This window comes from Pseudomonas sp. GW460-12-10-14-TSB1, from assembly GCF_017349775.1.
Taxonomy (GTDB): Bacteria; Pseudomonadota; Gammaproteobacteria; order Pseudomonadales; family Pseudomonadaceae; genus Aquipseudomonas; species Aquipseudomonas piscium.
Genome location: NZ_JACNAC010000025.1, coordinates 1 through 85,550, shown reverse-complemented (window position 1 = coordinate 85,550; position 85,550 = coordinate 1). Strand labels below are relative to the sequence as shown.

The window sequence follows — 85,550 nt, the reverse complement described above, 5'->3', positions numbered from 1 at the left end:
GATCATCCGCAGGCAGTGGCTGAGCCCCGCAGACACATCGCCGACCCGCCGGCTGATGATGATCGGCGAGGTGGCGTTGGCTTCCAGCAGCGGGCTGAAGCCGATGTCGTCGCGATGCAGCAACTGCACCGAAGCTGGCACCAGGGTGATGCCGATGCCGGCGCCCACCAGGCCGATGGCGGTCTGCAGCTCGTTGGTCCACTGCACGACGCGGATGTTCAGGCCGTGGGTGTTGAACAGCGCGATCACGTGGTCGGCGTAGCTCGGGCGTGGGTTGCCGGGGTAGAGCACGAAAGGTTCGTCGGCCAGCTGCGCCAGGCTCACCGGCTGGCCGATCAGCGGATGGCCGGCGGGCAGGGCGGCCACCAGGCGATCCTCGGTCTGCACCTTTTGCACGATGGCCGGATCGTCGATGCGGATCCGCCCGAAGCCGATATCGATGCGCCCGGCCTTGAGCGCTTCCACCTGTTGCAGGGTGGTCATTTCCGATAGCCCCAGCTCCAGGGCCAGGGTCTCGTGGCTGCGCAGGCGGCGGATCAGTTCCGGCAGCAGGCCGTACAGGGTCGAGGGAGCGAAGCCAATGCCGAGCCAGGTCTTTTCGCCGTGGCCGATGCGCCGGGTGTTGTCGCAGACCTTGGCCAGTTGCTCCAGCAGCACGCTGGAATGCTCATAGAAGAAGCGCCCGGCTTCGGTCAGGCGCAACGGCCGGCCGCGCTCCAGCAGCAACACCCCGAGTTCTTCCTCCAGTTGCTGGATCTGCCGGCTCAGGGGTGGCTGGGCGATGTGCAGGCGCTCGGCGGCCTTGGTGAAGTTAAGGGTCTGGCCCAGCACCTGGAAGTAACGCAGATGACGCAGTTCCATAAGGCCTCCGCAGGCAAAGGTTGGATACCTTCAAGGTATCGAGCCAGACCAATTCTATATTGGAACCCCGGAAAAAGCCGTATGAGAATCGGGTCCATAACTTCAAGAACCTGATGGGTATGGAAATGCTTTCGAGTGCCATTGAATCGATCGAAACGATCATCGTCGATCTGCCAACCATCCGCCCGCACAAGCTGGCGATGCACACCATGCAGAACCAGACCCTGGTGCTGATCCGCCTGCGCTGCGCCGACGGCATCGAAGGCCTGGGCGAAGCCACCACCATCGGCGGCCTGGCCTATGGCAATGAAAGCCCGGACAGCATCAAGACCAATATCGACCGTTTCTTCACGCCGCTGCTGCTCGGCCAGGACGGCGCCAATATCAATGCCGCCATGCAGCGCCTGGAGCGCAGCATCCGCGGCAACACCTTCGCCAAGTCCGGTATCGAAAGCGCCTTGCTCGACGCCCAGGGCAAACGCCTGGGGCTGCCGGTCAGCGAGCTGCTCGGCGGCCGGGTGCGCGACGCCTTGCCGGTGGCCTGGACCCTGGCCAGCGGCGACACCGCCAAGGACATCGCCGAAGCGGAAAAGATGCTCGACCTGCGCCGCCACCGCATCTTCAAGTTGAAGATCGGCGCCGGCGAGGTGGACCGCGACCTGGCCCATGTGATCGCGATCAAGAAGGCCCTGGGCGACCGCGCCAGCGTGCGGGTCGATGTCAACCAGGCCTGGGACGAAGCGGTGGCGGTGCGTGCCTGCCGGGTCCTGGGCGGCAACGGCATCGACCTGATTGAACAGCCGATCTCGCGCAACAACCGCGCCGGCATGGTGCGCCTCAACGCCATCAGCCCGGCGCCGATCATGGCCGACGAATCCATCGAATGCGTGGAAGACGCCTTCAACCTGGCCCGCGAAGGCGCGGCCTCGGTGTTCGCCCTGAAGATCGCCAAGAATGGCGGTCCACGTGCCGTGCTGCGTACCGCGGCGATTGCCGAGGCGGCGGGCATCGGTCTGTACGGCGGCACCATGCTCGAAGGTGGCATCGGCACCCTGGCGTCGGCCCATGCCTTCCTCACCCTCAATACCTTGAGCTGGGACACCGAACTGTTCGGCCCGCTGCTGCTGACCGAGGACATCCTCGCCGAGCCGCCGCTGTACCGCGATTTCCAATTGCACGTATCCCAAGCGCCAGGCCTCGGCCTGAGCCTGGACGAGGAGCGCCTGGCGTTCTTCCGCCGCGACAAAGCCTGAACTGCCATTCATCACGTCTGAGGAGAGCACCATGCTGTTCCACGTCAAAATGACCGTGAACCTGCCGGTCGACATGAACCCCGAGCGCGCCGCCCAGCTCAAGGCCGACGAAAAGGCCCTGGCCCAGCGCCTGCAGGAGCAGGGCAAGTGGCGGCACCTGTGGCGCATCGCCGGCCTGTATGCCAACTACAGCCTGTTCGACGTCGACAGCGTGCAGGAACTGCACGACCTGCTGATGCAGCTGCCGCTGTACCCGTACATGGCTATCGAAGTGAACGCGCTGTGCAGGCATCCTTCGTCCATTCGTGCGGATGACCGCTGAGCCCGCGCCGGCTCGCTCCACACTCTAATAAATACAAGATGAGGAATAACCATGAACGTCCGAATTTCCCACACTGCCAGCGCCCAGAAATTTCTCGAAGAAGTCAGTGGCCAGTTCAACGACCAGGGCAACCCGCGCACCAAGGCCCTGGTGTACCGCATCCTGCGTGACACGGTGAACATCATCGAGGACCTCGATGTGACCCCGGAAGAATTCTGGAAGGCGGTCAACTACCTCAACGTGCTCGGCGCGCGCCAGGAAGCCGGGCTGCTGGTGGCCGGCCTGGGCCTGGAGCACTACCTGGACCTGCTGATGGACGCCGCCGACGAGCAGGCCGGCAAGACCGGCGGCACCCCGCGCACCATCGAAGGCCCGCTGTACGTGGCCGGTGCGCCGCTGAGCCAGGGTGAGGCGCGCCTCGACGATGGCGTCGATCCGGGCGTGGTGCTGTTCATGCAGGGCCAGGTACGCAACACCGCCGGCGAACCGCTGGCCGGGGCCATTGTCGACGTCTGGCACGCCAACACCGGCGGTACCTATTCCTATTTCGACACCGCCCAGTCCGAGTTCAACCTGCGTCGCCGCATCGTCACCGATGCCGAAGGCCGCTATCGTTTCCGCAGTATCGTGCCTTCGGGCTACGGCTGCCCGCCGGACGGTCCGACCCAGCAGCTGCTCGACCAACTGGGCCGCCACGGCCAGCGTCCGGCGCATATCCACTTCTTCATCTCGGCCGATGATCACCGTCACCTGACCACCCAGATCAACCTCGATGGCGATCAGTACCTGCACGACGATTTCGCCTACGCCACCCGCGACGAGCTGATTGCCAAGATCACCTTCAGCGAGGATCAGCAGCGTGCGGCGCAGCATGGGGTCAGCGGGCGTTTTGCCGAGATCGACTTCGACTTCACCCTGCAGTCGTCCGCCCAGCCCGAGGAGCAACATCGCCTGGAGCGGGTACGAGCGCTGGAGGACTGACATCGCGGCAGATCCCGATCCGGGGCCACGGGATAACGTGAAGGTTATCCCGTGGTTTTTGCCATTGTGAGCCGTGGTCGATGTTTTGCGTGATGTGCCAGCGGTGGCGAACGATCACCGCCCGATAATAACAATGAGAGTGACCCGCTTATGGAAACGCATCTGTTGAGTGAGCGCAGCAGGGTATTTGCCCAGGCCGATCCCTATGCTGTGTCCGGCTATGTCAACCAGCATGTGGGCAGCCACTGCATCCGTTTGCCCAAGGCCGGCAGTCCCCAGGCCAGCCTCAATCATCGGCAGTTCGCCAGCCTCGACCTGTGCTCGCTCAGCTACGGCGGCAGCGTGCGCGTCACCTCGCCGGCGCTGGAAACCATCTACCACCTGCAAGTGCTGCTGCGCGGCCACTGCCTGTGGCGCGGCCATCGCCAGGAACATTACTTCGCCCCGGGCGAGCTGCTGCTGATCAACCCCGACGATCCGGTGGACCTGACCTATTCCGACGACTGCGAGAAATTCATCATCAAGGTGCCCACCCGCCTGCTGGAGTCGGTGTGCCAGGAGCAGCGCTGGCTGTATCCGGGGCAGGGCGTGCGTTTTGTGGGCAACCGTTACCAGCTGGATGAACTGGAAGGCTTTATCAACCTGTTGGGCGTGGTCTGCCGCGAAGCCGAAGCCGCCGAATGCATCCCGCGGGTGCAGGAGCATTACGCGCAGATCGTCGCGAGCAAGATGCTCAGCCTGATGAAGACCAACATCCGGCGCGCGGGCCTGGGTTCGTCGTCGGCGACCTTCGAGACGATTGCCGATTACATCGAGCGCAACCTCAAGCAGGACATCGGCTGCGAGGAACTGGCGCAGCAGGCGCAGATGAGCCTGCGCTCGCTCTATGCGCTGTTCGAGCGCAACGCCCGCAGCACGCCCATGCGCTACATTCGCCAGAAGAAACTCGAGCGGATCCACGCCTGCCTGCGCGACCCCAGCTGTACCGTGCGCAACATCACCGAACTGGCCATGGATTTCGGCTTCCTGCACCTGGGACGCTTCTCGGAAAGCTACCGCAAGCAATTCGGCGAACTGCCGTCCGATACTCTCAGGCGCCGGCCTTGATCCGGCTTTCGCTTCTGTAGGAGCAGCCGGTCGACGCTCGATTGCTCGCGATGGCGTCGGATCTGACCCACCGCGTCGTCTGCCATCGCCGGCAATCGAGCGTCGACCGGCCGCTCCTACAGAAACCGTGTCCGCCACGTCATCCCCGATTCCTCGTAGCCGCTGCCGCAATGGAACCACTGTCGTTATCCAGACCAAACGCGATTTCAGGTCTTGCGGCCGCTGCGTCGGAATGCCGCCCAACCCGATCGCAGCCTCGCGGGCTCAGCAGCGGCTACCCCCTGTAGGACTTGCCCTACAAAACTCTGCAGAAAACGGATAGTGGTCTGCACGCAACGGATATTGCCCCCGCACACCCCGCCCTAGCATGAGCCTTGCCTGAATAAAAACAACGGAGGCGGCGGCCATGACCCTGCGACCCGAATACCTTCACTCCCTGCTTGAAGAAGACCGTGACCGGGGCGTCTACCGCTGCAAGCGGGAGATGTTCACCGACCCCCGGCTGTTCGACCTGGAAATGCAGCACATCTTCGAGGGTAACTGGCTGTACCTCGCCCACGAGAGCCAGATCCCCAACAACAACGACTACTACACCACCACCATGGGCCGGCAGTCGGTCTTCATCGCGCGCAACAAGGACGGCGAACTCAACGCCTTCCTCAATGCCTGCAGCCACCGCGGCGCCATGCTCTGCCGGCACAAGACCGGCAACAAGTCCTCCTACACCTGCCCGTTCCACGGCTGGACCTTCAACAACTCCGGCAAGCTGCTCAAGGTCAAGGACCCGGCCGCCGCGGGCTACCCGTCGAGCTTCAATTGCGAAGGCTCCCATGACCTGACCAGGGTCGCGCGCTTCGAGTCCTATCGCGGCTTCCTGTTCGGCAGCCTCAACCCTGACGTGCTGCCCCTGGTGGAGCACCTGGGCGAGTCGGCGAAGATCATCGACATGATCGTCGACCAGTCCGCCGATGGCCTGGAAGTGCTGCGCGGTTCCTCGAGCTACATCTACGAAGGCAACTGGAAACTCACCGCGGAAAACGGCGCCGACGGCTACCACGTCAGCTCGGTGCACTGGAACTACGCCGCCACCCAGAGCCAGCGCAAGCAGCGCGAAGCCGGCGAAGAAATCAAGACCATGAGCGCCGGCAGCTGGGCCAAGCAGGGCGGCGGTTTCTACTCCTTCGACAAGGGTCACATGCTGCTCTGGACCCGCTGGTCCAACCCCGAGGACCGCCCCCTGTACGAGCGTCGCGACGAGCTGGCCCGGGACTTCGGCCAGGCCCGCGCCGACTGGATGATCGAGAACTCGCGCAACCTGTGCCTGTACCCCAACGTCTACCTGATGGACCAGTTCAGCTCGCAGATCCGCATCGCCCGGCCGATCTCGGTGGACCGCACCGAGATCACCATCTACTGCATCGCGCCCAAGGGCGAAAGCGACGAAGCCCGGGCCATGCGCATCCGTCAGTACGAGGACTTCTTCAACGTCAGCGGCATGGCCACCCCGGACGACCTGGAGGAATTCCGTTCCTGCCAGATGGGCTACCAGGGCAGCAACAGTGCCTGGAACGACATGTCCCGCGGTGCCGAACACTGGGTCGAGGGCGCGGATGACGCGGCCCGGGAAATCGACCTGCAACCGATCCTCAGCGGCGTGCGCACCGAAGACGAAGGCCTGTTCGTGATGCAGCACAAGTACTGGCAGCAAACCATGCTCGAGGCGCTTGCCGCCCAAGCCGCGCGAACCATTGCCGTGGAGGCTGTGTGATGAGCATTTCCCATGACACCGTGCGCGACTTTCTCTACCGCGAAGCGCGCTACCTGGACGACAAGGACTGGGACAGCTGGCTGGAACTCTACGCCGCCGACGCGACCTTCTGGATGCCGTCCTGGGACGACAACGACGAGCTCACCGAAGACCCGCAGCGGGAAATCTCGCTGATCTGGTACGGCAGCCGCTGCGGCCTGGAAGACCGGGTGTTCCGGATCAAGACCGAGCGCTCCAGCGCGAGCATTCCCGACACCCGTACCTCGCACAACCTGAGCAACATCGAGGTGCTGGAACAGGCCGACGGCCTGTGCAAGGTGCGTTTCAACTGGCACACCCTGAGCTTTCGCTACAAGACCGTCGACAGCTACTTCGGCACCAGCTTCTACACCCTCGATGTGCGTGGCGAGAACCCGCTGATCCTGGCCAAGAAAGTCATCCTGAAGAACGATTACGTTCGTCAGGTCGTCGATGTCTACCACCTCTGAGGCGACTGCCATGACTCATCAAATCGCACTCAATTTCGAAGACGGGGTGACCCGCTTCGTCGCCGCCAACGCCGGCGAAACCCTGGCCGATGCCGCCTACCGCCAGGGCATCAACATCCCTCTGGATTGCCGCGACGGCGCCTGCGGCACCTGCAAGTGTTTCGCCGAAGCCGGGCGTTACGACCTGGGCGAGGAATACATCGACGACGCGCTGACCGCGGATGAAGCCGAGCAGGGCTTCGTGCTGACCTGCCAGATGCGCGCCTTGAGCGACTGCGTGGTGCGGGTGCCGGTTTCGTCGCAAGTCTGCCGAGCCGCCCAGGCCACCTTCGATGCCACCATCAGCGCGGTGCGCCAGCTGTCCGACAGCACCATCGCCCTGTCGATCAAGGGCGAGGCCCTGGGCAAGCTGGCGTTTCTGCCGGGGCAGTACGTCAACCTCGGCGTGCCCGGCAGCGAACAGACCCGCGCCTATTCCTTCAGCTCGCTGCAGCGCGACGGCGAGGTCAGCTTCCTGATCCGCAACGTGCCGGGCGGCTTGATGAGCAGCTTCCTCACCGGCCTGGCGAAAGCCGGCGATCACATGAGCCTGGCCGGCCCATTGGGCAGTTTCTATCTGCGGGATATTCGCCGGCCGCTGTTGCTGCTGGCTGGCGGCACCGGGCTGGCGCCGTTCACCGCGATGCTGGAGAAAATCGCCGAGCAGGGCAGCGAGCATCCGCTGCACCTGATCTACGGGGTGACCAACGACTTCGACCTGGTGGAAATGGATCGCCTGGAAGCCTTCGCCGCGCGCATCCCCAATTTCAGCTTCAGCGCCTGCGTGGCCAACCCCGAGAGCCGCCATCCGCTCAAGGGCTACGTGACCCAGCATATCGAACCCAAGCACCTGAACGATGGCGATGTGGACGTGTACCTGTGCGGCCCGCCGCCGATGGTCGAAGCGGTGAGCCAGTTCATCCGCGACCAGGGCATCGCCCCGGCCAATTTCTACTACGAAAAATTCGCCGCCAGCGCGGCGTGACCCGGTCGCGGTTTCTGCGGCCACTGTAGGAGCGAGGCTTGCCCGCGATCGGAGCGCTGCGGTGTGCCAGGACGGACGCCATCGCGAGCAATCGAGCGTCGACCGGCTGCTCCTACAGGGGATAGCAGCGCATCGGGCCTATTGGCATGAGGTTTTGAAATGAGCAGATTCGAGAAGAAAGTCGCCCTGGTCACCGGCGCAGCCCAAGGCATTGGCCGGCGGGTCGCCGAGCGCCTGGCCGAGGAGGGCGCGCGGCTGGTGCTGGTGGACCGCTCCGAGCTGGTGTTCGAGTTGCAGGCCGAGCTGGCCCCCAGGTTCGAGGTGCTGGCGCTGACCGCCGACCTTGAACAGTACGCCGAATGCAGCCGGGTGATGGCCGCCGCCGTCGAGCGTTTCGGGCGCATCGATGTGCTGGTCAACAACGTCGGCGGCACCATCTGGGCCAAGCCGTTCGAGCACTATGAAGTGCAGCAGATCGAAGCCGAAGTGCGCCGCTCGCTGTTCCCTACCCTGTGGTGCTGCCACGCCGCGCTGCCCTACATGCTGGAGCAGGGCAGCGGCGCCATTGTCAACGTGTCGTCCATCGCCACCCGCAGCATCAACCGCGTGCCCTATGGCGCGGCCAAGGGCGGGGTGAATGCCCTGACCGCCTGCCTGGCGTTCGAGACCGCCGGACGCGGGGTGCGGGTCAATGCCACCGCCCCTGGCGGCACCGAAGCGCCGCCACGGCGCATTCCGCGCAACAGCGCCGAGCAGAGCGCCGAGGAAAAGGTCTGGTACCAGCAGATCGTCGACCAGACCGTCGACAGCACCCTGATGAAACGCTACGGCACCGTCGACGAGCAGGCCGCGGCGATCCTGTTCCTGGCCTCCGACGAGGCGTCCTACATCACCGGCATGGTCATGCCGGTAGGCGGTGGCGACCAGGGCTGAAGTATCAGGCGTCATCGAAAACCGCACCCAACTGTAGGAGCGAGGCTTGCCCGCGATGGCGTCCGGCCTGACACACCGCAGCGCTCCAATCGCGGGCAAGCCTTGCTCCTACAGAACTGCGCAAACGCACATCCGGTTTCTCCTAAAACAACAACAAGAGTCAGATGCCATGCGAAACATAGACAGCAATCAATTGATCGACGGGGCACGCTTCAATGCCTTTCACTGGCGCGTGCTGTTCTGGTGCGCGCTGATCATCATCTTCGACGGCTACGACCTGGTGATCTACGGCGTGGTGCTGCCGGTGCTGATGCAGGAGTGGGGCCTGAGCCCGCTGCAGGCCGGGGCGCTGGGCAGTTACGCACTGTTCGGCATGATGTTCGGCGCGCTGTTTTTCGGTTCGCTGTCGGAGCGTATCGGCTGCAAGAAAGTCATCGCCATCTGCGTGGTGCTGTTCAGCGGTTTTACCCTGCTCAACGGGTTCACCACCACGCCCACCCAGTTCGGCATCTGCCGCTTTATCGCCGGCCTCGGCATCGGCGGGGTGATGCCCAACGTGGTGGCGCTGATGAACGAGTACGCACCGAAGAAAATCCGCAGCACCCTGGTGGCGATCATGCTCAGCGGCTACTCGGTGGGCGGCACCCTGTCCGCCGGCCTGGGCATCGTGTTGCTGCCGAGTTTCGGCTGGCAGGCGGTGTTCTATGTGGCGGCGATCCCGTTGTTGCTGCTGCCGCTGATTCTCAAGTTCCTGCCCGAATCCCTGGGCTTCCTGCTGCGCCAGGGCCGGGAAGACGAGGCGCGCCAGGTGCTGCAATGGGTCGAGCCGGGCTTCGTCGCGCAACCCGGCGATCAGTTCGTCAAGGCCAATCTCAAGAGCGCCGGCGCGCCGGTGGTGCAGCTGTTCCGCGAAGGCCGGGCGCTGAGCACCTTGATGCTCTGGGTCGTGTTCTTCTGCTGCCTGCTGATGGTCTACGCGCTCAACTCCTGGCTGCCCAAGCTGATGGCCAGCGCCGGTTACAGCCTGGGCTCGAGCCTGATGTTCCTGCTGGTGCTGAACCTCGGCGCGATCTTCGGCGCCGTGGGCGGCGGCTGGATCGGCGATCGCCTGCAGCTGCAAAAGGTCCTGGTGGCGTTTTTTATCGTGGCGGCGGTGTCCATCAGCCTGCTCGGCTTCAAGAGCCCGCACGGGCTGCTGTACGCACTGATCGCGATTGCCGGGGCGACCACCATCGGCACGCAGATCCTGGCCTTCGCCTGCGTCGCCCAGTTCTATCCGGTGACGATCCGTTCCACCGGCATTGGCTGGGCCTCGGGTATCGGCCGCAGCGGGGCCATAGTCGGGCCGCTGCTGGGTGGTGCTTTGGTGAGCATCGAGCTGCCGCTGCACTATAACTTCATGGCCTTCGCCATTCCGGGGGCAGTGGCGGCGCTGGCGATGTGTTTCGTCTACCAGCGGCCGGCCAAGGCGCTGCCGGTCAACCAGGCCAGCGCGCCATCGGTGTAGATAGTGCAGAACTCTCGACGGTTAGGGCACCAGATGGCGACTGGTGCTTCGACAGTTTTATCGTATTCATGACTCACGGATGGAATCTTCATCGTTTGCGGCTGGCCACTCCTGTAAGTCTTACATTGTTTCTTGATTCTATTGCTCCAGGAATTATCGATAATGGATTGATCGTTGTATTTTATATAACTCAAAGATCGGTGCTTATAAGTTTAATGAGTGTTGACTTCTGCTGCCTGGCTGTTTAGGTTTGTTTTGCCGGCAATAAATCGACTTGGAATCTCGATATGTAATTTATCGGGTTTCTCCTGTATCGCTGAATAAGGAATTTCAACATGAAAGAGGTGAAGTTGGCTCTGTTGCAAGGTGCAACCTGTAATTTGATGGGGGTGAAGCTGCCTTCCAAGCCAAAGCCGGTGAAAGTGGCTAAATAGAGGGTTGCTGGCCTGAAGGGCTTTGCTCTTCAGGCCTTTCAGGGAGGAGGTTATGTACTATGTAAGTCCGGCTGCGTTGGTGTTTGGCAACGAAAAGAACGAATGTTGGGTTGAATACTCTTCTGGCAGTAGCGGGATCAGGATTTCCAAACAATTGGGTAAGATTCTCGCCGAGAATAGTGGTCGTGCGATTAATGAAGGTCAACTCAAGGAAGTTGTTGCTCTTGATCAAGCGCTCACGGCTCAAGATGCCGATGCGCTGTTTAACTTTGTATTTACGCAAGAGCCAGGCGAGTCCAAGTCAGGTTATCACTTGGCGACACAGAATCACCCTTTCCTAGATATGTCCCCAGGCCTCTCGGCGTTGGAGGCTGATGCCCGAATCATGGCGGCTTACGTCAGGGAGCATGATTACCCAGCCGTCGAATTGAGTGTCGAGTCACTCAAGGATGTGGCTGTTGTCGATGCCATAAATCTGGGCATCGATGAGTTGCGAAACTCCGTTTTCTATCAGTTCAGCCTGATCCTGTCGGGGACTTTCGGTGCACGCCTGCACCAACCTGGTTATTACGATGGTGAACACGACTATCACCAGGTCGAGCTACTCAGGAAGTCCATACCTTCCGGTGGCGCCAGGCACCCCACAGAATGTTTTGTCGAGATTCATCGTTCGCCGACGCTGGAGACGGGTATCTACTATTTCTCACCGACGAAAAGCGTGCTGCAACTGCTCGGTGGAGCATTGCCTGTTTCAAGTGATGCCGAGCGTATAGCGACTTCGGAGGCCGATTGGGTAGTGAGGCTAGTGCTCTGTTCTGCGGTGAGACGATCAATGTTCCGCTACAGGGACCCCCGCAGTTTTCGCGCCTTGTTGGTCGATACCGGTCATGCGGACGCTCAAGTGGCGGCATTGGCAAGCTATTGCAATTGGCACTACACATCGCGGTTTGTGGTGGACTTCGAGTACGCGAAGAACTTTACGGATGAGTCATCGGACGACGGCCTTCCTGCGTTTTCAATCGGATTGCTGGAGGGGTGGAATTAATGGTGTATGCGAGTCGATACGGTAGTGATCTTTCGGTTCCCGAAACTTGGGAGAAACATAATTGGGAGCGTCCCTACGTGTTCCTGAAAAAGCTGGAGATCGATTACTCACAGGGCCGCCACGATTTTCAAAGCCATCGCTACCTGCTGGATAAGTTGGTGTCCGGATACAACCTAAAACACGCGATTTCAAGGCGTAGCTTTACCTCCGTTGCCGAGCACGAGTTGCCAGCCTCGGTGCTGGATGCGTTGCTCAGATGCCTATACCAGGCATTGGCTCAGGAAACTCATTTGTTTGCGGGAGTCGTCACCCACGGTGTGCAAGGTTGGGCTGATGCGGCGTGGTTGCTGGATCACACGCCGAGGGCGCTCAAGCGCTCGGACCGTGCCAGCGACACAGAGGTGGTAGCGAAGATCATTCAGGGGCAGGAGTGGGCCAGAGGCAAAGGCATCACTGTGCTCCTGGGAATCAATTGGCAGTTTGCCATCGATGCCTTTGTCGAACCTGATATCGCTTATGCCAGAGCATTGCTGGATGTCGGTCGGGTGGGGCACGCCTTGTTGCTGGAGGGGCAGCATCATGGCCTGGCGTCGAGAATGACCCCGGCGGTGCATGAGGAAACGGCTTCGCAGATGCTGCGCTTGAGTGAAGAGCGGGATGTTCTGTATGCCATTCGGCTGGTGTTCCCGGGCTGATTCCCGTCGCAAGGAGTTTCGTCATGAGCAGGCTTTCGCTGCTAAAGGATGCGTACGAGCGAGAGGGTTACGTTGTTGTTCGCGGGTTGTTGGATCGCACGATGCTGGAACTGCTGGCCTCGAAAGTGACGCAGCAACTGAATCGCGATGGAGTGGCCGATGGGTTCACCAGCACTGGGCAGCCACGTTTCAGGGAGCCCTTGCTGCCGGACCCCGAGTTTTTGAAGTTTGCCGAAGCCGTGAGTTCCGAGTTGACCGAAGGGCTCTTTCAGGATCCTCGGGTGATGGACGTGATGAAGGCGCTCCTGAATACCGAGGAGGTGTTTGTCCACCCGAACAAATGGATACGAGGCCTCGCCCCGCTGGACTCTTCCTTGCATTGTTCGCCTGGTGTTCATCAAGACTTTCCGGAACTGCAGGGGAGCAGTCGGCAGATTACCCTGTGGGCCCCCTTTTTTTACGTGGACGAAGGCTCGGGCTCGTTGCCTGTCTACAACAAAAAACTGGGCGAAACGCTGTTACCACTTGAGCTGGCGCTCAATCCGTCAGGGTGGCAAGTGTGCTCCGAAGTGCTGGGCGACAAGAATGTCTTCGAACTGAGTCCAGGTGATGCACTGCTGTTCAATACATTTACACCTCATGGTGGCGCGACCAATACCGGCGAGGGCTGGCGTTGCAGCATAGAAGCGCGGTTTCAGCCGCTTTCAGATCCGCTGGCGATCAGTAACTTTGCGAAGCCGCTATTGACCCAAGATTGGCAGACGTTCTACCAGGGCTGGGATACCTGGGGGTTTTACTGGAAAGACCGGCACCCGCCGATCATCGAGTTCGACCCTTCCTGGGAGCGATGGAGGGACCTCACGGCTATCGGCGAAGCCATCAAAGGTAACGAGAACGCTGTAGCGGCCCTCGAAATCGCCGCACAGTTCGGGGTGTCCGAGCCCATCAGGTCTTGTGCTCAGCGGCTACTCGAGTCTTTCGAAGGTGTTTACGACCAATAAGGTGCCTTGGGTGTGAAGAACCGGTTTGCAGATTTTTTCATCAGCAGAAACTTTTCACTCTTATGGCTGGGGCAGGCGCTCTCATCCTTTGGTGAGTTTGTTCTGGAGAGCACTGTCATCGTCTGGCTGGTGACCGATCTGTTTCGCGACAATGCCTTTTTACCAAGCGCCGTCGGCCTGGCAGTCGCGGCGTCGGCCATTCCGCGCGTGCTAGTGGCTCCACTGGCCGGAACCTGGGTCGATCGCATGACCCCGCTGTATGTGATGATCACGGCGGATGCTATCAGGGTGGTCAACTTCCTGATTTTTGTCGTGATCTATTCGCTGTCTGGGTTCGATCAGATGCAGGTCCTAGCGGGTGTCCTGCTCTTGTTGCTGGTGAACAGTGTCGCTGCACAGTTCTTCAACCCGGCTCGTCAGGCCATCATGCAGGTGGTCATCCCCTCTGATCGTCGAGTGGAGGCGTCCGCCAAAGCGATGTTTTCCCTCACAGGCATTTCAGTGCTTTCAGCATCCTTGGGTCCGGCGTTGTTTGTGTGGGTCGGGCCTGTCTGGGCATTGCTGATCAATGTGCTGGCCTTTACCTGCTCGGCGCTGTGCATTGCTTCCACCTGTGGCCTGCGCACCACCTTGCGGGCGGAGCAGGAGCGGCCTCCATTCTGGAGGGGGCTCTTGGCAGGCCTGCGGTTTTCCTGGGGGCACGCGTCGATTCGAACCCTTTTGACCGGCGTTGCGCTGTATGGTTTTTCCCTTGGGATCAATAACGTCGCGCTGTCCTTGTACGCTTTCAAGACTCTGGGGTTGAGTCCTTATGAATACGGTCTGATCCTCGCCGCGTTCCCCGTCGGCGGGCTGATTGCGGCGTTGCTGATCCGGCCGCTATTGAGGTCATTGAGTATTCGCCAGGCTTTTACCGTTGCGCTCCTGTGCATGGGGCTGAGCTACCTGGGGTACTCGCTTCATCCGCCGTTTTATCTGGCATGGACGCTCATGTTTTGCTGCGGATTGTTCTTTTCGGTGTTTGCCATTGTTCAGGGGCCAATGCTGCAGGAGGCCGTGCCGGCAGGCTATATGGGCCGGGTCTCCGCTACCGTCACGCCAGTGCTGGCCGTTGCGTCTCTGACCGGGACGCTGGTGTGTTCCCAGACACTCAATATTGCGCAGGGCCTGATGGGGCATCTTGATGTGCATCTGGACGTGTATGGCGGTTACATCTTCATCGCCGCTGGTTTGCTACTGTCGGGTGGGGGATTGATGCTGATCGGCCAACGGGCCGGCACACGCCAGGTTACGGCGGTGGTCGCGACAGGAGAGGCGCCAGTTCAGGCGCGTCATTGAAACCCGTACGGCATCAGTCATGTATCAAAACCCTTGCACAGGCAAATCACCTCCTGCGTAGCCTATATCTGCGGGTCTGCCGTTCGGAGCTGTTGGAATAGACACGTAAGTTTCTGAAAACCTGCGCATTTATCGATACAACCCTTACCCATTCTTTACCTTCATGCGCTGCTCAATGTCGCGCAAACGCTGTCTGAAACGGCGAGAAACTTGTGGTTCTCGTCCTGAAAGAGAGTGAAGTGATGATGTTGAGTCGAGTTGCAAAAGTGGCGGTAGTGATCGCCTTGTTGTCGTCCCTGTCGGGCTGCTGGATGTTCTTCCCGCCGGGTGGTGGCGGTGGTGGTCATGGCGGTGGCGGTGGTGGCCAGCATGGCGGTTTTGGCGGAGGTCCCGGCGGTGGCGGCCCACGCTGACCGCGACTGAGCCGATTCTGTAGGAGCCAGGCTTGCCGGCGATCGGGGCGCCGCGGTGTGTCAGGCCGGACGCCATCGCGGGCAAGTCGGATCGCCGCCCGCTCGCTCCTACAGGACGGATGCGATCCTGTAGGAGCCAGGCTTGCCGGCGATCGGGGCGCCGCGGTGTGTCAGGTTGGACGCCATCGCAGGCAAGTCGGATCGCCGCCCGCTCGCTCCTACAGTGACCCTGGTGGTTGCAGATACCCTGCAGACACCGCGGCGCCGACGAGCAAGCGGCTGGTCGGATGCGCTGTTGCAGACCCCTTCTTGAGCCTGGGGCACAAACCCCAGCACCTATACTCAATCCAGGCATGGTCGTGTGGTACCCGGTTGAAGCCTGCCCCGTCGTGGGCGGGTGGCCGTGGTCGACGCTGTGCGAGGGTTGCCATCTTGTACCTGCGTGCGCTGATCGTCGTGATGCTGCTGGTGCTGGCCGGGTGCGCCGTGTCCCAGCGCGTCCGCGAGGCAGTGGCACCGGCAGTGGTGGTGCCGGAAAGCACCTGGCGCCAGGTGGACCGCGAGATCGCCGAGGCTTCGCAAGAGGCGGTGATCCAGGTCAAGGTCTTTGCCCGCGGCTCCATGGAGCACTGGCGGGTGCGGGTCTACGCCGTCACCGAAGAAACCTTCATCCCCTGGTTCAGCAGTTACTGGACCCAGGAATGGATGGCCATGAAAGTCAGTTGGTACAGCCTCACCGCCGGCGACGAGAGGGACGCGGCGGCAACGCGGCTGGCGGTCTACCTCAAGGAGCAGTATCAGGAACAGGTGCTGGCGCCGGTGGCGGTGGAGATCGACCCGGATGCGATTCTCAACCAGGCCACCGAGTTCTATATCGAGCTGCTGGACAAGCAGGTGAAGGTTATCGCCCAGCGTTATCGGTTGCCGGCCAAGCAGCTCGATCAACGGCTCAATGGCGTCCAGGCGATTCGCCTGGGGCCGCCGCCGGCGCGCGATGCGTCGTTGTACCAGGTGCTGCACGCCAAGCCCTTGACCACGCTGCCGGCCTACTCGGCGCTGTACCAGCAGATCCATAGCGCCCCCGCGGGCACCGGCGAGGTGTCGTCCGAGGCCGGGATTGTCTCGGTGGCCAGGCAGGCCAGCGAAAAATTCGAAGCGCAGATGGCCGGCCGTGGCATTGCCGGCGCCGCGTCGGCGGTGGCCGGCAAGGTCGCCGGTGCGGTGATCTCCCTGGGGGCCGCAGGGTTTCGCGCGATCGCCCATGAGAGCGACCGGGCCGAGACCGAGGCGCAGATTCGCCAGAGTCTGGGCAAGGCGTTCGACCAGGCCTGGCTCAAGCTGATGAACAACACCGGCAACGGAGTGATGGCCGGGGTGTATTACCTGGCCGGGCAGATCGAGGGCGAGCTGGGCAAAAGCGCGGTGCCCAACCCTCCGCTGGAGACCGTGCCGGGCAGCGTGCATCCGCCTGCCACGCCAGGCCTGAGTGCCCCGGAAACCGGCTGGCACCCGGAGCCATGAGGCCCGTCGGTCGGCCGCCCGGTTTTTTTCGCGCCGAGTTGTCGATTGTCGGCGATGCGGATCGACCAGTTCCCAGAAGCCGCGACCGATACCCAGGTCGGGCCTTGATGTCCAACCCCAATCAGCAGGAGCAGGATCATGTCTTATGTCGATGGTTGTGTACTGGCGGTACCCACCGCCAACCTTGAAGCCTTCAAGCAGCATGCGCAGACCGCGGCGAAGGTGTTCAAGGGTTATGGCGCCCTGAGCGTGGTCGATTGCTGGGGCGACGATGTGCCCGAGGGCAAGCTGACCTCGTTCCCCATGGCGGTCAAGCTCAAGGCGGACGAGACGGTGGTGTTCAGCTGGATCATCTGGCCGTCCCGCGAAATCCGCGACGCGGGCATGCAAAAAGCCATGGAAGACCCGCGACTCCAGCCCGACGCCTGCCCGATGCCGTTCGACGGCCAGCGCATGATTTATGGCGGGTTCAAGATGCTGGTGAATGCGTGAGGGGTTACCGGCGAAACATCGGCAACGGCCGCAGCGAGGCCCGGGGATACATCGATCATGTCGGCCAGCCGCAATGGTTGGACGCTCGAGGCGTGGGCGTGGCGGTTTATCAATGTATGGGCCAGCCGGCTGGCGATCGGGGATCAAGATCAGGAGAGTGTCTATGAGTATCGAGTTGAGTGCGTTTCGTTGGGTGCCGCCCTTTGCCCGGGGTTATGTGCGCGATCTGCGGGTGCGCTGGGCGCTGGAGGAGGCCGGGTTGCCTTATGAGGTCCGGTTGATCGACCCGCAAATCCAGGCCAGCGACAGCTACCGGCGCTGGCAGCCGTTCGGCCAGGTGCCGGCCTACCGCGACGGTCGGGTCGAGATGTTCGAGTCCGGGGCGATCGTGCTGCATATCGCCCGGCAGTCCGAGGTGCTGGCGCCGGTTGATGAGGCCGGGCGGGCGCGGGTCGAGACCTGGGTGCTGGCGGCGCTGAACTCCATCGAGCCTTCCGCCCAGAACTTCGCCAGCCTCGAGGTGACGTACGGGGCTCAGGCACCGGGCAAGGAACAGGAGAGCCTCGACCGGCGCCTGGAGGCGCTCGGTGCCTGGCTGGGGCAACGGGAGTACCTCGAACAGCGTTTCAGCGCCGGCGACCTGATGATGACCACGGTACTGCGGGAGCTGGTGGCCTGCGGCGCCCTGGCGCATTACCCGACGCTGGAGGCCTACCGCCTGCGCTGCGAGGCCCGCCCGGCATTTGCCAGGGCCCTGGAAGGGCAGTTGCAGCCGTTCCGCGAGCATCCCGCGGGCTGATTCGAGCGCAATGAAAACAGGGCGGACCAGATGCTGGTCCGCCCTTTTTCATTGCGCCGTTCGCTGGCGATACTCGGTGGTGGTCATGCCGGCGTAGCCCCAGTTGTCGAGGTCGACTTCCTCGATGACGATGTGGGTCAGTTCCGGGGCCTTGTTCAGCACCCGTTGCAGGGTTTCGGTGATCTCGCGGATGACCTGGGCTTTTTGTTCGCGGGTCACGCCGTCACGGGTGATGCGCAGGTTGACGAAAGGCATGGTTGTACTCCTGGGGAAAAGGTTGTTTGCAGAAGACGGGAGGCACGCGGACCTCCCGCCGGGTTTACCATTTGCCGCTGCTCATGCCGCCGTCCACTGGCAGCACCACGCCGGTGGTGAAGTCGGCGCCGGACAGGTAGAGCACCGCGTCGGCAATTTCCTCGATGCGTCCCAGTCGTCCGGCCGGTTGCAGGCCGTCGAGGAAGGCGCGGTGCGCCGGGTCGTGCATCGGCGTGTCGATGATCCCCGGGGCCACCGCGTTGACCTGGATGTTGAACGGCGACAGCTCCAGGGCCAGGGCGCGGGTCATCTGGTTCACGCCGCCCTTGATCAGCACCGGCAACGCCGCCGGGACCGCCAGGTTCGGTTGCAGCGCGACGCTGGCGCTGATGTTGATGATGTGGCCCTGGCGCCGCTCGATCATGTGTCGCGCGGCGGCCTGGGAGGCATAGACCACGCCCTTGAGGTTGGTCTCCAGCAGGCTTTCCAGCTCCTCGGGGCTGTAGTCGATAAATGGCTTGGGCAGGAAGAAGCCGGCGTTGTTGACCAGCACATCGACCTGGCCGAAACGGCCGACGGCGCGCTCGACCAACTGCGTGGCGGTGGCCGGATCGGCGATATCGCCCTCGACTCCGAGAAAGCGCTCGTTGTTGCCCAGGGTTTCGGCGGCTGCGGCCAGCCGCTGCGTCGAGCGGGCATTGCCGACCACGTTGTAGCCGCGGACCAGGTAGGCCTGGGCCAGGCCGAGGCCGATGCCGCTGGAGGCGCCGGTGATGATGACGGTTCTGTTGTGGCTCATGGTGAGGCTCATGGGAATAGTCCTGTTCTGCGTTGAGAGAAGTTCCAGCGCTGTTGGGCAGAACTATATTTGTGTGCCTAATGCTGATAAATAGCGTTACGGGTACTTCACTTGATACATGGTGTAATCAATGGGTCGGCAATTCGACGATGTGCTGCTGGGCAGCATCGAGCTGTTCTGCATGGCGGCGGAGATCGGCAGCTTTACCGGCGCGGCGCTGGCGGCTGGGGTCACGCCGGCGGCGGTCAGCCGCTCGGTGTCGCGCCTGGAAGAGCGGCTCGGGGTACGGCTGTTCGTGCGCACCACCCGCAGCATCCGCCTGACCGACGGCGGGCGCGACTATCACCAGCAATGCCGCAGCGCGCTGAACCAGATGCTCGAAGCCGAGCGCCAGTTGACCGGGCAGCAGCTGGCGCCTTCCGGCACCTTGCGCATCAGCCTGCCGACCACCTACGGCCATCTGCGCATCCTGCCGCTGCTGCCGGAGTTTCGCCGGCGCTATCCGCAGATGCGGGTGGAGGTCAACCTGAGCAACCGCAATATCGATTTCGTCGAAGGGGGCTACGACATGGCGATCCGGGTGCGCGCGCAGCCGGATTCCGGGCTGGTCGCGCGGTTGCTGGAGGACGCCGAACTGGTGGTGTTTGCCGCCCCGGATTACCTGGCGCGGGCCGGTACCCCGCAGCGGCTCGACGACCTGGCGCAACACGAGTGCATCCAGTTCGAACTGCCCAGCAGCGGCCGGCGCATCGCCTGGCTGTTCAACGGCCCCGACGGCCCCTGCGAAGTGCTCGCCGAGGGGGCCTACGTGTGCTCCGAGGACCTGCTGGGGGGCGTGACCCTGGCCAGGCATGGCGCCGGCCTGTTCCAGACTTACCGTTTCATGGTCGAGCGCGAGCTGGCCGAGGGTTCCCTGGTGGAGGTGCTGCAGCCTTACGGCGGCCGTTCGCGGCCCTTCAGTCTGTTGTATCCCCACAGTCGGCATGTGCCGTTGCGCCTGCGGGCCTTTATCGACTTCCTGCTGGAGAAGCAGCCGGGCTGGAAGACCTGAAGCGGGGATGGGCAGCCCGGGATGGATTGGTTAGTATGGCGACCGGGCTTCCTGGGCGCCCACCTCGCGAAAGCGCAAGCACCTTCAATTTCCGCAAGCACCACGCTTGCATACCCCTCCGGGCCAATAGCGAGCAGGCCGATTCTCTTGGAGTTGGTATGCCTATCAATAAATCCGTTCCCCGTTCACCCGCCAGTCAGGCCGCCAGCCTGGTACTGCGCGAAGCCAAACGCCTGCATCGCACTGCAACCAGCGGTTCGCTGGCCAGCGCCTTGCCGATCCTGCGGCGCTTGCTGGCGAGCAACAGTTTGCCTGGCCTGTCGTTGCCCGAGCTGTATCGGCAGCGCAACAAGGTGCAGCGCAAACACCTGTTGCGCACCCTGGCCAGCGAGGCCGGTTTTGCCCATTGGGAGACCTACCGCCAGGTCCTCGACGAGCTGGCGCCCGAGCAGTTGCAGCACTTCGAACTGGTCTACCGCCAGGCGGGCCATCTCAACTGCTGGTTCTCGTCGCCGGACGAGGCTCGGCAGTACGTGGCCCATCATGGCGGTCGGCTGTTGTGCGTAGGGCAGCAGGCGGTGGTGCTGGTGGATCTGCCGGCGGCGTAAGGCGCTATCCATAGCGGTACAGAAGCACGGCACCCGGGACTTCCCGGGTGCCGTTTTTATTGGCATGCAACATCTGAATCAACAACACACATCTGTAGGAGCGAAGCTTGCTCGCGATGGTCGTTAACGATGACGCGTATCGACCGGGTAAGCGCGCCGCCCTCAAGTTCATCGCGAGCAAGCTTCGCTCCTACAGGACTGCGTTTTTATTTACGTGCCTCGAGAATCAGGTTGAACGGCGTCTCCGCGGCCCGGCGGAACTGGCTGAAGCCGGCTTCGCTGAAGACCTTGCGCAGGCGCGCTTCGCCGGCCTGGGCACCGAGGCCCAAACCAACTTCCTGGGACAACGAGTTGGGCGTGCAGATAAAGGTCGAGGCGGCATAGAACAGCCGGCCGACCGGAGTGATGTTCTGGTCCAGTTGATCGTTGGCGAACGGCTCGACCAGCAGCACGCTGCCGTCGTCTTTCAGCGACTGGAAGGCATGTTGCGCGGCGCCCACCGGGTCGCCCATGTCGTGCAGGCAGTCGAAGTAACAGATCAGGTCATAGTCGTTGCCGGGGTAGGTCTTGGCGCTGGCCTGGGCGAAGTGCACATTGCCGGTCACCCCGGCTTCCTCGGCCCGTTGTGTCGCGGTAGTGACTGAAGGCTGGTGGTAGTCGAAGCCGAAAAACTGCGAGGCGGGATAGGCCTGGGCCATGATCACCGTCGAGGCGCCATGCCCGCAGCCGACGTCGGCCACCTTGGCCCCGGCCTGCAGTTTCTCCACCACGCCGTCCAGGGCCGGCAGCCACTCGGCCACCAGGTGCGCCCGATAGCCTGGGCGGAAGAAGCGCTCGGTGCCGCTGAACATGCAGGGGTGGTGATCGCCCCAGGCCAGGGCGCCGTCGCCACGCATCGCCGCCAGCAGTTTGTCCTTGTCGTGAAACAGCGCAGAGACCACCACGGCGCCGCCGGCCACGTACACCGGCGAATCCTCGATGGCCAGCGCCTGGGCCTGTTCTTCCGGCAGGCGGAACTGGCCGTCGAGGTGTTCCATGTAGCCGGATGCGGCATGGGCGCTCAGCCATTCGCGCAGCAGCCGCGCGTTGCAGCCAGTCTTGGCGGCCAGCGCTTCGGGGCTGACGAAACGACTGTCGGCCATGGCCCGGTACAGGCCCAGTTCTTCGCCGAGAATCATATTGGCGAGCATCGCCGCACCGCCCATGTCTGACACCAGTTTGCCCATGAAATCGTTGAGCTTGGCTTCGTCCATAGCCTTGTCCTCCGCTGTGAGGGGCACTGCCGCAGATGGCCCGGCAGTGGCCGGATGGAGATACGCGGCGCCCGCGGGGAGGCCATGTCCCGGCGGTGCCGAAGGAGTGGGCCTGACAGGGCAGGCCGTGCTCTGACGAGCTGACGCACGGGCGCCTCCAGCGTGGGACGGGGTGCGTGTATACCGTTCAGGAACATCAGGGTGGCCATCGGGGCTGGGCGCCGAACACGTGACGGCAGGCGAGGCTGCGCACGGGTTTCCGGGAGCGCCCGGAGCAAGCGATTCCTGGCCGGTAGATGAGTCAGTCTAGTTCGCTGGCAAGGACGTCGCGGGGTTGGCCGATGAGGGGGCAGGGCGCCGATGACGGCGCCCTTGGGCAATGTCGGTCAGGCCTTCAAGGCGTGCCGAACATCGCGGTCCAGTAGATGCCGGCATCGCTTTTCGGGTCGACCGCATAGGACGCGCCCAGCTCGCGATACTGCGGGTTCATCAGGTTGGCACAATGGCCGGGGCTGGCCAGCCAGCCATCGACCACCTTGCGCACGCTGTCCTGGCCGGCGGCGATGTTCTCGCCGATCTGCTGGCCGGCATAACCGGCCAGTTCGGCGCGGTCGCCGGGGGTGCGGCCGTCGCGGTCCTTGTGATCGAAGAAGTTGTGGTTGGCCATGTCCCGGGTATGGTCCTGGGCCGCGCTGGCCAGGGTGGCGTTCCAGGCCAGCGGGGTGGCGGCGGCGAAGATCTGGTTGCCGCACTGGCGCGGCTGCGCGCGGGCGCTGTTGAGGCTTTCCAGGAGCTTCTGGCCTTCCGCTTGCCAGTCGCCGAGGCGCGCGGTCAGCAGCGGCCGGGCGAGGACGATGCGCCATTGCTGGCCGGTGCGGCTGACGCCGATATCGACGAACTGCGGGTCCAGCACCACCTGGCAGAAACTTTCCTGCACCGCCTTCATGGCCGCCTGGGCATCGCGCGGCCCGGACAGGCTGATGGCCTGCACATTGACCATCGGGTAGGCGCTGCTGGCCAGGGCCTGCTGCAGGTTGCCGATGCTGTTGGCGGGCAGCACCAGGCGCGGGTCGGCGGCCAGCGGCGGCAGTTCCTGGGACACCTGGCCGGCGCAGCGCTGGGCCTGGCTGCGGTAGCTATTGATCGAGGTCACCAGTTGTGTCTCGTCGCTCGCCACGGCGGTGGTGGCGAAGGCCATGCTCATCGACAACAGGAGGGGCGACAGCAGGGTCAGCGGCAGAGCAGAGGATAGGCAGCGCATGGAGGTCTCCCTTGAGCGAGTTGCGCCCATGATGCGCGATTTCGCCCCGGTCGGCGCAAGGTCTTTTTGCAGAAAACGGGCGCTGTTATCCGCTCTCCCTGTTGCCGGCGCGGCGCCGGTTACGGCTGGCCGACGGCGAACTACACTCAACTCCAGTCGCCGCCAGCCGGCAGGCTGGCAGTGGCTTTCCCGTGCCCGGACAGGGCCTTTGGCGAAGGTGCACGCATGCGCCCGACAGCGATTGCCGGCGGTCTTTTGATCCTCCTGTGCGGGGGGCTGGCGATGGCCGCGGGCGACAGGGCGGACCCCGCGGTGGCGCAGGACAAGGCCCAGGTCCTGGAGCAGAAAGCCGCGCAGCAGCAGCCGGCGCCCCGCAGCGAGACCATTACCCCTCCCGAAGCCCAGGCGGTGGACCCGGCCGGCGCCGCACCGCTGGACGATGCCATCACCTGCCTGGCGCGTTCCATCTACTGGGAAGCCAAGGGCGGGGCCGCCGCCGACATGGAAGCCGTGGCCAGCGTGGTGCTCAACCGGGTCGGTCATGAGGGTTTTCCCGATACGGTGTGTGCGGTGGTCAAGCAGGGTTCGGAACAGCGTGCCTGCCAGTTTTCCTGGTGGTGCGACGGGCGCCCGGATCAGGTGAAGGAAGACGAACCCTACATCGTGGCCAAGGAAATCGCGCGCAAGGCGCTCAACCAGCAACTCCGGGACCGCACCCACGGCGCCCTGTATTTCCACGACCGGCGCGTGAGCCCCGATTGGGCCAGGGAGTACCGCAAGACCGCCGAGACCGGCAAATTTCTGTTCTACAAGCCGCGAGGCGACAGCGCCCGTTAGCCCCTACAGAAGCAGATCGCGGTACGGCCATGGCGCGACAACGGGTATCATGCCCGGCCCGCCGCCAGAGCCAACTGGCAGCGGCGTGCCTCAACCTTTGGAGCCCTCCGCGCAATGCCCACCATCAGTCATTTTCACACCCAAACCCCGTGCCCGGAGGCCGCCAACAGCCAGATCCTGCAGATGGTGGTCGACTACCTGACCGACATCAGCGCGGTAGCGATCCCGCCGAGCAACCTGCTGTACAACATCTACCAGTACGCCATCGGCTACGAAGTGCATCTGTATCTGCAGGCCCTGGACGGCTCCCGGGGCATCGCCGTGGAACTGCTGGTGGCCACTGACGATGACGACCCGGAACAGGTGCTGGGTTTCCTGTTGTACCTGCCGGTCAAGGACGATCCCGAGGCGTGCGGCGTGGCCTATATGGCGGTGCGTGCCAGCCATCGCCGGCAGGGAATCGCGCGCTCGCTGCTGGCACGGATGCGCGAGCGCTACCCCCATGCCGAACTGACCTGCGCGGTGGGCAAGGTGGCCTGGTTCGAAGCGCTGGGTTTCCAGGTTCTGGGCGTGCGCGGCCCGCAGGTGCTGATGAACACCCGCGACCAGGCTACCGACGGCTTGATGGGCCTGCTGGACACGGCGCCGATCTATCGCTCGCTGGAGGTGCGGCAGATCCACAGCTACCTGCTGCAAAGGCATGGCAAGCGGGCGATGCTCGATGCCGAGAAACAGCGCGACCGTCACCTGGACCAGATGACCCGCAACGCCCAGGCGCTGGTCCGCGAACGCCTGGGGCAGGGCTGAGGCCGCTCGCTTTCACCTGTCAGGTTTCAGCCGCCAGACCCCTGGTACCGGGCGGTCAGGCTGTTTGTACTGGTCGGCGGCCATGATCGACGGCGTCAGGGAAATCCCCGTGAGCAGGCAGATGGCCGTGAGCGGTACCTTCTGCTTCTGGAAGGCGTTGGCCAGGTCCAGGGCGGCTTCCTTGACGTTGAGGCCGAACTCCTTGATGACCTCGCTTTGATCGAACAGGAATCCGTAGGCCAGTAGTTCCGGGGTGCGCGATTCGTCCTTGGGCACTATGACGATTTTCCAGAAGCGGGTCGGGTAGCGCACCGGGCCTTTGCCGAAGTCCTGTTCCACGCAGGAGGTCTGGTCCAGTACCGGGCCGGCGAAGATGATCGCCTGGCCGCCGCCCGTTTCGATCTGCTCGGCCAGCTCGTTTTCGAAGTAACCCCAGACCCCTTTGCGATTGCGGTATTCGGCACCGTCGGGCGATTCCTGGTTGAACAGCTCGTGCTGCGGCGTGCAGTTGGTCCAGTGGTAGGTGTCGGCGTTGGCGTACTCGGTATCGAGCCCCGGCTGCCCCCAGCAGCTGTCTTCGCGGCGCACGATATGGCCACGATCGAAGTTGCCGGCCGGCCCGTAGATATCGCCGTTGGTGAGCTGGTAGCGGCTCGGTACCCGGCGGTCGAGGCGCCAGCTTTCGCCACCGTACTTCTTGCGCGCGCGGGTATCGCCACGGACCTCGGGCCGGTAGTCGACATTGCAGGCGGTCCACATCGGCATGCGGTAATCCTTGTTCATCACCAGCGAATAGTGGTGGTAGGGCAGGGCCAGCGGCGCCTCGTCATCCAGGCCGGCAAGCGGCACCGGCGGTACGTTGCGGGCCGAGGCGAGGTGTTCGCGGTAGTCGCCGACCCGGTAGAGCTGGGGCAGCCGCGCGCCCTCGATTGCGGGCGGCGGGACGGGCACCCCGAGAAAATCCGGGTCGTAGCCTTTGCGGGTGGCGTAGTCGAGGTCGAAGGTCAGGGTCCTTTCCAGCGCCGCGGCTGCCGGGGCCGGCGTGGCGGGCACCGGCTCGGCAGGCGCCAGGTTGAGGATGGGCATGACGCTGGCCGGGCTGTCCGCGGCGTGGCTGACGATGTTGATGGTGGTGGGGCCGGAGATATGAAAGATGTTCTGCGACATATCGGGCGCTCCTGGGCGGTGTGGCGCCGCGGGCAGGGTTTCGTTGGTGCTGAGCGCGGCCAGCGGGTCGGGGGTCAGCTCCATGAGCTGGGCCAGCAGCTCGGCCGGCTTGCCGCTCAGTTGCAGGGCCTTGAGCGCGCTGACGATGCTGCTGACCCGGGTGCCCTCGTTGGCCACCCAGTCCACCGTGCTTTCCTCGTCGCCTTCGGGGTTCCAGATGCTGTGGTCGGTCTTGAGAATGTTGCCGGCTTCGTCGGTCCTCGGAATGCCGCAGTGGTGCAGGGCGATCAGCTCCCAGTTGTCGCTGAACACCGGGGAGCCGGAGGCGCCTTCGGCGGTGTCGGTTTCGTAGTGCAGGAACCCCTGGTCGAGAATGTCCAGCAGGCGGTTATGGGTGGTGGCGTACTGGCGCGGGCCACCCTCGGGGTGCTGGATGATGTTCATCGGGCGGCCGCGCAGGGTCTTGCCGGTGGCCTCGATCAGGCGGATGCAGCCGTAGTCCGCCAGGGCTTCGCCGCGGGTGCCTTGCGGCGAGATGGCCACCAGGCAGAAGTCCAGCGCCTCGTCGGCGAAGTAGAACTGATCCGGCAGCAGGTTGAAGTAGGTGCCTTCGTTGATCCCGCGCTCCAGCCTTTCGTAGAGAAAGTTGGCGGCGCAGTCCACCGCGTCCACATCCCTGGGAAACACATGCTGGTTGGTCAGCAACAGGTTGGGGGACACCAGGAAACCGGTGGCGAAGCCCTCGACCACCGTCCCCGGTTGTGGGGCGTTGACCAGGCGCGCCACCGGCCTTGCCGCCTGGCGGGCGGCTTCGCTGGGGGCGTAGAAGGTCGGGTCCCAGGTGCCGATCCGTCGCTCCAGCCCAGCCCTGACCAGCACGGAGCGGGCATTCTCGCGGGCGATCCACTTGGCCAGCTGTTGCGGCGAGTCGCCGGCGCCGGGGCCCAACTCGCGGATGCGCGACAGTGATTCGCTGCGGGCGGCGGCTTGCCGGTTCCAGCGTTCCAGGGCTTTGGCCATGTTGCTTCTGCGGGCCGTGGCAACGGCATCGGGCGTGTTGCTCATGAGCACCTCCTGGCGAACAGGGAATTCCTTTCGGGGTGGTGTTTTGAGCGTAGACAACAAGTGTCGCGGCAGACGGCTGGCATCATGCCAGCTCGTCGGAGCCGCGGGCCGCGCGACAGGGTGAACGGCGGCTCAGGCGGCCTGGCGGGAGATACCGGTGGCCAGGCGCATAAGCGCGTCAAAGGCGCGGTCGGAAAGCAGCCTGCGCAAGAAGATCAGCGGCTTGGCCCCGAACCCGACGGCATAGCGGGTCTTAGGTCGGCGGGCGCTGACCGCCCTGGCGATGGTGTCGGCGATGACTTGCGGCGGCGACTGATACTTGCGGCTGGTCTGGCCCACCATGGACCGCGCCATGGCTTGCGCCTGGGGAGCGTAGGGCCCATGGCCCGAGGTCTCGACGACTTTCTGCGCCGCGATGTCTGCCCACTCGGTCTTGATGCCGCCCGGCTCGATCACCACCACATCGATACCGAAAGGCTGCACCTCCAGGCGCAGGCAATCGCTGATCGCTTCCAGGGCGAACTTGGTGCCGTGGTACCAGGCGCCCAGCGGCGTGTGCATCTTGCCGCCCATCGAGGTGATGTTGATGATCGTCCCCGAGCGCTGCGCGCGCATCTGCGGCAACACCAGCTGGATCAAGCGGACGGCGCCGAACACATTGACCTCGAACTGGGCACGGGCTTCGTCGCTCGGTACATCCTCCACCGCGCCATAGGAGCCATAGCCGGCGTTGTTGACCAGCACGTCGATGCGCCCCGACCGGGCGAGGATGTCCTGCACGCAGGCCTGCATCGAGGCGTCGTCGGTCACGTCCAGGGGCAGCACATGCAGGCCGGCCTGCGCCAGCGGGTGCATGCGCTCGACCCGGCGGGCGGCGGCATACACCGTGTAACCCAGGGCTTTCAACTTGAGGGCGGTGGCCTCGCCAATGCCGGAAGAGGCGCCCGTTACCAAGGCAACTTTGCTGTTCATGTCTGTCGATCCTCTGATTGAGAAGGGGCCGGCAAGCCAGCTCGGGCCGCCATCCGTGGGGGGAACTTTAGGGGGATGGCGGCGCCGGCGCTCTAGCGCTTGGCGCCATCGGACTTGCAAACAGCGCCACGGCCATCGAGGGTTTTCCGGGCCGATTGCGCGATGGATACAGGGGTTTCAGTTCAGGCGCAGGGCGTGGCGGGCGCGATCGGGGGTCTGCCCGGTCCAGTCGAGGAAGGCGCGGTAAAAGGAGTTCGGGTCTTCGAAACCGAGCAGAAAGGCGATTTCCGTACCGGACAGGGCGGTGTTTTCCAGGTAGTGGCGTGCCAGGCTTTCCCGCGTGCCGTTGAGCAGCGCGCGGAAGTTCTCGCCTTCGTCCTCCAGGCGCCGCTGCAGGGTGCGCTTGCTCATGCACAGGCGGGCGGCGACCTCCTCGATGCTGGCCGCATTGCTGGGCAGCAACTCCAGCAGCAGGGCGCGCACCCGTTCGGCGGTCGCCGCCGTGGCATCGAGTTCACTCAGGCGTCGACGCAGGTCGGGCTCGAAGACCCGCCACATCCCTTCGTTGAGGGTCAGGAAGGGGCGCAGGGCATCGACCGCGGCGAAGCGGATGCTCAGGCTGGCGCCGCGTTGCACGGGCACCCCGAAGAAACTTGTGTACTGGCGGGCATGGGCGGCGGGAGGGAGCGCGGGGAGCGTTACACCGAGGGCGTTCACCGGTTCGCGGGTCGCCAGCCGCGCCAGCCGGACAAAGAACGCCAGCTCCGCGACCTGCAGCGAATAGGGGATGTCGCCCCGGGCCAGCAGCCAGCGCGGCGAGAGGGTCAGGTCGCCGTTGCCGGCGACCTCGATGTCCAGGCTCATCGGCGCCACCAGCTGCTTGTACTTGGCCAGGCGCTGGACGGCCTGCATCAGATTGGCGCTGCACAGCGCGGCGAACACCGGTGGGTTGAACGACTCCGCCGAGACCGACTCGATGATCCGCAGCGCAAACAGCGGGTCCGCGGCCTCGTCCTCCAGGCTTTGCCAGAAACGCAGGTACTCCTCCGTGGAAAGGCTCTGGCCCGGGCGAGACAGCAGGTCTTGCGGCAAGCCCGCGCGACGCAGTACGCGGGCGGGCTGAAAGCCTAAGTCTTTGAGGATCAGCTGCCATCCGATGTCGAGGGGAAAAGACTGATTGCGGGTCATCGAACCTCTTGCGCTGTGCGGAGCAGGACCGGTGGATGTGGAGGTCGAGTATAGGGGGGCGAGAGGATTCCCGGCATGCGGAGCGCGCCAGGCTGCCGGCAATTGGCGCCAGTACGCAGGCGCCTGATACCCGATCGCTGCCCGCTTGCCGAGGGCTCACTAGGGGGGTGGAAAACGCGTGGTGCTCAGGGTCTTTGGCATGAACTGGCCAATCGGGTGCCAACGACGGCATGAAAAAACCTATTGCGCAGCAGGTTTGAGGGATTTACTGCGAATGAGACGCTCATTACAATGATAATCATTGCTATTAACTCCCTTCCTTGAGTGCACACCTTGAAGCCATCCTGTCCGCGTGCCCGTTGTAAAACCCTGATCAAACGCCTGTTGCCGACACTGTCTTGCTGTCTGGTCGCCAGCCCGCTGTGGGCGCAGGACGCGGTCGAGCTGCCGACCACCGATATCCAGGCTGAGCGCCTCGGCCAGGACACCGGCTACACCACCTCGCAGGCCAGCACGGCGAGCAAAAGCAATGTGCCGATCAAGGAGGAGGCGCAGTCGATCAACGTGGTGACCCAGCAGACCCTGGCCGACTATCAGGTGCGCTCGCTGGAGGACGCCATGAAGTTCGTCAGCGGCGTCAGCCAGGGCAACACCCTGGGCGGCTCCCGGGACTCGCTGGTCAAGCGCGGTTTTGGCACCAACGACGACGGCTCGATCCTGCGCGATGGCGTGCGTTCCAACCTGGGGCAAAACTTCAGCGCCACCACCGAGCGGGTCGAAGTGCTCAAGGGCCCGGCGTCGATGCTCTACGGCGCGCTGGAGCCGGGCGGGCTGGTGAACATCATCAGCAAGCAGCCGGAGTACACCCAGAGCACCACGCTCAGCGGCTCGGCCTACAGCGAAGGCGGCGGCACCATGGCCCTGGACACCACCGGACCGCTGGGCGATACCGGCCTGGCCTACCGCCTGATCGCCGAACGCGGCCATGAAGACTACTGGCGCAACTACGGGGTCAACGAGCACACCCTGGTGGCGCCGTCGCTGACCTGGACCGGCGAACGCGCCAGCCTGACCCTGAACTACGAATACAACGACTATTCCAACCCCTTTGACCGCGGCACCGTATTCACCAACGGCCACCCGGCGGACATCGACTACGACAAGCGCCTGGACGAACGCTGGGCGAAAAGCGTCGGCATCCGTGAAGTGGCCAGCGCGCGCTTCGAGTACCAGTTGAGCGAGGCCTGGAAAACCCGGGTCACCTACGGTTGGAATAACGACCGCTACAGCCTGTCGATCGCCCAGCCCAACAGCCTGACCGGCAACACCCTGCGCCGGGCCGCCAACGGTGCCCACTACGACGACGAAACCCGCTACGCCAGCTGGGACTTCATCGGCCAGCAGGAGCTGTTCGGCCAGCGCCATGACCTGCTGGTGGGCGTCGACAGCGAGCACTCCGACCAGTACCGCGGCAAGACCTACCGCAACACCGCCCAGGGTGGTTTCAACATTACGTCGCCGGTCTACGGCAAGCTGGCCGAGCCGAGCCTGGTCAGCGCCACCCAAAGCAACCTGCGCAACCAGCTGACCTCGAGCTCGGTGTACTTCAAGGACAATTGGCATCTGGACGACCAGTGGATCCTGGTGTTCGGCGGTCGCCAGCAGCATTACGACCAGTACAGCGACCAGGGCCTGGGCCGCAGCTATACGGTCAACCGCGACAGTAACGGCGACACCTTCGTGCCCTTCCTCGGCCTGGTGTTCAAGGCCACCGACAGCCTGTCGCTGTACGGCAACTACAGCCGTTCGTTCAAGCCCAACACCGATGTCGACGACGCCGGCAACACCTTCGATCCGGAAGAGGGCCGCAGCTACGAGGTGGGTGCCAAGTACGATCCGCTGCCGGGCCTGAACATCAACCTGGCGCTGTACGACATCGAGAAGAAGAACGTGGTGACCACCACCACGGTCAATGGCGTGAGCCTCTCGGAAGCCGCCGGCAAGGTCGGTTCCCAGGGCGTGGAGCTGGACGTCACCGGGCGCATCGCTGAGCGCTGGGACCTGATCGGTACCTACGCCTACAACCACACGGAAATCCTCGACGACCCGAGCAACGAAGGTCACCGCCTGGCCAACGCCCCCAAGCACACCGCCAGCCTGTACCTCAGTCACCACCTCAACGTACCGGCGGAATTCGGTGCCTGGCATGCGGGCGGCGGCGCCCGTTATGTCGGCGAGCGCGCGGCCAACAACGCCAACGATTTCTGGCTCAGCAGCTACACCGTGGCCGATGCCTTCGTGCGCTGGGAATCGCCGCTGTTCGGTTATAAAACCAGTCTGCAGTTCAATGTCGACAACCTGTTCGACAAGCAGTACTACCCGTCGTCCACCGGCAGCCAACTGCAGGTCAACGTCGGCGAGCCACGCACCGCACGCCTGAGCGCCAGCGTGACTTTCTGATAACACCCGGACCGCTGCGCGTCGCCCTGCAGGGTGGCGCGTCGGCGGCAGCCGTTTCCCCGCTGTCGCTTACCCCGCACATTCCGCCCTTCATGGCATTCCCGCCAATCTCCCGACTTTGCCCACCCGCGGCCCGATTCCCCATGGCCCGGCGTCAAGAAAGCTGTGGCCATGTCGATAGTTGGAAGGCGATTTAGGCAATTTGCCACTATCGTTGCTGACTGAACCGCTCGCCGAAAGCGGTCACCCCGTTTTGCCCTCTGCCGTTTTTCTTCCCGTCACGTACATGGAGTAAGAGTGCATGGCTTTCCCCCCGCGTTTTCTCGAGCATTACCGCAAAGCCGACCGCATCATGATGGGCCTGATCTGGCTGATGTTCGCCTATGCGCTGGGCCTGGCGTTCTGGCACGACACCTTCACCCAGGCGCTGCTGGTGGGCGGCGGCACCACCCTGGTCCTGAGCCTGCTGTACCGCGTCATCAGCGGCACGCGCCTGATGCGCTGCTGCATCGCCATCGGCTTCATGCTCATGGCCGCGCTGCATATCAACCAGGCCAAGGGCCTGATCGAAGCGCACTTCGGCATTTTCGTGCTGCTGGCGGTGCTGACCTTCTATCGTGACTGGCTGCCGATTCTGCTGGCGGCGGTGACCATCGCCCTGCATCACGTGGTGTTTCATGTGCTGCAGCACCAGGGCTTCCCGGTCTATGTCATGGCCCATCACGGCGGTTTCGGCATGGTGGCGGTGCACGCCTTCTATGTGGTGGTGGAGACGGTGATCCTGCTGTACCTGGCCGTGCACAGCCATGCCGACGCGGTGGAGAGCCAGGACATGCTGGACAAGATGCTCGCCGCCACGTCCCAGTTGACCGTCGAGGTTCATCAGGGCGAAAGCGGCAAGGCGCATGTGTCGCTGGCCCAGCGTTTCGACCACTTCATGCAGCAGATCACCGCCCTGGTGGATGGTGTGGTGCGGGACACTCATGGCCTGCGCGAACTGGGCCAGGACCTGGCGAAAACCAGCCAGACCCTTGAGCAGGGCGCCCAGCACCAGTTGACGGAAATCACTCAGATGACCGGTTCCATGCAGCGCATGGGCGATGCCATGGGCGACATCGCCGTGCACGTCGAGCAGGCGGTCGAGCGTGCCGGGCAGGCCAGCGTGCAAATCAGCCGCGGCCAGCAAAGCGTCGATCGCGCCCAGGCGGAAATCACTCAACTGGCGTCACGCATCAACGGCACCAACGAAACCGTGCAACGGCTGGCGGGGCAGGCGGAACAGATCGGCAACGTGCTGGAAGTGATCGGCAGCATCGCCGCCCAGACCAACCTGCTGGCCCTCAACGCCGCCATCGAGGCCGCCCGCGCCGGCGAGCAGGGCCGCGGTTTCGCCGTGGTCGCCGATGAGGTGCGCAACCTGGCCCAGCGCACCGCGCTGTCCACCCAGGAAATCAAGACCATCATCGAAGCCCTGCAACAGGGCAGCCGCCAGGCCGCCGAAGCCATGCACGACAGCCGCGAAGGCGCCCAGCGTTGCGTCGAAGACAGCCGCCAGGCCTCCGCGATGTTCCAGGCCGTCGGCGCCGACATCTCCCATATCGACCAACTCAACGGCCGCATCGTCAGCACCACCCGCGAACAATCCAGCGCCAGCCTCGACATCGTCGGCCGCCTGCACTCGGTCCAGGCCATCGCCCAGAACACCGCCGACGACATGGGCAACCTGGCCCTGAGCAGCCAGCGCCTGCCACCGATCGCGATCCGCCTGGAGGCGTTGGGGCAGACGTTTCACAAGTAACGGGGGAGTGGCGCCTGCTTGCCGATAAGTCGCGGGCGCCATCACTGCTGCCAGTTCGTAGGCCCTGGTCGGAATCTGGACTACAGGTTATTCAGACCGGTCGACGTCAATCTCAGAGTTCTCCAAGTTTCCAAGGGCGAGCCGTTTCGCCAACTTGAGATATCGACAACCTGAGTGTCGTTACCCCGAAACATCACATCGACATTCACCGAAAAGGATGACGTTTATCAATGAAGAACAGCATCACTGACTTTACCGAAGACGAATTTGTCAGCTATCTGAAAGAACTGCTCGCTGCTAACAAGACCTCAACCGACGATGTTCTTGACGATCTTCTAGAAGAGTTCTGCGAGATTACCGGTCACCCAGACGGCACCGATTTGATTTACTACCCGGAGGACGGTTCAAAGGGAACCGCTGAAGACATCACGCGAGTTGTGAAGGCGTGGCGTACGGCGAATGGGCTACCGGGATTCAAACGGTGATGATCAAAGGCGAGGGCGAGCTTCTGATATCACGTTCATCAAAAGTGAGATCTCCAAAAGCATCGCTCAAGGTTAGCTGCCATGTCTTTAGATAAGACCCGGCTTGAGCACTACACAGAGTGTGAGTTCCTACAGCTGATCAATGAGTTCTTCAGTGAAACCAATGATCTGGAAGGGGCTCAGCTCGAAAATTATCTGAGTACGCTGGCCGATCATTTTGAGAAAGTCACCGGGCATCCGGCGGGTTATGGACTCATTTACTACCCGGATCAAAACGGTATTGAAGACAGTCCTGAGGCGGTCTTGAGTGAGGTGAAAGCGTGGCGGGCCGCGAATGGTTTGCCGGGCTTCAAGGCGTGATGCCCCACCTTGTTGAGCACCAAACAGAACCGATAAAAAGCCCCGCCCATGCGGGGCTTTTTCATGGCCGGGAACGGGTCAGCCGGGAGGCAGGCTGGCGCGTATCTGGCTGACGCGTTGTTTCACTTCTTTCCAGGGGGCCTGGCCCGCCAGGTTCTGGCGCAGGAAGGTCAGCAGGTCGACGATCTGTTGGTCGTCGAGGCTGTGGCGGAAGGCGGGCATGTAGCCCAGTTCCGGGTTGGCCGGTTGGGCGATGCCTTCGAGGATCACGCGGATGGCGTTGTCGGGGCGGTCGGCGTAGAGGTTGCTGTTGAGGGCCAGGGAGGGGCGCACGCCGGTCAGGGTCGGGCCTTTTTCCTGGGCGTGACAGGCCATGCAGGCCCCCGAGAACAGGCGGGCGCCGGGGGAGCCGAGGGGCTCGGTGCGTTGCTCGGCCTGGTGGTTCAGGCTGTCGGCGCTGGCTGGTGCGGCGCTGGCCGGTTGCAGGCTGGACAGGTAATGGGCGATGGCTTGCAGGTCGGCCTCCGGCAGTTGCGCCAGGCCTTCGTGGATCACCGGCGCCATGGGGCCGGCGGCGACGCCGTGGCGCGGGCTGTAGCCGTGGCGCAGGAAGTCCAGCAGGTCCTGTTCGGTCCAGGCCAGCGGAGCCTTGCCGCCGGCCAGGGCATGGGCGCTCCAGTCCTCGGCAACGCCGCCGCTCAGGTGGCGCCGGCCGCCGCGTTCGCCAAACAGCGGGTCGCGGGGCGAGTGGCAGGCGCTGCAGTGTCCCAGGCCTTCGCTCAGGTAGGCGCCCCGGTTCCACTGGGCGCTGCGCTCGGGGTTGTCGAGCATGGCGCCGGGCCTGAGGTAGAGCCAGTTCCAGGCAAGGATGCCCGGGCGGATATTGAAGGGAAAATGCAGGTCGGTCTGCGGTGGCTGGTGGCGGACCGGCGGCTGGCTCATCAGGTAGGCGTAGAGCGCCTTGAGGTCCTCGTCGCGGGTCTTGGTGAAGGCGGTGTAGGGAAACGCCGGGTACAGGTAACGCCCGCTGCGGTCGATGCCGTGGCGCATGGCGCGCTCGAAGGCCGGATAGGACCAGCTGCCGATCCCGGTCTCCGGATCGGGGGTGATGTTAGTGCTGTACAAGGTACCGAACGGGATGCGCATGGCCAGGCCGCCGGCGTTGCGCGCCCCGCCCGGCGCGGTATGGCAGACCGCGCAATCGCCCAGGGCCGCGAGTTGCTCGCCCTTGGCGATTTGCGCATGGCTGAAGTATTGGATGTCGTGATTGTCCAGCGGCGCGATCGCCGGCTGCCAGCTGAGGAACACGCCCGCGGTGACGGCCAGGCTCAAGGCGGCCAGGCTCCAGCCGGCGATGGTCTTGAATGTGCTCATGGGCGAGCCTCCTGGCCAAGGCGGTCAGTGTCGGGAGCTCGCTGCAAGGCTTGCAACACCCTCTCCGGGGTGAAGGGCACTTGCCGCAGGCGCACGCCGACCGCGTCGAAAATCGCATTGGCGATGGCTGCGGCGCTGGGCACCGAGGCCGACTCGCCGGCGCCCATGGACGGTTGTTCCGGGCGGTCCAGCAGTTGCACATCCACTTCCGGTAGTTCGTCGAAGCGCAGGATCGGATAACCGCCCCATTCCAGGGAGGTGCTGCCGCGGCGGTCGAAGCCGACGTATTCCTTGAGCACCCGGCTGCACGACTGGACGATATTGCCGTGCACCTGATGCCGGACCCCGGCCGGGTTGACCATGCGCCCGCAGTCGTGGCTGACGAAGATCTTGTCCAGGCGGATCTGCCCGGTGCGCCGGTTGACGCTCAGGTCGCAGACCCAGGCGGCCCAGGCGGCGCCGAAGCCGGGGAACTTGCTGTGGAAATAACGGGCATAGGCAAAACCCCGGCCCTTGACCCATTCCTGCGACGGCGGCGCCGGGTGGCGGTGAGCGCTGCCGTCCTGCCAGTCGGCCTGCTTTTTCAGCGCCTCGATCAGCGCCAGGGCGCGCGGGTCGTCCAGGTAGCGCAGGCGGAAGGCGATCGGGTCCTGCTGGGCGATGTAGGCCAGTTCGTCGATCCAGGATTCGTGGGCGAACACATTGGGTAGCGCCGATACCCCGCGCATCCACGAGGCGCGGACGATCGGCGCGGCGTCCTGGCAGACGATGCGCATCTGCGGGAAACGGTATTGCGGGATCGCCGTGCGGTCGCCCATCTGCTGGATGTCGGGGCGGTTGGCGACGGTGCCGGTGAGCAACAGCGCCAGGGTCCGGGCGTTGTTCGAGGGGTAGCAGGTCTTCAATTCGTAGGCGGCCACTTCGCGTTTGCCGTCGAGGCCACCGCGGACCTGCATCAGTTGCGCGGTGCCCTTGGGTTCCCAGCCGGCCTCCTGCTCGCGCATCAGTTGCACCCTTACCGGCCGCCCGACCGCCTGGGACAGCAGGGCGGCGTCGGCGGCCACATCGTCGGCGCAGTTGCGTCCGTAACAGCCGGAGGCCTCCATGCGGTTGACCTGCACCTGTTGCGGCGTGCGCCCCAGCAGCAGGGCGATGTCCTTGCGCAGGTCGTGGGGGTTCTGGCTGCCGGTCCAGACCTCGGCCCGCTCGGCATCGACCATCGCCACCGCGCAGGACGGGCCGATGGAGGCATGCAGGTGATAGGGCCAGACATAGTCGACATTGAGCGGGCTGTTGAGCTTGCCCAGGCGGCTGTCGAAACCAGGATCGTCGCGCAGCACGCGGTCCTGCTTGGGGTGGGCCAGGAGCGTTTCACGCAGGATGTCCGGCCGCAGATCGGGCAGCGCGTCCCAGGGTTTCCACTGGACCTTGAGCTGGCGCATGGCGTCGATGGCCTGCTCCTCGCGCTCGGCGACTATGCCGACAAAGTCACCGATCACCACCAGTTTGACGATGCCCGGCAGGTGCGCGATGGACGTCTCATCCACCGCGATCAACGCGTGGCCCAAGGGCGCGCTGGCATCGGCGCCGGGGTAGGGCGGGCGCACCACGCGACCATGGAGCATGCCGTCCAGGCGCAGGTCGTGGACATAGGTCAGCTGGCCGCTGACCTTGGCCGGGATGTCCACTCGCGGGGTGGACTGGCCGACATAACGACCGGCGCCGACGGCCTTGAGTTCGACGCGCGGGTCCAGGGGCAGGTGCAGGTCCTGCCCGCGGGCCAGTTCGGCGTAGCTCAGGCGCCGTGTGGGGCGAGCGCTGGCGTAGATCTGCCCTCGTTCAACCTGCAACCCGGCAATCGGCTGGTCGAGGATTTCCGCTGCGCCTTCCAGCAGCCAGCGGCGCAACTGCGCGGCGGCCTGGCGCAGGGGCAGGGCGCTGACCTGCAGGGTCGCGCTGGCGATGGTCGGGCCCTGGTCCGGGGTGCTGGCGGTGTCGCCGAGAATCATCTGTACCTGCTCGAAGTCGACATCCAGTTCGTCGGCAACGAACTGCGCTAGCGCGGTGCGCACCCCGGTGCCGAGATCGACATGACCGCAGAACGCGGTCACGCGGCCGTCGGCACCCAGGGCGATAAAACTGTCGACATGGTCCGGCGTCGGGTCCGCTGGCAGCGCCGCCGGGTTCTTGGTGTCGGCCGTGGCCAGCAGCGGTTTGGGCAGCAGGGAGCTGATCATGATCAGGCCGCCGGCCTGGAGCAGGCGGCGACGGGTCAACGGCAGGTCGTTCATGGCCGACCCCGCTCTGCCAGCAGTTGGCGAGCCCTGGCCGCGGCTTGCAGGATCTCGAAGTGCGCGCCACAGCGGCAGAGGTTGTAGGCCAGCTCGTTCTTGATCCGTTGCTCGTCGGCCTCGGGTTCGCGCTCGAACAGCGCCACCAGGGTCATGATCATGCCGTTGCTGCAATAGCCGCATTGCGCAGCCTGCTCATCGATAAACGCCTGCTGCACCGGGTGCAGGCGCTCTTCCTGCTTCAGGCCTTCCAGGGTGGAGACCTGTTTGCCCTGCACGCTGGACAGCGGCAGGGTGCAGGAGCGGGCGGCGACACCGTCCACCAGCACCGTGCAGGCGCCGCATTGCCCCAGGCCGCAGCCGTACTTGGGGCCATTGAGGCCGAAGTCGTTGCGCAGGGCATACAGCAATGGGGTATTCGGCGGCAGCTGATCCAGTAAAAGGCGGCGGCCGTTGAGGATAAAAGTCATGGCAGCTTGGGTCCTGTGAGTGAGTGGCGTGACGCGTGGAAAACGCGACAGCGGTCAGGGCAGGTGTGAGCCGGCAACGCGTCCCGTTCAGGGACTGGACAACAAGGTTGGGCTCAGGTGCTGGGCAGATTGGCGGGGGCGAAGCATGCGGGGTTTGAGGTGGCTCGATAAATAAGACGATTCTGGTTTTTTGTAGGCCAAAGCCATGGGGCGATTCGGTTTTATCTGAGGAAACTCCTGAGAAAATGATGGCTACTAGCCATAATTGTCGCTTGTGACAGCCTTGGGCACGGCGTAGGATGCGCGCCCTGATCAGCCTGGCTGAACCGTTTTACCCGAAAGCGACATGGATTGTTATGACTCACTCCCCCCGTTTTTTCTCGCCCTTGCTCATTCTTGCACTGGTGACGCTGCCGGCTTTCGCCGATCCAGGCGCCCAGCGCGCCGAGCTGCTGCAGGTTTACCGCCAGGCCGTCGAGCATGACGCCCAGCTGTCCGCGGCGCGCCACGAGTACCAGGCCCAGCGCGAAAGCGTCCCCCAGGCCCGGGCCGGGTTACTGCCCACACTCAATGCAGGCAGCACTGTGGAGTCGGTGCGTCTGGAGCGGGATGAACCGGGTCTGACCCGCACCCGCAGTACCACAGTATTCCAGGCCAATCTCAACCAGCCGCTGTTTCGCGCCGATCGCTGGTTTCAACTGGAAGCCGCCCATGCCAGCACCGCCCAGGCCGAACTTGAATTGGGCGCGAAGGAGCAGGGGCTGGTGCTGACCACGGCCCAGGCCTATTTCGAAACCTTGCGCGCCCTGGACCTGCTCGCCGCTTCCAAGGCTGAGGAAGCGGCGCTCAAGCGTCAGCAGCAACAGGCCCAGGCCCGCCTGGAGAATGGCGCCTCGAGCATCACCGATGTGCTCGACGCCCAGGCCGCCCATGACAACGCCGGCGCCAACCGCAAACTCGCCGAGCGCAAGGTCGACGATGCCTTCGAGGCCTTGTCCCGCTTGACCCGCCAGGACTATTCGACGATCGAGGGGATTCAGCATCAACTGCCGGTGGAACTGCCGGTGCCCAACGATGCCAACGAATGGGTCAGCCGCGCGGTGCGCCAGAACCTGGCGTTGCAGGCCAGCAGCTACGCGGTGATTGCCGCCGAACAGACCAATCGCCAGCGCAAGGCCGGTTATGCGCCGACCGTCGATGCGGTGGCGTCCTGGCGCAAAGGTGAAAACGACAGCTTCGGCTACAGCAACCCCACCGACTTCGGGCGGGATGGCTATCGAGGCAATGTCACGCAAAGCAGCATCGGCCTGGAGCTGAATATTCCGCTGTACTCCGGCGGCATGACCCGTTCCCAGGTGCGCGAAGCAACCGAGCGGCTGGCCCAGAGTGAAGACGAGCGCGAGGACCGCCGCCGCGAAGTGGTGCAGAACACGCGCAATTTCTACCGCGCGGTGAATTCCGATATCGAGCAGGTCATTGCCCGCCGGCAGACGATTCGTTCCGGCCAGGCTTCGGTCAAGGCCAACCAGGTCGGGCGGGACCTGGGCTCGCGTAACACCGCGGATGTGCTCAATGCCCAGCGCCAGCTGTACAGCGCGGTGCGTGAGTACAACAACGCGCGCTACGACTACATCATCGACACCCTCAAGCTCAAGCAGGCGGCGGGAACCCTGAGCCCGAAAGACCTGAGCGACCTGGCGATGTACCTGACGAAAGACTACGACGCCGATCGGGATTTCCTGCCACCGCAGGAGCGCAAGGCGCTCTGACGGGCGATTCATACAAAAGAGTGAAATAAATCTCAATCAATGATGTCGTATTGATACTAATTGTTTCATGTTTGATATAACATCTTGAAATATTAGGACTTTACGGCCGCACGCGGCATGCATGGAAGCTTATGAGCGAACAAGGAAGGGGCGCCGAGTCGCCCGCGCCAGACACGGGCCTGGTCTGTCTGGTGATGCTGGCCCGGTTTCATTCGGTAGCGGCATCCGCCGAGCAACTGGCCCACGAATTCGCTCCAGAGAACCAGCCGTTCACCCAGCGCGAACTGCTGCTCGCCGCCCGCAAGCTGGGGCTCAAGGCCAAGTCGGTCAACACTTCCATCTCCCGCCTGGAGCGCACGCCATTGCCGGCGATCGCGGCCGATGGCGACGGCACATTCTTCATCATTGCCAAGCTCGACCAAGGCCAGGCGCTGATCCAGGACCCGCGTTCGGACCGGCCTGAGGTCATCTCCTTCGAGGCCCTGGCCGCGCGCTGGACCGGCGAGCTGGTGCTGCTGCGTTCCGAGGCCGGGTTGCCGGGGGAAACCTCGCGGTTCGATTTCACCTGGTTCATTCCCGCCATCGTCAAATACCGCAAGCTGCTCGGCGAAGTGCTGCTGGTGTCCTTTGCCCTGCAGCTGTTTGCCCTGGTGACGCCGTTGTTTTTCCAGGTGGTGATGGACAAGGTGCTGGTGCACCACGGGCTGACCACCCTGGATGTCATCGCCGCGGGGTTGCTGGGCATCATGCTGTTCGAATCGGCCTTGAGCGGTTTGCGCAGCTACGTGTTCGCCCATACCGCCAGCCGGATCGACGTGGAGCTGGGTTCGCGCTTGTTCCGTCATCTGATCAACCTGCCGCTGGCGTATTTCCAGGCACGCCGGGTCGGCGATTCGGTGGCCAGGGTGCGCGAGCTGGAAAACATCCGCAGCTTCCTCACCGGCAACGCCATTACCTTGTTGCTGGACGTGCTGTTCTCACTGGTGTTCATCCTGGTGATGTTCTACTACAGCGGCTGGCTGACCCTGGTGGTGCTGTTGTCGCTGCCCCTGTACGTGCTGGTCTCGCTGTTTGTCACCCCGCTGTTGCGCGCCCGCTTGCAGGACAGTTTCACCCGCGGTGCGGAGAACCAGGCGTTCCTGGTGGAGACGGTAAACGGCATCGACACAGTGAAATCCATGGCCGTCGAGCCCCAGGCGATCCGCAAGTGGGACAACCAGATGGCCGCTTATGTCGCGGCCGGGTTCAAGACCCAGACCTTGTCCACCATCGCCAACGAGAGCGTGTCGCTGATCGGCAAGCTGGTTACCGTAGCGACCCTCTGGCTGGGCGCGCGGCTGGTGATCGACGGGCAGCTTTCGGTGGGCGAACTGATCGCCTTCAACATGCTGGCCGGCCGGGTCAGCGGCCCGATCATGCGCCTGGCGCAGTTGTGGACGAGCTTCCAGCAGACCGGCGTTTCCGTGCAGCGCCTGGGCGATATCCTCAACACCCGCACCGAGCTGTCCCAGGCCACCCGCAGCGCCTTGCCGCCCCTCAGGGGGCAGATCGAATTCGACCAGGTGCATTTCCGTTATCGCGCCGACGGTTCGGAGATCCTGCGCGGGATCAACCTGCAGATCGCCGCCGGCGAAGTGATTGGCGTGGTGGGGCGTTCCGGTTCGGGTAAAAGCACGCTGACCCGCCTGCTCCAACGCCTGTACGTGCCCGAGCGTGGGCGGGTGCTGGTGGATGGCATGGACCTGGCGCTGGCTGACGTTTCCTCCCTGCGCCGGCAGATCGGCGTGGTGTTGCAGGACAATATGCTGTTCAACCGCAGCATCCGGGAAAACATCGCCCTGAGCGATCCGGGCGTGCCGCTGGAAACAGTCATGCATGCCGCCAGCATGGCCGGGGCCCACGAATTCATCCTGGAGCTGCCCGAAGGCTACGACACCATGGTCGGGGAGCATGGCACCTCGTTGTCCGGCGGCCAGCGGCAACGCATCGCTATCGCCCGGGCCCTGATCGGCAACCCGCGGATCCTGATTTTCGACGAGGCCACCAGTGCGCTGGACTACGAGTCCGAACGGATCATCCAGCAGAACATGCAAAGCATCTGCGCCGGGCGCACGGTGATCATCATCGCTCACCGCTTGTCGGCGGTACGCGATGCCAATCGCATCCTGGTGGTCGACCGCGGGCAGATCGTCGAGCAGGGCAACCATGCCGAACTGCTGGCGCACCAGGCCGGCCACTATTCGCGCCTGCACCGTATGCAGCAGGGCTGAGCGCCGCCCGATTCACAGGTTATTTGTCCAGCCCGGGCCCTCGCCGCAGGGGGCGGGGCTGGATGCCATCCGGATTCAAGGACCGATTGCCCATGAGCGCCACTCCTTCGTTATTGCAGCGCTACCGCGACGCCTGGCAACAGGCCTGGCGCCAGCGCAAAAGCATGGACAGCGTGCAGCGCCTGCCCCATGAGGCGCAGTTCCTGCCCGCTGCCCTGGAGCTGCAGGACACCCCCGTGCACCCGGCGCCGCGGATCTTTGTCTGGAGCATCCTGGGCTTTGCCGTGCTGGCCTTGCTCTGGGCCTTTATCGGCAAGATCGAAGTGGTGGCGGTCGCGCCGGGCAAGATAGTGCCCAATGGCAAGACCAAGCTGATTCAGTCCAGCGAAACCGCGGTGGTCAGGGCGATCCATGTCAGTGACGGCCAGGCGGTGAAAGTCGGCGAGCTGCTGGTGGAACTCGACCCGACGGCAGCGGATGCCGACGTCAGGCGGATTCAGAGCGAGCTGCTGGCGGCCCGGGTCGACAGCGCCCGTGGCGCGGCGATGCTCGACGCGATCAATCAGCAACAGCCGCCGGCATCGCTGATCGGCGCGATTGCCAATGCCAACCCGGAGCAGGTGCTCAGCGCCCAGCGCTGGTTGCAGGGGCAGTATCAGGAGTACCGCAGCAACCTGGAGCTGGTGGACGCGGAAATCCTCCAGCGCAGCGCCGAAATCCAGTCCGCCCAGGCCCAGGTGGCCAGCCTGCGGCAAACCGTGCCGATCGCCACGCAATTGGCTGAGGACTACCGGCGGCTGCTGGAGCAACAGTACGTGGCGCGCCACGAGTACCTGGAAAAGGAACAGGCGCGCCTCGACCTGCTGCGCCAGCTGAGCGTGCAGCAGGCCAGTGTCTTGCAGTCCACCGCCGCCCAGGCTGAGGCGCGGCGCCGACGCGAAGGCGTGGTCGCGCAGAACCGCCGGGCCATGCTCGACCTGCAGCAGGAAGCCAATCAGAAGGCTGCGAGCCTGGTCCAGGAACTGGCCAAGGCCCGTTACCAGGAAACCCTGACCAGCCTCAAGGCCCCGGTGGACGGCACCGTGCAACAACTGGCGATCCATACCGTCGGCGGCGTAGTCACCCCGGCCCAGCCGCTGATGGTCATAGTGCCCGCGGATCAGCCGGTCGAAGTGGAAGCGATGCTGGAAAACAAGGACGTGGGCTTCGTCCGCGCCGGCCAGCCGGTCACGGTGAAAGTGGAAACCTTCACCTTCACCAAATACGGCACCGTCGACGGCGAAGTGCTCAGCGTCTCGAACGACGCCATCGAGGACGAAAAACGCGGGCTGATCTACAGCAGCCGCATTCGCCTGAAGTCCGATCACCTGTTGGTCAACGGCCAGCGCGTGGCGCTATCGCCGGGCATGTCGATCACCGCGGAAGTGAAGACCGACCAGCGCCGGGTGATCGACTACTTCCTGAGCCCGTTGCAACAGCATGTGGATGAGAGTTTGCGAGAGCGCTAGGGCTGTTATCGCTAGACATCAATGATTCTTTCAGTGGGTGGGGAGTAAGCAGTATGGCCAGTTCTATAAGCCGAAGCCTGTATTGGCTCGGTGCGGCAGCGGCAGTTGCGCTGCTTCTGTACTACTTGCTGCCCACCACGCAGGACAGTCCCTATATGAAGCTTCATTCAACCGGGGATGGCAGTGTTTTTACCGGGTGTGAGTTTTCACCCATCAAGCAGGACCTGCCTGCTTTTCGACTCTCCATGAGCCCGCAGGCCTGTCGCCTGGTGCGTTATGACGGCAGCAGCGGTATTGAATTCACCCTCGAGTATCCAACGGCAGAGGTGGTCAGCGACGACGCCAAGGGCAGTTGTTACCCGATAGCCTTGTTTATCGAACGCATTTCCATGGAAGGCTTCGACGCCGACAGGCACCTGCGCGGGAAGAACCCCGTGGCGCTGGCGGACGGGATCGAGGGTTATGAGGTCGGTGGTTTTCAGGAGCGCAAGTTCACAGGGAAAGACGGTGTCTCGGTGTATGTCTCGGACTACGTGGCGACGGTCCGGGCGAACCGCCTGTATGGCAGCGGATTATGGGTTTTCTACCAATACCCAAAGGAACTTACGGATGTAAGGGCAGTAGATGATTTTGTTCTCGATGCCCTCGGTAATGTATTGGCTGAATAAGGAGATGGTGTGTGGAATTGATGGCGTTTAATGACCACCAGCTACAAGGGGCTTCGCGCTTTTTGGATAAAAAATATTATTCGGTTGGCAAGGTTCTTAATGTTGCTTCAAGGATCGAGGTCTGGCGCAAGTTCTTGATTTTTTTCAGTTGTATCTGGCTGGCGGCATGCTCTGCACCGGTATGGGTGGTCAAACCCATTGATATTTCACGGGCCGAACAAAGAGTCACAGCAGATTTTGTAGTCAGCAAGTTGGCTGACTATAGATTCGCTTTGCTATTTGTTCAGGGAAACACCCTGGACGAAATAATCAGCCGGGAAGAAATCTTGGGCACCAGCCACAAGGAAGGTGTCGCGATTCCTCTGCATCTGCGGGTCTTGAAAGATGGAACGCCGGTGTTTGACGGGAACATAGTGACCACGCGTATCTACTGGGGGCAGACGTTCGATTATCAGGGGCAGCGAATCAACACGGCGGTGCGTTTGATCAAGACATTGGAATTGTCGCCTGGGAAATATTCGGTCGAAGTCGGCACTCTTGGGGAAGTACAGGAATTTCGCAGTATCGAGAGCTACGTAGAGTTTAGTTATTACAATCCCAAGCATTGAAGCGTTTTTGTAAGCTGGTAACGCACTGAAGGGACAGATTTGTTTTTAGGTGGATCCAGCTCTAAAAAATAGATCTATCCCCGTTGACTAATTATTAAGGGATCAGGAGATGTTATCGATAATCCACTTTCAACGCAGTTTGCTGATCGCTGCAATCCTGTTGTTTTCTGCTTCGGTTACTGCGTCCTGCAGGTTTGAGGGGGGAAGGGATGGTCGTCACTCATATGAGCTGAATCTTCCTGAGTCCGAATGTCGCTGGGTGGACAATGGGGGCGGTGAAGTCATGACGCTTTCAATCGAGTACCCCAGCATGAAAGTCGTAAAGCCGCGAGCAGGGAACTCAGTTATCACGATTCGAATGTTCCCGGTTTTACGACCCTCTTTTCGGGAAGGGGCATTTTTAGAAGGGGTGAAACCGTTCAAGGTTGTTGAGGGAGTCGAATTCTACGACTACGGGGGATTTATTACTCGCACATTTGACGGAGGTGAAGGCGAGACTGTATTTGCCACTGATCATGAGCGCTTCTGGCTGGCTAAGCGTTTGTTTAAAGATTTGCGGGTGTCTTATCAGTATGCGCGTAACTATGAAGACATAAAGCTTATGGATAGGTTTGTAATGAGTTTTCTTGAGCAGGTAATAGTTAGGTAAGGGTTTAGGGATGAATGTTGTTAACTTTAGTTCGGATGAGCTGGTAAAATTGCGGCAATTGCAGCAGCAGAAAAATTATCCTGCTGTGTACGGATATATGCATGAGATTGTGACTCGAGAGATAAAGAGTTCGCAGGATCCCGCAGCCCTCGCGGAAATGAAGTCCATTGCCACATGGCTGGATGCAGCTAAGTCGATCAACTCGAACGACCGAACCTTTCAAAGCGATGTGGTTCGCGGCTCCATGAAATTTGCAGTGGCGACGACAGGGCGACTCTTAACGGATGCCGACTTCCAAAAGGCCTCGGACGGATTGGCACTTGAAGTGTCTGCGCATGTGCTGAGTGCCAAAGGAATGCCGCCGATCCAGCAGATTATTAACGCAGACGTCAATTCAGCTGTGCAGGGGCTGGATCTGAACCGCTGGAACTGGGCGGGGACTATTGGCGACGTTCTTTGGCCAATGTTTGGCGGGCTGGGGCATGATTATGTGCAGATAACCGGCGACTCCAAGGCCGAATACAGCAAGCATCTTGTTATCGCTGTTCTGCAGAACTCTGCAGGTATCAACCGTTTTCTGGATAGGGATACGCCACTCGATTCTTATCCGAAATGGAAGTTAGCCCGCGAAATGGGCAAGTTGCTTCCAGATGTTCTTTACCGTCTTTTTGAGGGGACGGGGGACGCGCCTGTCAGTGTGCCTGTAAATCCGACACCCACAGACCTGATTCATATTGATATCAACCCTTCCCCCCAACCCCAACAGCATATCCAGGGCGAAAGCAAAGCCCAGCAGGACGTCGCCAACGGCTTCATTCAAAACTCGGCGACCAACAGCATCTTTGCCGTCGGCGGCATTCTCAGCAAAACCGATTTCACCTCGACCCAGATGGCCAGCCTGGCCTCGGGCGGTATTCGCCCCGGGGAGATGCAGCTCGACCCCAACGCGCGGCCCAACACCTACCTGTCGAACTTCTACCAGACTCCGGACAGCAGCAAGCCGGACTTCAGCCTGCGCAATGCCGTGACCCTGAACGGCCTGTCGGCCATGACCACCTTCAACACCTACGTTGACCCGCTGTTGCTGGACCTGACCGGCAACGGCGTGCACATGACCGATATCCGTGACGGCGTGTTGTTCGACACCGACCACAGCGGCACGCTCAAGCGCAGCGGCTGGGCGGATCGCAGCACCGGCATGCTGGTGATCGACGATGGCAGCGGCCAGATCAAGGACGTCAGCCAGATGTTCTCCGAGTACTACGGCGGCAAGGCCGGGGTGAACGGTGCGGCGGGCGAGACGAAGTTCAAGGACGGTTTCGCCGCGCTGGCCAGCGAGGATGCGAACAAGGATGGCGTGATCGACCAGCGCGATCCGATCTGGAGCAAGCTGCGGGTCTGGGTCGACGGCACCCATGACGCGAAAGTCGATGCCGGCGAACTCAAGACCCTGGCCGAGCTGGGCATCACCCAGATCAACGTGCGGGCGGCGGCCTCCACTCAAACCGAAGTGCGTGACGGCAACCGGGTGCTCGCCACCGGTTCGTTCACCATCAATGGCAAGAGCCAGGAAGCGCTGGCGGTGGATTTCCTCGGTGACCCGGTCAGCAACACCCTGACTGCCCAGGGCGCGGGTACCAAGGTGACCTCGACCACCAATGGCATCACCACCACCGCCTATGCCAGCCAGAGCACCACCGGCGAAACCCTGGACGCGGCGCAGCTGGGTGTGGGCAACTTGTATGGCGGCAGCGGCAACGACACGCTGATTGCCGCGCCGGCCGGTGGCTGGCTGGTGGGTGGCGGCGGCAGCAACACCTATGTCGGTGGCAAGGGCGACGACGTCTTTGTGATCAGCGCCTCGGACGATCCGAAAAATATCCACGGCAATGGCGGCCACGACACGGCGATCGTCGTAGGCGACAAAGGCGTGGTGCTGAACATGGCCCAGGCCGGCCTGACCATTGCCCAGGGCGGCAGCGGCAACGACACGATCATGAGCGGCGGCAGCGGCAGCGCCTTCATCAAGGGCGGCTCCGGCAATTCGACCCTGGTGGGCGGGGCGGGTAGCGACGTGCTGGTCGGCGGCAGCGGCCACAACACCATCATCGGCGGCAGCGGCAAGGCGGTGATCTACGCCGGGCCCCAAGGCGACGTGATCTACGCCGCCGAAGGCGGCAGCATCATTCACGCCGGTGGCGGCGCCGACCGGATTTTCGGCGGTGCCGGCAATGACGTGATCGAAGTCGGCCATGGCAACGCGACCATCGACGGCGACGGCGGGATCAACCTGGTGACGCTGCATGGCAACCATGGCGACTACCGCATCACCCGCACCGCCAGCGGCTATGAAGTGGCCGACAAGGTCGCCGGGCGCGACGGCACGGTGACCCTGAAAAACATCCAGAAGCTGAATTTCTCGGATATCTCGGCGGTCGATCTGCAGACCCCCAACGCCATGCCGGTGGCCGACGTGCTGACCCTCGACAAGGACGGCAAGGCCTTCAACCGGACCCAGGCCCACCTGATTTCCGCGCAAAGCCTGCTGGCCAACGATCAACACCTCAACAGCCAGGGCGCGCTGCGCATCGCCAATGTCGGCGACGCGGTCGGCGGCACCGTCAGCCTCACGGCCCAGGGCGACGTGCTCTTTACCCCGGATGCGCGCTACACCGGCCTGCTCAGTTTCAAGTACGGCGTGGTCGATGCCGCCGGCAACCTGTCGGCCTCGGTGGTGGACCTGAGCAGCGGGCAGACCGCGCCGATGCGCGCCGGGGTGACCTTGCTGACCCCGGAAGTGCCGCTGGACCCATTGGCGGCCCAGGAGTGGTACCTGAGCGACACCAACGTGCTGCCGGTCTGGCAGGACTACACCGGCAAGGGCGTGCGCATCGGCCAGTTCGAGCCGGGCGGCCAGTTCGCCACCGCGCCCGAGATCTTCGATATCGCCCACCCGGACCTGGCCGCCAACGTCGATAAGGCCTGGCTGCAGACCCAACGGAGCAACGGCAGCTTGCCGGGCCTGGTGTCCAACCACGCCACCATGGTGGCGGGCGTGATGGTCGCCGCCAAGAATGGCTCGGGCGGGGTAGGGGTGGCCTACGGCGCGACGCTGGGTGGCTACTACCTGGCCAACAGCGGCGCCGACCTGGCGGGGCTGGGGCATATGGTCAGCTTCGACATCGCCAACAACAGCTGGGGCTTCACCAACGATTTCGCCCTCAGCAGCTTCCAGGACGGTTTCGTCAACACCGCCACGGCGCTGAGCATGAATGCCCAGTACGCCGCGAGTAACGGTCGTGGCGGCCTGGGTACCATCATTGTCGCGGCCGGCGGCAACAGCCGCGCAACCGGCGGCAATGCCCAGGGCTCCTTGACCAACAACAACCGCTTCTCGGTGGAGGTCGGTGCGATCAATGCCCAGGGCGACTTGTCGACCCTGCAGATCGGCTCCTCGCCGTTCTCCAATCCTGGCGCCAGCCTGCTGGTGTCGGCGCCGGGCAGCAACGTGGTGTCCACCAGCCATATGCTGGAAACCGATCGTGGCTCGACCTTCGGCAACGATTACACCAGCATGCAGGGCACCAGCTTTGCCGCGCCGATCGTCTCCGGCATCGTGGCGCTGATGCTCGAGGCCAACCCGAACCTGGGCTATCGCGACGTGCAGCAGATCCTCGCGCTGTCGGCGCGCAAGATCAACGACCCGTCCACCCAATGGAGCGACAACGCCGCCCACGGCTGGAACGGCGGCGGTATGCACACCAGCAACGACTACGGTTTCGGTGAAGTCGACGCGCGGGCCGCGGTGCGCCTGGCCGAAGCCTGGATGACCCAGAGCACCGGCGCCAACGAGTATGTCTACAGCGCCTCCAGCGGCGCCCTGGGCAAGAGCCTGGCGGCGGGGGGCACGCTGAGTTCGTCGATCGCCATGAATGCCGGCCTCAATGTGGAACACGTCGAGATCGATTTCGACGCCCAGGTGGGCCGCCTTGGCGACCTGACGCTCAAGCTGATCTCGCCCGACGGCACCCAGAGCATCCTGCTCAACCGCCAGGGCAAGGTGCCGGACGGCATGCCCGGCGCGAGTGCCAGCGATGTCGGCAGCACGCAGTCGGGAGCGTTCAAATACACTTTCATGACCACCCATGACTTCGGCGAGCGCTCGGCGGGCAACTGGACCTTGCAGGTAAGCGATGCGGCTTCCGGCCTGCCGGTCACGCTCAATGCCTGGTCGCTGCGTTTGTACGGCAGCAAGAGCACCCCGGACGACACCTATTTCTACACCGATGAATACCTCAAGTCGGTGGTCGGGCATGCCAACCGCGCGGTCCTGGACGACGCGGTCAATGGTGTCGCGGGCGGGCGCAATACCCTCAACGCGGCAGCCGTTTCCGGGGACACCTCGGTCAACCTGTTGACCGGTGTCGCCAGCATTGGCGGCGCGGCGTTGACGGTGAAAAATCCAGCGAGCATTCAGAACATCGTCACCGGCGACGGCAACGATGTGCTGGTCGCTGGCAAGGCCGATGCCTTGCTCGACGGCGGGCGTGGCAACAACAGCCTGACGGGCGGGGCGGGCAAGGACTTCTTCGTGGTCCACCGCCGGGAGGGTGGCAGCGATGTCATCAGCAACTTCGAGGCTGCCCGGGGCGAGATCATCGACCTGGTGGGTTTTGCCGGGAAGAAGTTCACCGACTTGGTGCTCAGCCAGCAAGGCGCGGACGTCAAGATCGACCTGGCCAAGGGGCAGAGCATCGTCCTGAAGAACCAGTCGCTGGCGGGGATCAGTGCGGCGAACTTCAAGTTCCAGGACACCTTTGTCGCCCCGACGGCCTACGTCGACAGCGATGCCTCGGCGGTCCAGCCGCAGGAAGGCCTGGGCACCGTGCTGCTCAACGGCGGCGCTAAGGGCGTGATGTACAGCAGCGATGCCCAGGGCAAGATGGTGGCTTCGTTGAGCGGCACTATCTACAGCCATGACAGCGCGACCTCGGATGTGTTCGTGGTGGCGGCCCAGTCGGGCGTCAAGGACTACAACAACGCCCTGCGCGGCTTCCGCCACGGGATCGACAAGATCGACCTGCGCCAGACCGGAGTGACCGATTTCAGCCAGCTGACCATCGAGCACAAGAACCGCGCCACCCTCAACGGCCTGACGCAGATTCATGGGGTGTACGTGACACGTAACGGCGCCCAGGGCGCTGCCTCGAACGTCAACCTGGTGTACCTGGATGCGCTGGATGTGGCGCAGGTCAGTGCCTCGGACTTTATCTTCGCCGAGCATGCGCCGGAGGTGGTGCCGAGCGTTGGCCCGGTGCCTGCGGTGACCGAGCAGCCGACGGTGACCGTACCGGGTACGCTGACGCCGATTGTCGAGCGTCCTGGCGTGGACAAGCCATCGGTGGTGTCGCCACTGCCGCCGGTCGATCTGCACCCGACGGTCAGCGTTCCAGTGGTCGACCCAGTGTTGCGACCTACGGTCACGATCCCGGACATCACCCTGCCGGAGCACAAGACCGTTGACCAGATCCTGGCCGAGCGTGGCGGCAACCAGGGGCCAACGGTTCCCGAGCACAAGACCCTCGAGCAGATTCTCGCCGAGCGCGGCATAGGTTCGCTGGAGCCGTCGAAGGTGCCGGATATCGGGCCGGTCGGGCGTGATCTGGCGGGACGTACCCCGGTGGATGTGCCGAGCCCGCGACCGATCGTGATCCCTGATATTCCGGTGGTCGATATCGCTCACCGCGACCTGGATATTCCGAGTCGCCCACGGGTTACCGTGCCGGATATCCCGGTGGCGTCGGACCCACGGCTGAAGTTCGACGATCCGCTGCCAGCGGTGACCGACACCGATGATTTCTCGTTCGCGTCGATCCGCGACAGAATCCGTACGCGCCCGACCCCGACCACCGTGGAGCCGGTAACGAGCTCGTTGCGCGACCCGCTCACGCTGAGCCCGTTGCCGACGGTCGATCCCGCACCCGTGGCCAGCGATCCCAACACCATGACGGTCAAGGGCTTCTTCGCCAATGTCACCCTGGGGGACGAGAGCAAGACCATCAACGTCGAGGCCACGGGCGCCAAGCTGGTGGCCGGCAACGGTGACAACAAGGTCAACGTGACGGGCCGCCGGGCCGAGATCACCCTGGGCAATGGCAACAACGTGATTGCCGGCGACATCAACAAGCTCACGGTCGGCCATGGCAACAACAGCATCACCGACAGCGGCTCCTTCGCCACGGTGAAGCTGGGTGATGGCAACAACAAGGTCGTGGTCAGCGGCAGCATGCCCACCGTGGAAGTCGGGCACGGGGTCAACGACCTCGAGTTCAGCGGAAGCATGGGCCAGCTGGTGTTCGGCCAGGACATCAGCCCCGAGCGCCTGTGGTTCCAGCACGAAGGGCCGGACCTGCAGATCTCGGTGATCGGCAGCCAGCAGGAGGTCACGCTGCATAACTGGTACGCCGCAACCCCCGAGCGTCCACGGGACATCATGACCGGCGACCGTCACCGGTTGCTGGGCAACGATGTGGAAAACCTGGTCCAGGCCATGGCGGCGTTCGCGCCGGCAGCACCGGCGACCATGACCTTCGGCGCTGCCGAGCAACAGGCCTTGCAACCTGTGCTGGCGGCCAACTGGACATGACCGCGCAAGCTTGATCTGGTAACAGGGCCCGCGATGCTTGTCGCGGGCTTGTGCCGCTCTCGTTCGGGAGCGGCATTTTTTTATCCCCCCTGATCCCTCCGATTGCCCATCGGGCTGCGCCGGTTTTCTCGATAACCGTCGTTTAGTCGGTCTCGTTGCTCCGACAAGGCCCGGCCAGCAGATGATCCAGCAACAGTTGGGCCACCACGGACAGCGAATCGCGCGACGACACGCACAAGGCCAGCTCCCTGGATGCCCAAGGCTCGTCCAACGCCAGTATCCGGGTGTTGGGCAGGTTGTAAGCCTGCACGGCGCCTTGAGGCAGGACGCCGATGCCGATGCCCGCGTCGACCATCAGGCACAAGGCGTCGTAGCTGGAGACTTCCATGCGCAGTTTCAGCGTCCGGCCAAGATCGTTGGCGGCCTTGACCATCTGGAAGTTCAGGTGGGTACCGCTTTTCAACGCGACGAAGGGGTAATCGAGGGTGGCGTGAAAGCCCACGCGGGTCTCGCTGGCCAGGGGATGATCCTTGGGCACCAGCACCACCAGGCGATCGCTGCGAAACGGCAATACCTCGATCTGCGCACCATGGGGCATATGGGTAAAGACCCCGATGTCCGCGCGTTTTTCGGCGATGCCGCGGGTGACGGCCAGGCTTTCCCGTTCTTCCAGGGTGATGCTGATCAGTGGGTAAAGGTTCATGAAGGATTTGAACAGCGCCGGCAGGAACTGGTTGATTGCCGAGATGTTCGCCAGCACCCGGACCGAGCCCCGGCGTCCGTCGGAGTAGTCGCGCATCTGCACGACGATATCCTTGAGATTGTTCAGTGCGCCGCGGGCGAGGTAGAGCAGGGAAACGCCCGCCTGCGTCGGGGTGATGCCTTTGTTGCTGCGTACCATCAGTTGCAGGCCGAGGGCTTCTTCCAGCTCGCTCAGGCGTTTGCTGACCGCCGCCGCGGCGATATGTTCGCGCTGGGCGGCGGCGCTGATCGTGCCCTCTTCAATGACACTGACAAACAGGCGCAGCGAGACGGGATCGAGGTTCATTGCGGTACCTGAGGGCTTGTCCGGGTGCCGCCCATACTAACCGCTGCGCCTGTGGATCAGAATGCGCCGGATAGCAGGTAGCCGGCGTCCGGCACCTGAGCCTTCAGGCCCAGGGTCTTGAGGATCTGGTAGACGGTGCTGACCGACGCGGACAGGACGGGCAGGTCGAGGCGATCCTGGACGATCTGGATCGCTGGCAGGGAGGGCATCTGTACACAGGCCGAGAGTACGACGCCATCGGCTGAGGCGATATTCAGGCGATCGGCATGGCCGACCAGGTTCATCGGATCGAGGCGGCCGACCGCCAGGTTGTCGGAGATCTCCAGGCTGATGGCGTCCGTGACTTCGATCCCGGCGGCTTCGATGTAGTCGATCACCTGTCGGGTCAGGGATTTCATGTAAGGGGTCACGATGGCCACCTTGTTCAGGCCCAGCACCTTGATGCTGTCGATCAGGGCGCCGGCGGAACTGAGGACCGGGGTCGGTGCGTCGTTGCTCTCAACCACCTTCGCCAGGCGCGCCTGGGACACGCTGTGATAACCCGGGCCCTGGCACATGATCGCGACAAGGCAGGCATAGGCCATCACATCGCAGCGGGCATCGCTGAGCTCCAGGGCGCAGCGGTCGCTGTCGGCGTCCATTTTTTTCAGTTCGTCGTGGCTGACGTTTTTCATGCGCATGCGGGCCGAGTGAAAGCTGAAGCGTTCCTCGGGAAACAGCGGATAACGGGCGGTCAGCATCGCCGGGATTTCCGTTTCCATGGTGGTATTGGAGCTGGGCACGATCTGCCCGATGCGAAAGTTCTTCATGCTTCCCCCTGGCCGAATAAGCCGCTGGTTCAGGGCCTCTGCCCGGATGGGCAAGGCTGTGGCGCGGATATTAGAGGGGGGGAGAGGAGCCGGTACATCAGCCATTCGCGAGCCTGCCATCGTCAACGACGATGGCGCCGGCCTCGGCTTCTCAGAGGGATCACTGCCCAAGCGAATAGGGCATGCCTTGCAGCGGCAAGCACTGGGTTTCCTTGATTTCGTGCATCACGAACGTGCTGCGCACTTCCTTTACATGGGGCAGGGCCGCCAGCACCTTGCGACTGAAATTGGCAAAGGTGTCCAGGTCCGAGGCGACCACGCGAATCAGGTAGTCGTCCATCCCCGAGAGTATGTAGCAGCACAGCACATTGCCCAGCTTGGAGACGGCCTGCTCGAACTCCTGGGCGTGCTGTTCCATGTGGGAAACGATCTTGACGAAAACGAAGGCATCGATCCCGAACCCCAGAGCCTTGCGATCGAGCTGCAGGTTGTAGTCGCGAATGACGCCGGCGTCCTCCATGCGCTTGACCCGGCGCCAGCATGGCGACACCGAGCTGTTGACCTTCTCGGCCAGGTTGGCCATGGAAATGCGTGGGTCATCCTGAAGCACACAGAGAATATCCCGGTCCAGCGCGGACAGTTCGATAGAGGCAGGCATGGGCGGCTCCTCGGGAGGGTGAAAGAGAGTATTTTTTCGAAAAAATAGCCAGGGTGGAAAGACTAACCATTTTTGGCTGGTGACTGGAAATGAAATACCGATCGACGTCGTTTTTGAGAAGTAGACAAGCAAAATAAACCTGGTGCATTTACCTAGAATGAGACCGTCAGACCTCACTACGATTGGCGGACGTTCCCATGCAAATGTCGCTAAACCAGCTGGAGCGAGAATACTCGCCCAGCTCTGTCGCACCGGACTTCATGTCCATCGTGGAGCAATACCGGGCGGCCAGTGATTTCATCTGTACCCGGCATGTTCCACTGCGTGTCTGGTACGGCAACTCGGCCGACGAATATTCACTGTTGTTCGAGCCGGCGGGCGCTGCCGCGTCATCGATGCTGGTGTTCATTCATGGCGGGTACTGGCAGGAGCTTTCGGCGCAGGACTCGTGTTTTCCGGCCGAGGGCCTGCTGGCGCGGGGCATCGCCTATGCGGCGATCAACTACAGCCTTGCCCCCTCCGCGGATCTGCCTGGAATGGTCAGGCAATGCGGTCTCGCGCTCAGGTCGTTGCAGGCGGCCCGACCGGAGTGCCGGATCGTGATCGCCGGCAGTTCCGCCGGTGCCCACCTGGCGGCCATGATGATGACGCTGGACTGGGATTGCGCCGAGGGCCGCCGGCCACCCTTTGCCGCGGCGCTGCTGATTTCCGGCGTGTATGACCTGCGCCCGCTGGTCCCGACCTATATCAACAAGCCCCTCAACCTGAACATGGATTCGGCGCTGGCGCTGAGCCCCCAGTCAAGGCCGCTGCTCACGACCTGCCCGACGGTGGTGTGTTTCGGCCAGCAGGAAACGGCTGCGTTCAAGCAGCAGAGCCGGGCCTTTGCCCAGCGCCTGCTCGACGTCGGCGCCGAGGTCTCCCTGTATGAGGTTGCCGGGCGTAATCACTTCGATATCGTTTTCGATATCTCCCAGTCAGCCACCTTGATCGGGGCTGACGTACTGCGGTTATCAGGAGCACAACAACAATGAGAACGTCACGAACCCGGTATATCCCCCAGGTGCGCGATCCCGCGCTCGAGCTGTCGCTGGTCAGGGAAATCTATCAGTCGACCGCCGAGAGCCGGGAGCAAAGCGTCAAGGAAACAGCGGGTCAGCCGATGGTCGATTTTGCCGGGACGAGCAATCCCTACATCGACTATCACCGCAACGACCTGCTGCTCAGCACCCAGCACATGCGCAGTGAAGGGCATGACGAGATGCTGTTCATTCTGATTACCCAATGCACGGAGCTGACGTTCAAGGCTATCCATTTCGAAGCCTATAACTTCCAGCGGCGGATCCAGGCGGACGACCTGCCGGGGGCGATGGTCCTGGTACCGCGGATCAAGCGCCTGTTCGAGTACCTGATCAAGACCTGGGACGTGCTGTCGACCATCACCACCGAGGGTTTCAACGAGTTCCGCAATAACCTGGGGATCTCCTCGGGCCAGCAGTCCTACATGTATCGCCATGTCGAATTCATTCTCGGCAACAAGTCGGTACGCCTGGCCCAGGCCCATGCGAACAACCCGGATGTCTATCCCTACCTCGAGCAGGCACTGAAGTCTCCCAGCCTGTATGACGACGTCTTGCGTTACCTGCACCGTCGCGGCGTGCCGGTTCCCGCAGAGGCGCTGGAGCGGGACTGGGCGCAGACCTATGTCACCAATGTCGGCGTGGAAGATGCCTGGATGACGGTGTATGCCGACCCTTCGCCAGAGAACGATCTCTACCAGTTGGGCGAGGGCCTGACCGAGATTTCCGACCTGTTTTCCCAATACCGCTGGCGGCATTTCAGTTCGGTGGAGCGAATCCTCGGTTTCAAGCCCGGAACGGGAGGCTCGGCGGGGGTGGCGTGGTTGAAACATGTGGTGGAGCACCGGTTCTTTCCGGAGCTGTGGGCCATTCGCACTCGGTTGGGGGCTTGATCGGTATGTCGTTCGTACAAACAGCAGCAACAAGTTCGCAGCCGCTGGCAGCGCTGCGTGAGCGTTTCGTGATTCCGGACGGCGTCACCTATTTCGATGGCAACTCGTTGGGGCTGATGCCCAGGAGCGTCGGCCCGCGGGTGAAGGAGGTGGTCGAGCAGCAATGGGCGCAGGGCCTGATCCGCTCCTGGAACGATGCCCATTGGCGGGACCTGGCCACGCGCACCGGAGACAAGGTGGCCCGCCTGATCGGCGCGGCACCGGGGCAGGTGGTGGCCTGTGACTCGACCTCGGTCAATCTGTTCAAGGTGCTGGTCAGCGCGGTCAAGCTGCGGCCGGGGCGCACCCGTATCGTCACCGATATCGACTCCTTCCCGACCGACCTGTACATCATCGACCAGGTCGCCAGGACCCATGGGCTGATCGTCGATGCCGTGCCAGCGGCGGATATCCCGCAGGCGCTGGACAAAGATGTCGCCGCGGTGGTGCTGACCCATGTCGATTACCGCACCGCGCGTATCCACGACATGCTGGCCTACACCCGGGCGTGCCAGGCGGCGGGGGCGTTGATGATCTGGGACCTGTCCCATACGGCCGGCGCGGTTCCCTGTGAACTGGATGCCTGCGCGGTCGATTTTGCCGTCGGCTGCGGCTACAAGTACCTCAATGGCGGCCCTGGCGCTCCGGCTTATCTTTATGTCGCCAAGCGTCATATCCCGCAGTGCGAGCAGCCGCTGGCAGGCTGGTTCGGCCATCGCGCGCCATTCGATTTCGAACTGCAGTACAGGCCGGCGGCAGGGATCGAGCGCTTTTTATGCGGGACTCACCCGGTGATCGGCCTGTCGGTGCTGCATGACGCGCTGGATGCTTTTGACGGGGTAGACATGCAGACGCTGCGTGCCAAGAGCAGGGTGCTGACCCGGCGCTTTATCGAGGCGGCCCAGCAACGGCTCGCCGCGCATGGTTTTGTCATTGCCTCGCCGCTGGAGGACGAGTTGCGCGGCAGCCATGTTTCCCTGCGTCATCCGGCGGGATACGAAATCATGCAGGCGTTGCAGAAGCGGCAGATCATTGGCGACTTCCGATTGCCCGACTTCATGCGTTTCGGTTTTGCCGCGCTTTATAACACTGTCGATGAAGTGGAGTACCTGGTCAGTGCACTTGAACAAATAATGATTGAAGGTGAGTGGTTGGTTGTTTCAGGTGAAGAGCGCAAAGCCTTTACATGAAGTAGTCGTTTTTCGTTTCTTCTAGTTCTACTGGATGGTTGTATGCGTCAGGCATTCCCCTGCCTGTCGGTTTGTGTCTCGGCCCTATTACACACAACAAACGTGAGCAGCCTTTTGGCTGCCCACAATAACTTATAAGGCTTGATGAACAACGTTGTTGTTCAGAGGAGAACCTATGTCTGCGGTAGCGGGTATTACAGAACGGGAAAGTGGTTTGAAGCGGTTGTTGAGCAAGCCGCAACTTACAATGATTGCCATCGGCAGTGCGATTGGCACCGGGTTGTTTCTGGGCAGCGGTACGGCAATCGGCATGGCCGGGCCCAGTGTCATCCTGAGTTACGCGATCAGCGCCCTGGTCGCCTTTATCCTGATGGCCTGCCTGAGCGAAATGGTGGTCGCGCACCCGGTCACCGGGTCGTTCGGGGCTTATGCCGAAGTGTATCTGGGAGGGCTGGCGGGATTTCTGGTGCGTTATGCCTACTGGATTTCCGTGGTGCTGGTGATTGGTACCGAAGTCACCGCCATTGCGGTGTACATGCAATATTGGGCGCCGGGGTCGCCCGCCTGGTTATGGATTGCGATCTTTTCCAGCGCGATCATTTATTTGAATACGCAAACCGTCAAAGTATTCGGCTCTTTTGAATACTGGTTGGCTTTCTTCAAAGTTGCCGCCATCGCTGCGTTTATCGTGATTGGCAGTTATGTTGTGTTCAAACGCCCGGCAGGCAGCGATATAGGATTTCATCACTATATCGAGGGCGCGGGTTTTTTCCCCAACGGCTTCTTTGGCACTTGGTCGGCGGCGATCATCGCCTTGTTCAGTTTTATTGGCATCGAGTTTATCGCGGTGGCCGCAGGGGAGGCGGACAACCCGGGGGCAGCGGCCAAAAGTGCCTTCAAGTCAGCGCTCTTTCGCCTGGTGTTTTTCTATCTTTTCACCGTGGCGCTGATGGTCGCGATCGTTCCCTGGCAAATGGCCAACGAGAGTGAAAGCCCCTTTGTCCTGGTCATGAAGCTGATCGGCATTCCCAGCAGTGCCGGGATCATGAACTTCGTGATCCTGACCGCAGCCTTGTCGGCGATGAATGCCCAGCTGTATGTGGCGTCGCGAATGATCTTCAGCCTGTCCCGTACCGGTTATGCGCCGAAAATGCTGGGTAAGGTTTCGGCCAAGGGCATCCCCCTGCACAGCCTGTTTTTCTCGACCTTCGGGGTGGCCGCCGCGGGCTTGTGCAGCGTGCTGCTGAACCAGGGGACCTTCATCCTGATGATGTCGATCGCCATGTTCGGCGCGCTCTTTACCTGGCTGATGATCTTCATCACCCACTATCGGTTCCGCCGCCACTACCAGCGCAACAACCTGACGCTGTCATTCAGGGTCAGGGGCTTTCCTTTCACCACCCTGTTGGGGGGGACCCTGATGGCGGCGCTGCTCGGCACGACGTTGCTGGTGCCGCAATTTCGCATGACGCTGGTAACGGGGATACCGTTGCTCATCGTCCTGTGCATCGCCTATCGATTCCTCCATCTGCGCCTGCCCACCGTGGCGATGCTGGAGGACCGGTGATGAAAATCTACCCACCTTTCATTGCCGCCGCGGTGCAGGCCGCGCCGGTCTATCTCGACGCCGATGCCACGGTCGAACTGGCCTGCGACCTGATCGCCGAGGCCGCCCGGAACCAGGCGCGCCTGGTGGCGTTTCCCGAAGTCTTTGTCGCCGGTTATCCCTACTGGAACTGGACGATGACGCCGGTGGAAGGCAGCGCCTGGTACGAGCGCCTGTATCTGAACTCCATCGATGTGCCGGGGCCGCAGACCGACCGGCTGTGCGCGGCCGCGCGGCAGGCGAACTGCTTTGTGGTCATCGGCGTCAACGAGCGGGGTAGCCACAGCTACGGAACGCTCTACAACACGGTGCTGTTCATCGACCCGCAGGGCCGCCTGCTCGGCCGTCACCGCAAGCTGGTGCCGACCTGGGCCGAAAAACTGACCTGGACCGGCGGCGATGGCAGCTCGTTGACCGTGTATGACACCGAACTGGGGCCGCTCGGCGCATTGGCCTGCGGTGAAAACACCAACACCCTGGCGCGTTTCAGCCTGCTGGCCCAGGGCGAGTTGATCCACGTTGCCAATTACATTGCCTTGCCCGTGGCGCCGGACGACTACGACATGGTCGAGGCCATCAAGGTGCGGGCCGCGGCCCATGCCTTTGAAGGCAAGGTCTTCAATATCGTGTCCTGCTCGGCGCTTTCCGAGCAGATCATTGCGCAAGTGGCCGGCGACAACGAAAAAACCAGGGCCATGCTCGAACGCAGGAACAGCGCGTTCTCTGGAATCTTCGGTCCCGACGGGCGTTTGCTGAGCGAGCCGCTGATCGATCGCGAGGGCATCGTCTACGCGTCGATCGACCTCAGCAAGTGCATCCAGCCCAAGCAGATGCACGACATCGTGGGCCACTACAACCGTTTCGATGTGTTCGCGCTGTCGCTCAACAAGCGCCCGCTCGAAGCGCTGAATATCGTTTCCCAACCCCCCCTCGCGGCCTCTCTCGCGGAGGCCGGGCAGGGTGATGAAACCTTCCTTTGCGGAGCCGCCAGCCATGAATGATGACAACGTCGAAGGCCGGGCGCGGGTCAAGCATACCCCGCAGCTCGATGCCTACTACGAAGAACTCGCCGAGTACGATGCCGGCGCCTTGTGGACGGTCGCCAACGATATCGAGCCCTGGGAACCCAAGGCCCATTCGATCCCGATGATCTGGCGCTACCGGCAACTGCGGCCCCTGGTGCTGCAGTCCCTCGAGCTGGTACGGCCCGAGGAGGCCGGGCGTCGCGTGGTGATGCTGGTCAACCCCAAGCGGCATGATGTCAGCGCAGCGGTCGGCCTGCTGTACACCGGCCTGCAGGTGATGAACCCGGGGGAGGCCGCTTCCGCGCACCGGCACATGGCCTCGGCCCTGCGCTTCATCATTGAGGGCGATGGCGCCTACACCATCGTCGAGGGGGAGCGAGTGACCCTCGAACGCAATGACTTCGTGATCACCCCCAATGGCACCTGGCATGAACACGGCAACGACTCGGGAAGTGGTCCCTGCATCTGGCAGGACGGGCTGGACATTCCATTGATCAACACCCTGGAAGCCAACTTCTACGAGGTGCACCCCGACTTGCATCAGTGCGTCGGCAAGCCCCTGAACGCGTCCTGCAAGACCTATGGCCATGCTGGCGTCCGGCCTCTCGAGCCCGATTGGCGCAAAGCCTATTCGCCGCTGTTGAAGTATTCCTGGAGCCACACTTACGAAGCCTTGCGCCAATACGCGCAAGCCAGCGAGGGCTCGCCCTTCGACGGGCTGATGCTGGAGTACGTCAACCCGATGACGGGCGGGCCGGTCATGCCGACCATGGGCGCGCGCATGCAAATGCTCCGGGCCGGGCAAGCGACCCGTGCCCACCGCCATACGGGCAACGTGATCTATCACGTGGCCAAGGGCAGCGGTTATTCGATCATCGCCGGGCAACGCTTCGACTGGGAGGAGCACGATATTTTCTGCGTGCCGTCCTGGGCTTGGCATGAGCACGTCAACCTGTCCCGGGACGATGACGCCTGCCTGTTCTCGTTCAACGATTTTCCCGTCATGAAATCCCTGTCGATCTACCGCGAAGAGGCCTACGCCCTGAACGGGGGAAATCAACTTATTACTCACGGCCAGGAGAACTGATATGCGTTTGGTGACTTACCAGAATCGTGCGCGGACCGATGCGGCCCGTCTCGGCGTGTGGATCGACGACAGGGTCATCGATGTGGCAAGGCTGGCAGCCAGTGCCGGGGCCGAGCTGCCAGACAGCATGCTCGGCCTGATCGACGCCGGCCCCGGGGCGCTGGCGCTGCTCGCCGAGTTATGCGCCCGGCATGCCGGGCAATGGCCAGCGCACACGTCGTTGTGGCTGGACAACGTACGCCTGCTGGCGCCCATTCCCCAGCCGCGCAAGAACATCTTTGGCATTGGCCTGAACTACGTCGAGCATGTCGCCGAGTCCAGCCGCAGCCTCGACACGTCCGCGCAGTTGCCAGCGCAGCCGGTGGTGTTCAGCAAGCCGCCGACCAGCGTGATCGGTCCGGGCGATGCCATCGAGCACAATGCGCGGATCACCCGGCAACTGGATTGGGAAGTCGAGCTCGCGGTGGTGATCGGGCGCCAGGCCAAGGGCATTGCCGAGGCCCAGGCCATGGACCATGTCTTTGGTTATACGGTCATCAACGACATCAGCGCGCGGGACAACCGGCGGGCCGGACAGTGGATCTTCTCCAAGGGGCAGGACACCTATTGCCCCATGGGGCCATGCATCGTCACGGCCGACGAAATCCCCGACCCCCACGACCTGGCGCTGACCCTGAAGAAAAATGGCGAGCTCAAACAGGACTCCAATACCCGCCATATGCTGTTCAAGGTGCCAACCCTGATCGCCGACATTGCCAGCGCGATCACCCTGGAGCCGGGCGACATCATCGCCACCGGCACGCCTTCGGGGGTCGGTGCCGGGCGTACCCCGCAAGAGTGGATGGTGCCGGGTGACGTCATTGAAGCCTGGGTCGAGGGGATCGGCCTGTTACGCAATCCCGTGGTCAGCATCTGACCCGGCGTGTCGGCCGGGCTATGGCGGCTGTGGCGTAAGCAACAAGCTCCGGGCTTGTTGGACGCTGAAGCGGTAATCACCCCTCAACCCCCCCTGCGGTGCGCAAACGCAAACGCCAAGGTTGCGGGGTGCCCGGCTGACCGGCCGTGGGGCGTTGTATCCATCATGAATCGTGCCGCGTGGCCGCCCTGAGGGGCGGTCCCGCGAAGTGCCATGGGTCTATGAAAATGAACAATAAGAAAAAATATATCCTGCTGCTTATCGCTGCTCACTCGCTACAGACGCTGGCCGACGAACAATCGGCCAGCAACGGCTTTGTCGCCGACAGCACACTTAACCTGATGTTGAGGAATGCCTACATCAGCCGTGACTACAAAAACGGCAATCCGGACAAGGCCGAATGGGGCCAGGCCGTCATGGCGACATTCTCCTCGGGTTTCACCGAAGGGCCGGTGGGCCTGGGGGTCAATGGCTTCGCCCACTACGCGGTACGCCTGGATGGTGGCAAGGGCCGTAGCGGGGCAGGCGGCATCGACTTTTTCAAACAGGGCGACAGCGGCTCGGCCGCGGATGACCTGGCCAAGGGTGGCGCCTCGATCAAGCTGCGGGTCTCCCATACCCTGGTCGAATACGGCAACCAGATGCCCAGCCTGCCGGTCCTGCGGCACGACAACGCGCGCCTGTTGCCGGACTCTTATACCGGCACCCTGATCACCTCGAAGGAGCTCGAAGGGTTGGAGCTCAACCTCGGTCGCTTTACCGCCGAGTCGAGGAAAAGCGCCGAAGGTCGTGACAGTGGCGGACTGGATCGCATCGATGTATTGGGTGCCCGTTATCGCTTCAACGAACGCCTGAGCGGGGCGCTGTACGCGGCGGATATCGACGATGTCTTGCAGCGCAAGTACGCCAACTTGCTCTATGCCATCCCGTTGCCGGGCGATCGCTCGCTGACTTTCGACTTCAATGGCTACAAGACCCGCCTGGATAAAGACTTCGCCGCCGGGGGCGGGCGCGACAACCTGATCTGGAGCCTGGCGGCCACCTACAGCCTGGCCTCCCATTCGTTCATGGTCGCCCACCAGCGCAACAGTGGGGACACCGGCTATATCTACGGTCGTTATCAGAATGCCGGCGGGGTAGGGGACAGCAACGGCACGATTTACGTGGCGAACTCCTACTGGTCCGACTTCAACGCCGAAGACGAGCGTTCGTGGCAACTGAGTTACGCCTATGACTTCGCCGGCCAGGGCCTGCCCGGGCTGAGCTACCGCGTCGCCTACGTGCGCGGCGACCACATCAAGACCGACAACAGCAGCGACGGCCGCGAGAGCGAGGTGTTCAACCAGCTGCAGTACGTAGTGCAGGGGGGAAAGGCCAAAGGCATGAGCTTCAAGGTCCGCAGCTCGCACCTGAAGGTTTCCAGGGAGGCCAGCAGCTATAACGTTGGCGGGGATGAGGTGCGGGTGTTTGTCGACTATCCGCTGACGCTCTTCTGAGGGCGGCGTGTTAGACAGGCCGGGTTCCGTCATCAGGAGGAACCCGGCCATTGGCGCTGGTAAAGATGCTCAAGGCGCTTGATCGCTTCCCAATCTTTTACAACCTCTCCTTGCCCATCTGGTGCGCCTCTCATTGATTTGCCAAGACTCGCCTGAACCTTTCATGCCAGAGGCATCCTGATACAGCCCTGTTGACGGCAGAGATGATGGCCAATTAGCATTGTGATATCACTTTGATGTCATCGTATCTCGAGGGATCGAACATGCTCTCACCCGCCCTCGCGGGGAGGTTGTGCCTGGCTTTGCTGTGCCTGACTCCGCTGCACCTTGTTCATGCCGCTCCCACCCCCGGTGATACTGACCTGATCCGCGAACGCCAGGACCGCTTGCTCGAAGAGCAGCGCCGGCGCCTGGAAGAACTCAAGGACCTGCCCGGCAAAGAGGCTGCCCCCACGGCGCCGACCGCACCTGCCGACACCCGCTGTTTCCCGATCAAGGACATCGAACTCAAGGGTGCCGACAGCCTGTCCGCCGCCGAGCAGGCGCGCCTGCTCAAGCCCTATATCGGCCAGTGCCTGGGCGTCAGCCAGCTCAACGAGTTGCTCAAGGTCATCACCGACTACTACCTCGAGAAGGGCCTGGTGACCAGCCGTGCCTACCTGCCGCAGCAGGACCTGTCCGGCGGCCACTTGAAGGTGCTGGTGGTCGAGGGCCGGCTCGAAGGCTTGAAAGGCGCCGCCGACAGCCAGTTGTCCGAGCGGGAGCTGGCCATGGCCTTTCCCGGCCAGGTCGGCGCGCTGGTCAACCTGCGGGAAATCGAACAACTGGTGGACCAGCTCAACCGCCTGCCGTCGAACCAGGCGCAAATGGAGCTGGCCCCCGGCAAGGAGGTCGGTGGCAGCGAAGTGCTGGTCAAGAACACCGCGCAAAAGCCCTGGCGGGCGGGGCTGTCGCGCAGCAACGACGGCCAGCGCAGCACCGGCGAGCAGCAGTGGGGCACCACCTTCGACTGGGACAGCCCGCTGGGGCTGGCCGACCAGCTGATGTTGCGCGGTGGCCACGATGCCATGAGCGACCACCAGCACACGTCCAACAACGCCATGCTCTCTTACAACCTGCCCTGGGGCTGGTGGAACTTCAGTTACACCTACAGCCAGAGCGAGTACCGCTCCCAGGCCCAGGCCAATGGTTTCAATTTCAAGCAGACCGGCGACAGCCAGAACCACCAGCTGCGCGCCGAGCGGGTGATCCTGCGTGACGCGGTGAGCAAGACTTCGCTGAATGCCGGCCTGGCCTACCTGCGCACCAACAACTTCATCGAAGACAGCAAGCTGGCCCTGAGCAGCAATCGCCTCAGCGAAGCCCAGTTCGGCATCAACCACGGCCGGCGTATCGGCGGTGCCTTCGTCAACCTCGACCTGGGCATGCAGAACGGCATTGGAGCCTTCGACGCCCAGGACAATGGCCACCCCGGGCCCGGGGAGCCGAATGCGCGCTACCGCAAATACACCGCCACCCTCAGTTACCTGCAGCCGTTCAAGCTGTGGGGCGAATCCCTCAGCTTCAGCAGCCTGATGACCGGCCAGCGCAGCGAAGACGTGCTATTCAGCCCGCAGCGCACCAGCCTCGGCGGGCAGTCGTCGATTCGCGGCTACAAGGACCAGTCGCTGTCCGGCGACAGCGGCGGTTACTGGCGCAACGACCTGCGCTGGAGCCGTCCGGTGACCCTCGGCTGGCTGCGTCCGGTGTTCGCCGAGTACGGCAGCAGCCTGGGCTACGACCAGGGCGTGATCCGCGGCGACCGCTACAACGGCGAGCAGCACGGACGCCTGTCGAGCAATTCCCTGGAGCTGTTCGCCCGCGGCCAGCACCTGGCTACCAGCGTGACCTTCGCTCATTCCCTTGAGCGTCCGGATGTCCTGAGCGAGCGCGAAGCGCCGATCTACTTCCGCCTGGACTTTTTCCTCTAAATCGCGTTTTTTCGAGACTTCGACATGGACGTTCGCCAATTTGCCTTCCTGGCCCGTCAGCCTTCGGCTGCCCTGCAAACCCGCGAGCACTTCTGGGGCATGCCCAAGCGCGGCCTGGCGTTCATCCTGGCCAACGCCATGTTCTGGCAGCCGCTGTGGGCCCAGGCGGAAGGCATCGTGGTCAGCGCGCCGGGCACCAGCCTGGGGCAGGCGGGCAACGGCGTACCCATCGTCAATATCGCCACGCCCAATGGCAGCGGCCTGTCGCATAACCAGTTCCACGACTACAACGTCGGCCAGCAGGGGCTGATCCTCAACAACGCCACCGACCGCACGCAGAGCACCCAGCTGGGCGGGATCATTGTCGGCAACCCGAACCTCAAGGGCGTCGCGGCGCAAACCATCCTCAACGAAGTCAACGGTGGCAGCCCCAGCCAGCTGCGCGGCTACACCGAGGTGGCGGGGCAGTCGGCCCATGTGATCGTCGCCAACCCCTATGGCATCAGCTGCAACGGCTGCGGTTTCATCAACACCCCGAAAGCCACCCTGACCACCGGCAGGCCGGTGATCGAAAACGGCCAGCTCAGCCGTTATCAGGTCGATCAGGGCAGCGTCAGCATCGAGGGCGCGACGCTCAATGCCAACAACGTCGACCGCTTCGAAATCATCACCCGCAGCGCCAAGATCAACGCCGAGATCCAGGCGAAAAACCTGACCATCGTCACCGGGCGCAACGACGTCGATGCCCGCACTCTGAACGCCACGGCCCGCGCCGACGACGGCAGCATCAAGCCGGAACTGGCCATCGACTCTTCGGCCCTGGGCGGGATGTATGCCGGGGCGATCAAGCTGGTGGGGACCGAAGCCGGGGTGGGGGTAAAACTCGACGGCAAGCTGATCGCCAGCGGCGGCGATATCCAGCTCGATGCCAATGGCCACTTGAGCATGGTGCAGGCCTCGGCCAATACTGCGGTCAAGGTCAAGGCTGCCAGTCTCGATGCCCAAGGTCCGGTCTATGCCGGTAGCACGCTGGATGTGCAAAGCCGCGGCGACCTGAATAACCAGAAAAACCTGGCGGCCCGCGACAGCGTCACCCTCAGCGCCGGCGGGCAACTGACCAACAGTGGCATCATCGAGGCCGGGGTCAATGCCGATAACAGTCGCAATGCCGTCGGTGATCTCAACGTCAATGCGCAGACCCTCAATAACAATGGCAACAGCCTGGTCGCCAGCCGCAATCTGAAGGTGAACACGGCGCAAGCCCTGAACAATCAGGGCGGAACCCTGAGCGCGAAACAGAACGCGGACATTCGTGCGGGCACCCTGGATAACCAGAACAAGGGCCGGGTGCTGAGCAGCGGCAGCCTGAATCTGAATGCCAACCAGTTGCTCAATAGCCAGGGCGGGCTGGTGAGCAGCAACGGTGAACTGGTCGCCAACCTGACTGCACTGGCTAACGGTAGCGCTGAGATTTCCAGCCTTGCCGGGGTGACCTTGAATGTTGCCTCCCTGGATAACGTAGCCGGTCTGATAGCGGCCGGTAGCGCTCTGAATATCAATGCCAGCGGTGTCGTCAACAATCAGGGCGGTACCCTGAGCGCGAAACAGAACACGGACATTCGTGCGGGCACCCTGGATAACCAGAACAAGGGTCGGGTGCTGAGCAGCGGCAGCCTGAATCTGAATGCCAACCAGTTGCTCAATGGCCAGGGTGGGCTGGTGAACAGCAAGGGTGAGCTGGTCGCCAACCTGGCTGGGCTGGGTAACGGTGGCGCTGAGATTTCCAGCCTCGCCGGGGTGACCTTGAATGTTGCCTCCCTGGATAACGTGGCCGGTCTGATAGCGGCCGGTAGCGCTCTGAATATCAATGCCAGCGGTGTCTTCAATAACCAGGGCGGTCGCTTGAGCGCTCAACATGACCTGCTGCTGGTCGCTGCTTCCCTGAACAATAGCCAACAAGGCTCGATCATCAGTCAGGGCGCCCTGGGGCTGACGACGCAGGGGGCACTGGACAATCATCAGGCCGGCAAGATTCAGAGTACCGGCAGTGCGCTGATCAACAGCGGCAGCCTGGATAACCATCAAGGGGGCGTGCTGGGCAGCAGCAACGCTCTGAGCCTGACCAGCGGCCAAGTGAATAACAGCGAAGGTGGGCACATCACCAGTGCCATGGCCCTCTTTGCCAGTGTCAGCGGTCTGGACCAGCACGAGCAGGGCCTGTTGAGTGGTGTCGCGGGGCTGACCCTGGACCTGAACAATGGCGTACTCAATAACCAGAACGCGGTGATCAATACACCGGGCGTGTTGCTGCTCAAGAACCTGAATGCAGTGGCCAACCAGAGCGGTGAAATCTCCAGCCATCAAGGTTTTACCTTGCAGGCCAGCAGTCTGGACAATACGGGTGGCAAGGTCCTCAGCGAGCAAGCCCTGACCCTGCGTATCGCCCGGGCCCTGGACAATACCGGGGCGCTGATTTCCGCCTCTGCCATCGACCTGAAGGCCGAAAGCCTGAACAACCGGCAAGGCAAGATAAACGCTGGAGCAGGGCTGAACCTGCTGCTGGCCGGCAGCCTGAACAACCAGGGTGGCAAACTGGGCGCTCGTGACATCAGCCTTCAAGTGGCGGATCTGGACAACCGCCAGGGGCAAGTGATCGGTGATGGGAGCCTGACGCTGAACAGTCAGGGCGCGATCAACAATGCCACCGGCTCTATGACTTCCGGCCAGCTGCTGAACGTGCAAGGCGCCAGCCTCGACAACACCCAGGGTACGCTGCTGAGCAGTGCGGACCTGACGGCGAAGATTGCCGGGCAGTTGCTGAACCAGGCCGGTCTGTTGTCAGCGAACGCTTTGCTGACCCTCGACAGCGCCAGTCTCGACAACCAGCTCAAGGGACGGATCGTCAGCAAGGCCGGCGCCAACCTGAACACGCTGGGCGTCCTGGATAACCGCGGCGGCAGCGTCAGCGCCGGCGGCGCCCTGACGCTCAATGCCAACCGAGTGGATAACCGCCAGGGTGGTTCGCTGAGTGCTGCCCAGGGGGTGGACCTGGGGATCGACAACCTCGACAACCAGGGCGGCAACGTCTCCAGCCAGGGCTATTTGAAGCTGACGGGGACGACGCTGAATAACAGCCATGACGGCAAACTGCTCGCCAATGACGACATCGATCTGACCCTCGTCCAACTCGACAATCAACGCAACGGCCAGTTGTCCGGGCAGGCGGGTGTACAGGTCAAGGCTGCGCAGCTGAACAACGGCCAGGGTGGCAATCTCTACGCCAAAGGCAAGCTGGACCTTGATCTGAGCGGGCAGTTGCTCAACTCCCGAGGCACGCTCAAGGGCGATGGCGCCATGCTGCTCAAGGCCGGCAGCCTGAACAACGACGCAGGCCAGCTCTCCAGCGTCAAGGGTTTGCAGCTCACCAGCCTGGGCACCCTGAGCAACCTGGGTGGCAGCCTGACCAGTGGCGACACCCTGGACCTGGTCAGCGGCCAACTGAACAACGGCGCCGCAGGCAGTATCTCCAGTGCCAAGGCCCTGACGGCAAGCGTCAGCGGCCTTGATCAACAAGGCGGAAAACTGTTTAGCAGCGCCGCGCTGAGTCTCGATCTGAATAACGGTGAGCTCAATAACCAGGACGGTCTGATCAATGCCCCTGGCCTGTTACTGCTGAAAAATCTCAAGGGTGTCAGCAACCAGGACGGTGAGATTTCCAGCGACCAGGGGTTCACGCTGGCTGCACAAACGCTCGACAACACCGATGGCACGATTGGTAGTGAGCAGGCGCTGGTCTTGCGTGTCGAACGCACCCTGAACAACCTCAGGGGGCTGGTGTCGGCCAATGGGCTGGAGGTGCATGCCGCCAGCATCGACAACACCGAAGGCACGATGGGCAGTGATTCGGGCTTGAGCCTGACCGTCGAGGAGGCGCTTGCCAACCTCAACGGCACTTTGTCCAGCGCCGGCCTGTCGAGCCTTAAAGCGGCCAGCCTGAACAACACCCAAGGCCAGCTGACAGGGGATCTCGGGCTGAGCATCGATCTGCGCGGGGCACTGGATAACCGGGGCGGGATGCTCGGTTCCGGCAAGGCACTGACTCTGCATGCCGGCAGTCTCGACAACCGTGCCGAGGGCGTGTTGCTGGCGGTCGATGGCTCCCTGACGGGCACGGTCGTTGGCGCTTTCGATAACCGTGAACTGGGAAAACTCAGAGCCGCCGGTGGCATCGAGTTGACCACCGGTAGCCTGGATAACCGCGGCGGTAGCCTGTCTGGCAAGGATCGGCTGAGCCTGCGCAGTGACCTGGCGGATAACCGGGGAGGGTTGATCCGGGCCGACAAGGACTTGAAGTTGCTGGTCGGACAGTTGGATAACCGCGATAAGGGCGTGGTGAGCGGCAAGGCGGCGATTGACTACGAAGGCTCGCGGCTGGACAACAGTGGTGGCCTGCTCAGTGCGGTCGGCCCGGTAACGCTCAAGGCCCAGGAAGTCACTAACAGCAAAGGTCGGATTGCCAGTCAGGTCGACCTGACCGCTACTGTCGATACCCTGAACCAGCAGGGCGGTTCGTTGGTAGCGAAAGGCAGTTTGTTGCTGACGGGCAAGACGCTTGATAACCGTAACGGCGGCCTGGTGGGCAGCACCAACGCGCTGACCCTGAATGTCGATCAGGTCGACAACCGTGCCGGGGAAATCTCCAGTACCGAAAACAGCCTGAGCTACACCGGTCAGCGCCTGGACAACAGCGATGGCGGCAAGCTGCTGTCCGCAACCGACTTGCAACTGACGGTGGCGCAGTTGATCAACCAGAGCAAAGGCCGACTGTTCGCCAAGGGCAGCGCAGGCCTGACGGGTACCCGGCTCGACAACAGCAGCGGTAGTTTTTCCGGCCTCAAGGGGCTGGATATTCGTCTCGATGGGGCTCTGCTCAATAACGCCGGATTGCTCAGCAGCGAAGCGGGGTTGACCCTCAATGTCGCCACTCTGGATAACACCCAAGGCAAGCTCGGCAGCGCCGGCGCCCTGTCGGTCACCAGCCTGGGTGCGTTGCTCAACCAGGGCGGCTCGGTCCTCGCCGACCAGGGGCTGACCCTGGCCAGTTCCAGTCTCGATAACAGTCAGAGCGGTGTGATCAACGGCAAGGGCGCGACCCATGTCACCACCGGCCTCTTGAACAACAGCCAGGGTGGCCACCTCACCAGCGACGATACGCTGGACCTCAGTGCAACCCAGGTCGACAACGGCGCCAGCGGCCGCATTGCCAGTGAAAAGACCCTGACGGCCAAGGTCACCGGCCTGGATCAACAAGGCGGCGAACTCTTCAGCAAAACCCAACTGAACCTGGACCTGAACCACGGCCGGCTCGACAACCGCAAGGGGCTGATCAATGGTCCGGTGCTGGTGCTCAGCAACCTCAAGGACGTCGCCAACCAGAACGGTGAAATCTCCAGCGCCCAGGCCTTCACGCTCGCCGCGCAAAACTTCGACAACAGCGCAGGCAAACTGCTGAGCAAGCAGGGCCTGACCTTGCGTATCGCTCAGGCCTTGAACAACCAGAACGGGTTGATTTCCGCGACGTCCCTCAACAGCCGAAGCGCCAGCCTGGACAACAGCCATGGCCTGATCAGCAGCCGTGGCGAGGTCGACCTGGGTGTGACTCAAACCTTCACCAATCAGAGTGGCACCCTGGTCGGCGACGGGGCAGTGCTGCTGGCCGCCAACCGTCTCGACAACCGCGACGGTTCGGTCTCTGGCAAGGCCGACGTTACGGCCACCATCACCAGCCTCGACAACCAGAACGGGCAATTCATCGCCAGCGGCGCCCTGGGCCTGACCGGCGCTGTGCTCGACAACCGCCAGAGTGGCCTGGTCGGCGCTACAAAAGCGCTGAAACTCGAAGTGGGCAGTATCGACAACCGGGGTGGCGAGCTTTCCAGCAGCGCCGATATTGGCCTGACTGGCAAGCGCCTGGACAACAGTGACAGTGGCCAGATCATTGCGGCCATGGGCTTGACCATGACCCTGGATCAAGTGTTGAACCGCAATCAGGGCCTGATCAATGGCAAGAGCGGTCTGACCCTGGATGGCCAGACCCTGGACAACACGGCGGGTCAATTGCGCAGTGGGCAGGATGTGCGCTTGGGCCTGGGTGGCGACCTGACCAACAATCAGGGGGGGATCAGCAGCGAAGGCAAGCTCGACGTCACCAGCGCCAACCTGAGCAACACCGCTGGCAGCCTGTCGAGTGCCGGCGCGTTGAAGGTCAAGGCCAGCGCAGCGCTAGGCAACCAGGGTGGGCAACTGGTCAGTGACAGTAGCATCGAGCTGAGCAGTGCCAGTCTCGACAACCGTCAACAAGGCGTGATCAGCAGCAAAGGCTCGATGGGTGTGACCACCGGTGCTTTTGACAACAGCCAGAACGGTCGCCTGAACAGTGGCGACAGCCTGACCCTGGCGGCCGGCCAGGTCACCAACCGCAACGGTGGCGTCATCGGCAGCAGCAAGGCACTGACAGCCAGCGTCACCGGCCTCGACCAGATGGGCGGCAAGCTCTTCAGTAACACGAGCCTCGCTCTGGACCTGAACCAAGGTCAGTTGAACAACCAGACGGGCCTGATCAATGCCCCGTCGCTGGTGCTGCGTAACCTCAAGGGCATTGACAACCAGGGCGGCGAAATCTCCAGTGCCCAGGCTTTCAGCCTCACGGCTGACAGCCTCGATAACAGCAACGGCAAACTTCTCAGCAACCAGGCCCTGACCCTGCGAGTCAACCAGGCCCTGACCAACCTCAAGGGCCAGATCGCCGCAGCTGCCCTCGATGTAGGGGCTGACAGCCTGGACAACGCTGAGGGTAGCGTTAGCAGCCGTAGCGATTTGAAGCTGACTGTCGCGGGGCTGCTGAACAACCAGAATAAAGGCCTGATCAACGCGACACAGAACCTCACGCTTGGCAGCGCTGACCTGAATAACCAGGGCGGTACCCTGCTTGGTGGCAGTGCCGTGACCCTTGATGCGATGGCGCTGAACAACAGCGCCAACGGTCTGATCAACAGCCAGGGCAGTCTGGCCCTGACCGCCAGCAGCCTGAACTCCAGCAGCGGCGGTGAGGTCTCGGCCAAAGGCGATATCACGCTGAACCTGGGGGCGCTGACCCAGAACGGCGGGCGCCTGCTGGGCGACAGCGGCGTGCGTCTCGACCTGGCCAACACTGACCTCGACAATCGCAATGGCCTGCTGATCGCCAAAGGTCCGCTGACCATCAATCGCCTGCGCGATCTGAACAATCAGAACGGAGAGATTTCCAGCAGCCTGAGCACCAATCTTATTGGTCGTGTGCTGAACAATAACGGCGGCAAGCTGATCAGCAACAACCAACTGGGGCTGACCGGCGAGACCTTGCTCAACCAGGGTGGCCTGATCTCTGGCTGGCAGGGCCTGACAGTGAGTGGGGGCAGCCTCGACAACCGCAACACCGGCACGCTGTCCAGCCGCAGTGGCGACCTGAGTGCAAACATCAGCGGTGCGTTGCTCAACAGCAGCGCCGGCGCGCTGGTCAGCCAGAAGGCGCTGAACGTCAAGGCGGCCAGCCTGGATAACAGCGCTGGCATTCTGTCCAGCGGCGCCGGTCAGCAACTGACCGTTGGCGGCCTGCTGAACAATACCCAGGGTGGATCGATCGACAGCGGCGCCGCCCTGACGATGCAAGCCATGACCTTGAACAACGCCGGGACGATCAGCGCACAACAGGCCCTGGGTTTTACCGGCACGACCCTGGATAACACCGGCGGCAGCCTGGTCAGCAACGGCGCAGTGAACCTCGACCTGCTCGGCAGCCTGAGTAACACCAACGGCAAGCTCGCCAGTGGCGGACCGCTGGTGATCAGCCGTAGCAGCCAGATCAACAACCAGGGCGGCCAACTGGTCAGCCAGGGGCTGATGAGCGTGTTAGCTGGCGGCTTGGACAACCGCAATCGCGGCACCCTAGCGGCCAACGGCAATCTGCTTGCCAAGGTATCGGGTGCCGTGCAGAACAATGGCGACGGCCTGATATACAGCCAGAACGGTACCCTGGAACTCAGCGCCGCGAGCCTGGGCAATGCCAAGGGTACCCTGCAAAGCCAGGGCGCGATGGACCTGGCCGTGACGGGGGATATCGACAACCAGAGCGGTCGGCTCCTGGCCCAGAACGGTGACCTCAAGGTCAGCGCCACCAACCTCGATAACCGCGGCGGGACCCTCGCCAGCCTCAAGGGCGCGCTGGAAGCCCGTATCGTCGGCGTGTTGAAAAACGGCTACGACCTGAGCAACAACCGCCAGGGCGGCATCGCTCAGGCCCAGCGCCTGAACCTCAGCGTATTGGGCGGTATCGATAACTACGGCGGACGCATTTCCGCCCAGAATGGCGATGCACTGATCACCACCGCCAACTTCGACAACCGTAACGGCGGCCTGTATGCCAAAGGGCTGGTCAAAGTCAGCGGCAATAATTTCGACAACAGCGGTGACAACGACGGCCAGATCGCCGGTAACCGGATCGACCTCAGCCTCAATGGTCACTTGAACAACCGTATGGGCATCATCGAGAGCGACAGCAGCCTCAGCGTGCGTGCCGCCAGTCTCGATAACCAGACCGGCCAGCTTCGGGCCCTGGGGGCCGGTGGCAAGACCGACTTCCAGATCGGCGGCTTGTTCGACAACCGCAACGGCAAACTGGAAAGCGCCAACAGTGACCTGACCCTGAATGCCGCGAGCTTCCAGAACCAGGGCGGCAGCTTGCTGCATGTGGGCAACGGCACTTTCGATATCTCCACGGCCAACGTCACCAATGCCGGTGGCAGCCTCGTCACCCGTGGCGGGCTGACGCTCGCTGCCGACAGCTGGACCAACAGCAGCGTGATCCAGGCCGGGCGCCTGACCATCAATGTCAACAACCTGACCCAGACCGGCAGTGGGCAATTGCTGGCCACCACCAGCCTGGTGGGCAACGGCGGTAACTGGACCAACGATGGCCTGATTGCCAGCGACGGCACGGCCAGCCTGACGCTGGGCGGCAGTTATAGCGGTAATGGGCGCTACAGCAGCCTGGGCAGTCTCGGGTTGACGGCTGCTTCGATGAATCTGGGCAGTGCGGGTAGTGTGGCCGGTGGTGGGAACTCGACGATCAGGATCGGCGGGCCGCTGAGCAACGCCGGGCGGCTGACCTCCAATGCTGGTCTGACTGTCGAGGCCGGCAGCATTGTCAACTCCGGGACCCTGGGGGCTGCGCAGAACCTCGATCTGAGAACCCCATCGCTGCTCAACGATCGCGGCCTGATTTTCAGCGGCGCGGACATGACGTTGGGGGTCGGCAATTTCACCAACCAGAACGGCGACCTGTACGGGCTCGGCAACGTGGCGATCGGTGGTTACGGCGGTGCCGCCCGGGCCGCGGGGGTCTACAACGTTTCCGGTTCCATGGAGAGCGGTGGGGCATTCGCGCTTAACGCCGATGTGTTGCAGAACCGTACCGATGGCGCGGTAGCGTCGGGCAGCCGCAAGCTGGTGTCGGGGTTTATCGCCAATATGTGCAATGACTGCAAAGGGAAGGTTTACACCTTCACGCTGGCGGCCCGTGAGGTCTACGAAAGTGTCGACACTGACACCAGTGCCTCGGCGCTACTGACAGCGGGCAGGGATTTCACTTTCCAGGGCGGCACTTTCCTCAATAGCAAGAGCACGGTGAGCGCCGGCGGCAATATCAACATCACGGCCGACAACCTGCAGAACATCGGCGCGCAGAACGGGACCATCGAGCACACGCGCCTGTACAAGGTCTACGATATGGGCGCGGGCGCTACCGGGCAGCTGTTCTCCGATGTCCTGACGCCTTACAACCAGCGCAACAACCCGGATTTCCCTTATGTGTATTACCTTGATTTGCAAGACAATATTCATAAGGCCATAGCTTATTCGGAGGATTACAGTGGGGGAGACGGTGAAAGCTATTCAGTGGTGTCTCTCAACAACGTCGCTACGGGGGCAGGCGTCGATACAACCAGCGTCTATAACCGCGTATTTCCCGGCCTGGAATACGGCTTCGAAAAGACGACGTTTTCCCAGTACGACCCGAACAACCTTCTTGAACTGCCGAGCCAGTTCTCTCAGTTCACCAAGCTCACGGACGTGGAGATCGTCAAAGACAATAGCGGTGCCGTCAGTACCAGTGGCAGCCGCAATGCGGTTATCCAGGCCGGTGGCAATGTTTCGATCACCGCCACCCAGGATCTGCAGAACAGTGTCATCCACCAGGACTACAACACCAGCGGTGGCACCAACAAGGTCGCGGATACCCGGGTAAACGGCACCGGCACCACTGTTGTCAGGCTCAACAGCCAGCTACCTGCCGATCTGGCCCAGCAACAAGTCAACCCGCTGAGCCTGCCCGGCTTCGCATTGCCGGCAGGGCAAAACGGCCTGTTCCGCTTGAGTGGGCAGGGTGGATCGGCTCAACAGGCGACCCAGGCCAATATCGGGCCGCAAAACTGGACCATGGGCAGCGCCTCGGTCAGCAGTGCTCAGCGTCAACAGAACCTGCCGGATATCCAGGCGCGCAGTTTCCAGATCGATGATGTCGCCCAAGTGGCTTCCAGCGATCGGCAACTGACCCGGGTCACCCGTCAGGCCACCGACAGCAACCTGAGCGCCAGCGCGATCGATGTCAGCGCCCCTGTCGACAATGGCGGCACCCTGGCGTTGTCAGGTCATGAAGGCAATGCCGGCGCGATCACCCAGGTGGGAGCCGTGCATGTCGAGGAGGCCAGCCAGAGCGCGGTCGTCACAGGGCCTGACCTGAGCGTGCCAACACTGCCGCTCAACCAGCGTGATCCGCTGGCCAGCGTGACCTCGCCTGTTGTTGGGAACATATCGACCGGCGCTGTCCCCGCGGTGGCCAATCCAGTAGTCGCCACTCCAGTGGCCAGCCAGGCCGTGGCCCGCGTTCAAGGCGTGCCGGATACCTCGTTCAAGCCGAACCCGCAGAAGTACCTGATCGAAACCAACCCGGTACTCACCGATCTCAAGCAGTTCATGAGTTCGGATTACCTGCTGGCAGGCCTCGGTTACGACCCCGACATCAGCGCCAAGCGCTTGGGTGATGGCTTTTACGAGCAACGCCTCGTACAGCAAGCCATCACCGCGCGTACCGGCCAGGCATTTCTCGCTGGGCAGAACTCCAACGAGGCTCAGTTCAAGTACCTGATGAACAATGCCATCGCCAGCAAGGATCAACTCAACCTGTCGGTAGGCGTGACCCTCACGTCGCAACAGGTTGCGGCCCTGACCCACGACATCGTCTGGCTCGAAGAGCACGAAGTGAGCGGCGAGAAAGTGCTGGTGCCAGTGCTGTACATGGCCCAGGCCAATGATCGTCTCGGACCTACTGGTGCATTGATTGCCGGTAATGACGTGAGCCTGATCGCCGGCCAGAACCTCGACAACGTCGGTACCTTGCGGGCTACCAACAACTTGTCGGCCACGGCAGGCAAGGACCTGGTCAACAGCGGGCTGATCCAGGCCGGCAATCGCCTGGACTTGTTGGCAGGCAACAACATCACCAACAAGGCGGGCGGCATCATCGCCGGTCGTGACGTGACGATGAACGCGATCAGCGGTGATGTGCTCAACGAGCGCAGTGTCACCTCGGTGGACAGCGTGGTACGGGGCTATTCGCACAAGGACTATGCAAACAGCGCCGCGCGTATCGAAGCCGCCAACGACATGGTCATTTCCGCCGGTCGTGACATCACCAATCCCGGCAGCGTTCTGCAAAGCGGCCGGGACATGAGCCTGAGCGCGGGGCGCGACGTCAATCTGGTGTCCACCCAGCTCAACAACAGCCTGGCGCTGGGCAAAAACCACTACAGCAGCGATATCACCCAGATCGGCTCCGAGGTCAGCGCCGGCCGCGACCTGACAGTGAAGGCCGGTCGCGATATCAACGCCATCGCCAGCGAGATCGAAGCCAAACGCAATATCACCATGGCGGCCACCGAGAACCTGACGCTGTCCTCGGCGGCTGACGAGCGGCATTCCTACGAAAAAACCAAGAAAGTCACCCGCCAGGAAGACCATGTCAGCCAGATCGCCACGACCCTCAGCGCCGGTGGCGATGTGGACCTCAGCGCCGGCAAGGACATGGCACTGATCTCCAGCCGTATCACCGCCGGCGATGAAGCCTACCTGGTAGCCGGCGACAACCTCGAACTGCTGGCGGCGCAAGACAGCGACTACTCGCTGTACGACAAGAAGAAAAAAGGCAGTTGGGGCAGCAAGCAGACCAAACGTGACGAAGTGACCAAGATCACCCACGTCGGCAGCGAGATCTCGACTGGAGGCGATCTGACGCTGGTCAGCGGCGGAGACCAGAAGTACCAGGCGGCGAAGCTGGAGAGTGACCAGGACATCACCCTGCAAAGCGGTGGGGAGATCACCTTTGAAGGGGTGAAGGACCTGCATCAGGAGAGTCACGAGAAGACTAACAACAACGCGGCTTGGGTTTCTTCCAAAGGCAAGGGCAATACCGACGAAACCCTGCGCCAGACGCAGATGCTGGCTGCCGGCGACGTCGTGATCAAAGCCGTTGACGGTCTGAAGATTGACGTCAAACAGGTGGACCAGCAAACCGTCAGCCAGAGCATCGATGCGATGGTGAAAGCCGACCCACAACTGGCTTGGCTGAAACAGGCTGAAGCCCGTGGCGATGTGGACTGGCGGCAAGTGAAGGAGATTCACGAATCCTTCAAATACAGCAACTCCGGCCTGGGGCCTGCTTCGCAGATCATCATTGCGATTGTGATGGCGGCGGTTGTCGGGCCTGCTGCTGCCGCCATGGCGGGCGGGGGGACTGTGGGAGCGGTGGCAGGTGCTGTCGCGGCAAACGCATCGACAAACGCAACGGTCAGCGCCATCAATAATCGCGGCAACCTTGGTGCTGTGTTTAAGGACACGACCTCTTCCGATGCGATGAAGGGGTATGTGATTTCAGGCGTCACGGCAGGTTTGACGGCGGCTTATTTCGATGGGTGGACGGGAACCGAGACCAATACGTCGATAGGAAAGGTCATCGTTCCACCCTCTCTGAGTACCTGGAGTGGCGTTGGGCAGTTCGCCGCCAATCAGACGCTGCAGAGCGGCACCTCCATGTTGCTGGGCAAGGCACTTGGACAGGGCGGTAGTGCCAGCGATGCCTTGAAGGGTGCCTTGTTCAACACCTTGGCGGCGGCAAGCTTCAACTTGGTCGGTGACTACACCAAAAATGTCTTGGCGGACGGCTCGTTACCTAAGATTGCGGTTCACGCGATGGTGGGCGGATTGCTGGCCAAGGCTACTGGAGGTGATTTCAAGACCGGTGCTTTGGCGGCGGGAGCGAACGAGGCGCTGGTCACCCATTTGGACAAATTGGTGGGCGGAAATGAAAACCTGCTGACCATGAGTTCGCAGATCGTCGGAGTGCTGGCGGCCGCGGGACAGAAAGATGCTGATGCAGCCCAGATGGAGAAAGGTGCTTGGGTCGCGAAGAACTCTACGCAGTACAACTGGCTTCTGCATCACGAGTCAGAGGAGATGCTGCGTGAAATTGATGAGCAAAAGACCGAAGAGGACAAAAACAGGGTTCGAGAGCGCTATGCAGAGCTAGATGAGACAAGAAACAAGGAGCTTCCAGAGCTTTGTCGGAACTCTCCTGGTTTTTGTGATCGCTTATCACAAAAGCTGCTCCAAGATGATCCGAAGCTATTGGCGTTGGCAAAGACATTGTCAGCTAGTGGAAAATATGACCAGGCGACAGTCATCGGGTTGATTATTACCAACAGTAACCTTGCTGCTGGAAGCATTATTGCTACAGAGCTGGCGACTCTTGATGAGGGAGAGAGCACTCGCTTTAAGAACGCGTTGGGTGGCGTAGCGCTTGGAGCCATATTGGGAGGAAGCAATCCAGGGCGTGGTGGTGCAAAAGGCATAATTAAGGCGAGTGAAACCATTGGTCAGCCAGTAGAGGCTGTGATAAGTGGGCGTAAGCGCTTGTTGCGGGTTGATATCGAACCTAATGGTAAGCTTCAAATACAGTCGGGGGGTGGGAAAGACTCGATCGTAGACTTCAGGCCGGATCTATCCAAACCATTGGCTCCACAGATTAATACAGCATTCAAACGACTACCTCAGTCAGCAAGAGACCAGTTGATCAGAAATGCTGAGAAAGGTCTAAAACGGTTACAAGAAACAGGAAATATGTAATGAGTAGTAGATACGCTGTTGTTTTGGGACCGGGATCTATCTTACCTGACAGAGGGTTCTTGATCAGTCAGGCTTGGGGTGATGTACCTGTCTCTTATGTCCAGGATCATGAAGTTTTCAATGAGTGCAGATTTCTCGACTTGAAAATCAATAAATGGGAGCTCAATAGTCAGTGGAGTAATAAACAGGATAGCGAGCCCTGGATAAGGATTGAAATACTTAAAGGGCAAGTACTTGAGGAATATTTGCAGAATGAAGGCTGTCCTTTGTCTGTAGAGGTTGCACGCGAAACCCTCATGATTTTTGACCTGGACGAAGGTGGGAGTGCGGTGGACGACATGTTATTGCTGCGTCTGGTGTCAGTTTTTTATGACCGCTTCAGGGTCTACAAATGGTCTGATCGTATTGAGGAAATGAGCGCAAATACCATTGCCTCTCTACCGTCACGAGACACCGTTCGTGAGCGACTCATAAAGTGTGAGTAGATGCAAAAGGAATTGCGCTTTCTGTAGTTCCTCGACAAGGAAGTATTTCTTTCGAGAGCGGAAAGACATCTGAGTGCTTCGGAGCAGCAAGGGCTGAAAACTATTCAGAATTTTGGCTACGATGTCCATGTACCCTTGGAGGCGAGCAAAAAAGGCATATCTGGCCTACCTACTGCTGAACTCAATGTTCAGAGGCTTGGGAAGGTCGATGTTTATGCGCCAAATAGTCTGAACCCTAAAGCTATTTTGCGAGAGATTGAGGAAGTGGTTGTTCAGGGGTAAGTCAGCTTGGTGGTAGTGGTTGTTTGTCGAGTTGTCAATACTAAAACTGGCAATGCAGAAGTTTTAGTAAGGCGGGTGGCTTTAAGGTCACCCGCTATTATTTACGCAGTAAGTTGTTCCTGTAGTTTTCGTCCGGCCACATCCATCAAGTCACACCCATCGCGTAACAAGATGGTACAGACCAACGTCAACTCCTGAAGAACCACAAGGTTGCTTCCGACATTTTCAGGTTCTACAAAGTTTTCCAGTAGCTGGGTCACGGCACGGATGCGATAAGCCGCTGCATCGTGCAGCACATCGATAGGCGCTTGGGTATCTATAAGCAAAGAAGGGTTGTTGCAATCGTGGCCGGTAATGGGCATGTAGCGATTCATATGTGTAACTCCATTCAGTTGAAAAGAGCTATCACTCAAACGTCGCCAAACGAAAGGTGGCAGCTGTACGCGGGTTGGCGAGCCGGGAATGGAAGACCGACAGGCCCGAAGGCCTCCCGCGCACAACTGCCGTAAAGCAGCTTTGCATGCGTAAAAGTTTCTGTAATCAGAAATCTTTTGCACACCATTCACCAGGTCGCCAAACCCGGTCGCCATCTGGGCGACTGAACGACTGTAAACCGTACTGTGGTCGGCAGAAATAAGGGGAGCGCACTGCGGGCTGTAGGGCTTTTCTGATTAGCCGAGCGAGATGCATCTGTGAAGGACGGTCATCCCGAATCAATTGCCGCCTTTAATAAGAAGCATTACTATTCACGCCTCCCCACCCTCAGCACAACGCAATGACCCCCAAGCCGCCTCGCCGCCCAGGCTTTTTCGAGCACTACGAAGAGTTGATCGGGACCTGGACGCGTCGGCTGAAGAGCCGTTCGCAGGCGGAAGACCTGGCCCATGACACCTTTGTCCGGGTGCTGGAGTCGGATGCGGCGGCGGTGCAGCAGCCGCGGGCGTATCTGCATCAGACGGCGCGCAATATTGCGGTGGATGCCTATCGCCGTGAGGATCGGCGCGGTGCCATGGAGCTGGAGGCGGTGTATCAAGGCGCGTCGCCCAGCGGCGACCCGGAGCATTTCATGCATGCGATCCAGCTGGCTGACTCCATCGAGCGGGCCCTTGGCGAGTTGCCGTTGAACTGCCGCAAGGTGTTCGTCTGGCAGAAGATCGAAGGGCTGACCCAGGCCGAGATTGCCCAGCGCCTGGGGCTGTCAAAAAACATGGTGGAAAAGTATATGATCCGCACCCTGCGGCATCTGCGCGAGCGCGTGGATGGGCCGCAGTGATGAGTGCCATGCCTTTTTCACCCCCAGCCCAACAGGATGTTCCATGACGCAGACTCGTGAGTGCGCGTGCGGGCAGGCGACGGTTCGCGATGAGGCGGCGCAGTGGTTTGTGCGCCTGCAAGAACCGGCGATCGATGCCGAGGAGCGGCAGCGTTTCGACGCCTGGCTGGCGGAGCACGACGCGCATCGGGATGAATACCAACTGCTGCAAAGCCTATGGGCGGCCACCGACCTGGTGCCCAAGGCGCGTTTGCTGGCGCTGTGCGAAGCCCCGAAGCTGGCCATCAAGCGCCGCCCGCTGCTGCGATATGCGGTGGCGGCCGGTGTGCTGGCGGTGGCCGTGGGCCTGGGGTTGTTCAGTGGCCTGAACCAGCCTGCCGGATACAGCGCCGAGTTCGTCACGGCCCTGGGCGAGCGCCGCCATGTGGCCTTGCCCGACGGTTCCCAGGTGGACCTGAACAGCCGCAGTCGCTTGCTGGTGCGTTATGAACAAGGCCAGCGCAGCGTCGAGCTGAGCGAAGGCGAGGCGATGTTCAGTGTCGAGCACGACAGCAGCCGGCCCTTTGTGGTGGCGGCCGGGGCCGGCAAGGTCACGGTCACCGGCACCCGTTTCGATGTGCGCCGCGACGCCAGCCAGACCCGGGTGGCGGTGGAGCAGGGCAGGGTGAAAGTGCAGGGGCGGGACGCCGCGGACAGCGACTTCGTCAACCTGACCGCGGGCCTGGGTACCGCGGTCGATGCCCAGGGTAAAGTGGCCGCGGCCTATGCGGTCGATCCCCAGGCGCTGACCGCCTGGCGCAGTGGCAAGCTGGTGTTCAACAACGCCAGCCTCAGCGAAGTGGCCGCCGAGGTGTCGCGTTATCGCGAGCAGCCGCTGCGGGTCGGCAGCGAGGCGGTGGGCAGGCTGCGCTTGACCAGCGTGTTCAAGGCCGACGACACCGATGCGCTGCTCAAGGCCTTGCCGAGCATCCTGCCGGTGGCGGTGAAGACCCATGCCGACGGTAGCCAGGAAATAATTGCGCGATAGATTCAGGTTTTTTTCGAGTTCTTCGTCTTCTTGTCCAACTGCAACTGGTTTGCATTAACAGACGCATCTACTTGCGATCAACAGGACTGCTCGAACTTGAAACGCCTCGACCTGAATAACAACAATCCTTGCTCGCCCTCTACCCGCTGGCTGCCGCTGGCCCTGGCCCTGGCGGTCAGTGCCGCGCTGCCCCAGGCCCATGCCGAGCAGGCGCCGAGCGCCATCCATATCCAGGCCCAGCCGTTGGGCCAGGCCCTGAGCCAGCTGGGCCTGCAAACCTCGCTGCAGGTGTTTTTCAGCCCAGAGCTGGTGGCCGGCAAACAGGCCCCGGCGGTGGACGGCAACCTGTCGCCGGAGCAGGCGCTGCGCCAGTTGCTGCAAGGCAGCGGCCTGCAATACCAGATCGATGGCGGCTCGGTGACCCTGAGCCCAGCGCCGTCGGCGGCGGGTGACGGCCCTTTGGAACTGGGCGCCACCAGCATCAGCGTGGTGGGTGACTGGCTGGGTGACGCCAACGAAGCGGTGGTGCAGAACCACCCGGGCGCGCGTACGGTGATCCGCCGTGAAGCCATGCTCGAGCAGGGTGCGATGAACGTCGGCGATGTGCTGCGTCGGGTACCGGGCGTGCAGGTGCAGGACGCCAACGGCACCGGCGGCAGCGATATTTCCCTCAACGTCGGCGTGCGCGGCCTGACTTCACGCCTGTCGCCACGCTCCACCGTGCTGATCGACGGCGTGCCGGCGGCCTTCGCCCCTTATGGTCAGCCACAGTTGTCGATGGCGCCGATCTCTTCGGGCAACCTCGACAGCATCGACGTAGTACGTGGCGCCGGTTCCGTGCGTTACGGACCGCAGAACGTCGGCGGGGTGATCAACTTCGTGACCCGGGCCATCCCGGAAAAGGCCACCGGGGAAATCGGCACTACTTTGGAAACCTCCCAGCGCGGCGGCTGGAAGCATATCGACACGGCCTTCCTCGGCGGCACCGCGGACAACGGCATCGGCGCGGCGCTGCTGTACTCCGGGGTCAACGGCAACGGCTATCGCGCCAGCAACAACGGCAACGACATCGATGACGTGATCCTCAAGACCCATTGGGCGCCCACCGACCAGGACGATTTCAGCCTCAACTTCCACTACTACGACGCCAAGGCCGACATGCCCGGCGGCTTGACCCAGAAGCAGTACGACGCCGACCCCTACCAGTCGGACCGCGACTGGGACAACTTCAGCGGCCGCCGCAAGGATGTGTCGTTCAAGTACCTGCGCCAGATCGACGAACGCACCCAGTTCGAAGTGCTGACCTACTACTCCGACAGCTTCCGTGGTAGCACCATCGCCGCCCGCGACCAGAAGACCCTGGTGTCCTATCCGCGCACCTACTACACCTTCGGCATCGAGCCGCGGGTGTCCCATGTGTTCGACCTCGGCCCGACCACCCAGGAAGCCAGCGTCGGCATGCGCTACCTGAAAGAAGGCATGCACGAACAGGCCAGCCGCCTGGCCCTGGTCAACAACCAGCCGGTGGTGCGCCCGGGCTCCGACGGCCATGTGTACCAGGACCGTACCGGCGGCACCGAGGCCACGGCCTTCTACATCGACGACAAGATCGATGTCGGCAACTGGACCATTACCCCGGGTATCCGCTTCGAGAACATCCGCACCGAATGGCACGACCGCCCGGTAGCCGGCACCAATGGCGTGCCGGTGCAGGAGAAGCGCCGCGAGATCAACAGCAACGAGCCGCTGCCGGCGCTGAGCCTGATGTACCACATCTCCGATGCGTGGAAGCTGT

61 protein-coding genes are annotated in these 85,550 nt (G+C 62.4%); 46 read left to right on the top strand and 15 right to left on the bottom strand.

Annotation, left to right across the window (positions count from 1 at the left end):
- Positions 1 to 861 (bottom strand): LysR family transcriptional regulator (locus J4D52_RS16370; protein WP_207272140.1); only part of this gene is annotated, 861 nt, incomplete at its 3' end.
- Positions 862 to 986: 125 nt separating this feature from the next.
- On the opposite strand from J4D52_RS16370, the gene J4D52_RS16365 reads away from it, so the two are divergent.
- The 17 genes from J4D52_RS16365 (at position 987) to J4D52_RS16285 (ending at position 17,982) form a co-directional block, all read left to right on the top strand.
- Positions 987 to 2,114 (top strand): muconate cycloisomerase family protein, encoded by a 1,128-nt coding sequence (locus tag J4D52_RS16365; protein ID WP_164485810.1) that lies wholly within the window; start codon positions 987 to 989, stop codon positions 2,112 to 2,114.
- Between the two features lie 31 nt (positions 2,115 to 2,145).
- Entirely contained in the window at positions 2,146 to 2,436 is a 291-nt protein-coding gene (catC, locus tag J4D52_RS16360) for a muconolactone Delta-isomerase (RefSeq protein ID WP_063432269.1), read from the top strand.
- Between the two features lie 51 nt (positions 2,437 to 2,487).
- Positions 2,488 to 3,417, top strand: coding sequence for a catechol 1,2-dioxygenase (gene catA, locus J4D52_RS16355; protein WP_063432267.1), 930 nt, complete (start codon positions 2,488 to 2,490; stop codon positions 3,415 to 3,417).
- A gap of 150 nt (positions 3,418 to 3,567) precedes the next feature.
- The gene (locus J4D52_RS16350; protein ID WP_025804896.1) at positions 3,568 to 4,524 is read left to right on the top strand and encodes an AraC family transcriptional regulator; all 957 of its coding nucleotides are present in this window, start codon (positions 3,568 to 3,570) and stop codon (positions 4,522 to 4,524) included.
- 406 nt (positions 4,525 to 4,930) lie between these two features.
- Positions 4,931 to 6,292 carry a benzoate 1,2-dioxygenase large subunit gene (gene benA, locus J4D52_RS16345; RefSeq protein WP_009049928.1) on the top strand — a complete coding sequence of 454 codons (1,362 nt, stop codon included), beginning with the start codon at positions 4,931 to 4,933 and terminating at the stop codon, positions 6,290 to 6,292.
- Positions 6,292 to 6,780 (top strand): benzoate 1,2-dioxygenase small subunit, encoded by a 489-nt coding sequence (benB, locus tag J4D52_RS16340; protein ID WP_053280068.1) that lies wholly within the window; start codon positions 6,292 to 6,294, stop codon positions 6,778 to 6,780. The genes benA and benB overlap by 1 nt, the downstream gene beginning before the upstream one ends.
- Positions 6,781 to 6,790: 10 nt before the next feature.
- Positions 6,791 to 7,804: a benzoate 1,2-dioxygenase electron transfer component BenC gene (gene benC, locus J4D52_RS16335; RefSeq protein WP_063432263.1), complete on the top strand. Its 1,014-nt coding sequence runs from the start codon at positions 6,791 to 6,793 to the stop codon at positions 7,802 to 7,804.
- Between the two features lie 159 nt (positions 7,805 to 7,963).
- A complete protein-coding gene (locus J4D52_RS16330) occupies positions 7,964 to 8,737 on the top strand; it encodes a 1,6-dihydroxycyclohexa-2,4-diene-1-carboxylate dehydrogenase (protein WP_063432261.1) in 774 nt (257 codons plus the stop codon).
- 169 nt (positions 8,738 to 8,906) lie between these two features.
- On the top strand, positions 8,907 to 10,244 hold the full coding sequence (locus tag J4D52_RS16325; RefSeq protein ID WP_063432259.1) for an aromatic acid/H+ symport family MFS transporter: 1,338 nt from the start codon (positions 8,907 to 8,909) through the stop codon (positions 10,242 to 10,244).
- Between the two features lie 486 nt (positions 10,245 to 10,730).
- Positions 10,731 to 11,723 carry a hypothetical protein gene (locus J4D52_RS16320; RefSeq protein ID WP_102677153.1) on the top strand — a complete coding sequence of 331 codons (993 nt, stop codon included), beginning with the start codon at positions 10,731 to 10,733 and terminating at the stop codon, positions 11,721 to 11,723.
- A 77-nt stretch (positions 11,724 to 11,800) separates the two neighbouring features.
- Positions 11,801 to 12,418: a hypothetical protein gene (locus J4D52_RS16315; RefSeq protein WP_124300016.1), complete on the top strand. Its 618-nt coding sequence runs from the start codon at positions 11,801 to 11,803 to the stop codon at positions 12,416 to 12,418.
- Positions 12,419 to 12,441: 23 nt separating this feature from the next.
- The gene (locus J4D52_RS16310) at positions 12,442 to 13,419 is read left to right on the top strand and encodes a hypothetical protein (protein ID WP_025804888.1); all 978 of its coding nucleotides are present in this window, start codon (positions 12,442 to 12,444) and stop codon (positions 13,417 to 13,419) included.
- 12 nt (positions 13,420 to 13,431) lie between these two features.
- Positions 13,432 to 14,757, top strand: a complete 1,326-nt coding sequence (locus tag J4D52_RS16305; RefSeq protein ID WP_063432252.1) for an MFS transporter — start codon at positions 13,432 to 13,434, stop codon at positions 14,755 to 14,757.
- 242 nt (positions 14,758 to 14,999) lie between these two features.
- Positions 15,000 to 15,170 (top strand): hypothetical protein, encoded by a 171-nt coding sequence (locus tag J4D52_RS16300; protein WP_155274252.1) that lies wholly within the window; start codon positions 15,000 to 15,002, stop codon positions 15,168 to 15,170.
- Between the two features lie 432 nt (positions 15,171 to 15,602).
- Positions 15,603 to 16,691 (top strand): hypothetical protein, encoded by a 1,089-nt coding sequence (locus J4D52_RS16295; protein WP_102677152.1) that lies wholly within the window; start codon positions 15,603 to 15,605, stop codon positions 16,689 to 16,691.
- A 138-nt stretch (positions 16,692 to 16,829) separates the two neighbouring features.
- On the top strand, positions 16,830 to 17,183 hold the full coding sequence (locus J4D52_RS16290; RefSeq protein ID WP_097304365.1) for a DUF1428 domain-containing protein: 354 nt from the start codon (positions 16,830 to 16,832) through the stop codon (positions 17,181 to 17,183).
- A 163-nt stretch (positions 17,184 to 17,346) separates the two neighbouring features.
- Entirely contained in the window at positions 17,347 to 17,982 is a 636-nt protein-coding gene (locus J4D52_RS16285; RefSeq protein ID WP_025804884.1) for a glutathione S-transferase family protein, read from the top strand.
- A 48-nt stretch (positions 17,983 to 18,030) separates the two neighbouring features.
- On the opposite strand, the gene J4D52_RS16280 is transcribed toward J4D52_RS16285, so the two are convergent.
- Together J4D52_RS16280 and J4D52_RS16275 are read right to left on the bottom strand one after the other, a co-directional pair.
- On the bottom strand, positions 18,031 to 18,237 hold the full coding sequence (locus tag J4D52_RS16280) for a 4-oxalocrotonate tautomerase family protein (RefSeq protein ID WP_053280060.1): 207 nt from the start codon (positions 18,235 to 18,237) through the stop codon (positions 18,031 to 18,033).
- A gap of 64 nt (positions 18,238 to 18,301) precedes the next feature.
- Positions 18,302 to 19,036, bottom strand: coding sequence for an SDR family NAD(P)-dependent oxidoreductase (locus tag J4D52_RS16275; protein ID WP_025804882.1), 735 nt, complete (start codon positions 19,034 to 19,036; stop codon positions 18,302 to 18,304).
- Positions 19,037 to 19,166: 130 nt separating this feature from the next.
- Between J4D52_RS16275 and J4D52_RS16270 the strand changes: the two genes are divergently transcribed.
- Both J4D52_RS16270 and J4D52_RS16265 read left to right on the top strand, forming a co-directional pair.
- Positions 19,167 to 20,087: a LysR family transcriptional regulator gene (locus J4D52_RS16270; RefSeq protein ID WP_025804881.1), complete on the top strand. Its 921-nt coding sequence runs from the start codon at positions 19,167 to 19,169 to the stop codon at positions 20,085 to 20,087.
- Between the two features lie 158 nt (positions 20,088 to 20,245).
- A complete protein-coding gene (locus J4D52_RS16265; RefSeq protein WP_102677151.1) occupies positions 20,246 to 20,695 on the top strand; it encodes a hypothetical protein in 450 nt (149 codons plus the stop codon).
- A 206-nt stretch (positions 20,696 to 20,901) separates the two neighbouring features.
- On the opposite strand, the gene J4D52_RS16260 is transcribed toward J4D52_RS16265, so the two are convergent.
- Positions 20,902 to 21,948, bottom strand: a complete 1,047-nt coding sequence (locus J4D52_RS16260; RefSeq protein ID WP_063432241.1) for a class I SAM-dependent methyltransferase — start codon at positions 21,946 to 21,948, stop codon at positions 20,902 to 20,904.
- A 394-nt stretch (positions 21,949 to 22,342) separates the two neighbouring features.
- Positions 22,343 to 23,152 (bottom strand): CAP domain-containing protein, encoded by an 810-nt coding sequence (locus tag J4D52_RS16255; protein ID WP_371860300.1) that lies wholly within the window; start codon positions 23,150 to 23,152, stop codon positions 22,343 to 22,345.
- A 282-nt stretch (positions 23,153 to 23,434) separates the two neighbouring features.
- Here J4D52_RS16255 and J4D52_RS16250 point away from each other — a divergent pair, with 282 nt between their 5' ends.
- Together J4D52_RS16250 and J4D52_RS16245 are read left to right on the top strand one after the other, a co-directional pair.
- Positions 23,435 to 24,046: a cell wall hydrolase gene (locus J4D52_RS16250; protein WP_102677150.1), complete on the top strand. Its 612-nt coding sequence runs from the start codon at positions 23,435 to 23,437 to the stop codon at positions 24,044 to 24,046.
- Between the two features lie 114 nt (positions 24,047 to 24,160).
- A complete protein-coding gene (locus tag J4D52_RS16245; protein WP_102677149.1) occupies positions 24,161 to 24,853 on the top strand; it encodes a GNAT family N-acetyltransferase in 693 nt (230 codons plus the stop codon).
- 12 nt (positions 24,854 to 24,865) lie between these two features.
- On the opposite strand, the gene J4D52_RS16240 is transcribed toward J4D52_RS16245, so the two are convergent.
- The 3 genes from J4D52_RS16240 to J4D52_RS16230 form a co-directional block, all read right to left on the bottom strand.
- Positions 24,866 to 27,085: a DNA/RNA non-specific endonuclease gene (locus J4D52_RS16240; RefSeq protein ID WP_102677148.1), complete on the bottom strand. Its 2,220-nt coding sequence runs from the start codon at positions 27,083 to 27,085 to the stop codon at positions 24,866 to 24,868.
- Positions 27,086 to 27,217: 132 nt separating this feature from the next.
- Positions 27,218 to 28,057, bottom strand: coding sequence for an oxidoreductase (locus J4D52_RS16235; protein ID WP_102677147.1), 840 nt, complete (start codon positions 28,055 to 28,057; stop codon positions 27,218 to 27,220).
- Positions 28,058 to 28,234: 177 nt separating this feature from the next.
- Positions 28,235 to 29,245 carry an AraC family transcriptional regulator gene (locus J4D52_RS16230; protein ID WP_102677146.1) on the bottom strand — a complete coding sequence of 337 codons (1,011 nt, stop codon included), beginning with the start codon at positions 29,243 to 29,245 and terminating at the stop codon, positions 28,235 to 28,237.
- 333 nt (positions 29,246 to 29,578) lie between these two features.
- Here J4D52_RS16230 and J4D52_RS16225 point away from each other — a divergent pair, with 333 nt between their 5' ends.
- The 4 genes from J4D52_RS16225 to J4D52_RS16210 all read left to right on the top strand — a co-directional run bounded on the left by J4D52_RS16225 (position 29,579) and on the right by J4D52_RS16210 (position 34,348).
- On the top strand, positions 29,579 to 31,705 hold the full coding sequence (locus J4D52_RS16225) for a TonB-dependent siderophore receptor (protein ID WP_102677145.1): 2,127 nt from the start codon (positions 29,579 to 29,581) through the stop codon (positions 31,703 to 31,705).
- 301 nt (positions 31,706 to 32,006) lie between these two features.
- Positions 32,007 to 33,503 (top strand): methyl-accepting chemotaxis protein, encoded by a 1,497-nt coding sequence (locus J4D52_RS30650; RefSeq protein WP_102677144.1) that lies wholly within the window; start codon positions 32,007 to 32,009, stop codon positions 33,501 to 33,503.
- A gap of 230 nt (positions 33,504 to 33,733) precedes the next feature.
- A complete protein-coding gene (locus J4D52_RS16215; RefSeq protein ID WP_102677143.1) occupies positions 33,734 to 33,988 on the top strand; it encodes a bacteriocin immunity protein in 255 nt (84 codons plus the stop codon).
- A gap of 81 nt (positions 33,989 to 34,069) precedes the next feature.
- Entirely contained in the window at positions 34,070 to 34,348 is a 279-nt protein-coding gene (locus J4D52_RS16210; protein WP_028682033.1) for a bacteriocin immunity protein, read from the top strand.
- A gap of 78 nt (positions 34,349 to 34,426) precedes the next feature.
- On the opposite strand, the gene J4D52_RS16205 is transcribed toward J4D52_RS16210, so the two are convergent.
- The 3 genes from J4D52_RS16205 to J4D52_RS16195 are packed head-to-tail and all read right to left on the bottom strand — an operon-like array spanning position 34,427 to position 38,483.
- Entirely contained in the window at positions 34,427 to 35,722 is a 1,296-nt protein-coding gene (locus tag J4D52_RS16205; RefSeq protein ID WP_102677142.1) for a cytochrome c, read from the bottom strand.
- Positions 35,719 to 38,013, bottom strand: a complete 2,295-nt coding sequence (locus J4D52_RS16200; RefSeq protein ID WP_102677141.1) for a molybdopterin cofactor-binding domain-containing protein — start codon at positions 38,011 to 38,013, stop codon at positions 35,719 to 35,721. The genes J4D52_RS16205 and J4D52_RS16200 overlap by 4 nt, the downstream gene beginning before the upstream one ends.
- On the bottom strand, positions 38,010 to 38,483 hold the full coding sequence (locus tag J4D52_RS16195) for a (2Fe-2S)-binding protein (protein ID WP_102677140.1): 474 nt from the start codon (positions 38,481 to 38,483) through the stop codon (positions 38,010 to 38,012). Before J4D52_RS16195 ends, J4D52_RS16200 begins: the two co-directional genes overlap by 4 nt.
- 356 nt (positions 38,484 to 38,839) lie before the next feature.
- On the opposite strand from J4D52_RS16195, the gene J4D52_RS16190 reads away from it, so the two are divergent.
- The 7 genes from J4D52_RS16190 (at position 38,840) to J4D52_RS16160 (ending at position 52,601) form a co-directional block, all read left to right on the top strand.
- Entirely contained in the window at positions 38,840 to 40,252 is a 1,413-nt protein-coding gene (locus J4D52_RS16190) for a TolC family outer membrane protein (protein WP_102677156.1), read from the top strand.
- 131 nt (positions 40,253 to 40,383) lie between these two features.
- Complete coding sequence (locus tag J4D52_RS16185) at positions 40,384 to 42,522, top strand: type I secretion system permease/ATPase (RefSeq protein ID WP_102677139.1); 2,139 nt, start codon at positions 40,384 to 40,386, stop codon at positions 42,520 to 42,522.
- Between the two features lie 92 nt (positions 42,523 to 42,614).
- Positions 42,615 to 44,030, top strand: a complete 1,416-nt coding sequence (locus tag J4D52_RS16180; protein WP_102677138.1) for an HlyD family type I secretion periplasmic adaptor subunit — start codon at positions 42,615 to 42,617, stop codon at positions 44,028 to 44,030.
- 53 nt (positions 44,031 to 44,083) lie between these two features.
- Complete coding sequence (locus tag J4D52_RS16175; RefSeq protein ID WP_063432201.1) at positions 44,084 to 44,698, top strand: hypothetical protein; 615 nt, start codon at positions 44,084 to 44,086, stop codon at positions 44,696 to 44,698.
- A gap of 20 nt (positions 44,699 to 44,718) precedes the next feature.
- Positions 44,719 to 45,306, top strand: a complete 588-nt coding sequence (locus J4D52_RS16170; RefSeq protein ID WP_231103270.1) for a DUF5625 family protein — start codon at positions 44,719 to 44,721, stop codon at positions 45,304 to 45,306.
- 310 nt (positions 45,307 to 45,616) lie between these two features.
- The gene (locus J4D52_RS16165; RefSeq protein ID WP_124303197.1) at positions 45,617 to 45,955 is read left to right on the top strand and encodes a hypothetical protein; all 339 of its coding nucleotides are present in this window, start codon (positions 45,617 to 45,619) and stop codon (positions 45,953 to 45,955) included.
- An 889-nt stretch (positions 45,956 to 46,844) separates the two neighbouring features.
- Positions 46,845 to 52,601: a S8 family serine peptidase gene (locus tag J4D52_RS16160; protein WP_102677155.1), complete on the top strand. Its 5,757-nt coding sequence runs from the start codon at positions 46,845 to 46,847 to the stop codon at positions 52,599 to 52,601.
- 142 nt (positions 52,602 to 52,743) lie between these two features.
- Here the strand turns inward: J4D52_RS16160 and J4D52_RS16155 are convergent, their stop codons facing one another.
- From J4D52_RS16155 to J4D52_RS16145, 3 genes are all read right to left on the bottom strand, one after another.
- A complete protein-coding gene (locus tag J4D52_RS16155) occupies positions 52,744 to 53,649 on the bottom strand; it encodes a LysR family transcriptional regulator (RefSeq protein ID WP_102677137.1) in 906 nt (301 codons plus the stop codon).
- Positions 53,650 to 53,705: 56 nt separating this feature from the next.
- Positions 53,706 to 54,458, bottom strand: a complete 753-nt coding sequence (locus J4D52_RS16150) for a hypothetical protein (protein WP_063432195.1) — start codon at positions 54,456 to 54,458, stop codon at positions 53,706 to 53,708.
- A gap of 160 nt (positions 54,459 to 54,618) precedes the next feature.
- Entirely contained in the window at positions 54,619 to 55,116 is a 498-nt protein-coding gene (locus J4D52_RS16145) for an Lrp/AsnC family transcriptional regulator (protein WP_102677136.1), read from the bottom strand.
- A 260-nt stretch (positions 55,117 to 55,376) separates the two neighbouring features.
- On the opposite strand from J4D52_RS16145, the gene J4D52_RS16140 reads away from it, so the two are divergent.
- The 11 genes from J4D52_RS16140 to J4D52_RS16090 all read left to right on the top strand — a co-directional run bounded on the left by J4D52_RS16140 (position 55,377) and on the right by J4D52_RS16090 (position 81,173).
- On the top strand, positions 55,377 to 56,150 hold the full coding sequence (locus J4D52_RS16140; protein ID WP_206429716.1) for an alpha/beta hydrolase: 774 nt from the start codon (positions 55,377 to 55,379) through the stop codon (positions 56,148 to 56,150).
- On the top strand, positions 56,147 to 57,088 hold the full coding sequence (locus J4D52_RS16135) for a tryptophan 2,3-dioxygenase (protein WP_102677135.1): 942 nt from the start codon (positions 56,147 to 56,149) through the stop codon (positions 57,086 to 57,088). Before J4D52_RS16140 ends, J4D52_RS16135 begins: the two co-directional genes overlap by 4 nt.
- A gap of 5 nt (positions 57,089 to 57,093) precedes the next feature.
- Positions 57,094 to 58,317 (top strand): kynureninase, encoded by a 1,224-nt coding sequence (gene kynU / locus J4D52_RS16130; protein WP_102677134.1) that lies wholly within the window; start codon positions 57,094 to 57,096, stop codon positions 58,315 to 58,317.
- A gap of 175 nt (positions 58,318 to 58,492) precedes the next feature.
- Entirely contained in the window at positions 58,493 to 59,884 is a 1,392-nt protein-coding gene (locus J4D52_RS16125) for an amino acid permease (RefSeq protein ID WP_063432189.1), read from the top strand.
- The gene (locus tag J4D52_RS16120; protein WP_106698074.1) at positions 59,884 to 60,924 is read left to right on the top strand and encodes a carbon-nitrogen hydrolase family protein; all 1,041 of its coding nucleotides are present in this window, start codon (positions 59,884 to 59,886) and stop codon (positions 60,922 to 60,924) included. Before J4D52_RS16125 ends, J4D52_RS16120 begins: the two co-directional genes overlap by 1 nt.
- On the top strand, positions 60,917 to 62,035 hold the full coding sequence (locus J4D52_RS16115; RefSeq protein ID WP_102677132.1) for a cupin domain-containing protein: 1,119 nt from the start codon (positions 60,917 to 60,919) through the stop codon (positions 62,033 to 62,035). The genes J4D52_RS16120 and J4D52_RS16115 overlap by 8 nt, the downstream gene beginning before the upstream one ends.
- 1 nt (position 62,036) lies before the next feature.
- A complete protein-coding gene (locus J4D52_RS16110) occupies positions 62,037 to 62,951 on the top strand; it encodes a fumarylacetoacetate hydrolase family protein (RefSeq protein WP_025804844.1) in 915 nt (304 codons plus the stop codon).
- Between the two features lie 227 nt (positions 62,952 to 63,178).
- The gene (locus J4D52_RS16105) at positions 63,179 to 64,447 is read left to right on the top strand and encodes an OprD family outer membrane porin (RefSeq protein WP_102677131.1); all 1,269 of its coding nucleotides are present in this window, start codon (positions 63,179 to 63,181) and stop codon (positions 64,445 to 64,447) included.
- Between the two features lie 263 nt (positions 64,448 to 64,710).
- Positions 64,711 to 66,417, top strand: a complete 1,707-nt coding sequence (locus tag J4D52_RS16100; protein WP_102677130.1) for a ShlB/FhaC/HecB family hemolysin secretion/activation protein — start codon at positions 64,711 to 64,713, stop codon at positions 66,415 to 66,417.
- 24 nt (positions 66,418 to 66,441) lie between these two features.
- Entirely contained in the window at positions 66,442 to 80,688 is a 14,247-nt protein-coding gene (locus J4D52_RS16095; RefSeq protein ID WP_102677129.1) for a filamentous hemagglutinin N-terminal domain-containing protein, read from the top strand.
- The gene (locus J4D52_RS16090) at positions 80,688 to 81,173 is read left to right on the top strand and encodes a hypothetical protein (protein WP_028682952.1); all 486 of its coding nucleotides are present in this window, start codon (positions 80,688 to 80,690) and stop codon (positions 81,171 to 81,173) included. Before J4D52_RS16095 ends, J4D52_RS16090 begins: the two co-directional genes overlap by 1 nt.
- Positions 81,174 to 81,556: 383 nt before the next feature.
- Here J4D52_RS16090 and J4D52_RS16085 read toward each other — a convergent pair whose 3' ends face one another.
- Positions 81,557 to 81,829 (bottom strand): hypothetical protein, encoded by a 273-nt coding sequence (locus J4D52_RS16085; RefSeq protein ID WP_028682953.1) that lies wholly within the window; start codon positions 81,827 to 81,829, stop codon positions 81,557 to 81,559.
- 401 nt (positions 81,830 to 82,230) lie between these two features.
- On the opposite strand from J4D52_RS16085, the gene J4D52_RS16080 reads away from it, so the two are divergent.
- From J4D52_RS16080 to J4D52_RS16070, 3 genes are all read left to right on the top strand, one after another.
- Positions 82,231 to 82,728, top strand: a complete 498-nt coding sequence (locus tag J4D52_RS16080) for a sigma-70 family RNA polymerase sigma factor (RefSeq protein ID WP_063432148.1) — start codon at positions 82,231 to 82,233, stop codon at positions 82,726 to 82,728.
- Positions 82,729 to 82,771: 43 nt separating this feature from the next.
- Positions 82,772 to 83,755, top strand: coding sequence for a FecR family protein (locus J4D52_RS16075; protein ID WP_063432146.1), 984 nt, complete (start codon positions 82,772 to 82,774; stop codon positions 83,753 to 83,755).
- A gap of 96 nt (positions 83,756 to 83,851) precedes the next feature.
- Positions 83,852 to 85,550 (top strand): TonB-dependent receptor (locus J4D52_RS16070; RefSeq protein WP_207272139.1); only part of this gene is annotated, 1,699 nt, incomplete at its 3' end.

What these genes read in the sequence shown, in the direction of transcription:
- J4D52_RS16365 (WP_164485810.1), top strand. Translation starts at nt 987, where the DNA reads ATGCTTTCGAGTGCCATTGAATCGATCGAAACGATCATCGTCGATCTG.
- catC (WP_063432269.1), top strand. Translation starts at nt 2,146, where the DNA reads ATGCTGTTCCACGTCAAAATGACCGTGAACCTGCCGGTCGACATGAAC.
- catA (WP_063432267.1), top strand. Translation starts at nt 2,488, where the DNA reads ATGAACGTCCGAATTTCCCACACTGCCAGCGCCCAGAAATTTCTCGAA.
- J4D52_RS16350 (WP_025804896.1), top strand. Translation starts at nt 3,568, where the DNA reads ATGGAAACGCATCTGTTGAGTGAGCGCAGCAGGGTATTTGCCCAGGCC.
- benA (WP_009049928.1), top strand. Translation starts at nt 4,931, where the DNA reads ATGACCCTGCGACCCGAATACCTTCACTCCCTGCTTGAAGAAGACCGT.
- benB (WP_053280068.1), top strand. Translation starts at nt 6,292, where the DNA reads ATGAGCATTTCCCATGACACCGTGCGCGACTTTCTCTACCGCGAAGCG.
- benC (WP_063432263.1), top strand. Translation starts at nt 6,791, where the DNA reads ATGACTCATCAAATCGCACTCAATTTCGAAGACGGGGTGACCCGCTTC.
- J4D52_RS16330 (WP_063432261.1), top strand. Translation starts at nt 7,964, where the DNA reads ATGAGCAGATTCGAGAAGAAAGTCGCCCTGGTCACCGGCGCAGCCCAA.
- J4D52_RS16325 (WP_063432259.1), top strand. Translation starts at nt 8,907, where the DNA reads ATGCGAAACATAGACAGCAATCAATTGATCGACGGGGCACGCTTCAAT.
- J4D52_RS16320 (WP_102677153.1), top strand. Translation starts at nt 10,731, where the DNA reads ATGTACTATGTAAGTCCGGCTGCGTTGGTGTTTGGCAACGAAAAGAAC.
- J4D52_RS16310 (WP_025804888.1), top strand. Translation starts at nt 12,442, where the DNA reads ATGAGCAGGCTTTCGCTGCTAAAGGATGCGTACGAGCGAGAGGGTTAC.
- J4D52_RS16300 (WP_155274252.1), top strand. Translation starts at nt 15,000, where the DNA reads ATGATGTTGAGTCGAGTTGCAAAAGTGGCGGTAGTGATCGCCTTGTTG.
- J4D52_RS16290 (WP_097304365.1), top strand. Translation starts at nt 16,830, where the DNA reads ATGTCTTATGTCGATGGTTGTGTACTGGCGGTACCCACCGCCAACCTT.
- J4D52_RS16285 (WP_025804884.1), top strand. Translation starts at nt 17,347, where the DNA reads ATGAGTATCGAGTTGAGTGCGTTTCGTTGGGTGCCGCCCTTTGCCCGG.
- J4D52_RS16280 (WP_053280060.1), bottom strand. Translation starts at nt 18,237, where the DNA reads ATGCCTTTCGTCAACCTGCGCATCACCCGTGACGGCGTGACCCGCGAA.
- J4D52_RS16275 (WP_025804882.1), bottom strand. Translation starts at nt 19,036, where the DNA reads ATGAGCCACAACAGAACCGTCATCATCACCGGCGCCTCCAGCGGCATC.
- J4D52_RS16270 (WP_025804881.1), top strand. Translation starts at nt 19,167, where the DNA reads ATGGGTCGGCAATTCGACGATGTGCTGCTGGGCAGCATCGAGCTGTTC.
- J4D52_RS16265 (WP_102677151.1), top strand. Translation starts at nt 20,246, where the DNA reads ATGCCTATCAATAAATCCGTTCCCCGTTCACCCGCCAGTCAGGCCGCC.
- J4D52_RS16260 (WP_063432241.1), bottom strand. Translation starts at nt 21,948, where the DNA reads ATGGACGAAGCCAAGCTCAACGATTTCATGGGCAAACTGGTGTCAGAC.
- J4D52_RS16255 (WP_371860300.1), bottom strand. Translation starts at nt 23,152, where the DNA reads ATGAGCATGGCCTTCGCCACCACCGCCGTGGCGAGCGACGAGACACAA.
- J4D52_RS16250 (WP_102677150.1), top strand. Translation starts at nt 23,435, where the DNA reads ATGCGCCCGACAGCGATTGCCGGCGGTCTTTTGATCCTCCTGTGCGGG.
- J4D52_RS16245 (WP_102677149.1), top strand. Translation starts at nt 24,161, where the DNA reads ATGCCCACCATCAGTCATTTTCACACCCAAACCCCGTGCCCGGAGGCC.
- J4D52_RS16240 (WP_102677148.1), bottom strand. Translation starts at nt 27,085, where the DNA reads ATGAGCAACACGCCCGATGCCGTTGCCACGGCCCGCAGAAGCAACATG.
- J4D52_RS16235 (WP_102677147.1), bottom strand. Translation starts at nt 28,057, where the DNA reads ATGAACAGCAAAGTTGCCTTGGTAACGGGCGCCTCTTCCGGCATTGGC.
- J4D52_RS16230 (WP_102677146.1), bottom strand. Translation starts at nt 29,245, where the DNA reads ATGACCCGCAATCAGTCTTTTCCCCTCGACATCGGATGGCAGCTGATC.
- J4D52_RS30650 (WP_102677144.1), top strand. Translation starts at nt 32,007, where the DNA reads ATGGCTTTCCCCCCGCGTTTTCTCGAGCATTACCGCAAAGCCGACCGC.
- J4D52_RS16215 (WP_102677143.1), top strand. Translation starts at nt 33,734, where the DNA reads ATGAAGAACAGCATCACTGACTTTACCGAAGACGAATTTGTCAGCTAT.
- J4D52_RS16210 (WP_028682033.1), top strand. Translation starts at nt 34,070, where the DNA reads ATGTCTTTAGATAAGACCCGGCTTGAGCACTACACAGAGTGTGAGTTC.
- J4D52_RS16205 (WP_102677142.1), bottom strand. Translation starts at nt 35,722, where the DNA reads ATGAGCACATTCAAGACCATCGCCGGCTGGAGCCTGGCCGCCTTGAGC.
- J4D52_RS16200 (WP_102677141.1), bottom strand. Translation starts at nt 38,013, where the DNA reads ATGAACGACCTGCCGTTGACCCGTCGCCGCCTGCTCCAGGCCGGCGGC.
- J4D52_RS16195 (WP_102677140.1), bottom strand. Translation starts at nt 38,483, where the DNA reads ATGACTTTTATCCTCAACGGCCGCCGCCTTTTACTGGATCAGCTGCCG.
- J4D52_RS16190 (WP_102677156.1), top strand. Translation starts at nt 38,840, where the DNA reads ATGACTCACTCCCCCCGTTTTTTCTCGCCCTTGCTCATTCTTGCACTG.
- J4D52_RS16185 (WP_102677139.1), top strand. Translation starts at nt 40,384, where the DNA reads ATGAGCGAACAAGGAAGGGGCGCCGAGTCGCCCGCGCCAGACACGGGC.
- J4D52_RS16180 (WP_102677138.1), top strand. Translation starts at nt 42,615, where the DNA reads ATGAGCGCCACTCCTTCGTTATTGCAGCGCTACCGCGACGCCTGGCAA.
- J4D52_RS16175 (WP_063432201.1), top strand. Translation starts at nt 44,084, where the DNA reads ATGGCCAGTTCTATAAGCCGAAGCCTGTATTGGCTCGGTGCGGCAGCG.
- J4D52_RS16170 (WP_231103270.1), top strand. Translation starts at nt 44,719, where the DNA reads ATGGCGTTTAATGACCACCAGCTACAAGGGGCTTCGCGCTTTTTGGAT.
- J4D52_RS16165 (WP_124303197.1), top strand. Translation starts at nt 45,617, where the DNA reads ATGAAAGTCGTAAAGCCGCGAGCAGGGAACTCAGTTATCACGATTCGA.
- J4D52_RS16160 (WP_102677155.1), top strand. Translation starts at nt 46,845, where the DNA reads ATGGCCAGCCTGGCCTCGGGCGGTATTCGCCCCGGGGAGATGCAGCTC.
- J4D52_RS16155 (WP_102677137.1), bottom strand. Translation starts at nt 53,649, where the DNA reads ATGAACCTCGATCCCGTCTCGCTGCGCCTGTTTGTCAGTGTCATTGAA.
- J4D52_RS16150 (WP_063432195.1), bottom strand. Translation starts at nt 54,458, where the DNA reads ATGAAGAACTTTCGCATCGGGCAGATCGTGCCCAGCTCCAATACCACC.
- J4D52_RS16145 (WP_102677136.1), bottom strand. Translation starts at nt 55,116, where the DNA reads ATGCCTGCCTCTATCGAACTGTCCGCGCTGGACCGGGATATTCTCTGT.
- J4D52_RS16140 (WP_206429716.1), top strand. Translation starts at nt 55,377, where the DNA reads ATGTCCATCGTGGAGCAATACCGGGCGGCCAGTGATTTCATCTGTACC.
- J4D52_RS16135 (WP_102677135.1), top strand. Translation starts at nt 56,147, where the DNA reads ATGAGAACGTCACGAACCCGGTATATCCCCCAGGTGCGCGATCCCGCG.
- kynU (WP_102677134.1), top strand. Translation starts at nt 57,094, where the DNA reads ATGTCGTTCGTACAAACAGCAGCAACAAGTTCGCAGCCGCTGGCAGCG.
- J4D52_RS16125 (WP_063432189.1), top strand. Translation starts at nt 58,493, where the DNA reads ATGTCTGCGGTAGCGGGTATTACAGAACGGGAAAGTGGTTTGAAGCGG.
- J4D52_RS16120 (WP_106698074.1), top strand. Translation starts at nt 59,884, where the DNA reads ATGAAAATCTACCCACCTTTCATTGCCGCCGCGGTGCAGGCCGCGCCG.
- J4D52_RS16115 (WP_102677132.1), top strand. Translation starts at nt 60,917, where the DNA reads ATGAATGATGACAACGTCGAAGGCCGGGCGCGGGTCAAGCATACCCCG.
- J4D52_RS16110 (WP_025804844.1), top strand. Translation starts at nt 62,037, where the DNA reads ATGCGTTTGGTGACTTACCAGAATCGTGCGCGGACCGATGCGGCCCGT.
- J4D52_RS16105 (WP_102677131.1), top strand. Translation starts at nt 63,179, where the DNA reads ATGAACAATAAGAAAAAATATATCCTGCTGCTTATCGCTGCTCACTCG.
- J4D52_RS16100 (WP_102677130.1), top strand. Translation starts at nt 64,711, where the DNA reads ATGCTCTCACCCGCCCTCGCGGGGAGGTTGTGCCTGGCTTTGCTGTGC.
- J4D52_RS16095 (WP_102677129.1), top strand. Translation starts at nt 66,442, where the DNA reads ATGGACGTTCGCCAATTTGCCTTCCTGGCCCGTCAGCCTTCGGCTGCC.
- J4D52_RS16090 (WP_028682952.1), top strand. Translation starts at nt 80,688, where the DNA reads ATGAGTAGTAGATACGCTGTTGTTTTGGGACCGGGATCTATCTTACCT.
- J4D52_RS16085 (WP_028682953.1), bottom strand. Translation starts at nt 81,829, where the DNA reads ATGAATCGCTACATGCCCATTACCGGCCACGATTGCAACAACCCTTCT.
- J4D52_RS16080 (WP_063432148.1), top strand. Translation starts at nt 82,231, where the DNA reads ATGACCCCCAAGCCGCCTCGCCGCCCAGGCTTTTTCGAGCACTACGAA.
- J4D52_RS16075 (WP_063432146.1), top strand. Translation starts at nt 82,772, where the DNA reads ATGACGCAGACTCGTGAGTGCGCGTGCGGGCAGGCGACGGTTCGCGAT.